Source organism: Chitinophaga parva (genome assembly GCF_003071345.1).
GTDB classification, from domain to species: domain Bacteria; phylum Bacteroidota; class Bacteroidia; order Chitinophagales; family Chitinophagaceae; genus Chitinophaga; species Chitinophaga parva.
The window spans coordinates 171,636-286,978 of sequence record NZ_QCYK01000002.1 but is presented as its reverse complement, the minus strand read 5'-3'; the positions used below and the strand labels follow the sequence as shown (position 1 = coordinate 286,978).

Genomic DNA, 115,343 nt, shown 5'->3' with positions numbered 1-115,343 from the left:
GGAGCGGTCTATCCAGCGCTTTATTTTCAGGGCTTCCACGGGGTCAATCAGCGGATCACGGATAATATCTTCCAGGTGCCACTGCACCGTGTCTATCCAGTTCTTGGCATACAGTAAGTGCTCAATGCTGGTCTTTTCATAAGGGTTTTCCATGTGGGCGTATACGTCGTCCTTCACATGATAATCGGTAATGCTCTTGCTGAATACCTGCTGACAAATCGTTGTAAACATGGAACAAAAGTAGGCAAATAAACAAAAAAGCGCATCGTAGAAACAATGCGCTTATTGTAAAAGATTGTCATGTGAATGTTCGAGAATGCAAATCGTGTCGCTTAATGGCTAATTGGAAACCAGCCAGACTGCTTTTATACGGTTAAAACAAAGGGTTAGGACCCTGTGTGATCAAAAAGTTGGCATAAGTAATGATGGAACAAAATGCGGTGTACAATATCGCTATAACAATAAGTTCATCTCAAATGTAAAACAGTATACAACAAACGCTTCCGGGGTATTTCCTAAGGCTAACTTCAACTTAGCGTTGCCAGTTCCTCTTTTCATACTTTCACTGCTAACAACAAATAGACTAAATGGGATGCGTGATGACTACCAGGTTAAAACAATAAATATTCCTCTTGCTCTTTGTTTATACATGCAATTTATATTTTTCAGTTGTCAAAAATACAGCAGTTCCAGTTTTCACTAAATTGGATAATTCCTGCCAAAGCCCCGCCCACACTGTCTTTCCGGCAAGGGATCTAAAAAAGGCCGTCCAGGTTACCCGGACGGCCTCCTATGGAGTGCGTTTAAGCGCTTCGTTTAGCTACATAATACAGGGGAATGCCCAGCAGGATAATGCCCAGGCCCGGCACCGTATAGTTGGCCTCCTCCTTTAGCAGCAGTAAGGCCAGGACCAGGGCCACCAGGATGTAGATGGCCGGCAGTACAGGATAACCAAAGGCCTTGTAAGAGCGCGGGATCTCCGGCCGCGTGCGGCGCAGCACAAAAATGCCCGCAATGGTGAGGATGTAAAAGATCAATACCCCGAAGATCACCATGGACAACAGGTCTCCGTAACGGCCCGTGAGGCAGAGGAAGCTGGCCCAGAAGCACTGGATCCACAGGCCCCAGGCGGGCACACTGTTCTTGTTCAGCGTACCGGCCTTCTTAAAGAACAACCCATCCTGCGACATCCCATAGTAAATGCGGGCGCCGGAAAGGATCAGCCCATTGTTACACCCGAACGTAGATACCATGATCATCACGGCAATAATGATGGCGCCTATGCTCCCAAAACTGTTGGTAGCCGCCACCACGCCTATGCGGTCCGCCTCCGTAAAGGCAATATCATGAAAAGGGATCACAGCCAGGTACATGAGGTTTGCACTCACGTAAATGATGGTCACGATAAAAGTACCCAGGAATAAAGAGCGGCCAATGTTCTTCTGGGGATTTTTGATCTCCCCGGCGATGAAGGTCACGTTATTCCAGGCATCGCTGGAGAAAAGGGAGCCTTTCATCGACACGGCGATAGCTCCCAGCAGGGCCATACCTCCCAGCAGGATAGGATGGTCCAGCGGCTTGGGCATGGCATCCTTGGAGGCAATGGTCTGGGGTACCCAGGCATTTACCCAGTTGGCATCCCAAACGCTTTTCCTGGCGCCCAGCAGCAACCCGAAAATGATCAGCCCAAAGAGCGACAGCAGCTTGGCCAGTGTAAATACAGTCTGGATCACCTTACCGCCCTGTACCCCCCGGGTATTGATATACGTCAGCACCACGATGGAAGCAATGGCCAGTAGCTGGGCGGCGGAAATGTTTACGCCCGCTACGGAAAGCAGGATATTGTCCGCCCCCACCGCCGGTATCAGGAAAGCGGTGTACTTGGCAAAAGCCACAGCCACGGCGGCGATGGTACCTGTCTGGATCACGCCAAACTGTGTCCACCCAAAAAGGAAAGCAATGAACGGGTTATAGGCTTCCCGCAGGTACACATACTGGCCCCCGGCTTTGGGAAACATGCCAGACAGCTCCCCGTAACTAAGGGCTGCTATCAGCGTCACCACGCCGGCCAGCACCCACATGAGGGTAAGCCACCCGGCCGACCCAAGATTGCGGGCAATATCGCCCGATACCAGGAAAATACCCGAGCCGATCATGGACCCGGCCACGATCATCGTGGCGTCCAGCAGGCTGAGAGAGGGTTTGAAGGAGTTTGTCTCATTTTGGTTGATACTCATGCAGGCTATTTAATGTTAATGGTTAGGTACACAACACGGAACAGGATAGGTATAAAAAATCCCGGTCGTGAAAACCGGGATTTAAGATAAATATTTTTATGGGCTTTTACCCCTTCATTTATTTAGTGTTCATGCCTTTGATCACGTCGGCCGTAATGTCGTATGCCTGGTCGTGATACAGGATGTTGCTGGCGCCGGCACGGAAAGAGAAGATGTAGGCGTAACGCTTGTCTGCATTATAGGTTTGCAGGAACGCGTCCAGTTTTTTCTGCAGCTCGTCGTTGAATTGTGACTCCTGCGCAGCATATTTTTGGGCCAGGTTCTGGCGCTTCTGCTCCAGTTCCTGCTGTTTGCCATACAGGGCACGCTGGATGGACTCTCCTTCGTTCTGGGTCATGGTGTTTGCCTTGGCCTGGAACTGTTGTATCTCATTACGCAGGGCATTGGCATTTGCATTCAGCTCATTATCCATTGCTTCCTGTTTTTGCTCCAGTTCTTTTTTCTTTTGGATGAAATAATCGAAATGTGCTTCCAGGGAATCAAGGTCCACGTAAGCAATTTTGAAGCTGCTGGCGGCAGCGGTCGTTGTAGCGGGAGCAGCAGCACCAGCAGGAGGCGTGGTGTTGTTGCCCTGGTTTTTACAAGCAGTCATACCACCGGCTACGAACAAAGCCAGCATTCCTTTTTTCACAAGTTGTTGCAATGTGTACATGTTTACAGTTGGATTATTGCATCCTGCAGATACAGGTGTTTTTATTTTGCGGGCTAAAATAGTGTTTATTATGATACGAAAAATAGGCTGGGCGCCGCTTTCCCAGAATTTAGTTTTCTTTTAACGCGCGCAGAGGCCGCCAATGCCCGACTGCAGGGCATTTGATCAACGCCAGTGCCGGTAAATAAAGGCTTTGAACTGGTCATTGCGCATCAGGCTCCCGGAGGTGTACACGGTGTAGTTGTTGTCAGACACCAGGTTTACCGCCAGGCTGTCCCGGCGTACCCATACAGAATCGTAGAAGGTCCGGAAGTACAGCTTGTGCGGGCCGGGGGCAACGGTGCGGAAGTCGCCCACCTGGCGGAAGCTCATACCATTGTACAACAAGGCCGTGTCATAGTCCATGGCGATGGTAATGGGCTGTATGCTGGCCGTATCGCCCTGGCCCAGCAGGGTTTTACCAAGGTCTATCACACGCAGGCGCACGGTATTCACCTCGGGGCGCCGCAGGGTATCGTCTGTGAGCAGGCCGGTATACTTAGGCTGGCCTTGCAGCGGTAGCGTGTCATATACCAGGAAGAAAGAGAAGTTGTGGTTGTTACGGATGGTCATTTCCGTCTGTATACTGGTGTCATTATCCGCCGCGTGGATATACACGGGGTAAAGCTGGGAGCGGAAGGTAGAAAAAGCGCTGGTATCGCCGGTCTTCAGCATGTTGGCAATCTGGGTGGTGTCTACAAACACGCTGATCAGGTTGTAGCCCACGTTTCCGGGCACTGCGTTGAACACCATGACGTTGCCGTGGGTCTGTGGGATGATGTCAGTATCGCTCTTGCAGGCTGTCCAGGTGATGGCCAGGGCAAGGAAGGCAAGTAGGTAGCAAAACGGCTTCATGGGCGGCTTTTCGTTTCAGGCTTCAAATGTAAAGCCTTAAAACGAAAAAAAAGCCCCGCCAATTACTCGGCGGGGCTTTTTTCAAAACTATCTTAAGGACTATTCCTCTTCGTCAAACTGGAACACTTCCTTGGAAGATGCGAGGATGTCGTATTCTTCTTTCGAACCTACGATCATGTTCTCAAACTCACGCAGACCAGTACCTGCAGGGATCAGGTGACCGGTGATCACGTTCTCCTTCAGGCCCAGCATATCGTCGATCTTGCCGTTGATGGCTGCAGATGACAATACCTTGGTGGTTTCCTGGAATGATGCAGCGGAGATCCAGCTGTGCGTACCCAGGGACGCCTTGGTGATACCTTGCAGCAGCGGGCTGGATGTTGCAGCTTCCGCATCGCGGTATTCTACCAGGGCCTTGTCTGCGCGGCGCAGCAGGCTGTTTTCTTCACGCACCTGGCGCAGGGTCACGATCTGACCTGCTTTCAGCGTGGCGCTTTCGCCCGCGCTGGTCACCACCTTCTTGTCAAAGATGTTGTCGTTCTCTTCCAGGAACTCGAATTTGTCTACGGTGTCGCCTTCCAGGAACTTGGTATCTCCCGGATCTTCGATGCTTACTTTGCGCATCATCTGGCGTACGATCACCTCGATGTGTTTATCGTTGATCTTTACACCCTGTAAACGGTATACTTCCTGGATCTCGTTCACCAGGTATTCCTGTACGGCAAACGGGCCTTTGATGGAGAGGATATCCGCAGGGGTGGTAGAACCGTCAGACAGCGGCGTACCGGCTTTTACGAAGTCGCCGTCCTGTACCAGGATGTGGCGGCTCAGCGGCACCAGGTATTTCTTCACCTGCTGTTCGCGGCTTTCAATGATGATCTCACGGTTACCACGTTTGATGTTACCGAATGCTACCACACCATCGATCTCGGATACGATAGCAGGGTTGCTCGGGTTACGGGCTTCAAACAGCTCAGTTACACGCGGCAGACCACCGGTGATGTCGCGCAGTTTACCCAGGATACGGGGGATCTTCACGATTACCTGGCCGGCCTTTACTGCTTCCCCTTCGTCAATCACGATGTGGGAGCCTACCGGCAGGTTGTATGATTTCACCTCTTTGTTACCGTCTACCAGTACAGAGGGGATCTTGTTCTTGTCTTTGGTTTCAATAACCACTTTCTCACGGTGACCGGTCTGCTCGTCAGCTTCTTCACGGAAGGTGATACCTTCAATGATGCTGTCGAAGCGGATGTTACCCGCGATCTCAGATACGATAACGGCGTTGTACGGGTCCCACGTGCAGATCGCATCGCCCTTGGCTACTTTCTGGCCGTCTTTTACGAGCAGGGTAGAACCGTAGGGAATGTTGTTGGTGATCAGCAGGCGGTCATTCTTCACGTCCATGATACGGAGCTCACCGGTACGGCCGATAACCACCTGTACTTTCTCGCCTTCGGCGTTCTCGTAGGTAGTGGTACGGAGACCATCAAACTGTACGGTACCTTCAAATTTGGCAGGCATTGTAGATTCCACGGAAGTAGAACCGGCCACACCACCCACGTGGAAGGTACGCAGTGTCAGCTGTGTACCCGGCTCACCGATAGACTGTGCTGCGATGATACCCACTGCATCGCCACGCTGTGCGGTATAACCGGTAGCGAGGTTTTTGCCGTAGCACTTCACGCAAACACCATGGCGGCTTTCACAGGTCAGTACGGAGCGGATCTCCACAGACTCAATAGCGCTGTGTTCAATCTTATGAGCGATGTCTTCGTCGATCTGCTGACCAGCGGCTACCAGCAGCTCTTCAGTGATCGGGTCAAATACATCGTGCAGGGAAGTACGGCCCAGGATACGGTCGTAGAGCGGTTCTACCACTTCTTCGTTATCCTTCAGGGCGGTGGTGGCAATACCACGCAGCGTACCGCAGTCTTCTTCTGTAATTACCACATCCTGTGCTACGTCCACCAGACGACGGGTCAGGTAACCTGCATCCGCCGTTTTCAATGCCGTATCCGCCAGACCCTTACGGGCACCGTGCGTAGAGATGAAGTATTCCAATACGTTCAGACCATCCTTAAAGTTAGACAGGATCGGGTTTTCGATGATCTCAGAGCCGGTAGAGCCACTCTTACGCGGCTTGGCCATCAGACCTCTCAAACCAGCCAGCTGCTTGATCTGCTGTTTGGAACCACGTGCACCGGAATCCAGCATCATGTACACGGAGTTGAAGCCCTGTTTGTCGGACGCCAGTTCGCGGATGAGGGTTTCGGTCACTTTGGTATCCACGCGGGACCAAATATCGATGATCTGGTTATAACGTTCGTTGTTGGTGATCAGACCCATATTGTAGTTATCCCACACTTCATCTACTTCGCTGGAAGCGCCGTCGATCATGTGTTGTTTCACTTCAGGGATGATCAGGTCATTGATGTTGAAGGACAGACCACCACGGAATGCCATGCGGAAACCGAGCTGTTTGATGTCGTCCAGGAACTTCGCAGTCTTCGGAATGTCAGTGTACTTGATAATATCACCGATGATCTCACGCAGTGACTTCTTGGTCAGCAGGGCGTTTACATAGCCCGCTTCCTTCGGAACGAACTGGTTGAAGATCACGCGGCCTACAGTGGTCTCGATCAGCTTCACTTCCAGGCCGGTACCGTCTTCCTTACGCACGGAGGCTTTCACCCGGATATGTGCGTGCAGGTCTACACGGTCTTCGTTGTATGCGATGATCACTTCTTCTGCGGAGTAGAATGCTTTGCCTTCGCCGCGCACTACTTCATTACCCATGGTCTTTTTGCCCTTGGTAATGTAATACAGACCAAGTACCATGTCCTGTGAGGGCAGGGTGATCGGCGTACCGTTCTGCGGGTTCAGGATATTGTGGGAAGACAGCATCAGCAGCTGTGCTTCCAGGATAGCGGCATTGCTCAGGGGCACGTGTACCGCCATCTGGTCACCGTCAAAGTCGGCGTTGAACGCGGAGCACACCAGGGGGTGCAGCTGGATGGCTTTACCTTCTACCAGTTTGGGCTGGAAGGCCTGGATAGACAGGCGGTGCAGCGTCGGGGCACGGTTCAGCATCACCGGGTGGCCTTTCAGCACGTTTTCCAGGATGTCCCAAACCACGGCTTCCTTGCGGTCCACTAGTTTCTTCGCGGATTTTACTGTTTTTACAATGCCTCTTTCAATGAGCTTGCGGATAATGAACGGTTTGAACAGTTCCGCGGCCATATCTTTCGGCAGGCCACACTCGTGCAGTTTCAGTTCCGGGCCTACCACGATTACGGAACGGCCGGAATAATCCACACGTTTACCGAGCAGGTTCTGGCGGAAACGGCCTTGTTTACCTTTCAGTACGTCAGACAGGGACTTCAGCGCACGGCCTCCTTCGGCTTTCACCGCGTTGGATTTGCGGGAGTTGTCGAACAGGGAATCTACAGCTTCCTGCAGCATACGTTTTTCGTTACGCAGGATCACCTCGGGTGCCTTGATCTCGATCAGGCGTTTCAGACGGTTGTTACGGATAATTACACGGCGGTACAGGTCGTTCAGGTCGGAAGACGCAAAACGGCCACCGTCCAGGGGCACCAGGGGGCGCAGCTCGGGCGGTACTACCGGGATATATTGCATTACCATCCATTCCGGACGGTTGTCTACGCGGCCATTGGCCTCACGGAAAGCTTCCACCACGCTCAGGCGTTTCAGGGCTTCCGCTTTACGCTGCTGGCTGGTTTCAGTAGCAGCCTGGTTGCGCAGCTGGTAAGACAGGGAATCCAGTTCAATACGGGCCAGCATCATTTCTACCGCTTCTGCACCCATCTTGGCGATGAACTTGTTCGGATCTTCATCCGGCAGCAGCTGGTTGTCTTTGGGCAGGGTATCGAGGATGTCCAGGTATTCTTCTTCTGTCAGCAGGTCACCATAGTTGAGGCCTTTCTCTTGCTTGGCACCGGATTGGATCACTACATAACGTTCGTAGTAAACGATGGTTTCCAGCTTTTTGGAAGACATACCCAACAGGTAGCCGATTTTATTGGGCAGTGATTTGAAGTACCAGATATGTACAACGGGTACCACCAGGCGGATGTGGCCCATTCTTTCGCGGCGCACTTTCTTCTCAGTTACTTCCACACCGCAGCGGTCGCACACGATGCCTTTATAGCGGATACGTTTGTACTTGCCGCAATAGCATTCGTAGTCTTTCACAGGCCCGAATATCCTTTCGCAGAACAGACCATCACGCTCCGGTTTGTAAGTACGGTAGTTGATGGTTTCAGGCTTCAGCACCTCACCATAGGAGCGCTCCAGGATGGTATCCGGGGAGGCCAGGCTAATGGTAATGCTGCTAAAATTTGACTTAGGACGATTTTCTTTCTTAATGGCCATGTATGAGTTGTTTAAAGAAAATTCTAAAGGGAGGCTTCTATAGCCGGCAAGCCACAAGCAGCAAGGACTTTCGTTCCCCGCGGCTTGCAGCTCTCCGGACTTTTATGGCTTATTGTGCAATCAATCGAACTTCAGATCCAGACCCAGACCACGTAATTCGTGGATCAATACATTGAAGGATTCCGGTACGCCGGCTTTCGGAATGTTATCGCCTTTCACGATAGATTCGTATGCCTTGGCACGGCCCACAATATCATCGGATTTAATCGTCAGTAACTCTTGCAGGATGTTGGATGCACCGTACGCTTCCAGGGCCCACACTTCCATTTCACCGAAGCGCTGACCACCGAATTGTGCCTTACCACCCAGCGGCTGCTGGGTAATGAGGGAGTACGGTCCGATAGAACGTGCGTGCATCTTGTCGTCCACCATGTGGCTCAGTTTCAGCATGTAGATCACGCCTACGGTCGCCTTCTGGTGGAAGCGTTCACCGGTTTCACCATCGTACAGGTACGTGTGGCCAAACTTGGGCAAACCTGCCTGTTCAACATAATCCTGGATCTCTTCGGTAGTAGCACCGTCGAAGATCGGAGTGGCGAATTTCACACCCAGTTTCAGACCGGCCCAACCCAGTACGGTTTCATAGATCTGGCCCAGGTTCATACGGGAAGGTACGCCCAGCGGGTTCAGTACGATGTCTACCGGAGTACCATCTTCCAGGAACGGCAGATCTTCATCACGCACGATCTTGGCTACGATACCCTTGTTACCATGGCGGCCCGCCATCTTATCACCCACCTTCAGCTTACGTTTGCTGGCCAGGTATACCTTCGCCAGTTTCAGCACGCCTGCAGGCAGTTCATCACCGATGGAAATGTTGAATTTCTCACGTTTGTAGCGGCCCAGTTCCTCGTTGTACTTGATGTTATAGTTGTGCAACAGGATGTTGATCTGGTCGTTGGTCACTTCATCCGTGGTCCAGTTCAGCGGGTTCACATTCTGGAAGTCCACGTTTGCCAGGTTTTTCTGGGAGAACTTGGAGCCTTTGGAGATCAGTACTTCACCGTAAGTGTTGGTCACACCGGAAGAAGTTTTTTCCTTCAGCAGCGTGAGCAGCTTACCCATGAGTACTTCCAGCAGGTCTTCTTCATTCTTCTGATGGATCTTTTCCAGTTTCTCAATCGCCGCTTTTTCACGGGTCTTGGAGTTCTTATCTTTCTTGGCGCGGGAGAACAATTTCTTGTCGATCACCACACCTTCTGTGGAGGGAGGTGCCTTCAGGGACGCATCCTTGGCATCGGAAGCCTTGTCGCCGAAGATCGCTCTCAGCAGCTTTTCTTCCGGTGAAGGATCAGACTCACCACGGGGGGTGATCTTACCGATCAGGATATCGCCTTCTTTAATGTGGGCGCCTACGCGGATGATACCGTTCTGGTCCAGGTCCTTGGTGGCTTCTTCGCTCACGTTCGGGATATCCGGGGTCAGTTCCTCTTCACCCAGCTTGGTGTCGCGTACTTCCAGTTCATACTCATCGATGTGGATGGAGGTGAACAGGTCTTCGCGGGCCACGCGCTCGGAGATAACGATAGCATCCTCAAAGTTGTAACCTTTCCAGGGCATGAAGGCAACCTTCATGTTACGGCCCAGGGCCAGCTCACCGTTGCGGGTAGCATAGCCTTCGGTCAGGAAGTCACCTTCCACCAGGCGCTGGCCTTTCTTCACGGCCGGGCGCAGGTTGATGCAGGTGCTCTGGTTGGTCTTAACGAATTTGGTGAGTTTATATACTACGAGGTCGTCTTCAAAGCTTACCAGTTTCTGCATCTCATCGCGTTCATAACGCACATGGATCTCGTTGGCATCTACAAATTCTACCACGCCCTTACCTTCTGAGGTGATCTGCAGGCGGCTGTCGCGGGCTGCTTTACCTTCCAGGCCGGTACCTACGATGGGTACCTGCGGGTTGATCAGGGGCACCGCCTGGCGTTGCATGTTAGAGCCCATCAGCGCACGGTTGGCGTCATCATGTTCCAGGAAGGGGATCAGTGATGCGCTCAGGCCTACGATCTGGTTGGGCGCTACGTCCATGTACTCCACGTCATCCTTATCCAGGATGGGGAAGTCGCCGGTTTCGCGGGACTTGATCTTATCGGAAATAAAATTGCCTTTTTCGTCCAGTTCCGCATTGGCCTGTGCAATCTTCACGCTGTCTTCTTCTTCAGCGGAAAGGAATTTCACGTGCTGCATGTCCACTTTACCGTCTTTTACTTTACGGTAAGGAGTTTCGATGAAGCCCATCTCGTTGATCTTGGCGTGTACGCACAAGGTAGAGATCAGACCGATGTTCGGACCTTCCGGTGTCTCAATGGTACAGAGACGGCCGTAGTGGGAGTAGTGTACGTCACGCACCTCAAAGCCGGCGCGCTCGCGGCTCAGGCCACCGGGGCCCAGGGCAGAGATACGGCGCTTGTGCGTGATCTCAGACAAGGGGTTGGTCTGGTCCAGGAACTGTGACAGCTGGGAAGTACCGAAGAAGGAGTTGATCACGGAGCTCAGGGTTCTGGCGTTGATCAGGTCTACCGGCGTAAATACTTCGTTGTCGCGTACGTTCATACGTTCGCGGATGGTGCGGGCCATACGGGCCAGCCCTACGCCAAACTGTGCGTACAGCTGTTCACCCACGGTACGTACACGGCGGTTGGACAGGTGATCGATATCGTCGATTTCTGCTTTACCGTTGGTGAGTTGTACCAGGTATTTAATGATGGAGATGATGTCGTCTTTCGTGAGCACCTTCATGTCCAGGGGAGTGGTCAGGTTCAACTTGCGGTTGATCTTATAACGGCCCACGTCACCGAGGTCATAACGTTTGTCAGAGAAGAACAGTTTATCAATGATACCACGGGCGGTTTCATCGTCCGGCGCATCCGCACCGCGCAGTTGGCGGTAGATATGCTGAACGGCTTCCAGCTCGGAGTTGGAGGTGTCCTTATTAAGGGTGTTGTAGATGATGGAGTAATCGCCGCTCACTTCTTCTTTCTGCACGAAAACGCTTTTCACGTCCATGTCCAGGATAAGGTCAATGTTAGTGGCGTCCAGGATGCTGTCGCGCTCCAGGATCACTTCATTGCGCTCGATGGACACTACTTCACCGGTGTCTTCATCCACGAAGTCTTCCACCCAGCTTCTCAGCACGCGTGCGGCGAGCTTCTTGCCGGTGTATTTTTCGAGGTTTTTACGGTCGGCTTTCACCTCATCCGCCATGCCGAACAGCTGGAGGATGTCCTTGTCTGTTTCGTAGCCAATGGAACGCAACAGGGTGGTTACCGGGAACTTTTTCTTACGGTCAATGTACGCGTACATCACGTTGTTGATATCCGTAGCAAATTCCATCCAGGCGCCCTTGAACGGGATTACCCTCGCAGAATAGATCTTTGTACCGTTCGGGTGAACCGACTGGCCAAAGAACACACCTGGCGAACGATGCAGCTGAGATACTACCACACGCTCTGCGCCGTTGATCACAAACGTACCGCGGGGGGTCATGTACGGGATGTTCCCAAGGAATACATCCTGCACGATGGTCTGGAAGTCAACGTGCTCCTCGTCATTACAGCTCAGGCGGAGTTTCGCTTTCAGGGGAACTGAATACGTTAACCCACGCTCAATACACTCGTCGATTGTATAACGGGGCGGGTCCACAAAGTAGTCCAGGAACTCCAGGTTGAAGATATTACGGGTGTCCGTAATGGGGAAGTTCTCCTTGAACACTTTGAAAAGGCCTTCGTTATTTCGCTTATCAGGAGTGGTTTCTAATTGGAAGAAATCCTTGAAAGATTGGATTTGGATAGCCAACAGATCCGGTGTCTCAGTAATTTGTTTGATCTTTCCAAAATTTACTCTTTCGCTTGTTTGGGCTTTTTTAAGAGACATATTCGAAGTTAGCTGTTATATGACAAGTATAATTAGGGGAAATTAAGCTTTCTTTGCCAAAATACCATCATAAATGTTGATAGCCTTGCTGGTGGCGCATTCCACGGGCAGCGGAACATTTCCCTCAAGCCACCGTAAAAGGCACCCTCCCAATTGGGTTAAGGCCAAAAGCGCCGAAGCACTTTTGACCTTATAAAGAGGTATGCTTTTTATGCAAAGAATTACTGAATTTCTACTTCAGCACCAGCTTCAGTCAGCTTAGCTTTCAGATCTTCGGCTTCGGCTTTGCTCACGCCTTCCTTAATGGCTTTCGGAGCACCATCTACCAGTTCCTTAGCTTCTTTCAGACCAAGACCGGTCAGGTCTTTTACAACCTTCACAACGTTCAGTTTGCTAGCACCTGCAGATTTCAGGATTACGTTGAACGCAGTTTTTTCTTCTACAGCTGCGCCACCGTCGCCGCCGCCAGCTACTACTACAGCTGCAGCAGCAGGTTCAATACCGTACTCAGATTTCAGTACGTCTGCGAGTTCCTGTACTTCTTTAACGGTGAGACCTACTAATTGTTCGGCCAAAGCTTTAACGTCTGCCATTGTTATGATAATTTAAGTTGTTTTTGAATTGATTTGTTTAACTAAAATATAGTGTAGCTTGGAAGCCAATGTTGGGAAATTTCCAGCGTACCATTTCCATTATCAGATCCTGGAAACTGCCGGCCTGGAAATGGGAACTTACTCGGCAGCAGGTGCTTCTGCAGCAGCGCCTTCTTTCTTGCCTTTTTCCAGCAGGGCAGCGATAACGCGCTTTGCAGGAGATTGCAGCAGACCGATAACGTCGCCAATGAGTTCGTTCTTGGTTTTGATAGCCACCAGGGAAGCCAGCTGGTTATCACCCATGTAAATTTCATCACCCACGAAAGCTGCTTTCAGCACAGGGCGGGTTTCTTTCGGGCCCACCGCCTTACGGAAAGAAGAGATGATCACGGCAGGCTCTTTCGGGCTGTCAGAGAACATCAGGGCGGTTACACCATGCAGGGCGTCAAAAATACCACTGTACTTTTCGCTGTCCAGGGATTCCAGGGCCTTGCGGATCAGGGTGTTCTTTGCCACCTTCATTTCCACTTGCTTGTCGAAGCACACACGACGCAGGTCGTTGATCTGTGCAACACTCAGGGACTCGGTGTTGGTGATGTAGAAGTTGCTATATTGAGAGAACTTGCCTTTCAGCAGTTCGATCACTTCGTTTTTCTGTTCTTGGTTCATGACTTTGATTTTGTAATTAAACGGTTTAATGCCTGCACTAAACTGTCAATTAGTTTTGAACGGATTTAGTGTCAATTACAATACCCGGACTCATGGTGCTCGCCATGGACAAGCCTTTCAGGTAAGTGCCCTTAGCAGTGGCAGGCTTCAGGCGGATGATCGCGTTGATCAGTTCCTGAGAGTTCTGCTCAATTTTTTCAGGAGCGAAAGAGATACGGCCGATAGAAGCATGGATGATACCAGCCTTGTCTACCTTGAACGTGATCTTACCACCCTTTACTTCATTTACCGCGGCAGCTACATCGTTGGTAACGGTACCTGTCTTCGGGTTCGGCATCAGGTTACGGGGGCCGAGGATCTTACCCAGCTTACCGATCTTGGGCATCACCGCGGGCGTAGCCACGATAACGTCTACATCGGTCCAGCCAGCCTCGATCTTGGAGATAAACTCATCCAGACCTACGTAATCGGCGCCGGCGGCCTTTGCATCATTTTCCTTATCAGGGGTGCAAAGAACCAACACTCTTTTTGTTTTACCAGTACCGTGCGGAAGCGTAACGGAGCCACGGATAGCCTGGTCAGCTTTCTTAGGATCAACGCCTAAGCGGATATGCAGATCGACAGAGCTGTCGAATTTGGTGCAGTTAAGGTCTTTTACAAGGCCTGCAGCTTCTTTCAGGGAGTAGATCTTGTTCTTCTCAACCTTGGAGTCTGCTACTTTTCTTTTTTTCGTTGCCATTTTTCTAGCGTTTTGAGTAGTTTACCTGTTGCCAGGGTTGCAAATTAGTTTTCCCAGGGAGCTTTACCTTCTACAGTAACACCCATAGAACGTGCAGTACCAGCTACCATTTTCATGGCGCTTTCCAGGGTAAAGCAGTTCAGGTCGGGCATCTTGTCCTTAGCAATAGCTTCTACCTGAGCCCAGGTCACCTTACCTACCTTAGTACGGTTAGGTTCCTTGGAACCACCTTGCAATTTGGCAGCTTCAAACAGCTGAATAGCGGCGGGGGGAGTTTTGATAACGAAGTCGAAAGACTTGTCAGTGTAAACGGTCAGCAGTACCGGCAGTACTTTACCTATCTTGTCCTGGGTTCTTGCATTGAATTGTTTGCAGAACTCCATGATGTTCACACCTTTGGAACCCAGAGCGGGACCAATCGGAGGTGCAGGGTTGGCTTGGCCACCTTTCACCTGCAATTTCACGTACGTTGCAATTTCTTTTGCCATGATGAAGTATATAATTTGGTTAAAACGTCCGCCGCATCTGCAACAGACTCCCAAAGTCGGGTATGGAAATTACCTTTTAAAGGGGATGCAAAGGTAAAGAAATATATCTCCCGAAACAAAAAAATCAAAATCGTGGCCCAAAATTTGGGAGCATTCGCCCTTCATTTTAGTATATTTTACACATTTATGACATTTCAGTTTCCCGCCATCGGTCCCCTCTCAAAAAAATCAAAAGGTCCGCACCACCGTACGGACCTCTGAAAAATATATCGAAGTAACTTTTAGCTCAGTTTCTCTACCTGCATGAAGTTCAGCTCTACCGGGGTGGCACGGCCAAAGATCTTCACCGTTACCTTCAGTTTCTTCTTGTCTTCGATCACTTCTTCGATCACCCCATTGAAATCGTTGAACGGGCCATCAATGATCTTGATGGTTTCGCCTACGATGAACGGTTCGCTCATGGTCATACCCTGATCAGAAAGCTCGTCCACTTTACCCAGCATCTTGTTCACTTCTGCCTTGCGGAGGGCAATGGGCTTCTCTTTGCCCAGGAAGTGGATCACGCCGGAAACAGTGCGGATGGCCTGGATCAGCTCATCGGTCATCTTACCGTCTATCGCTTCGATCATCACATAACCCGGGTAGAAATTCTTCTCGCGCATTACCTTTTTACCGGCTTGCACTTTATATACTTTTTCCACCGGCAGGAAGATCTGGGTAATTGCATTACCCCAGTCGCCACGGCGTACTTCTATATCGAGATATTCTTTAACCTTCTTTTCCTTACCGCTTACTACGCGCAGCACGTACCACTTGGTGTCGGGGGAAGGTCCGTTATTGACTACATCTGTAATTTCTTCTGTCATTGCTACAATGCTTATTTGACAAACATAGAATAATATTGGTTCAGCACCAGGTTAGACGCCTGATCCATACACCATACCATAAGGGTAATAACAATGGTAGCAGACAGCACAACCACGGTAGAAGACTGCAATTCACTCCAGGTGGGCCAGGTCACTTTATGTACCAGCTCATTGTAGGACTCGCGAAAATAGTTTCTAACCTTATTCATGTCTTGATTATTAAAAAGGTAAAGGTGATGGTGTCAGATCTGGTAAGTTAGGAAAAAAAAGGAAAGCGTAAATATTAATCTTGCGATTAATTATTAACGCTTACCATTAATTTAACCCAATTTTTTTATGCACGGGCAGTAGGATTCGAACCCACATCAAAGGTTTTGGAGACCTCTATTCTACCATTGAACTATGCCCGTATATTAAGCCAGTAGCAGCACGCCGCTACTGGCTTATGCAGCGTTTTTGAAACCTTATTTGATGATCTCAGTAACCTGACCAGCACCTACGGTACGGCCACCTTCGCGGATAGCGAATTTCAGACCTTTATCCATAGCGATGGGTTGGATCAGTTTAACGGTCAGAGACACGTTATCACCAGGCATCACCATTTCAACACCTGCCGGCAGTTCAACTTCACCAGTTACGTCAGTTGTACGGAAGTAGAACTGGGGACGGTATTTGTTGAAGAACGGAGTGTGACGGCCACCTTCTTCTTTGCTCAGTACATAAACTTCGCATTTGAATTCAGTGTGGGGAGTGATGGTACCGGGCTGGCAGATAACCATACCACGACGGATCTGGGTCTTTTCAATACCACGCAGCAGCAGACCAGCGTTGTCACCAGCTTCACCTTCGTCGAGCAGTTTCTTGAACATTTCAACACCAGTACAAGTGGATTTCAGGGGTTCAGCCTGCAGACCTACGATTTCAACGTTGTCACCAACCTTGATACGACCGCGTTCGATACGACCGGTAGCAACAGTACCACGACCGGTGATAGAGAATACGTCTTCTACAGACATCAGGAACGGCTGATCAACAGGACGGGGAGGCAGGGGAATGTAAGTATCAACTGCTTCCATCAGCTGGTCGATAGCAGCAACCCATTTAGAGTCACCAGCCAGTGCGCCAGTTGCAGAACCCTGGATTACAGGAACGTTATCACCATCGAAACCGTTAGAAGACAGCAGGTCGCGGATCTCGATTTCTACGAGTTCCAGCAGCTCGGGGTCGTCTACCAGGTCTACTTTGTTCATGAATACTACGATACGGGGTACACCTACCTGGCGGGCCAGCAGGATGTGCTCACGTGTCTGGGGCATCGGACCATCGGTAGCAGCAACTACCAGGATAGCACCGTCCATCTGGGCAGCACCGGTGATCATGTTCTTTACATAGTCAGCGTGACCAGGGCAGTCTACGTGCGCGTAGTGACGGGTAGCAGTCTGGTATTCTACGTGTGCTGTATTGATGGTGATACCTCTTTCTTTTTCTTCGGGGGCAGCATCGATCTCATCGTATCCTTTCTTCTCTGCCAGGCCTTTGTTAGCCAAAATGTTGGTAATGGCAGCGGTCAGGGTAGTTTTACCGTGATCCACGTGGCCGATGGTACCAATGTTTACGTGGGGTTTATCCCGCTTGAAGGTTTCTTTTGCCATTGTATTTTCTTTTTAGAAGGTTTGTAAAGATTGTATTGATATTTGTTTTAAAAAAACGGCATTTACAAACTGGAGCCGTTGATGAGAATTGAACTCATTGCCTGGCGCACAAATGGGCGCCCGCTCTTCCGGTGAGCTACAACGCCTTGTTTTTTTAGCATCCTTCCAGTTGCGCCTAAAACCCCATTGGGGATCTCGGGTAAAACGGGAAAAGAGCTGTTGAAGAGAATTGAACTCTCGACCTCTTCCTTACCAAGGAAGTGCTCTACCCCTGAGCTACAACAGCTTGTAATATTTTAAGTTAACCGTTATCCGTTAATTGTTATTTGTTGACCGCTTTCCTTACGATTAACTATTCACCATTAACTATTAACCTTTTCGACTACCAAAGAGAGCGGGAGACGAGGTTCGAACCCGCGACCTACAGCTTGGAAGGCTGTCGCTCTACCAACTGAGCTACTCCCGCATTTGCCCGCAGGCATACTGCGCTTGGAAAAAAATGTTCCGCTTTAAACGAAGCGGAACATATGAGTGTGGGCAGGACAGGATTCGAACCTGTGAAGTCGAAGACAGCGGATTTACAGTCCGCCCCATTTGGCCGCTCTGGAACCTGCCCGTGTTTATATTTCCCAAATTCTATCCGAACAATTGGCCGGTTATAACTTACCGGTGAAAAAACTTTCAAAGAGCCAGCAGAGGGATTCGAACCCCCGACCCACTGATTACAAATCAGTAGCTCTGGCCAACTGAGCTATGCTGGCATTTTATAATTCGTAACCCGTTAAACGAGAGCGCAAAATTAATCGTTTTGAGATAACTACAAAATCTTTTTTTGCGACTTTTATAAGGGCTCGTTTTTTATGCTTGAATCTGGCTAAAACGCGCTACCACAAAGAACTTTACTACCTTTAACACCCCCTCTTTTTTGATGGGATGGCAAAGGTAGTAAAGAGAATTTTAATTCCAAAAATATTTTTAAGATTTTAATTGAAATTTCCGCTCCTTGGTACGTTTGAGCTGATTAACAAGGGAATCGAATGCGAGGGAGAAGGACTCTTCAAAGGATTTGCTCTCGTGCTTTACAAAGAAATCATGTTGTGGAATATGCACTTTGATCTCGGCAATCTTGTCTTTAATCTGGTGCGCTATATTATCCAATTTTAGGTAAACCTCCACACTGACAATGCGGTCATAAAACGTGTCCAGCTTCTGGATCTTTTTAGTCACATGATCAATCAGTTTGGAATCTGCATCGAAATGCACTGTTTGAATCTGAACGTTCATAGCACTTTAGGTTTTAAAAATTAACAATCGAATTCACTTTGTACAGTTATGCTGTCATAGGCGGCTGTGTTAAGTTATTGTAAAGAGCTTGGACACCTAATTTAGACAACTTTATGGGCTTTTCTAGTTCCCATCCGGAATTTATTTTGTTAATTTTTAAGCCTTTGGATGGGCCTGCTGATGCACGGCCTTCAGCTTCTCTATCGTGTTATGGGTATACACCTGCGTAGCCGCCAGGGACGCGTGCCCCAGCAGTTCTTTCACCGCATTGATATCTGCGCCGGCATTGGTAAGATGGGTGGCAAACGTATGGCGCAGCACGTGGGGGCTCTTCTTGCTGATGGTCGTGATCTGGTGGCGGGTAAGCGTATTCCTCACCATATTGTATACATACTTCGGGTACAACGGACGCCCGCTGCGCGGATGCACCAGCAACACGCTGGTCTCCACCCCCAATTCCTTATTGCGCAACTCCCGGTACGCCCGGATCTGTGCACAGAGCGGGCCGCTCACCGGCACCCTCCGCTCCTTCCCGCCTTTCCCCAACACCTTTATCATCTGGTGACCCAGGTCTACATCCTTTTCCTGCAGGCCTATCAGCTCAGACAAGCGGATGCCCGTGTTATACAGCAGGTCAAAAATGAGACGGTGGGTCTGGCCTTCCAGGTCGTCCGTAAAAATAAGATGGGTATCGGGGGCCGCCTTCGGCGAATGGTTTTCCTCCAGGGCCCGCATGCCCCTTTCATCAATGAACTCCGGCAGGCGCCGGCCCACCTTGGGCGAAACAACTTTGCCCATAGGCGATTGCTTCACCATACCCTGGCGGATGGCAAATTTAAAGAAAGACTTAAGGGTGGAGATTTTGCGGTTAATGCTTTTGGGGGCGATGGAGGCTTCCATCAGTCCGGCCAGCCAGCTCCGGATATGCACATGGGCAATGCCGGCCAGCGGAAGGCTGCCATAGGTAAGGGTAATATAATCCTGGAATTGCTGCAGGTCAGTACTGTAGGCCGTAACCGTGTGGGTTGCGTATCGCTTTTCAAAACGCAAATAGGCCTGGAAGCGGGCAACGAGATCTTGCAGTTCTGTCAACACAAAAAAATTGATGATTGTAAAGTTATTGAAAACTTTACAATCATCAAGTATAAGTTAAACTCAGCAACTGAGTGGATTAATCTTCAATCTTGCCGCTCGCAATCTGCTGACGGTAAACCGCTTTCAGCACCTGGGTACGACGCTTAACGGACGGCTTGGTAAACGATTGACGGGTTCTCAGTTGTAATAAAACGCGCGCTTTTTCAAATTTCTTTTTGTATTTCTTAAGCGCTTTGTCAATGTTTTCGCAATCCTTTGAATCAATTATTAACATAAAACTCCTTTGATTAATTTTTTTATGGAAAGCAAAGGTAAGAGATTTATTTCAAATATCCACCAAGCCCTTTTTAAATTTTTCACCCTCACAGCCCCATTGCTCCCCGCAAAGATACAACTTACCCATTGCCCCAGCGCAATTTTCCCTTACCGGCTCATAATCAACCCCTGCCGGTTCCTAACCGGCCGTCCCCCACTCCCGGATTTGGCATTTGCCATTTAATTGAGGAATTTGCAAGCCCAAATCAATAGCCATGTTTACAGGAATCATAGAAACAACCGGCACCGTAACACACACCGAACGCCAGGGCACTAACCTACAGCTCACCATGGAAACGCCCCTGGCCGCGGAGCTGAAAATAGACCAGAGCGTGTCCCACAACGGGGTTTGCCTCACCGTAACCCGCCAGGACACCACCACCTTTGATGTAGTAGCCATCGACGAAACCCTCCAGAAAACCAACCTGGGCCAGTTGAAACCCGGTTCCAGTGTGAACCTGGAGCGCGCCATGGTGTTCAACGGCCGCATAGACGGTCACCTGGTACAGGGCCACGTGGACGGCACCGGCACCTGCCTTTCCGTAACTGAACAGGATGGTAGCTGGATCTACCGCATCGGCTTCCCGCCCCAGTTTGCCGCCCTCATCGTGGAAAAGGGCTCTATTTGCCTCAACGGCATCAGTCTCACCGTGTTCAACGTGCGGGCTGATGAATTTACCGTGGCCATCATCCCCTACACCCACGAGTTCACCAATATCAAGCACCTGAAGGCCGGCGATACCGTGAACCTGGAATTTGACATCCTGGGCAAATTTGTAGCCCGCCACATGGAGCTGCGGAAGTAAAGCGTCCGGGAAATCGTTACATTTAACTATTCCCGTTCATTGAAGCCTGTTTTATGCACCAGTCCTTTACCCAAACGTTCGGCATCCGTTACCCCATTATTATGGCACCCATGTTCCTGGTGAGCAATGAGGCCATGGTCAATGCCGCCATGGAACAGGAAATAGCCGGCACCTTTCCTTCACTCAACTACCGCCGGGAAGGCGAACTGGCCGCCCTCCTGGAAAGGCTCAATGCCCGCAAAGCCGCGCTGCACGGACTGCTGGGCAATTATGGCGTAAACCTCATCGTGCAGCGCAGCAATCCCCTGTATGAGCAGCACCTGCAGGTATGCGCCGCCGCCAAAGTACCCTTTTACATTACCTCCCTGGGCAATCCCCGCACCGTGATAGACACTGCCCACAGTTACGGTGGTAAAGTACTTTGTGATGTGACCAATCTGCAACACGCAGAAAAAGCCGCCAAAGAAGGCTGTGATGGCTTCATCGCCGTATGCGCCGGTGCTGGCGGGCACGCCGGCCCCTATCCCATGCAGGTGCTGGTGCCGGCGCTGCGGGCCGCCTTCCCGGACAAGCCCGTGATCGCCGCGGGGGGCATTGCCACCGGGCAGCAGGTGGCCAGCGCGCTGGTACTGGACGCTGCCGGGGTGTCCATCGGCACCCGCTTCATCGCCAGCATGGAAGCCGGCGTAAGCGATGCCTACAAACAGGGCATCCTCGACTACGGCATGGACGACATCGTGCTCACCGAGCGCCTCTCCGGCACCCCGTGCAACATCATCAACACACCGGCAGCGAAGCAAATGGGCTATAAGCAAAACTTCATAGAGAAAATGCTGTCGCGCAACGCCCGGACGAAAAAATATTTCAAAATGCTGGTGCAGCTCAGGGGCATGAAGAAACTGGAAAAAGCTATCCACCCCGGCACCTACCAGCAACTCTGGACGGCCGGTCAAAGTGTGGAAATGATACACGACATTGTTCCCGTGGCGCAGATCGTAGAGCAACTGCTCAGTGAGCTGGAAGACAGCCGCCGCCGCTTCTGCGCGCATGCATAAACACCCCCCGTTCAAAAAACATGATCCTCCCAAACCAGCCACAGGCTGCGGTTTCAACGGAGGAACATGCTACGCCCGATGAAATGATTTGGTGAAATGATAAATTCAGTTACCTTTGCAACCGGCAAGTCTTATACGACCAGCTCCTACTGAACTCCCCCAGGGCAGGAATGCAGCAAGGGTAGGTGGTTGTAGCGGTGCGATATAAGTAACTTGCCTTTTTTTATTTTAAACAGCCCCCTCACTATCCAGGCCCCTTCCTCCACGCTCCTCCAGCAAAAATGGCCCCTTACTTGCTGCAATTCCGGTACCTCCTCATCCTAAAATATCTTCATCATGAAATTTTTTATCGACACGGCAAATCTTGCCCAGATCAAAGAAGCACATGACCTTGGCGTATTGGACGGCGTAACCACCAACCCCTCGCTGATGCACAAGGAAGGCATCAAAGGCCACGAGAACATCATTAAACATTACAAGACCATTTGCGAAATGGTACCGCAAGGCGACATCAGCGCGGAGGTAGTGGCTACCGAGTTTGACGCCATCATCAAGGAAGGACAGGAACTGGCCGCCATCCATCCCAACATCGTGGTAAAAGTGCCCATGATCAAGGATGGGGTAAAGGCCATCAAGTGGTTTACAGACCACCAGATCCGCACTAACTGTACATTGGTATTCTCTGCCGGGCAGGCCATACTGGCCGCAAAGGCAGGCGCTGCCTATGTTTCGCCTTTCATTGGCCGCATTGACGATTCCGGCTGGGATGGTTCCGAACTGATAGGCCAGATCGCACATATCTTCAATATACAGGGCTACCAGACACAAATCCTGGCAGCCAGCATCCGCAGCGCCCTGCATATCACCAAATGCGCAGAACTGGGAGCCCACGTGGTTACCGCCCCGCTGGAGCCCATACTGGGCCTGCTGAAACACCCGCTCACGGACATTGGCCTGGCCAAGTTCCTGGCGGATGCCAAGGCGGAGTAAGCAGTGTGATTGCTGGCCTGGCCAGGCTCCTGCTGGCGCTAAAAGCAAAATAGGGTATAAAAATGCTGCATTCATGCATCCTCACTATGCCCGATTCCTTGAGAACCCAAACAGGATAGCATACAAAAAGTGCTGTTTCCCTGATGATATCAAAGGCCTGGAACCTGCTGTAGTAGCAGGCTTCAGGTCTTTTTACTTTTTTGCAGTCCCGTACACTGTCTTTGTAGTCTTATATTTTTAACTGGAACCGGTTTTTACCGGAGACCGGTATTGATCTGCCCTGTAGCCATATCCATACCTCTTCTCATTCATTTTTACCCCACACCGCTAATTCTTAAAACTAAAACAAACTTTCATTTTTTATTGAAAGTTCAGTAACTTTGACAAGTATTTAATTCTTTTGCTATGATACAACCCAATATTCCGGACACCGGACAAGCGCGGATCGTGATTGTGGGCGGCGGCTTTGGCGGCATCAGCCTGGCCAAACAATTAAAAAATTCACCCTTCCAGGTAGTACTGCTGGATCGTAATAATTACCATCTTTTCCAACCCCTCCTGTACCAGGTGGCCACCGCAGGGCTGGAGCCGGAGAGCATTGCCTTTCCGCTGCGCGGTATTTTCAACAAGCAGAAAAACCTTCATTTCCGTATGGCGGAAGTAAAGCTGGTAAGGCCGGAGGACAATGTGCTGGAAACCAGCATTGGCGAGGTGCGGTACGATTACCTGGTGCTGGCCACCGGTAGCAATACCAACTTCTTTGGCAACAAGAACATTGAAGCCCACGCAGTGGGTATGAAGTCACTCATTGAAGCAGTGCAGATCCGCAACTACGTGGTAAAGCAGTTTGAAGAAGCCCTGCTCATGCCAACGGAAGAAGCCATTAAACCTAAGCTGAATTTTGTGATGGTGGGTGGGGGTCCCACCGGCGTGGAGCTGGCGGGCGCTTTCGCGGAACTGAAGCAGCATATCCTGCCCAAGGATTACCCGGAACTGCCCCTGCACCTCATGAACATTTATTTAATTGAGGCAGGCCCCCGCCTGCTGCCCGCCATGAGCGAGGCTTCTTCCCGCAAAACGGAAGAAGGCCTGGGCAAAATAGGCGTGCACGTACGGTGCAATGTGGCGGTAAAAGAATACGATGGCGAGGTGCTGCAACTCAGTGATGGCAATACCATCCATTCCCAGTCACTGCTCTGGAGCGCCGGCGTGAAAGGCGTGCCCATAGCCGGCCTGCCGGCAGATGCCCTCATTCCCAACGGCCGCATCGTGGTGGATGAATACAACCTCGTTAAAGGCAGTAAGAACATCTACACCATAGGCGATGCCGCGCAGATGACCAATGATCCGGCGTTTTCAAAGGGCTATCCCATGGTGGCACAGGTGGCTATTCAACAGGGTAAGAACCTCGCCATCAACCTCGAAGCCGCCAGCAAACATCCCGGCCATGCCTGGAAACCCTTTAAATACAAGGACCTCGGCAGTATGGCCACCATTGGCCGCAACCGTGCCGTGGCAGAGGTAGGCGGTATGAAGCTTTCCGGCTTCTTTGCCTGGATGACCTGGATGGTGGTGCACCTCATGACCCTCATGGGCTTCCGCAATAAACTCGTGGTATTCACGAACTGGTTCTACCGCTACTTCACCTTTGACCGCGGTACCCGCATCATCATCAAACGTGGCGCCGCCAATATTACGAAGCTGCGCCAGATCGTGCAGGATACCAGGCTGGATGATTAATTCCTACCTGTTCTTCAGGGAATTCCAGGTCGTGGCATTTACCAACTGGTCGTTGCGGGCGCCCAGGGCGCGGTAATAAACGAGGATGGTATAATCATTTTCTGCTTCCCAGGAATTCCCTTCTGTCAGTTCTGTATTGAATTTGTGCTGCGGGTCCTGCATATCCACTACGCCATACAGGTAGCTGTACACCCCTTGTTTCAGGTAGAGCGTACATTCATAAGCACCTTTCTGGCCATTGTAGACAAGGCGGTTGTCGTTATTCAGTTCATACCCGGTCATCTCTCCAAAGAGGTACAGGTTATAGCCCGCAAAAGGCTGCTGGGTAGGGAAAGTAAAGGTTACACGGGCATAATCCCCTTCCACCGAAACGTCGTAATTATCCAGCATGGCCGGCAGGTACATGCCGTTAACATCTTTGTAATATTCATACTGCTGGCCGGCCCGGTTGTACTCCGGCGTAATGCGGATATTATTGCCAGTGGTGAAGCTGGAAGTATCCGGCTGGTTCTTACCCGGGGCGGTGCGCAGGTGAAAGTTGCGCAGGTCCTGCCAGCGCCATTCCTTGCCACCGGGAAAAATGCAGTCATTCTCCGTATTGTATTCAATGATATCACCCTTCAGGAACATGGGTTGCAGGCCGCTGATGCAGTTATCCCACCGGAAATTCTGCAACACATACACTTTCAGCTGGTCGTAAGGATTGTTGATGTTCAGCCCTTTTGTGTTCAGGGAAAAATTCACTTTCTGGGAAGTATAGAAAAGCTTGGGGTTAATAGGCTGGCGGATATTGCCTTCCACGCTCACCAGCGGCTCCTGGATGAGGAGGCGGCGGGTGAGCACCAGCTGCGAAGTATCGCTGTTGAGAAACACTTTGAGCAGGTAGTTGCCGGAGCGCAGCGGGTTGCAGTCCTGGTTGGGCAGGGAAAGCTTGTAGTGCGTATACTTCTGCAGCGCCATGCTGGAAAACTGGTAGTCCGTGATGCGGGATTCTGAAAAACCGCGCAGGTAATCAAAGCGGTTAATGTCTGCCGGCGTCCAGTCTGCATTGCAGAGCTGCAGGTCGTAATAATAATCTTTGGTATCAGCATCCAGGTCGTCAAACTGCAGGTCTACCCGGTCACCACTATTAAGGGTGATGATGGGATAAGACAGGTAGTTGCCAGACTGGTTGAACTTCACAGTGCGGATGTTCTTCATGTATACGTGGTCCAGCGAGGGAGCCTGTGCATAGGTGGCAACAGCACCCAGGAGGCCAAGCAGGAAAAGCAGGTGAAAGCGCATTGGAAAAGGTATTTGTTTCAGGTACAGCGTACAACGTACAATGTACAACGTATCGCGGATGAACGCTGCGAAGGACGTGTTTATTTTAAAAATAAGTAATTTATTGCAAGTATTGCTTTTGTAAACAGCTGGTTACCTCGTACCTTAGGAGCCGTACCAGTAGCTGCGTACGTTGTACGTTGTACGTTGTACGTTGTACGTTGTACGTTGTACGTTGTACGTTGTACGTTGTACGTTGTACGTTGTACATTGTACGTTGTACGTTGTACGCTGTACGCTGTACGCTGTACGCTGTACGCTGTACAGTTTTGACGCTGAAACCAGCACAAATTTATCATGGGAGTCTCAAGTTTCATCGCGGGGCGCATTGCCTTTAACCGTACGTCCTCCTTTTCGCGGTCCATTATTCGTATAGCCATTGCCGCTACCGCGGTGAGCGTGGCCATCATGATACTGGCCACGGCGCTGGTAGCAGGTTTCCAGAAAACGGTGCAGGGCAAGATCTTCAGCTTCTGGGGGCATATCCACATCACCCAGTTCCAGCCCAACGCCGGCCCCCTCACTGATGAACTGCCCTTCCCCGACAGGCCCGGCCTGGCAGATTCCGTGCGCCACCTCCCCGGCATTTCCTACCTGCAGCCCTATGCCACCAAATCGGCCATGATCAAGGCTAACAATGGCATTGAAGGCGTGATCTTCAAAGGTGTGGACCGGCATTACAACTGGAACCAGCTCCGGCGTTTCCTGCGCCAGGGCGGCCCCCTGCATTTCAACGACAGCACCTACTCCCTCGATATCATCATTTCCGAGCACACCGCCAAAGCCCTCCAGGTAAAGCTGGGCGACCCACTGATCGTGTACTTCATCCAGGGACAAGGCCAGCCCCCCCGCGCCCGCAAACTGAAGATCACCGGCATTTACAAAACCAGCATCGAGGATTACGATAAGACCTTCATCATTGGCGATATTGGGCTGATACGCCGCCTCAATGACTGGGGGCCTGCAGATATTGGCGGGTACGAAGTGTTTGTGAAGGATGTAAAAAAACTGGATACCCTTTACAAACAGGTGTACCAGATGGTGCCACAGGAGCTGGACGCCCGCTCCATCAAAGAGATCTACCCGAACATCTTTGACTGGCTGGCCCTGCAGGATAAAACAGAATGGCTGGTGCTGGTGATCATGACCATCGTGGCCCTCATCAACATGATCACCACCATCCTTATTCTCATCCTGGAAAGAACCAACATGGTAGGCATCCTCAAGGCACTGGGCATGCCCAATAAAAGCCTGCGCGCCATTTTCGTGTACCAATGCGCGTACATTCTGCTGGTGGGTATTTTCCTAGGAAACGTGTTGGGGCTGGGCCTGGCTTTCATCCAGCAACAAACGGGGTTCTTCAAACTGCCGGAAGACGCTTACTACATGCCGGCTGCAGCTATTTATATTGAGTGGTGGAAGATAATCGGGATCAATGTGGGCACTTTTGCCGTGTACACCCTCACGCTGGTGCTACCTTCCGTGATCGTAAGCCGCATTACACCGCTGAAGGCCATCCGCTTTAAATAAAGACGGACATTGGCCGCAGGCCTTATCCCTACCGGATCAGCAGCCTTCCGCAAATAATGCCGGTAGCCACTGCCGCGTTCAATGATTCTGCAAACCCCAGGCGCGGGATGGTCACCTTCTCTGTACAGCGCTCCATGGTGGCCGGTTGCAGACCTTTCGATTCATTCCCGATCACGATGATGCCTTCCGTAATGGGCGCAAAATCGCCGATGTTGCGCCCGTGCAGGGTGGCTGCGTAAGAGGCTACACCAGCGGTTTCCAGCACTTCCGCCAGCGCGGCTTCCACAATTTTTACCCGGGCTATGCTGCCCATGGTAGCTTGCACGGTTTTTGGATTGTAGGCGTCCACACAACCGGGAGAGCAAATGATCTGGGCAATGCCAAACCAGTCGGCTATGCGGATGATGGTGCCCATGTTGCCGGGGTCCTGGATGTCTTCCAGCGCCAGGGCCACATGGCCTTTAAAGGCGGCCGGCTGCGCATGGCCGGGAATGGGTAGCACCGCCAATGCCTGGTTAGGCGTGGTAAGGGTGGAAATGCGCGACAGTTCTTCTTCCGATACCTGCTGCACATCCACGCCCCTGGCCCGTTCCAGCAGGTCGCGGTGCTTCAGCAACCAGGGTTCCAGTGCGTACAGGGACTCCATGGCCTGACCGGCCTGCAGCATTTCCTGTACGATCTTGTCACCCTCAGCAATGAAATGACCCGACTTTTGACGGTATTTTTTCTGCTGTAATGATTGAATATACTTAATTTGCGCTTTTGATAACATAGGTCCAAAACTACAGGGATTCTATAAATGCGCCAAGCCAATGCCACAGTTTCCAGCGTGGCCTTTTTTTTAACTCATTCTTTTTTTAATTGTGAAGCAGCCGATCATTCGTTTCTCCAACACCTTTTTCAGAGCGTCCGTGCTGGTGTTGGCGTTATGGCTCGTGGCGGCATGCTCCAATACCCGCTACCTGAAAGACGACCAGCAACTCTACGTGCACAGCGGCGTGGATGTGCGGGGCGATATCACGGTGAGCGACAAGCAGGACCTGCGCAATTCCCTCCAGAGCAAGCAACTGATGCTGCAGCAGGCCAATAAAAAATTCCTGGGAACCCGCATCAAAGTGTGGCTGTATCACCAGAAGAACCAGGAAAAAAAGAAGAACCTGTTCTGGAACCTGGTGCTCTCTCCCAAGAACATGGAAGAGCCATCCATTTTCGACTCTACCAAAGTAGCGGAATCCATCAAGCGCATGAGCGCCTACCTGTATAACCAGGGTTATTTCTACGACACGGTGACCTACGTGAAAACCGTGAAAGGCCGCAAGGTAAGCGTGGATTACAAGGTGAACACCGGTCAGAATTTTGTGATAGACAGCCTGATCTACGATGTGCCGGATACCGCACTGCTGGCCATTGTAAAGCGCTCCCAGCCCCTCAGCCTTATTGCCAAGGGCAAGCCCTACAAACAGGAAACCCTGAACAGTGAGCGGGAACGCCTCTACCGCCTGATCAAAGACGCAGGCTATTTTAAATTTGACCGCAACTATATCCGCTTTGAACTGGATACGCTCAATAAAAGCTTCCTGCGCAATTCCCTCAACCCGTTTGAAGGCATGCTCAATGTGTTCAACGAGAACAAGGGCCGCGAAAAACCCACGCTCAACATTTACACCATCATCAGCAACCCGGCAGACAGCCTGGGCGGGCATCACAAAAAATACACGATCAACCGCACCATCATTTACCCGGACTACCCGGTGAGCGGGGATACCAGCCGCTCCACCTTCCATGATTCCATTTCTGCCTACACCATCTACCGTTACCGCCAGGATATTCTCCGCCATGATGTACTGAACCGCTCCGTACTGCTGCGTCACGGGGAAACCTTTTCTAACCAGAAATACGACGCTACGTTCAATAAACTTTACGACCTGGGCGTGTGGCAGTTCATCACCATCAACTACCGGGAAAACCACGATACCACGCTGGATGCCTTGCTCTACCTCACGCCCCGCCGCCGCCAGAACATAGGCGCCAGCTTTGAAGTGAGCACCAGCTCCGATTACCTGCTGGGCAGCGGCGTAACGCTTACCTGGCGCCACCTGAACCTGCACCGCAGTGCCACCTCCGTGGATGTGAACCTGAGCACCGGCATAGAACTGATACGCCAGGAGCGCCAGTGGGTGCTGCAATCCAAGGAATTTGGCGGTAATGTGAACTTCACCTTCCCTAAGTTTATTACGCCTTTCCGCATCTCACAGGAAAGGCTTACCACCGTGAAAACCCGCCTGAGCCTGGGCGGCAACTACCTCTCGCGCGTGGCCAAGTTTGATATCACCAATATCAACGCCTCTTTCGGGTACGATTGGACGCCCTCCCGCTACCAGCGCTGGATCGTCAATCCCATCTCCCTGAACTACGTAGGCACCAAGCTGGATCCTTATTTCCGCGATACCATCGTGAACAAGAACCCCTACCTGAAGCGCAGCTTTGAGCCGGCCTTCATTGGCGGGGAAGTGGCTTCCTACATTTATACCAACAATGATGCGCTGCACCGCAAGCATTACTCATTCTTCCGCATTAACCTGGAAGAATCAGGCCTGTGGCTCAATGGCGTCAACAGCCTGGTAGGTTCCATCAATCACAAGGGCAATGACCTGGAAGACTATACCGGCCTTACCATCTCTAACTTTGTGAAGGTGGATGCTGATTACCGCCATTATTGGAAGCGCCCCCGCTCCATGTTTGCCACCCGCGTGTACACCGGCGTGGGTGTGGCTTACGGCCATTCCACGGTGCTGCCTTACATCCGCCAGTTCACCGCCGGCGGGCCAAACAGCCTGCGCGCATGGCGGCTGCGCACCCTGGGCCCCGGCTCTTACCACGATACTTCCGCTACCGCACAGATATTCCCCGACCAGACCGGCGATATGAAGCTGGAGGCCAATGCAGAATTCCGCTTTGACCTTATCCGCATGTTCAACGGTACAATAAACCTGAAAGGCGCCACCTTCCTGGATGCCGGCAATATCTGGATGCTGCGCAAAGACCCCGACCGTCCGGGCTCCGAGTTTGAGTTCTCCCAGCTGTACCACGACCTGGCCCTGGGCACCGGTGTGGGCCTGCGCCTGGATTTCTCCTTCTTCCTCATCCGCCTGGACTGGGGCATCCCACTGAAAGTACCTTACTACACCGGCAATCCCAATGGCTGGTACACCACCGAGTGGCGACACTTCAGTGATCCCAGCTGGCGAAGGGACAACGTGATCTGGAACGTGGCCATCGGGTACCCCTTCTAAGAAAAGAAAAAGGAGCGCTTGTACGGCGCTCCTTTTTCGTTATGTCAGATAAGTTTATTCCTGTTTCATCCACTGCTCCTCCTTCCTGCAGGCGCGATCTACCCCTGCTGCTCCGGTGCCGCCTGTTTGAATTTTTCCAGGAATGCATCCAGTTGATAAGCGTCTTCCACCCTGAACTCCCCGATGCGGGTGCGTACCAGCTTACTCAGGTGGCCCCCTACGCCCAGCGCGGCGCCAAAATCATTGGCCAGGGAACGGATGTAGGTACCCGTGCTGCACACTACGCGGAAGTGTACCAGCGGCATTTCAATACCGGTGATCTCAAATTCCTTGATCACGATATTGCGGGGCTCTACTTTCACGTCCACGCCTTTGCGCGCGGCCAGGTAAATGGGCTTGCCATTTTGTTTGATGGCGGAATGGATGGGCGGCAGCTGCGCAATAGCACCCATGAACTGCCCGGTAGCCGCTTTGATGGCGTCTTCCGTGAGATGACTGCTGTCCTTGAAATTTTCGGGCTCAGATTCCAGGTCAAAGGTGGGTGTAGTAGCACCCAGGGTAAAAGTACCAGTGTACTCTTTTTCCTGGGCCTGGTATTCGTTGATCTTCTTGGTCATTTTACCGGTGCAGCAGATCAGCAGGCCGGTGGCCAGCGGGTCCAGGGTACCGGCATGGCCTATTTTGGCTTTTACCTTGTGTTTCAGTTTATTCACCACATCGAAGGAGGTCCATTCCAGCGGCTTGTCTATCAGGATCACTTGTCCTTCTGCGTAGATATTTTGTTCCATCGCGCAAAATTAGGCTTTATTCCAGATCTTCCAGGCGGCTTCCGCCTGCAGCACCAGCATTTCATGGCCGTTTTTAATAGCGGCTCCCTGTGCCTCGCCCTTGTGCAGGAAAAGGGTCTTGCCCGGGTTATACACCAGGTCGTACAGGAAATGACGGGCATCCAGGTATTCATAAGGCAGGGGCGGCGCCGTGTCTGTGGCCGGGTGCATGCCCAGGGGCGTAGTATTGATCAGGAGGGTGTATTTTTCCAGGATCGCGGCATCTATCTGCTCATAGCGCAGGTCGTCCGGCCCTTGCGGGTGGCGGCTCACCAGGCGGTATGTAATACCCAGCTGGCGCAGCGTATACACTACCGCTTTACTGGCCCCGCCGGTGCCCAGCACCAGCGCATGCTTATGGTGGGGCTGCAGCAGCACCTCCAGAGATTCGCGGAAACCAATGGTGTCTGTATTGTAGCCTGTCAGGCGGCCCCCCTCATTGCGGATGGTATTCACTGCGCCTATTGCCTTGGCGGCCGGGTCCAGTTCATCCAGGAAAGGGATCACGGCGGTCTTGTGCGGGATGGTCACATTGAGCCCCTTCAGATTGGGCAGGGAGTGCACCAGTTCCGGGAAGCCATTGATATCTGGCAGCGGAAAATTTTCGTAGGTGCTGTTTTCAATATGTTCCTTTTCAAATTTTGCAGTGAAATATCCTTTGGAAAAAGAGTGCCCCAGCGGGAAGCCTATCAGACCGTAAAGCTGCATGCCATGGAATTTTAAGACCGTATAAAAATACCATTGGGCACCCCGCAACCGGCGTGCCCAATGTACATTTGGTTATGTATTGCTTTATGCATTCAGGTAAAGGTGGAAGGTATCGCCGCGAAGGCCTATGCGCATGGCTTCCAGGGAGATCACTTCATGGGGGGCCAGGTTACCCAGGTTGGCATTGCAGCCTACCAGCTCCAGGAAGTACAGCTGCTGGGCTTTTTGCGGGGCTTCCCAGATGATCTTTTCTGCGGGGATCTGGGTCAGGATCTCCTGTACCAGGCCTTCCCGCACTTCACCGCTGCCGCGGTAAATGCCAACGTTGCCGCTTTCGCGGGCTTCGGCGATCACGTAGGTGGCACCTGCGCTCAGTTCTGCGCGCATCAGCTCAATCCATTTATAGGGGGGAATAATGTGCTCTGCATCTTTGGAGCCCACTTCACTGAGCACGGTAAAGCCAAGCTTCACCAGTTTCTCAATGTAGCCGCATTTTTCGGTGTGAGGGATGGTAATGGAACCATCAGAAACTTCAACATAGGAGACGCCAAAATCGCGCAGTACTTTCACATAATCGTCAAACTGGTTGCGGATAAGGAAGGCTTCAAAAAGGGTACCTCCAAAATATAAGGGAACGTTAGCGTCCTGGTAAATTTGGATCTTCTCGCGAAGGTTGGGCGTAACGAAAGAGGTACCAAAACCCAGCTTCAGGATATCTACGTGCGGGTGGGAAACGGAAAGGAAATTAGCCGCTTCTGCCAGGCTGAGGCCCTTATCCATTACCATTGTGAGGCCGTTATTCCTGGGCTTCTGTGTCCTGTCCGGGATCTGTGTCAAATTGAAATTCATTGCATCTCTTTTTTTATCTTCTGAATGGCCGTGCAATCGCTTTCACGTTTTACCCCTCTCCCACAGGCAGGCTTTGAACAAATACGGTTGTGATGAAGAATGCCGGGAAAGGAACGTTCATAGGATCGATCCTCAAAACCGGCGCAAAAATAATAAGAATGAAATAAATACAACATGTAAATAATCACTTTTGCCCCGCGGGTGGTAACAGGGGCAATATTTTATGGTTATATGACAAAAAAAGGCCGCCTGGCGGGCGGCCTTTTTCCAGTATGCAGTTGTGGTTACTTCTTCTTGCGCAGGGAAGCGCGGTAGCGTCCCAGCATATCCACTACAGACGTGTGTTGCAGCAGTTCCGCGTCCAGTTCCACAAACTGTTTGGCCAGTTTGGGAGAGCGTTGCAGGGCCGTCTCCAGTTGCAGCAGGGCCTCTTTCTGGCGTCCCAGGCGGAACAGGATGGCGGCCTTGTAGTATTGGAACACCGGCTTGCTGCTGATCTTGGGGTCCAGCGCGTTAAGCTGGCCCAGGGCCTCTTCATGGAAGCCGGAAATATACAGGCCTCTCATGAAACACTGCCATCCGCGGGCATTTGCGGGGCGCAGGCGCACGGCATTGAGCAGGTACACCAGGGCATCCTTGAACTTACCCATCTGCAGGTAGCATTCCCCAATGGCCATGTTGTAATCGCCGCTCTGCTTATTGTATTTCATAGCAGATTGCAGGCTTTTCAGGGCATTGGCCCAGTTTTCTTCTGCCATGTAGGCCATGGCCACCTTGTAGTACAGCTTATCGTCTGTAGGGCTCAGGTGACTGGCTTTGCGGTAATAGTAACGGGCCTGGGTATACTTGCGCTGCTTGTCGTAGCAGTGGCCAATGGCTTCATAGATCACATCTTCCGGCTTGGCAATTTCCAGGTGCCTGGAGAGGACCTCAATGGCCTCGGGATATTTGCGCATACGGATGTAGGCGTCTCCCATGTTGCGATAGGCGTAGTCAAACTTCTCATCGATCGCAATGGCATATTGATAGGCGTCAATGGCCTTTTCGTAGAGTTTCAGCCCCTGGAAAGCGGTACCCAGGTTAAACCAGGCCAGCTCATTGAAGGGATGTTCATTGATGATGTCCGTATGCAGGCGGATGCTTTCTTCAAAGCGGCCGGTAAACTCGGTCCAGAAGCAGATCTTGTGCAGGGCTTCCTCGTTGTTGTTATCGTGCACCAGGGCGCGGCGCAGTACGTCAAATACCATTTCAAACTCTTCCCAGTCGTCATACACGTCTGCCAGTTCCAGGAGCAACTCCGTTTTGTCCTCGCCTTCAAAACTATCGATCTGCTCTTCCAGGACGCGCACGGCCTTGGCATGCTGGTTCATGGCAATGTAGGCGTCTGTCTTGAAGATGTAGAGCTGGAGGTCGGTGCTATCCAGGAGAGCGGCTTTTTCGAGGAGGGAGAGTGCTTCTTTGTATTGTTTGGCCTCAATGAGGAGGCCGGCTTTTTTAATGAGGAGGACGGCGGAGTAGGGATATTGGTTGATCCCCATTTCAGCGGCCTGGAAGGCCACGTTGAGCTGGTCTTGCTCGTCATAATAGTCGATGATCTGCTCGAACGAATCCTCGTCCAGAAAAGCATGTGACAGACCGGATTTGAGATTTTCGAATTGTTGCAGCAAATCTTTCAGGTCGTCAGAATCATCTTCGAAGGGTGGCAAATCTCTATCTCTATTCATTACTGTAAATATAAACAATTTAGGTTCCCGTCCAAATCTTTCGCCCGGTCGTCGATATCAAAATAATCGATATCGGTATTGTGAAATTTTTAACGTTTTGTTATAATAATTTACTAACTTTGGATAGAGATAAAAATACAACACATTTTAAAAATTGTATATTTGTCGAGTTTATGAAGAACAGATTATACATCTTAAAGACTGTCTTATTGACTTGCCTGATGGCGGGTTTTATAGGCGTGGCTGAAGTTAAAGCAGCCGGGCTGGGCATGGATCTTCCGGGTGATAATAACAAAGACAAAGCAGCCAAGAAGATCAGTGTGAGCGAAGCCTACAAATCAAACCTCAGCCTGGACGCGGGTTTCCGCTTCAGCGGGGTGGTCCGTCCTGAGTTCAACCTCAGCCCGGCCCCTACTACTGTGAAACCATCTTTCACTTATAAACAGGGCAATACGACTTACCTCATTCCTTACTCTGTAGACCAGAGCCAGCAGGCGAATATGAACTATCATCACCTGCAACTGCTCACCTGGCCCATCAAGAAGGGATAAGTAGCGGTTTGAAAGGATTTGGAGGCCTCGCGAAAGCGGGGCCTTTTTTTGTGCCTGGAAAACAGAACTGAGATGAAATGAGTGAAGGCAGCAACCCCGTCACACGGCGTGCCTCAATTCCCCAGCTGCTTCAGCTCCGCCTCAGAGATCTCCTTATACCCTCCCTTTGGCACATCAAAGGTAGATGCCGGCACTGGCGAAAGATCCACAGAAGTAGCCACCACCTTCAGTTTACCGCCACCTTTCAGCAGTAGCTCAAACTCCAGCGGCAACCCTTTCAGGTTCATGAACCGGCGGTTATACATCCGGTTCTCGGCTACCAGGTCCGGCGTGTACCATACGTCAAACGTCTGCCCATCCACCAGGGATGCCACGGCATGCCGGCAGGTGTAACCCGCTATCCGCTTGGTTTCCGGCTTGTCCACAAATTTTACGGCTTCGTACTGTTTCAGGTCTTTTTCAAACTGGGCACGGCCTACGTGGATCAGGTACTTATCAGTATTGCGGGTGATCAGGGTTACGTAGGTTTCGTCTTTTGTGTTTACGATATAGGTGTAGTTCACTACGTTCAGGTTCATATCCAGGCGGCTCATGACGCCGCGTACATATTGCACCATGGTGCTGCCGGCAAACGCGCCTGCATTAGGCTGGCCATCCGGTACCTGCACGCTGTAGTGGACAATGGCATCAGATACAGTGCGCTGTGCAAAGGCAGGAACGCTGATGCAGTAACTCACGAGGATCAGAATTAAATACTTTCTCATCATGGTACATAGGGCTAGGTAAAAAACAAGGATTGAAATTGGATGTTCTTACCAAATATACGGTTTTAATGTTCACTCCGCATGGCAGCGGCGGGTATGGGATAATTTTACCATTTCAGCTTTTCCTTGTTCAAAAAAGACTGGATGCCCTTGCGGCAGGCTGGGTGCTCGCGGGTCTCCGCATTAAACTGGGCGGCATATTCCAGGGCATCGGTAAGCGGCATTTCCAGTACCCGGTTCACCAGCTTCTTGGTAGCCGTAAGCGAGTGGGCGGCCGTGCCCTCCAGCAGGTCCGCAATGGTAAGGTTTACCTGGGTTTCCAGGTCGGAGGGCGCTGCCACGGCGGTGATCAGCCCGTCCTGCAAGGCTTGCTCGGCGGTGTACAGGCTTCCCGTAAGCAGCCATTTACGGGCGCGGCCCTCTCCTACCTTGCGCACCAGGAACACGGATACCAGCGCGGGAATGAACCCGATCTTCACCTCTGAATAGCCTAGCAGCGCCTCGCTGGTCACAAAACTCAGGTCGCATACGGTCACCAGCCCGCAACCTCCCGCCACGGCATGGCCTTCCACCTGTGCGATCACCACTTTCTCATGGTCATAGATCTCCTGGAAAAGCTGGCTCAGTTCCCGGGAGTCCTGCAGGTTCTCTTCATAAGTATTTTGCTGCAACTGTTTCAGGTAGTCCAGGTCTGCGCCGGCGCAGAAGGCTTGCCCGTTGGCTTTCAGCAGGATGATCTTGGCGTTTTCGTCTGCGCCGGCCAGGTGGAAGGCGTGCCTCAGTTCCGCTACCATGGCTCCATTCAGGGCATTGCGTTTTTCAGGTCTGTTCAGGGTGATGGTGGCTACCCGGTTTGCCACGGCATATGTGATGTAGGAAAATTCCATGCAATGGTTTTGCTTAAAGTTAAAACAAAACTGCCGGTTGCTTTGCAGCATCACCGGCAGTCCTTTTATGTGACCTGGTTTTTTTACCTGGTGATCTCCTCGATCACTTTGCCCACGTTGCCGCTGGGCATTTGGATGTGCAGCAGCGCAGCCACGGTGGGCGCTATGTCTGTCATACCCACCGTACGGTTAGTATGGCCGGCATGTATGCCCCAGCCCATAAACACCAGGGGAATGTGTGCATCGTACGGGTTCCAGATTCCATGGGTGGTACCGGTTTTACCGCCGTCTATCCATCCCGGTTGGGGGATCAGCTGGATGTCGCCACCACGCTTCACGTTATAACCATTGATCACCATAGTGTGCAGGGGTTCCGGCAAGGCATAATCGCCCACCTTGTGCAGGTTGATGGCATCCGCAATGGGCTCCATTTTTTTCAGCTCACCGGTGATGAAACTGATCACTTCTGCTTCGTTCTTACCTGCTTTCTCAATGGCTGCATGGTCCAGCCAGAACTGGTAGTTGGCTGCACCGGCTATTACATGCTCAATGCCAAATTGAGCCGCTACCAGGCTATTCACCTTGCCGGCCAGGTCGTTCTCGCTCCATACACCGCCGGGGATCTTGTTTTCTTCCAGGAAGCCCGGTACATGCGCTACACCGTGATCCGCGGTGAGGAAGAACAGGTAATTGCCCTTGCCCACAGTTGCATCCAGGTAGTTGAAGAAGTCGCCCAGGTCTTTGTCCAGGCGCAGGTAAGTATCTTCTGCTTCTATGGAATTGGGCCCAAACTGGTGGCCCACATAGTCTGTGGAAGACAGGCTCACGGCCAGGAAGTCCGTCACTTTACCCTTGCCCAGCTGGTAGTTTTCCACGGCCTGTTTTGCAAATTCCAGCGTCATGGTGTTACCATACGGGGAAGAGGCAATACTGTTCATTGGCGTGGGGAAAGCGTGCGGGAAAGCGGAATTGGCGGCACCGGAAAAACGGCCCTCGTAAGGCTTGTCATCCGCTGTGCTGAGGGTATAGCTTTCCAGCGGGTACAGCGTGTTCCAGGGCTGTTTCAGGTATTGTTCCGGGTATTTTTTATCGTTAAATGCCTTTACCCAGGCGGGCAGTTCATTCATGTAATAGGTAGAGGAGATCCATTTGCCGGAAGCGCCATCATACCAGTAGGCGGCATTGGCAGCGTGGCCGGCAGGGAGGATAGCACCGCGGTCTTTCAGCGCCACCCCGATCACCTTGCTCTGGAAATTAGTTGCTAAGCGTAGTTCATCCGTTACGGTAGTGGCCAGCAAATTGCGGGGGCTCATCTTACCGGCTTTGCTGTCGTTACCCACGCCGTTCACGGTCGTGTCTTCAGCACAATAAAAATGGCGGTTCAGGCTGGCGTTGTACCAGTCGTTCCCGATAATACCGTGCACAGCCGGAACAGAACCGGTGTACACACAGGTATGGCCGCAGGCCGTGATGGTGGGGGTGTAATTGATCAGCGTGTTTTCACAGCTAAATCCTTGGTTTACAAGGCGTCTGAACCCGTTAGACGTGTAACGGTCAGCAAAACGGTACAAATAGTCCCAGCGCATCTGGTCTACGACTACTCCTACCACCAGCTTGGGCCGTGACACGGCCGCCGTGGTAGTCGTTTTTGCAACCGCCGGTTTCTGCGCGAATGCGCTGCTACCCATGGTCAGTAACGCCATGAACAGGAGATGTTTACATTTCATGTTGGCAAAATTTTGGGGACAAATGTATATAGTTTAAACAAGTATTATTTATATACCTTTGCATGCAGATTTTTTATAATCATAACTTAACACAACATGGATATCTTTGAGAAGCTATTGCAAAACCTGGGGCCCATTGGCCAGCATTCAGACAGAGCACACGGTTATTTCGCGTTTCCTAAACTGGAAGGTGAGATTGGATCGCGCATGAAATTCCGCGGAAAGGAAAAGATCGTTTGGAGTTTGAATAACTATCTCGGTTTGGCAAACCATCCCGAGGTACGTCAGGCAGATGCAGAAGCGGCCAAGGCATGGGGCCTGGCTACTCCCATGGGTGCCCGCATGATGAGCGGCAGCACCGACCTCCATGACCAACTCGAAAACGAACTCTCTGCATTCGTTAAAAAAGAAGACACCATCCTGCTCAACTTCGGTTACCAGGGTATCATGAGCTGCATTGACGCCCTCGTAGGCCGTCATGACGTGATCGTATACGACGCGGAATGCCATGCTTCCATCATCGATGGCCTGCGCCTCCACCCCGGCAAACGTTTCGTTTTTAAACACAATGATATTGAAGACTGCGAAAAACAACTGCGCCGCGCAGAAGCCCTGACGGCTGCAAGCGGTGGCGGCATCCTCGTGGTTTCTGAAGGCGTATTCGGCATGGCCGGCGACCAGGGTAAACTGAAGGAGATCGTAGCACTGAAATCCAAATATGAATTCCGCCTGCTGGTAGACGATGCCCACGGTTTTGGTACCCTGGGTAAAACCGGTGCCGGCGCGGGTGAAGAACAAGGCTGCCAGGACGGTATAGACCTGTACTTCTCCACCTTTGCCAAATCCATGGCATCCATCGGTGCGTTTGTCAGCGGCCCGGTGGGCATTATCCGCTACCTGCGCTACAACATGCGCTCCCAGATCTTCGCAAAATCACTGCCCATGCCCCTGGTAGTAGGCAACCTGAAACGCCTGGAACTGCTGCGCAGCAAACGTGAACTGAAAGACAAGCTGTGGCACAATGTAAATAAACTACAGGCCGGCCTGCGTGCACACGGCTTCAACATCGGCTCTACCAACTCCCCGGTTACGCCCATCTACCTGCAGGGTGATATCCCCGAAGCTACAGCCATGTGCCTGGACCTTCGTGAGAATTACAATATCTTCTGCTCTATTGTGGTATACCCTGTGATCCCGAAAGGCCAGATCATCTACCGCCTCATCCCCTCCGCGGCCCACTCCGATGAAGACATTGAACTGACCCTCAAAGCCTTCAGCGAAACCAAACAGAAACTGGACGCCAAAGCCTACGCCGTTGCAGAAATCCCAATGGTATAAGCCCTGCGTACAAACGATATAAGCACCTCCCGCCGGTAAACGTGCCGGCGGGATTTTTTTTGCACCAGCCCCAAGATCAGATCTGCACACCAATGGATTTTCGCTACCCGTTTTTACCAGCCACAACAACAAATTACGCCCATTCAGCGTTAACCAGACCGGAAACGGCTTAACACAAAAAGTCCCGCCGGTTTGGCGGGACCACTTTAATCTTCTTTCACTAGGTGCAAAAATCAACTAGATTTCATTAGGACATGGATAGGATAGGGAACTATTGGCTTTCATAGAATAGGAAAATAACTTAATCTCTTTCAATATCTTGAAGTTTACTTTCACTTTTAATGTGTGTAAGGTAAACTGCGTTTGCGTTGTTTGATATATCAAAAGTAAAGCAAGTGGGTAGTTCCAACATCACACGAAGATGGGATTTTGTTAATGAGTTGTTAACGAGCGTTAATACGCTTGCATTTTTAAATTTAGGGTGTTATGGCGCAAGAGGAAATCGGCCAGTAGTAAGGGTTTCAAACAGGACATTAATATTCTAACAAAGTTTAATTTGTTAATAACCGTTAACAAACATTTTTCAAAACGGTTCGGCCCGGTAATATTATATTAAATTTTGTTAATATACCACCATCGGCGTGTTACAAGAAACTCAACGCTGGGTACGCTCCATTAACAAATCAAACCGCTGCTTTTCCCGTTAGGTGGGGCAACATTTATTAAGCACATTCTTCCAAAGCAGCCACCACAGCTAATTTCCATAGAAAAGGCCGCTTTTTTGCAGGCCTTTTAATAAGTGTACAAAAGTAATTTGTTAACGGGCCCTGGTATTTGTTAACGGCATTTTGTTAACCACGACCGGATATGAGCAACTCAACCCGGTAGCTCACCACCATCAACAACGGCCATACTAAATTCAACACCACATCTCTCCCGGGACATGCTTACACTTTACAAAACGGCAGGGCCGGCAACAAATTATTGCCGGCCCTGCTTTTAGTTATGCACACTTTAAAAGTTATGCACATTTATTATTTCAGCTCTTTTTCAAGGGCGGTGTCATACAGCTGTTTCCAGTTGGCTACAGTGCCCCAGTCCTCATTATCTACGATGATGCTGTCGCCGGTTACCAGGCCTATTTTTTCATAGCGTACGGAGTGGTCGGTCGCATCTACCAGGCCATGCAGCAGTGCCTCAAATTTCTCCTGGTCTTCCGGGCGAACGCTTACTACTACGCGGCTCTGGCTTTCACCAAAGAGGTAGGCGTCTTTGCGGAATTTATCGTTTGTATGCACTGCGAAACCCTGACCGTTTGCCATGGCGCTTTCCAGCAGGGTTACGAACAAGCCGCCTTCGCTCACATCATGCGCGCTTTGCAGCAGGCCGGCCTTGTTCAGGCGGGAAATAGCGTGTTGCAGCTGGAACTCTTCGTCCAGGTTGAAGTGCGGCGCCGGGCTGTACTCAATGCCGATCAGTTTGTGCAGGTACTCAGAGCTGCTGATGTCATTGCGGCTGCGGCCCACCAGGTAAATGATGTGGCCCTGCTCAGCAAAACCCAGGGTAAGGCGCTGCTCCAGGCTGTCCAGTACACCCAGCATACCGATAGTAGGCGTGGGATACACGGGACCTTCGGGGCCCTGGTTGTAGAAGCTTACGTTACCGCCGGTTACCGGGGTATTGAATTTGCGGCAGGCATCGCTCATGCCCTTGATAGCATATACAAACTGGTAATAGCATTCAGGATCGTAGGGATTACCAAAGTTCAGGCAGTTGGTAATAGCCACCGGCTCACCACCACTCACTACGATGTTGCGCGCAGCTTCTGCCACGGCGATCTGCGTGCCCACCTGCGGGTCGGCATACACGTAGCGGCTGTTACAATCCACGGTGAGGGCCAGGGCCTTCCGGGTGCCTTTCACCAGTACAATGGCGGCATCACTGGGGGCGTTGGTACTGGCATTGGCAGTACCTACCATGCTGTCGTACTGGTTGTAGATCCAGCGCTTGGAGGCTATGTTAGGCAGCTGTACCAGGCGTTCCGCCACAAACTTGGGAGACTGGGTATCGGCAATGTTCTGGATATCGTATTGCCTGATCTTGGCAAAGTAAGCCGGCTCAGTGTAAGCGCGATGGTATTGGGGGGCACCGCCACCCAGCACCAGGCTTTCCGCGGGCAGGTCGGCCTCCAGCACATCGCCCATGTAGAACTTCAGGTTCTTATCTTTCGTTACCTCCCCGATCTGTACACAGTGCAGGTCCCATTTGTCAAAAACTTTGAGGATGGCAGCTTCCTTGCCTTTTTCCACTACCAGCAGCATGCGCTCCTGGCTTTCGCTCAGCAGCATTTCCCAAGCTTTCATATTTTCCTGGCGGGTAGGTACCTTATCCAGCTGGATGCGCATACCGTGTTCGCCTTTGGCGCTCATTTCTGCGGTAGAGCAGGTGATGCCCGCGGCACCCATGTCCTGCATACCTACTACACCACCGGTCTTGATCACTTCCAGGCAGGCTTCCAGCAGTTTCTTTTCCTGGAAGGGATCACCCACCTGTACGGCCGGCAGGTCTTCCACGCTGTCTTCCGTGATATTGGCAGAAGCAAAAGCGGCGCCGCCAATCCCGTCTTTACCGGTAGCAGAACCTACGATGAATACGGGGTTGCCCTCGCCATAAGAAATAGCCGAAACGGTTTCCCCCACTTTCACGATGCCCGCGCTGAACGCGTTCACCAGCGGGTTGGTATTGTATACGTTTTCAAAGTAAGTTTCACCGCCCACGGTAGGTACGCCAAAGCAGTTGCCATAGTGGCCAATGCCGTGTACAATACCTTTTACGAGGTGCTGGGTTTTCTTGTCTTTGATATTGCCAAAGCGCAGGGAATTCAAAGCCGCAATGGGGCGTGCGCCCATGGTGAAGATATCGCGGTGGATGCCGCCCACACCGGTAGCCGCGCCCTGGAAGGGCTCAATGGCAGAAGGGTGGTTGTGTGACTCGATCTTGAATACGCAGGCATAGCCATCACCGATGTCTACCAGGCCGGCATTTTCTTCCCCTGCTTTCACCAGCAGGCGGTTACCTTCGCGGGGCAACGTTTTCAGCCACACGATGGAATTCTTGTAGCTGCAATGTTCGCTCCACATCACAGAGTACATACTCAGTTCAGTAAAGTTGGGCGTGCGGCCCAATATTGATTGAATCCTTTCAAATTCATCTGCGGTAAGACCTAACTGTTCTGCAGTTTCTACGGTGATTTGCATGCAATAAAATATATTGGGACCAGTAATTAAAAAGATGCGCAAAACTAAGCCTTTTTAAAGAAAATCCCCTGTTAAAACGGGCCTTTTTACAAGGGCACTGCCGGGCGGTGGGGACAACCGCTGGCCCCGCAGCCGGCCGTTGCCTGCAAAGCCGCGCGCAGCAATGGTTTCAGCCTGGGGCAAGCTGTATGGTATATCAGGCAGGGTTTATTTATATAATGCCCGGCATTGCCCGCAGTGCCTCACATCCCGCTCAGTAGGAACAGGGCCCGGGTTGCAGTTGTGGGTTTCAATGCGTATATTATCGGACTTTACGGGAAAGCATACCGGCTGCCTGGCCATTCTGCAGGCAGGAAATGCCGACGAAGGCTGGCAACCGGGATAGCTGCAGGCACTATGGCAAAATGGAGCCGGAAGCTGGATACTGCGGGCATTTGTACTTGCTGCGGGGCCTGTAACGGAAGGCGGAAAGCCGGATATTTTACCGGCCAGTGCGGCAGGTTCGCAGCCGGAAAACGGGTTTCCCGGAATATGAGCATTGTCATGGATTTTCCTGATCTCCAATGACTTTTGGCCGGCAATACCTTTTTGAGATAATATTACCTTGTTCCATAATCATATTATTATTTTTTTAATTTGATTAATATCAGGGTCTGCAGTGGCCAATTTTTATTCAAAAATTAAAAAATTGTTGTTTTTTGCTTGCTGCTTGTAATTTTTTAGAAAAAACCTACGTAATTCTTGTATTTAAACCGTAGGAATTGTTTTTTTGCCAAAAATTAATCACACTATGCAATCATTACGCTTTTCTGCATTAGAACATTTGTCCGGTGTAGACGCAACGATAAGTGGTGCAGAACACACCAATAAGATCACCGACGTTTTCGGTAGCAATGTATTCTCCGGCAAGGTAATGCGGGAATCCCTGAGCGACGAGGCTTACAAGAGCCTGATGAACTCCATCAAAGGTGGCAATAAGATCGAGCGCAAAATGGCCGATCAGATTGCAGCCGGTATGAAGGCTTGGGCAATGAAGAAAGGCGTAACCCACTATACGCACTGGTTCCAGCCCCTCACCGGCACTACCGCAGAAAAGCATGATTCCTTCTTTACCCTGAAGGGTGATGGTACGGCCCTGGAAACCTTTGACGGCGACGCACTGGTACAGCAGGAGCCTGATGCATCCTCTTTCCCCAACGGTGGCATCCGTGCTACTTTTGAGGCCCGTGGTTACACCGCCTGGGATCCCTCCTCTCCCGCCTTCATCATTGAACAAGGTTCCGGTAAAACCCTTTGCATCCCCACGATCTTCGTAGCATATACCGGTGAATCACTGGACTACAAAGCTCCCCTGCTCAAGGCGCTCTCCGCGCTGGACAAAGCAGCTGTGGATGTGTGCAATTATTTCGATAAAAATGTTACCAAAGTAACCGCTACCCTGGGTTGGGAACAGGAATACTTCCTGGTAGACGAAACCCTGGCAAACGCCCGCCCTGACCTGGTGATGACCGGCCGTACCCTGGTAGGTCACGCGCCTGCAAAAGGCCAGCAGCTGGAAGACCACTACTTTGGCTCCATCCCCGAAAGAGCGTATGCTTTCATGCGCGATTTTGAAGAAGAATCTTACAAACTGGGTATTCCCCTGAGAACCCGCCACAATGAAGTAGCGCCTTCCCAGTTCGAGTGCGCGCCTATCTTTGAAGAAGTGAATATCGCCGTGGACCACAACTCCATGCTGATGGACATCATGAACAAAGTGGCCAAACGTCACAAGCTGAAATGCCTGCTGCACGAGAAACCCTTTGCCGGCATCAACGGTTCCGGTAAACACAATAACTGGTCTATGGCTACCGATACCGGCGTAAACCTGCTGGCTCCCGGTAAGACCCCGAAGACCAACCTGATGTTCCTCACTTTCTTTGTGAACACCATCAAGGCCGTACACGACCACGCAGACCTGCTGCGCGCTTCCATCGCATCTCCCAGCAACGATTTCCGTCTGGGCGCTAACGAAGCCCCTCCCGCTATCATCTCCATCTTCACCGGTAAGTACCTCTCTGAAGTACTGCAGGAAGTAAAGACCCGCGTAAGCAACAAGTTTGATGAGCAGGACGAAGCGATCCTGAAACTGGACCTCCACCGTCACATCCCGGAACTGCTGCTGGACAACACCGACCGTAACCGTACTTCCCCGTTTGCTTTCACCGGCAACAAGTTCGAGTTCCGCGCCGTAGGTTCTTCCGCAAACTGCGCTTCCGCTATGACCACCCTGAACGCTATCATGGCTAAAACCCTGGTAAACTTCAAGAAAGAAGTGGATGGCCTGATCGAGAAAGGCGAGAAAAAAGAGATCGCTATCATGCAGACCCTGCGCAAATACATCGTTGAGTCTGAGCGCATCCTGTTTGAAGGCGACGGTTACTCCGAAGAATGGGAAAAAGAAGCCGCGAAGAGAGGCCTGGAAAACATCAAGACCACTCCCCTGGCACTGGACGCCATGGTGAACAAGAAGAACGCAGAACTGTTCATCAGCACCGGCATCTACAACGCCCGCGAACTGCACGCCCGTCACGAGATCCTGCTGGAAGACTACGTGAAGAAAGTACAGATCGAAGCCCGCGTGATCGGTGACCTGGCTACCAACATCATCCTGCCTGCCGCTATCAAGTACATGAACCAGCTGGTGACCAACATCCAGGGCCTGAAATCCATCGGCCTGGGTGAAGAAAGCTTCCTGGCACAGAAACAGATCGTAGGCAAGATCGCTGAACACGTGAACGTGATCTCTGAAAACGTTCAGAAAATGATTGAAGCGCGCAAAGTAGCCAACAAGCTCACTGACCAGCGTCAGAAAGCCATCGACTACTGCGATAAGATAAAACCGTATTTCGACGTGATCCGCTACCATGCTGACAAGCTGGAATTCCTGGTGGATGACAACAGCTGGAGCCTGCCGAAATACCGCGAACTCCTTTTCTTGCGATAAAAACCGTAAGATTGTTTTGGTGTATGATTTAGCCCCCGATTTTCATCGGGGGCTTTTTTATGCTTCCTGGCCGGAGCGCCTTTCACAAGGGCAAACGAAAAAGGCCCGACACCATCCTAAGACGTGTGCCAGGCCGTGTATACATACCACGTGTATAGTCCGTGCCGTCAGGGCGTGTAGCCGGGGTTTTGCTTGAGGTTGGGGTTTGCAGTGAGTTGCGGGCCGGGGATGGGGTACAGCTTCAGGTGGCCGTCCGGATTGTCTGCCACCTTGCCGGGTGTGCGGGCCTGCCCAAAGGTGCCAAAGCGGATCAGGTCATTCCTTCTCCAGCTTTCCCACGACAGTTCGCGGCCACGTTCTGCCAGCAGCTTGTCCAGCGTAAGGTCTGCAGGGGTAAAATCAAAGCTGGCATCACCGGAATAAGCACGCTCGCGCACCTGGTTGATCAGCGTCAAAGCCTCTCCCAGGTTGGTTTCCAACCGGATGTCCACTTCAGCTTTCATGAGCAGGATATCTGCCAGGCGGAATACCACGATGGCGTTGCTCTGGTTACTGGCCGTGCCAGCTTCCGGGAAATATTTGATGTTGCGCACGCCCTTGGTACGGAAGATATCCGCCGGGTTGGAGATCACATCAATGTTAGGATCGTAGATCAGGGGCAGGTTGGTCTGCGCATCTTTGAGCGCCAGTGAAGGGTCGGCAGATTTAACCAACACATTTTTATCCGGCGGGTAAGGGTAGCGGGTGCTGAACTGCTGGCCTACCAGCCAGGTACCGGAGCGCTGGTCGCGGTAAGTGCGGTACACATTACCATTGTTGGTGGTGTAGGTGCTCACGGTATCAAACAGGTTGTAGAACGCCTGCATGGAACTATACCCATTCCAGGAGCCACCCGTCATTCCAAAACTGATCACACTCTGGTAGTGCAGGGTTTCATTTTCCCAGTTGTTGTTAGGGATGTAGGCATTGTTAAATGGTACTACAAAAATATTCTCGCGGGAGCCCTGGTTCTTTACCTGGAAATTATCGAAGTAGCCGGGTTCCAACTGGTACTTGCCGGACTTGATAATAGAATCGCAGGCGGCGCCTGCAGCGGCGTAATTAGCGGTACCGGTAAATACTTCCGCGTTGAGATAGAGCTTGGCCAGCAGCGCAAACCCCATCCATTTGGTGGCCCGCCCAAACGTAGACCCATCCACGGTTTCAGGCAGCAGGGGAATGGATGCTTTCAGGTCGCTTTCAATGAATTTATAAATGTCTGCACGGGGGCTGTTGGTCACTGAGTTAGGGTCTGTGTTGAAGTCAGACACCAGGGGCACATTGCCAAAAAGATCCATGGCCAGGTAATAATAATACGCACGCACGGTTTTCACTTCCGCGCTGATGGCGTCTACATTGTCCGGTTTCTGGGGCAGGTTGTTGATGATGGATAAAATAAAATTGGCCTTCCCGATGCCGCCAAAGATCTCGTTCCAGGAGTCATTGAGCGTATTGGTTTCCGGCGTCCAGGTGTGCAGCCAGAGTTGCTGCCACTTGCCGCCATCGTACCAGTCGTTACCACGCGTGGGGATGATCTGTTCATCACTGCTTACTTCGTTGAGGTTATAAGTGTTGCCATTCGCCAGGTTAGTGAGCTGCTGGTACACGGGGGCTACGCCTGCTTTTATCTGGTCCGGCGTCTGCCAGAAATTACTGTTGGGCAATGCGCTGTACACCTGCTGATCCAGCTTGGTGCATGCCGGCACACAAAGCAGCAGCAGGGCCATGGCAGCGCGTTTATAAAGGTATGATGTGTTCATGGTTCATGCAGATTAAAGCGGTTAAAAGGATACGTTCACACCAAAGCTGAAGGAACGGGTCTTCGGGTAATATCCATGCCCGTTGTATTCCACATCAATGTATTCGAGGTGGTTAAATACATCGTTGCCGTTCAGGATCTCCGGGTCCAGGCCACGGTACTTCGTGATCACGAACAGGTTGTTACCGGAGAGGTACAGGCTTAAGTGCTGCAGCCCTTTGATCTCTTTGAAAGTGTAAGTGAGCGTGGCGTTGTCCAGGCGCAGGAAAGACGCATTTTCCAGCCAGCGGTCAGAGGCCACCGGTGCGTCTTTGATGCCATTGGTCAGTGCTTCGCGCGTTACGTTGTTACCCGGCAGGCGGTTCACATTGTCCAGGATCATGAGGGTGTTGTTAAAGTTTTTCTGGCCATGCACCCCGCGGAAGAAAAAGTTAAGGCTCCAGTTATCCAGCGACAGGGTGCTACCAAAACCATAGTTGAAATCCGGCACCGGGTTAATGTAATGTTTGGGTGCATTCTGTGCCGTGCTGATAGCCACCCCGGCAGAGTCAAACAACTGGTGGCCATCCTTGTCCACCCCGGCAAAATGCGGCAGGTAGAAGGTGTACGGCGCATAGCCCACTTTCAGGTAAGTGATGGGCGTAGTACTGAGCCCGCGGCCCTGCGCAGAGCCGCCCACGATATTATCTGTTACCACTTTATAGCCCTGGTAAGTACCGGACAGGCTGGTGACGCGGGTTTTCAGGAAAGCGATCTGTCCCTGCGCGCGCCAGCTGAAACGTTTGCCTTTTATGATATCCGCGCTCAGCGCCAGTTCCACGCCTTTGTTGGAAAGGTTGCCCACGTTTGCCAGGATGTTGTTCACATAAAAAGGCGGCACCGGCACCGTGTAGTTGTAGAGCAGGTGTTTGGTCTTATCATTGAACACGTTGAAATCACCGGTAATGCGGTTATCCAGCAGGCCAAAATTCAGGCCCAGGTTCATCCCGTGGCGCTCTTCCCAGCGCAGGTCCGGGTTAGCATTTTGCGTAGGAATATAGGCCTGATGATAGCTGTTGGTAGCGCCGTCATAATAGCGGCCCACCGTGCCTACCAGCAGTTGGGAGTTGTACGGGGAGATGGCATCAGAGTTACCTACAATGCCATAACCTGCGCGCAGCTTCAGCTCACTGAGCCATGAAACGTGCTGCAGGAAAGGCTCCTGGCCGATGCGCCATGCGCCGGATACGGCCGGGAAAGTACCCCAGCGCTGGTTTGCCCCAAACTTGGAAGAGCCATCGCGGCGCACACTGGCCTCGAAATAATATTTCTCGCGGTAGTTATAATTCACACGGCCCATGAAGGAGATCAGCTTATAATTCTCCTTGTAGGAATTAATGATGATACGGGCCGGGTCGGATGCATTCAGGTTGTTGTCCTGGAAATCTTCCACCAGGAAATTGCCGCCCTGCGCGGAGAAATTACTGTTGGTAAATTCATTGTACTCGTACACACCGGTAAATCCAAAGTTGTGTTTCTCATTCCAGGTGTGGTTGTAATTGATATGCACGTCCCCGCGTTTTGAATCACGGTTGTTGTCCGTTTTCTTGGCCATGTTCAGGTTATTCACCAGCGGGAAAGTGGGCTGGAAATAGTTGGAATCAAGGCCAAAATGTGTGAGCGACCCGGTAACGCCTACTTTCAGGCCTTTCAGCAGTTCATAGTTCACGGTGCCGAACATCTGGGAGAAATGCTCCACGCCCCCGTTCTCCTGCTCTGTCTGCATTTCCACGGGGTTTTGCAATGCAAAATCACTATAATGGAAAAAGCTGCCGTCTGCATTGTACACCGGGTAAGTGGGCGGTGAGTTCAGTGCATATTGGAAGATGTTGTAGTCTGCATACTTGCGCACCGTTTTGGAAAGCACCACGCCTACCTGTATGTCCAGCCGGTCCTGGAGGGCTTTCTGTTGTGCATTGAAGCGCAGGCCTGCTATCTGCTGGCCGGTATTGATCACAATGCCCTGCTGGTCCAGGTAGTTGGCGGAAGCGCGGTATACAAAATGCGGGGTGCCGCCAGACACGCCCAGGGTATGGCTTTGTACTACACCAGTGCGGGTCAGGGCGTCCGTCCAGTTGGTATTGCCGCCTTTGAGATAGCCTGCTATGGCATCCGGGCTGCTGCCAAGGTTTGTCATGGCGGTTTTCCATTCATCGGCGCTCAGCATGTTGTATTGCTTGGAAATGCGGTCTGCGCCCACATACCCGGCGTAGTCCACGGCCATCATGCCGGCCTGGCCTTTCTTGGTATTGATGATGATCACGCCGTTGGCTCCGCGTGCCCCGTAAATGGCCGTGGCGGAAGCATCTTTCAGTACATCGTACGATGCAATGTCACCGGGTGGAATATTGTTAATGCGGGCCGGATCGTCCAGCTGCACGCCATCTACCACGATGAGGGGGTCCTGCTTACCAAGCAAGGAAGTTTGCCCGCGCAGGCGGATCACTGCCGCCTGATTAGGGTCACCGCCAGGCAGGGTGATCACCAGGCCAGCCACTTTGCCCTGTACCTGCTGCATAGGGTTGGTCACCACGCCTTTGTTAAAATCGCGGGAACTTACACTGGCAATGGCGCCGCTCACTTCCTTGATGCGCTGGGTACCATAACCCACCACCACCACAGAGTTGAGTGACTGGGGCTCGGGCACCAGCTGTACCTCGATATTCTGGCGCCCGGCCACTGCAATTTCCTGTGGGGTGTAACCAATAAGTTTTATCAGCAGTGTACCACTGCCGTCTTTAAGGGACAGGGAGAAATTGCCGTTGCCATCCGTGAGGGTGCCCGTCTGCGTGCCTTTGAGCAGCACCGCCACCCCGGGCAGGCCTGCGCCTTTTTCATCGGTCACCCGCCCTTTTACCACGAAGGCCGGTGCGGTCATTTCACGCGCTGGCGCCAGGGGGGCTATCACCACGGTATTGTTCTCAATGGAATAGCCGAGGGGATAGTCTTTCAGGCATGTTTTGAGGATCTGGGGTATGGTAGCATCATGCACACTGATGGTAATAGGTGGTGCATTGCGCACGTCTTCATCATTGTACAGGAACTGGTAATCGCTCTTTTGCTGGATGAGGGCAAAAATGCGGGAAAGCTTCACTTCCTTCATGGACAGCGAAAGCTTTACTTCCTGTGAGTACCCCGTGGCGGATAGTTTCAGGATGCAGGTAAATAGTAAAAATAGCGTGAGGCGCATAACACGGGCCATTAACGTGTACATGCCCGGCCAGCCAGGCTGGCGCCGGGGCAATAAAAGTTTTTTCATACCTTAGTATGGTTAAGTGTTAGACAATACATATTCGTTTCGCTCGCAACGGGCGAATATGTGGTTAAACTTTTCAGCCGGGAATGTTGACGCATTTCCGGCTTTTTTTATGTAGGAAAAAAACTATGAGAGGCCAGATTTTGGCTGTGCAATGGTGATCATAACGTCTTAGAATTTTGGTGGAACAAAAAAATACTATGCTGAAAATGGATATACGTTCACGGTCCGGTCTTTCACTTCAAAGCGCACCCTGCGGGTTAATTCAAGTAAATGCAACAGGGCATTAATGTTTTCATATTTCTGTATCCTTCCTGTAAAATGCAGGGACTGGCCTGCCGGCAAATGGTACTCCACGCGCACATCATACCAGCGGGCTACGCGCTGCATTACCTCATCCAGCGGCGCACTGTCAAATATGAACAGCCCGTCTTTCCACGCCAGTGTGGCTTCCAGGTCTGCCTTGTCTATTTGTATGGAATCCTTCCATTCACCGATCACAACTTCAAAACCAGGTTTCAACAGCACGGGGGCCGCGGTGGTAGTATGGCTCATCACCTGCACCAGGCCGCTGCTTACCACGGTGCTTTCATAACGGTCATCCTGATACGCACTTACGTTGAAGCGCGTGCCCAGTACACGGATGATTGCTTTCTGCGTGCTTACAATGAACGGGTGCTTTGCGTCCGGGGCTATCTCAAAATAAGCCTCCCCACTGAGATGTACCTGCCGCTCACCACCCCGGAAGTGTGCGGGGAAACGGAGGCTGGACGCGTTATTCAGCCACACCTTGCTCCCGTCCGGCAGGGTAAGCTGGTACTCGCCCCCCCGCGGTGTTTCAATGATATTCACGGCGTTGTCCGGCACACTGGCCACCGCCTGCGCCAGGGCATGCAGGCTGTCCAGCTGCATGGACAGGCCATTTTCCAGTTTCAGGGTGGCCACCTTTCCTTTCGGGCGTATATCCGTTACCGTTAGCTCCTTTTTTGCGGTGGTAATGGTAGCCGGCGAAGCGGGTGTGCGGTGTGTCCACCACAGTCCTGTACCAATGATGCAGGTGGCCAGCAGGGCCGCGTATGGCAATATCCTGCGCAGGAAAAAATTACGTTCATCGTGCACGGGCAGGTTGGCCATCATTGACTGCCAGGCTGCTTCATCCGGCTCTGCCGGCCAGTTGCGCAGCGCCTCCTGCAGGTTCACCGGGTCTGTAAGCCATTCGTACAACACCTGGTTGTCCGGGTGCTCACGCCGCCATCCGTTCAGCATGGCTGCTTCTTCGGTACCCAGCCCCTCCCGGAGCTGTTTGGCGATCAGGTCTGCTATTTTAAATTGTGGGTGAACGGGAGACATGGAGCAAAAAATGGGTTGATATGATCATACAACAACTGAGCAGAAAAAACGGGTGGAAGCGGGCGGCATATTTTTCTTTGTGTACCGGCCACCCGGTAACGTTCCCGGATGCAGGGTTTAAAAAAAGCATTTCACCAGCAGTAATACCAGCACCCGCCAGTACGGCTCTTTCATGATATCCCGTAAAAGCCGCATGCCGCGCTGCTTCTGGGATTTCACGGTGTTTACAGACACGTGCAGCACCCGTGCGGCATCTTCATTGCGCAGCCCTTCAAAATAGCTAAGTTGCAATACGTCCCTGCACCCCTCCGGCAGGCGGGCCAGGGCCAGGCGCACCTGTTCCGTTACTTCGGCCTGTAACAGGCGCTGCATCACCACCGGGTGTTCCGGCAGGGCTGCATTTTCCCCGCGGTGGCGGGCCACTATTTTTTCATGTTTGAGCACATTGAAGCAGGCGTTCTTTACGGCCAGGTACAGGAAAGCGCGCACCCCATCCAGGTCCTGGAAGCGCGTACGTTTTTCCCAAAGTTTTACAAAGGCTTCCTGCACAACATCTTCAGCCGTAGTTTCAATGGAAGGAGGTAAAAGGCCGTTGGCAAAAAAACAAAGGCGGGGGTGAAACAAGGTAAAAATATAATGAAAAGCCCCTGCCTCACCCCTGTGCAAACCGGTAATGCAAGTCGTTTCAGACACGTGGAATATGTTTATGACAGGAAGTTAGGATTTATATCTTACAATGCCAAACCACCCCAGGCCGCTCCATGCGCCTCTGTTAAACATTGTTAAGCGCCCCGCCCGCCCTTAAACCACCGTTATCCATGCCCGTCTTACCTACAACACAAAAACAAAATCATTGACCATGAAAGCATTACTCACCTTCGCGCTCTGCGTATTCCTGGCCACTGCAGCATCTGCACAGGACAGCACCCACGTGCACCCCGGCCGCGGTGATCACCGCATGACCGACCTGCACCTGAGCACCGCTCAACAGGAGCAACTGAAGACGATCAATAAAGACTTCTTCACCACTTCCCACGCCATCATGAAAGACAGCTCCCTGAGCAAAACAGACCGCCAGGCTAAATTCAAAGCCCTGCAGGCCACCCGCCAGGACAAGATCAAAGGCGTACTTTCTGCAGACCAGTACGCACAGTGGCAGCAGGATATGAATAACCGCAGATCCCGCATGGATATGGGCCGCCGTGGTTTTGACGGGCCCCGCCACCGCCCGGATTTTGCCCGCATGCAGGAAAGGACCAAGCAGGACCTGGGCCTTACCGATGCCCAGAGCCAGCAACTGGCCAGTGCCAATAAAGATTTTTTCAAAAGCATGAGCGACCTGCATAAGAACAGCGCCAGCAGTGATTCTGCTACCCGCCGCGCCCAGTTCCAAAGCCTGCGCACCGCTTATGAAACCAAGGTAAAAGGTATCCTGAATGCGGATCAATATGCCAAATGGCAGGATCACCAGCAGCAGATGATGGCCCGCATGCGCCAGGGACGTCCCGGCTTTGGCGGCCGCCCGGACTTCGCCAAAATGAACGACCGTATGAAACAGGACCTGGGCCTGAGCGATGAGCAGTCCCAGAAACTGGCCGCTGCCCGTGGCGATTTCTTCAAGAATGCCCGCGCCCTGCGTGAAAACAGTGACACCGCCGCCCGCCGCACCCAGTTCAAAGCACTGCGCCAGCAGTACAATGCACAGGTGCAGAGTATCCTCACCCCCGACCAGTTTGCAAAACTGCAGGAACGTAAAAAAGAAATGCGTGCACACATGCATCACGGCCGCCCCGCCCCCGATGCAGCGCCTGCACCCGAGCAATAAAATATTGAGTTCAAGTTTGGTTTAAATTAGATAGCGTTTAAAATAGCGGCCTGCAAATCTTTGCAGGCCGCTTCTGTAAGTGTAGGATTCAAAAAAACGGCCACAGGAATGTGGCCAGTTATTGCTTAGAGTAACTTCCAATGGAAAAATGCGGATAATTTCAAACAGTGGATAAAAGCCTTATTCACTATACTTTACATTCGGAAAATCTTTCTGTGCCTGCTGGAACTGCGCCTCAAATTCATCTGTCCAGCCAAATGCGATGGCAGCCTGGGCTTTCAGATTTACACCAGCAGCCCCGCTGGTAAAGTGTACGTACTCTCCAAAATTCAGGTCCCGGTCATACTGCTTTTCAATCACGGGATTGTCTATATGGTGCGTAGGAAAATTTTGTGACAGCAATACAAAGAATTTGTTGAGCACTTTGGATTCTCCGTATTTGTTGTAAATAGGAATCCACCAATCGCGGTACCAGTGGCTGTTTGGCGAGGGATATTTCACCGTGCTTTCCTGGTAAAAATTTTGCCAGGCGGCCACCTTATCCGTCATGCCCAGTGCGCGGTACACATCATAAATGAAGATATCCTGCCATTTGCTGTCGCCCCATACCGGAAAGGCCGGGGAACCTGCCACATTATTATTGGTAGACTCTACCACGTGGCATACTTCATGGATAAGGCCGGGCTCAGAAAAGTACCAGCTGTTCCAGTTGCCAGTGCTAAAATCCACTACGTTGCGGTATTCACCGTTTGGATCAAAATAATACAGCGGCTGTCCTATCTCGCCATAGGTGCCACCATGCAGCACTACATACAGGCGGGGATCTTTACCCATGGGCCCATATACCGACTTGGCATATTTCCACACCCTGGACATCAGTTCATAAGGCCAGGTAATGGAAGGCTCTACACCCGGGTCTTTATAGATCACCACTTCCTGGTCATAATAAGCCAGTGTGAGCGTTTGGTTATGGTACTTCACGAGCGGAAAGTGCTCCTTCCAGATGGAGTCCGGCTTAGGCCCCTTGTCTACTACCGTCGGTTTGGGATCATTTTTTCTACAGGAGGCTGCCGCTACCAGTGTTACCCCTGCAATGATCAGAAGAAAATATTGATTGAGTTTCATGTTGCAGTTTTAGTTTTTGATGATAATATCTACCGGTGAGCCAGGAATGCCATCCACCCTGCTGATAAACGCGCCGTCTTTACCTACGCTTACATCCAGTTTTGTTACACTCCCATCTACGCCTACACGCAGTTGGTTATCATTGTTCACCAGCTTTATCATGGTTACCTTTTTACCCTGGAAGTCCGTTTTCAGGGGGCGCAGGTCTTCATTCAGCGGATTGTAACGGTACACTTTATCGCCAGAAGTGAAATAGTAAACATCTGTACCGGAACGTTGCCACTTGGTATCTGCCTGTACCAGGCTGGCGCCTTTGAACACGCGTTTCCGCACCGGCTTAATGGTGCGCTGGTCATAGTTATCCATGTCTATGTAAAACGTGTATTCGTACAGGTTACCGTCTGTTGATTTAAAAAATGCATAAGAGGTACCTGGCACTGCATGCAAGTAAATGAGTTCTCCATCGCCCAGGGCCTTTGGATCAAATACATCTGCAGCCACCATATAATCGTTCCCCATGTAATTGCCCTGCCCGTCAAAGGTTACAAAGCCATTGCTCTTCGTATCAAACCCAAAAAAGCAGGAAGGCAGGCGGTTATAGAATTTAGAGAGGGTATAATCACCGCCTACGCCGCTTGCCATATTGGAAAACTTACCAAAATCAGGTGCATAGGGTGCCGTCGTGGTTACACTCAGGTAAAGTTTACCGTTAATAATGCCGGTGGGAATACCGCTGGTGCCATCAAAAGCCTCTGTCACCAATGGGCTGGGCGCAGTGAAGAACTGCTCATTGAAATAGCGCTTCCGGAGCATAGTACTGCCATCAATAATTACACTGGTCTTTGCGGGGTCTTTACAGATCACCCAATAGTCTTCCACGGAGCCTTCCTGGTAAGCAGCAGGTTTGGCAAACAGTTGCTGCGGATTGGCCGGCAGGTCTTCCTGGTGGAGGGCCTCGTAAAGATTGGCCATCACCGTACTATCCGGCCGGATAAAGGACAATTTCGTTACCCCATTATCCACACTGAGTACAGTAGCTCCCTGGGAAAACTGCGTAGTACCCTGTACCTGGAAATCATGAAAATACTTGATGCCATTACGCTTATCCGTGATCACCAGTTCTGCATCGCGCAACATGGGTTTCAGGTTGTAAACTATCTTCAACGGATAGCCGGTGTAATGCACGGCCCTGGCTTCTTCCGGTACTAGAATGCTCCAGTCGAACTGCAGGTCCTTTGCGGGATCTGCTCCCTGCAGAAACACATACGGCATATAGATCAGCGTATCACCTACAGTGGCAGGCACTATATTGCCATCCACCCCATCCAGCATGGGTTCTGAAGGTGGGTGATAATTGTAATTTCCCAGGTCTTTTTTGCAGGCATGCAGCAGCAAGGCAAGGGGAAGGAGCAAAAATATAAAACGGAGTCTCATGGTACTTGTAATTAAAGCGTGACTTGTTGCCCGTTCTCGTCAATAAACACATATTTATCGGCGGTGGGGAAGTACTTCAGGTAAAACCTTTTATTCGGTAAGGAAGGATTATAGAAATCATAATCTTCTGTACTATCTGTTCTTTTTTCCAGTATATACCCGGAGGATGGATTATCTCTTACCCATTCAAAAGGATGGTTGAGGAAGGAACGGGTATTCTCAATATAATAGAGGCTCCGTGGGATTTCCAAATTCCAGTCCGGGTAAGAGCCCTTCACTACCAGGTCTGTAGTACCGGAAGAGATGAGGAATAACTGGTGTTTCACCCTGCTGTAAGGGCCCATTTCTCCCCAGCCGGCCCACCACTCGGGCTGTTCCAGGCGGCTGGAAAAAAAGATGGTCTTAGTGCGGATGGTATCTGGCAGGCGGCTGTCAAAGTCTTGTCCACCGCTAATCTTTATAGTAAGGAATACTGATTTTGTTTCCAGGGAAGTATCCTTATTGAGCAGGACAACGGGCACCTTGGTAGTACCGGAATCTGCCGGCAGGGTGTATGCCGCCTGCAGCGGTTCAAAATGCAGTCCCTGCACGGCGGTAGTTGTTGAATCCACCACGGAGAAAGCAAAATGCCGGTCATGATGCACAGGCATCCCGGAAACAATCACGGGTATCCACACGGTATCCCGTTCCAGGGCCGGGTGGTAAGCAAAGGAGTACACAACGTTACCGCTGTCTGCCAACTGGTAATTGAGGTAAATATTATCCTGCTGCACATCGTAGGAAAGTACTTCTACCTTTTTACAGCTGAACAACACACAGATAATGGTTGCAAAAAAGAAAGATCGCTTCATAAGGTTTAATTAATTATTTCTGTAGGCTAATTCATCGTCCGGGATAGGGAATACAAAAATGCCATTGCTGGGTGGTCTGGTGTTGGTAGCACTCACCGCTACGCCATGGTGCAGGCGCTTGTACATAAAGAACATCTGGCTTTCTCCATAAAATTCCTTGCGGGCTTCTTTCAGCAGCAGTTCCCTAAATTCATCTGCACTCACATTATCCACCGCCGCACCTATGCCACGCTGTGCACGCACGATATTAAAATAATCCAATGCCTTCTGCGGATCTGTTGGGAAACTGGCCTCTGCAGCGATATAATACATTTCGCTGAGGCGGATGGCCGGCGCCACCTGTGGATGCAGGTTTGGCAGCGGGTCTGTAGTTCTGTAATATTTTTGCAGCACCGCCCTGTCTGGCCCACCGGTAACGGATGCGGTAGTGAGGAACCACTGTTTTAAACGCCAGTCATCTCCACCCACGTTGCCAATTTCATAGATATCATTTACCTGGTCTACGGTACCACTGAACTGCGGGGCCTGATTGGTGAATTTACCTTTCAGATAGGCATTCTCGTCCTTCGTATCAATAAACCAGCCGGCAATTAATTCCGGGTAGAAAATATGATCACGCTTGGTGAGATCTGTTTCAAAAAAATCTTCCTGTTTGGTAAAGGGGAACTTGTTAGAGATAATAACTTCCTCTGCATTTGCCAGGCTGTTTGCATAATCACTTTTGTAGAGATAAACACGGGCCAGTTCTCCACACACCGCGTAGTAATTAAGGTGGTGGCGCCTGTTCTGCACCAGCAAATCTTTGAAGGCCAATTCTGTAGACACCTCATCTGAAGGATAACCCACCTTATAGTTGGAATAAATAACAGGGTCCTGCTTCAGTAATGCTTTAGCGGCAGTTAAATCGCGGATCACACTGTCCATCACCGCACCCACCGGATAAAAGGGCGTGGTAGTAATACCGGTATGGGTTACATAAGGAATGCCTTTCTGCGCCTGGCCTGCCAGGTAAGAAGGGGCAAACATGCGGCACAGATCAAAATGCAGGTAAGCACGCAGTGCCAGCGTTTCTCCTTTGATCAGCTCATAAATACCTGGTGAAAAAATGGATTTATCCTTATCAATAGATTCCAGCAGGTAGTTACAGTTGGTAATGGCCTGATAGCCGGCAGACCATACTTCCACGCCCATACTTTTTACCTGTGGGTTATTGTAGTTGAAGTTGGCAATGTCCTGCAACTGCACATCGTTGAACTGATAGTTCTGCGCCATCACATCCAGGAAATTGAAGGTGAGCTGACCACCATACAGGGAGGAAGATGCACAACTGGTATAAATGCCATTGAGCGCTTCGCGGAAACCCTCCTCTGTTTTAAAAAGTTCGTTTTTGTCTATCTGCGACTGAGGCTGCACATCCAGGAACTTATTACAGGAGGTAAAGACCAGCAGTAACGCTATGAGATATAAGTATCTTTTCATGTTCGTTCTTATTAGAAGGTGGCAAGGATAGAGGCGGTAAGATTGCGTGCAAACGGGTAGTCAATACCCCTTTCCTGCTGCACACTTGCGGCCCTGAATACATCATTCATGCTAAGGGCGGCTCTTAAGGATTGCAACCCCATTTTGCGCGCCTGCGCGTGCGTGATATCATATGAAAGGTATAGGGACGTAAGACTTACCAGGTTATCCTTTTCAATGAAACGGCTGGTAGGATAAGTAGTGCTCAGGTCTGCAATATTTTTATACATGGCCACATCTCCCGGATTTTTCCAGCGCTGTGTAAATGCCCGGCGGTCCACATTCCAACGGGGATCTGCATTCTCCACGCGGTCTACCAGGGTTTGGTTATACTGCTGGCCGCCAAATTTGTAATAAAAATTGAAGCTGAACATGAACTGCTTCCAGGTGACATTGCTGCCAAAATTGCCCTCTGCACTGGCAGCAAAATCCCCCATTGGACGCACATCCCTGGGATCATAGATATAGGTCAGGGACCCATCCTTCCTTTCAAAAATCTCTTTGCCACTCTGCGGATCTATCCCTCTCGACTTATTAGCGTAAATGGCGGTATAAGATTGTCCTTCGTTAAACCGCACCAGCGGAGTAGCAATGGGTGCATCCTCATTGTACTGCTCTTTGTCCACGTTCTCATTATAAGATTTCAGCGCGTTGGAGATCTTTACAATGGTATTGGTATTATGCGCCAGGTTACCCGTAATATTAATATTCAGGTGCTCACTCTTGTAAGCATTCACCGTGAGGTACAGCTCATACCCGTTATTGCGCATATTCCCCAGGTTAGCTTTGTAGGTAGTAAAACCAACAGAAGGGGCCAGGTTAATATCCGTGAGCAGGCCAGTGGTCATCTTGTTATAATACACCGGAGTAACCACGATGCGGTCTTTGAACAGGCCTATTTCGGCTTTAAAATCATAACTGGTGGTACGCTGCCATTTCAGGTCCTCATTACCATAGCTGTTTACACTGGCACCCACACCGGAAGAATACCAGTTAGTCATATTGTACTCATACGTGGTACGGGCCTGGAAAGGATTAAAATCAACCGAGCCGGTTACCCCATACGTAGCCGTGAGTTTCAGGCGGGAAAAACCGGGGAATACAGACTTGAAGAACGCCTCGTTATGCACATTCCATCCCAGACCACCAGACCAGAAATTGGAATAGCGCGATTGGGCACCAAAAGCGGAAGATCCGTCTCTGCGCACCGCAGCATCAAACAGGTAGCGGTTTTTATAGGAATAACTACCGCTGAAGAAAGAGCCCAGCAACCTGCTGAGAGACACATCTCCATATGGATGCGACTCCGGAGTATAAATGCGCGCAAAGCCGATATTGGTAAACTTATCATTGGAAAAACCCCTGCCCTCAAATCCTTTAGTATCACTCTTGTTAGATAGTCCGTTGCCACCTAATACCGCATTAATGGAGTGCACACCACCCAGCAGTGTATTGTAAATCAGGCGCACGTTACCATCCAGGCTCAGTGACTTTGTGGTGGTATAATCATAGCGGCCACGGTTCTGCATATCTTCCGGAGCGGTTTGCGCAAACTCATTGCTGAAAGGGGACGCAAACTGGTCTGAGGCGTTACTGCTGCTATTCACACTCATCAAGCCCACCAAACGCAGTGCAGGCGTGATTTTCCAGTCTACAGACAAATTGTCCAGCACCTCCTGGTAAGCACCTTTGTCAAAGCTGCCAAGGGTCGCATCATACAAAGGGTTATACACCGGGGCATTCTTGATCTGGTTTGGGCCCTTTTTCTGCGTATCTATTTTCCAGTTGGCAATTTCCTGGGCTATCTTACCATCCTCCCCATAAATAGGATAGTAGGGGTTCATATAAGCGTATTGACTATAACTGCCGTATTTGGAGTTTTCGTCATTCACCTGGGTAATGGTCAACTGGTTTTTCACCAGCACATTCCGGGATGGGTTGTAGTTGAAATTCATACCACCGCTGTAACGATCGCGCCCGGAGCCTTTCATCACACCGGGGTCTGTCTGGTAACGCAGGTCTATTCCATAGCGGAAGGTAGAGTCGCCCCCTTCTGCGTACAGGGAATGTTTGTGGGAAACTGCATTACGCAGCGGCTGTGAAAGCCAGTAGGTATTTACGCCGGAAACTACATCTCTATATTTGTTATTATACTGCCGGTCCAGCTCATCCAGGCTATAAGCGGCATTCAGGGTGCTGTAAAGGCCCGCCTGTCTTTCATATTCCAGCTTATCCTTTGCATTCAGTACACGGTAATCTGTAAGATCAGGAGCAGTACCCTTGAACTCGTAGTTATACGTGAGGCGAAGTTTTCCTGGCACCGGTGCCTTGGTGGTGATCACCATTACGCCGTTTGCCGCCCTGGAGCCATATACCGCCGTGGCCGCAGCGTCTTTCAGGATGGTTACGCTGGCTATGCGGTTAATATCCATATCCACTACCTGTTGCAGCGTTACTTCAAAACCATCCATAATAAAAACCGGCAGGTTGTGCTCACTGGTAAGGTTATTACGGTCCAGTGTCTGCATCTGCCCGTTGGAAGAAGAAGGCATAACGGTGGAACCTCTCACGTTGATCTTGGGCAGGGCGTTAGGATCAGCGCCCAGCAGGTTATTCTCCGCTACCCGGAAAGAAGGGTCAAATGCGGAGATGCCCTTTACAATATTCTGGGAGTTCATTCTTTTCAGGTCATCCCCCTTTATTACGATGGCATTACCGGTGTAATTATCTTTTTTGATCACCTGGTAGCCGGTGGCCACCACCTCACCAATATTGCTGGCATTGGCCACCATGATGACGTGGATGGATAAGTCCTTTCCAACCACCACTTCTTTACGCTTGTACCCGATGCTGGTAAATACCAGCACATCACCCTGCGCCGCATGGATGCTGAAGGCACCGCTTTCATTACTGATAGCATGCGTTTTTTTGTTCTTCACAACAATGGTCACCCCGATCACCGGCCCTTTGGAAAGGCTGTCTGTGATCCGGCCGGCAACCACTTCATCCTGGACGGGATCTGCCACAGTAGCGGCAGGAGCACTGCTTTTCACACTACTGATCACAATGGTTTTATTCACGATGGTGTAGGTAAGTTTAAACGGCTGCAGGCAGGTGGTAAGCGCCTCCTCCAGCGATACGTGCTTGAGGTCTACATCCAGCTTCAGCGCTGCCGTGTTGATGCTGCCCTTGTAAAAAAAGAGATACCCCGTCTGCTTTTTAATATCATTGAAAATACTCTCCAGGGAAGCATTTTGCCGGGAAATGGAAACATACTGCATGGAGGCTGCGGTTGCAGAAATGCAGAAAGAAATGGCCAGTAACAAAGCAGCCAGGCTGCCCGTAAGTGGACGCAAAGAGCTCCTTACCCTTGTCCATAGGGACAAAGGAGGGCCATGAAAAATCAATTTCATTTTTGAAAGATTTAGTCGATAAAATGCGGCATAAGAAACCTTGTGGCAAAATACCCGCCATGCATAAGGGTTGTTTACAGCCAGCTGCTCCAGAATAGATAAGGATGTGTGTTGAATGTAACTTCCTCTACATAATGATGAATGATTGGTTGGTTATTGAGTGACGATCTGGTTGAATAACGAAACGGTGAATACGATTTAAAATGGTTGGTTTATGGCGCGTTTGGGCGCATGGGTATGGCACTGTCATTCCCGGTAAGAAACAGTTAAAGTGTTTCCCTGTACGTCAAAGTGCACATCGTTCAATTCCAATATTTGCAATACATCCGTGAGGCTGCTGCTCCGGGAAATTTCCCCGCTGAATTTTTCTGTGGGCAGGCCACCCTTATATTCCACGGAAACGTCGTACCAGCGCGCTATCTGGCGCATAACGGTGGGCAGGTCATCCTGCCGGAAAGCAAAAAGGTTATTGACCCAGGCCATTTCCTTTTCCGTATCCGCCATTGCTTTCCGCACCGCGTTATCATCACGGTCCACGGTTACCTGCTGGCCTGGTGTCATTACCACGGCACCTTTTTCTGCCTTCACTTTTACGGCGCCTTCCAGCAGGGTGGTTTTAATATTGCTTTCATCCGGGTAAGCATTTACCATGAAATGGGTGCCCAGCACCTGCACTTCCTGCAAAGCAGAACGCACTATAAAAGGATGCTGCAGATCTTTTTTTATTTCAAAATAAGCCTCCCCTTCCAGCTCCACTGCCCGCACCGGGCCTTCAAAAACTGCGGGATACCTTAAAGACGATGCGGCATTCAATACCACCGCAGATCCATCAGACAATACTACCCGGTATTTCATACCACGGGGCGTGGTAAAGGTATTCATGCCATGGGCCTTATCTCCGTTGGCAGTATTGACCAGCGGCTGGTACACCAGCGTATTACTGTCCTGCCGGGAAATGCTAAGTCCTTGCTGGTGGGCAATAATACCCTGGCCACTGCTGTCCACATCAATCCACTGCCCGTTTGCCAGCTGCAGTACCGGCCTGTTTAACGGGCGTTGGGAAGCAGGTGCCGGTGTAACCGTGGCCAGTGGCGCCTTTTCAGGGGTGGCTGGCCAGTACCGGAAAAACGCGGCACCCACACAGATCAATACCAGCACTGCCGCGGCTACGCCCACCCAACGGAGGGGCCGCACCCTGGCCGGCTGCTTTTTATGCAAGCCAATTTGCTGATCTATCGCCTCCTTTAAACCAGTTTTCAACTGTTGAAAATCTGCTTCATTGTCCGGGGTGATCAGGTCATCATTAACATCAAACAGGTCATAATAGGCCTCCAGGAAGTTTATTTCTTCCGGTGTTGCCTGCCCCGACCTGTATTTGCCAAGCAGTATTACAAATTGTTCCTTGTTTTGCTGATCCATTTTTATGGTTGCCTATAACTAAGAGTGGAAAAACAGGTTACAGCCCATGCCGTATTCATATTTTTTTAATTAAAATATGTCTTATGGGCACATCGTGGCTTTTAAAAAGAAATAAAGAAGCGCAGGAGTAAAAGAAAAACAGGCAACAGGGATTGCTTGATACGGGCAAGGGCGCGCCCCATCTGGTTGCGCACTGTTTTCACGGAGACCCGTAATGTATCGGCTATCTCCTGGCTGCTCCGCCCTTCCTGGAAACGCAGGTGAAAAATAAGCCGCTGCTGCTCCGGCAGGGAGGCCGTAAGCGCGTGAAAGGTTTGCAGGAATTCCTTGAAAAGCATGTCACCATCCGTCTGGCTATGCGGGGCCTTTAATTTCTCCAGCTCCGCGGCCTCCCCGGGGAAAAAAGCATAACGCCCTTCTCTTTCCAGCAGGCGGAATACCGCGTTCCGCGCGGCAGTATGCAGGTAGGCATTCAGGTTTTCTATAGGGGTATTTTTTTCACGGGTCCAGAGTTGCACAAATACATCCTGGGCCACGTCCTTGGCCTGGTCTGTATCCTCCAACCGTTTGTATGCAGCGTTGAAGATCTTTTTCCAGTATTTGTTATACACCTGGTCAAACGCTGCCTTATTTCCCTTGCCAATCTCGGACAACAGGAAGTCATCAGTGGCATTAACCAGTTCATCCCCCGGCATCATAGGCCATACAGTTTAAAATAAGTTCCTGATTTTGAAAACCAATTACGGCCGGGAAAGCATTTCCCCGCCCGCGTTACAAAATGAAGCATATGCCCTGGATGGATAACTCAAAATGGGACAGACTTTGGTTGATATATAAAGAAAATGATTATATCGATTCCTGCTCGTTATATGGATGGTGGTTAATTTTGTCTCCTGGCTCTCAGATTTGCGCAAAGACCGTTAAAACGTTTTAGCAAGGCTAAGTTATAAAATGTATATGTAACCTCATAACGGCCCCGCTAAAAAAAATCCCCGGCCGGAAAAGTGGCCAGGGATTGCTAAAAATATTAAAAGCGCGGCCTTTGGAACAGGCCTGCCGCTGCACTTACACCAGCTTAAAGCTTTCTGTAAACTTGGTGGTGAAATTACCATTCCGGAAGTCTTCATTCCGCATCAGTTGCTGATGGAACGGAATGGTGGTCTTTACGCCTTCGATCACGAACTCGCTCAGTGCGCGCTCCATCGTGTTGATGGCCTCTTCACGGGTCTGGGCCATGGTGATGATCTTAGCCACCATAGAGTCGTAGAAGGGTGGGATCACATAACCGGCATAGATGTGGGAATCCACACGTACACCATGCCCGCCGGGGATGTGCAGTACATTGATGCGGCCGGGTGACGGACGGAAATCATTGTAGGGATCTTCCGCGTTGATGCGGCACTCAATAGCGTGCATCACGGGTGTATAGTTCTTGCCGGAAATGGGAATACCGGCTGCGATCTTGATCTGTTCCTTAATGAGGTCAAAGTTGATCACCTCTTCGGTAACACCGTGTTCTACCTGGATACGGGTATTCATTTCCATGAAGTAGAAGTTACGGTGCTTGTCCACCAGGAACTCAATGGTACCCACGCTTTCGTAGTTGATAGCGCCGGCAGCCTTGATGGCGGCTTCGCCCATCTTCTCGCGCAGTTCGGGTGTCATGAAGGGAGAAGGAGATTCTTCTACCAGTTTCTGGTGGCGGCGCTGGATAGAGCAGTCGCGCTCGGAGAGGTGGCATACCTTGCCATACTGGTCGCCAGCTACCTGGATCTCAATGTGGCGGGGCTCTTCCACGAATTTCTCCATGTAGATGCCATCGTTGGAGAAAGAGGCGCGGGCCTCGTTCTTGGCCATATTGTAGGCGTTTTCCAGTTCGGACTCTGCCCAAACCACGCGCATGCCTTTACCACCACCACCAGCGGTGGCCTTAATGATCACGGGATAGCCCATGCCGGCAGCCAGGCCTTTGGCCTCTTCCACGCTGCTCAGCAGGCCTTCTGAACCGGGGATCACCGGTACACCGGCGGCGATCATGGTTTCCTTGGCGGTCATCTTATCGCCCATTTTGCGGATCATGTCCGGGGTGGGGCCAATGAACTTGATACCATGCTCACCGCAGATCTCTGCAAAGCGGGCATTTTCAGCCAGGAAGCCGTAACCAGGGTGGATGGCGTCTGCATTGGTGATCTCCGCGGCCGCCATCAGGTGGGGAATATTGAGATAAGACTCGCTGCTGGCAGGCTTGCCGATGCAAACCGCTTCGTCAGCGAACTTTACGTGCAGGCTGTCTTTATCGGCAGTGCTGTAAACGGCCACCGTTTTGATCCCCATTTCCTTACAGGTACGGATAATGCGCAGGGCGATCTCGCCACGGTTGGCAATCAGTATTTTTTTAAACATCGTTTTTCGCTAGGTTAAAGAAATAAAAAGTCGGAAGAAGCAAAATGGAAAGTGAGTTTTGACCCCGACTTTCCATTCTGTGTCTTCCGACTAAAATCTTATGGTTCCACTAAAAACAGCGGCTGATCATATTCCACCGGGGAAGCGTCTTCCACCAGCACTTTCACGATCTTACCACTTACTTCACTTTCAATTTCGTTAAACAGCTTCATGGCCTCAATGATGCAAACCACTTTACCGGTGCTTACTTCATCGCCTACCTGCACAAAGGGCGGCTTATCCGGACCGCCGCTGCGGTAGAAAGTACCGATCATCGGGGATTTGATGGTCACCAGGTTATCTGCCTTCGCAGCTGCAGGAGCAGCTGCCGGTGTGGCGGGTGCGGCTGCAGGAGCGGCAACGGGTGCTACCGGTGCAGCAGCTACAGGAACCGGAGCGGGAGCGGGTACGGCATATACCTGCTGTACTTCATTTTCTTTCTGTTTTATTGTAATCTTGAACGCTTCCTGCTCAATGCTCAGTTCGCTGATATTAGACTTGTTGATGATCTTGATCAGCTCCTGGATCTGTTTAAAATCCATGTAAAGAGTTTTTGGTTTTAGTAAAATGATTTTGTGTTGATAGGTAGTAACCACGCAAGTTGGACGTGGGCAGTCTTGCATTACAACTGCACCCTTGCGCCTTTTGACAATTATTTTTCCTTAACGCGCTCGATGTATTCACCGGTTTTGGTGTTCACGCGGATCAGTTCACCTTCTTCCACAAACAGGGGCACCATCACGGTAGCACCGGTTTCCACGGTGGCCGCTTTCAGTGTGCGGGTAGCGGTATCGCCTTTCAGGCCGGGCTCAGAGTAAGTGATCAGCATCACGATCTTGTCGGGCAGTTCCACGCTCATGGGCTGTTCGGTCTCCGTGTTGATCAGCATGGAAACTTCCTGGCCGTCTTTCAGGAACTGGGGGGCATCCACCATGTTCTCCGGCAGGGCCAGTTGCTCAAAGGTTTCGTTATCCATGAAATTATAACCGGAATCGTCTTTGTATAAGAACTGGAAATTCTTTCTTTCCACGCGAACCGGGAAGATGGTATCGCCGGAGTTCCAGGTGTGTTCAATAGAGCGGCTATTGTCAACCCCTTTTAATTTGGCCCATACTTTAGCGGCCGCGCGGGCGGTTTTGTTTTGACCAAATTCTACAACAGAATATAAGCTGTTGTCCAGCTTGATGATTAATCCTGTTCTGATGTCTGCAGTTGTAGCCATAAAATAGGTTACTGTTTAAAGTTAGAAATTTACATTAGGACTGCAAAAGTAAAAATTTTAGAATATGAATGAACACTATTTTGCGGCCATTTTGGGCAAAAACGCAGGTTTTTTGCGCCTTTTCGCCTCAAATATCATTCAATTACTACAATTCCCAACAAACGTGGGTTTTATTTTATAGCGCCCTCCCCTTTTTAACTAAAATTATTTCCCCGTATCAGCCCCGGCCCTTAACTTTATCCGTATTCAAAAACAACTAGTCCATTTAATATTATGACGCGTCATCTGATGGCTCTTTGCCTTTGCCTGCTGATCTTCGGTTTTGCTGCGCAGGCCCAGACAACCGAAAAACCACCCGCCTACAAGCAGTACCCGGTGATTCCCGCTTTTCCCTTAACCCTGGTAAACGGCCAGACCATCACCAAGAACGATTTGAAGAAAAATGTGCAGACCCTCGTTTTCATCTTCAGCGTAGAGTGCGACCACTGTAAACACATGACGGAAGAAGTGGAAAAGAACATTGATAAGTTCAAGAACACCCAGATCGTGATGATCACTCCCTTCCAGCCGGAACGCATGAAAGAGTACTACGATACTTACCACATCAAGGATTATCCGAATATTACCATGGCCAGTGAAGCCACCCGCCAGATCATGTATTTCTATGACCTGCACTACTTCCCCGGCCTGTATATCTATGATAAGAAAGGAAAGTTTGTAAAGGGCTGGGAAGGCACCGCCAAACTGGATTCTCTTACCGCTTACCTCAAATAAGCGAAAGGGGACATTCCCCGCAAACCTGCACCACCCTCCTTTTCCGCGCGGTGCAGGTTTGCCCGGCTTGCGGCCAGTTACCGTGCGGAGGCGCCCATTCCCCATCGCCTATTTACCCTGCTTTAGATAAAACACCATTATTTATATCACCCTTTAAATCGTTGGATACAATGAAAGTAACCGTTGTAGGAGCAGGCAATGTAGGCGCCACTTGCGCCAATGTACTCGCTCATAGGGATTTTTTACAGGAAGTGGTTTTATTGGATATCAAAGAAGGTACCGCAGAAGGCAAGTCCCTGGACACCTGGCAGCAGGCCCCGATTGATTATTACAGCACCCGCGTCACCGGTGTTACCAACGATTACAGCAAAACCGCCGGCAGCGATGTGGTGGTGATCACCTCCGGCCTGCCCCGCAAACCCGGGATGAGCCGCGATGACCTAATCTCTACGAATGCCAACATCGTGAAGTCTGTTACAGAGTCCATCAGCCAGTACTCTCCCAATGCCGTGATCATCGTGGTAAGTAACCCGCTGGACGTGATGACCTACTGCGCTTACCTCACCGCCAAAAAAGACAGCAACAAGGTATTTGGCATGGCCGGCATCCTGGACACCGCCCGGTACCGCGCTTTCCTGGCGGACGAAATTGGCTGCTCTCCCAAAGATATCCAGGCCATCCTCATGGGCGGGCACGGAGACACTATGGTACCCCTGCCACGCTACACCACCGTAAGCGGCATCCCGGTTACAGAACTGGTGGCGGCAGACAAACTGGAAGCCATTATCCAGCGCACCAAAGTGGGTGGGGGGGAGATCGTGAACCTCCTGGGAACCTCCGCCTGGTATGCCCCCGGCGCCGCAGCCGCCCAGATGGTAGAAGCCATCCTCAAAGATGAAAAACGCATTTTCCCCTGCTGCGCATGGCTTACCGGTCAGTACGGCCTCAAAGACATCTACCTGGGTGTGCCCGTAGTGCTGGGCAAAGGCGGCATAGAAAAGATCATAGAATTAAAGCTCAATGCCGGAGAACAGCAGCTGCTCAATGATTCCGCCGTGCACGTAAAAGAAGTGATGACGGTGCTGGACCAGATGAAGCTGGTAACCGCATAAACATTTTCCACGAAAAAATATTTCAGCCGGGACCTGTGGTTCCCGGCTTTTTTGTGCGCTGCGCGCAATGCTATCTCAAACGATACTGCCCCGCCCGTTGTTCTTTGCCAACAATTGCAGTACTTGCAGGCAGTACGTAGCAAACAGCTTAATGAACCATTCCCCGGGTACAAGGAAACTTTTTCCGTTTTACCAGACTTTACAACCTCCATCCAGCCTGCATTTCACCTGTTTTTCACCCGGTTTTGTCCCATCACCCGCCTCCCGGCTTTGTAAAATAATCGTCACAGAAAATAAAAAATAGGTGTTATAACACTTAAATTCATTTATCTTTGCCCTCGTTATTAAAAACATACACTCCATGAAAAAATTGTTATTTACTTTATTGGCCCTGGCGCCCCTGGCACTCTTCGCACAGACTAACACCTGGAAACTGGATGGCACTCACTCCGCCGTGAAATTTGATGTTACCCACCTGGTGATCTCCTCCGTAGAAGGCCGTTTCAACAAATTTGATGGTACGCTCATTTCCGCTAAGCCCGACTTCACCGACGCACAGATCGCAGTAAGCGTAGACGTGAACAGCGTAAACACCGATGACGAAAAACGTGATGGTCACCTGAAATCTGCTGATTTCTTTGACGCTGCCAAATATCCCAGCATGACTTTCAAGAGCACTTCTTTCAAGAAAGTAAGCGGTAACAAATATGTACTGGAAGGCGATCTTACCATCAAGGGTGTTACCAAGAAAGCCAAGTTCGATGTTACCTACGGTGGTTCTGTTAAAGATCCCTGGGGCAACAACCGCGCTGGCTTCAAAGCCACCACTACCATTAACCGTTTTGATTACGATCTGAAATGGAGCGCTGCTACCGAAACCGGTGGTATGGTGGTAGATAAGATCGTGAACGTGACCCTCACACTGGAATTTGTTCAGGGCAAATAATTGACACGATAGCATAAGTGTAAGAATCATAGGTTAGGATAGGATGGCGGTGGCATTCACCGCCATCCTTATGTTCTGAACTGACTAAAATGATGTAATTTTATAGACATATTGATGTTTGGAAACACAACCTTAGCCTTCTGCGCCCCTTTGGTTTGAGTATAATTTATTTTTACCGGATATGTCAAATATTGAGAAATTGATTTCGCAAAGTAATTTCAGGAGTGAGTACCACAAGGGTATGGTCGGCCTTATCTTCGTCGGAAACTGGATCGTTTCAAAACACCAGCAGTTTTTCAAGCGTTTCGACATTACGATGCAGCAGTTCAATATCCTGCGCATCCTCCGTGGCCAATACCCTGGCACCGCCAATATCAACCTGCTGAAAGACCGCATGCTGGATAAGATGAGCGATGTATCCCGCCTGGTGGAGCGCCTGCGCAAAGCAGAGCTGGTAGACCGTAAAAGCTGTCCCTCCGACCGCCGCGCCGTGGATGTGATCATCACCCAGAAAGGCCTGGAGCTCCTGGAAGCCATCGACGCAGAGATCGATGAGCTGCAGGACGATATGACAGCGACCCTTTCCGAGAAAGAAATACAGCAGCTTAATAAATTGCTGGACAAATTCCTGGGAAGTTACCCGGCTTAGGTTTCAATTCCCTGTTTCAAACGGGGCAGGTATAAATTATAAAAGCCCAATTTTCAATCCCCCCGGATATGAAAATTGGGCTTTGTTATTTTCGGGAAATGGGTTTCCGGCCCTTGGAATTTCCTTGAAATTTGGAAATTGAGGCCTGGAAATTTCCCTAGATGTCTTCCGTATAATCCAGGTCTTTCCCAAACGTTTCCGGTATAGTGAAAGCCGCTACCAGCGCTACTCCTATGGTAATGCAGGCCACAATAGCGCCACTTTGCACATAGGAGTGGCTCCCCTGCAGGCCTTTGAACAAGGCCGTGATGAGCAGCAGCATACCCCGCGCAAAGTTGGGCACCGTAGTAGCCACCGTAGCACGCAGGTTGGTACCAAAACTCTCCGCACCAATGGTCACAAAGATGGCCCAGAACCCAACGCTGATACCGGAAAGAAAGCACATTGTGTAGAACGTAGTGGCCGTTACGCCGTTTAAATTCAGGTACACACCGGAGCAGATGGCGGTAAGGCAGAGGAACAGGATCATGACCTTCTTGCGGCTCCGCCACAACTGGCTGATGTAGCCGCTGGCAAAGTCACCTATTACCAGGCCGGTATAACAGAAAGCCACGGCATCGCCAGGATTGATGGGCGTTTGCACATGCAGCTCCACCCCGAATTTATTGGAGAAGGCCATGAGGATGCCCACCACAAACCAGGTGGGAGTGCCCAGGAACACGCATTGCAGGTATTTCAGGAAACGCCTGCCATTGGTGAACAGGGCCAGGAAACTCCCCTTCCTGGCATCACTGGCCTTTACCGCCGCATACATCCCTGATTCCATTACGCTTACGCGCAATACCAGCAAACCCAGGCCCAGTGCGCCTCCGATGAAGTAGCACACCCGCCAGGCCTCCAGCAGTTTAAAGTTGTCCGCAAATTTGTAAATGAAATTGGCCGCCACTGCGCCGCTCACCCCTACCGTGGCCACGATCATTGTACCATAGCCGCGTTTTTCCTTAGGCAGGATCTCTGATACCAGGGTAATGCCTGCGCCCAGCTCACCGGCCAGGCCCAGGCCTGCCACGAAGCGCCAGAGCAGGTAGCCGTTGGTAGTGGTCACAAAGCCGTTGGCGATATTGGCGATGGAGTACAGCAAAATGGAACCAAATAATACACTGAGACGGCCCCGCTTATCCCCTACCACGCCCCAGAGAATGCCCCCCAGCAGCAGGCCGGCCATCTGCACATTGATGAGCAGCAGGCCAATGCCGTTATCAATACTATCCTGTGCAAGCCCCAGTGACTTCAGCGAAGGCACCCGCACAATGGTAAACAGCAACAGGTCATAAATATCTACAAAGTAACCCAGGGAGGCCACAATCACGGCCAGGCTGAAAATGGATGGCCCCTTTTGCGGAGACGACGACATAGTTTCGGAGGTTTTAAAGGTATTTGAAGAGATGTAACATGGAATGAGGTGAAAGATAATCGTTATTTGTTAATAGTTGTAGTTAAGACGCATAAAAAAACGCCGCCCCATGGTACCGGAGCGGCGTGCAGTTATGAAAAACTTTGGAAGGTCAGGAAGGATTGCCGGGCGGGGTCTTGGTTTTGCCAAACACGAACTTGATGATCACCGGCAAGGTGGTGATGAGAACGAGCAGCACGATGATAATGTCCAGGTGGTTTTTCAGCGTGGGGAAGCTTTTGTCCAGGTAATAGCCTGCCAGGATCATCGAAAATACCCAGGCAAAGGAACCCAGCACATTGAACATCATGAAGCGTTTGCGCTCCATTTGCACAATACCCGCCACGATGGGCGCAAATGTACGCACAATGGGCAGGAAGCGGGCCAGGAAGATGGCGCCACCACCATGTTTTTCAAAAAATTCCCGGGCCTGGTACAGGTGTTTTTTCTTAAAGAAGAAGGTGTCCTTGCGGCTAAACAGGAGCGGGCCGGATTTACGGCCAAACCAATAGCCTACATAGTTGCCGGCCACACCGGCTATGGCAATGAGCAGCATGATCACGATGAGGGGCATGCCACCCAGGCTATCACTGATCAGGGAGCTGTACACACCGGTAACGAACAGCAGGGAATCGCCCGGCAGGAAGAAGCCTACAAAGAGGCCGGTTTCTGCAAAGATGATCAGGATTACGAGGTAAAATCCACCGTGGTTAATGATCCACTCGGGGTTAATCAATTCCTTAAATAACTCTACAATTTGATGCATTGCATTAGATATAAATAGTTTCTGGCAGCTACCGCGCAAAAATAGTATTCGTAATCCGCTAATGTAAAAATTAGCCTTGTTTTATTTTATGAGCGTTCCGTAAAGCCGCCTGCATATCCAGCGCGCCTTCCCATTTGGAAACCACGGCCGCCGCAACGGCATTGCCCACCACATTGGTGGCAGAGCGGCCCATATCCAGCAGGTGGTCGATGGCCAGCAGCAGTACCAGCCCCCCTTCCGGGATGTGAAACATGGGCAAAGTGCCCGCTATCACCACCAGCGAGGCCCGGGGCACGCCGGCAATTCCTTTACTGGTAAGCATGAGCACCAGTAGCATGGTCACCTGCTTATCAAAGGAAAGCGTGATACCGTAAGCCTGGGCAATGAACAAGCTGGCAAAGGTCATATACATCATGGACCCGTCCAGGTTAAAAGAATAACCCAGGGGCAGTACAAAACTTACAATTCTTTTATCGCAGCCAAACTCCTCCAGCTGCTCCATGGTGGCCGGGTATGCAGCCTCGCTGCTGGCAGTGCCAAATGCCATCAGTACCGGGCTCACAATACGTTTGAGCAGAGGACCGGTCGCATTCCGCAATACCAGGGCCCCTGCAAAAGCAATCACCATCCACAACGCCGCCAGGCCCAGGTAAAACTGCCCGATAAACTTCAGGTACACATATAACACAGACAAACCCTGCGTGGCGATCACCGATGCCAGGGCGCCAAACACCGCCAGCGGGGCAAAGTTCATCACGTAGCCCGTTACCTTCAGCATGATATGCGCTACACTATCCAGCAGCTTGATCACCGGGGCTGCCTGCTCACCGATGGCCGCCGCCCCCACCCCAAAGAACAACGCAAATACCACGATCTGCAGTATTTCATTCGTGGCCATCGCATCCACAATACTATGCGGGATGAGGTGATGGATAAATCCTTTCAGGGAAATGGTCTGTCCTTCCACGCCCGTATTTGCATGGGCATCCGGTAAAGGCAGGTTCAGGGACAGGCCCGGTTTCAGCAGGTTTACCAGCACCATGCCCAGGAACAAAGAAACAAGACTCGCACTGACAAACCATAGCATCGTTTTGCCACCGATGCGGCCCACCGCTTTCAGGTCGCCCAGTTTAGCCACCCCTACCACAAGGGTAGAGAACACGAGCGGCGCGATGATCATTTTGATCATCAGCAGGAACATGTCTGTAAGCAGGGAAATATTATCGGAAAATGCAATAATAGTGGGTGGCAGCGGCCTGGCCGGGTTTGCCGGGAAGGTGATATAAACGGCGCGGACGAGAAAGCCTGTTAAAACGCCGAGCAACATTGCTCCAAAGATGAATAAGGTAAGCCTGTTCGGGCGCTTCATGCAAGTATTTTGTTGTTAAAATGGCGAGTAGGCTCTTTTTGTTTCAATATTTCCTGGTTCCAGTACAAAAAATGAAGGCCAACTGTTGAAAAAGTTGCCCAAAAATACATTTATCCCGCTAAAATCGCCGTCCAGCCTTCAAAAAATAAAACCAGTTGCCGCAATTTGATGTTTCCGCATTATATTTGGCGATCTCAAACTGCTTAGCAACCTAAATCTGCATCATTAATCTAAATCAACCACAACGATCGTTATGGCCAAACTTTTTGTGAGAAAGCCACTCAGTGTACTATTGTCTGAAGCTGATAATTCTGAAAAAGGACTAAAACGAACCCTCAGCGCTGCATCACTCGTTGCGCTCGGCATCGGTGCCATCATTGGAGCCGGTTTGTTCGTTAGAACTGCATCAGCAGCCGGCGGTCACGCGGGCTCTGGCGTTACCATCTCCTTTATTATTGCGGCCATCGGTTGCGCATTTGCCGGTCTTTGCTACGCAGAATTTGCTTCCATGATCCCGATCGCCGGAAGCGCTTACACTTATTCCTATGCTACCCTGGGCGAATTTGTGGCCTGGATCATTGGCTGGGACCTGGTATTGGAATACGCCCTGGGCGCCGCCACGGTGGCTATTTCCTGGTCGGAATACCTGAATAAACTATGTGAGGCCCTCTTCCACTTCAGGATACCTTATGAATGGTCCCACTCCCCCCTCCAGGTATCAGACCTGGGTGAACGTGGTATCATGAACCTTCCTGCTGTATTCATTCTCCTTCTCCTTACCTTCCTGCTTATCCGCGGTGTACAGCAATCCGCTACGGTAAATGCCGTCATCGTGATCGTGAAGGTGAGCATCGTAATATTGTTCATCGCGCTGGGCTGGCAGTTCATCAATCCGGCTAACCACACGCCTTACCTGATCCCTGCCGATGCAGCCCCCGTAACATTGAATGACGGGCGCATCATCGACTTCTCCCAGTTTACAAACCACGGCTGGGGCGGTGTTTTGGCTGGTGCGGGCATCGTATTCTTCGCCTTTATCGGTTTTGACGCTGTATCCACCGCCGCCCAGGAAACCAAGAACCCGAAAACGGCTATGCCCATCGGTATCCTGGTATCCCTGCTGGTGTGCACCGTGTTATACATTCTCTTCTCCCACGTACTCACCGGCGTAGCACCTTACCAGGACTTCCTGAAATCTGGTAGCGAGGCTTCCGTAGCATACGCCATTGATCACTACATGCCCCACTACGAATGGCTGTCCCTCTTTGTGACGATTGCCATCCTGGCCGGCTTCTCCTCCGTGATCCTGGTGATGCTCCTGGGTCAAACCCGCGTGTTCTATTCCATGGCTAATGACGGCCTGGTGCCCCCGGTGTTTGCCAAACTGCACCCGAAATACCGTACGCCTTATAAATCCCAGTGGCTGTTCTTCGCATTCGTATCCCTGTTTGCGGCCTTCCTGCCGGAATCTATCGTAGGCGACATGACCAGCATTGGCACCCTGTTCGCCTTCATCCTGGTGTGCATTGGTATCATTGTAATGCGCAAGACCAACCCGGACCTGCCCCGTTCCTTCAGAACGCCGCTGGTACCGGTAGTGCCCATCCTGGGAGTACTGGTTTGTGCAGCCATGATCTATGGCCTGAACTGGGAAAACTGGACCCGTCTGGCAGTATGGCTGGTGCTCGGCCTTTTTATCTACTTTGGTTACGGCATCAGGAACAGCCGTGTACGCAAAATGCAATAACCGCATTCCTCATAAAAAACGCTCCTGTGCCGCTGCACGGGAGCGTTTTTGTTTTTAGCTTTTGCCGGAAACGCTTTACTTTTGCGTTGCCGGAACAAGGCCACAAACGGCCCTTCAGGCCATATTTTAATTTAATTTACAATGGGAAGGATATTCGAAGTTAGAAAGCACACCATGTTTGCCCGCTGGGATCGCATGGCTAAGCAATTCACCCGTGTAGGGAAGGAAATCGCGATGGCAGTAAAAGCTGCCGGCCCTGATCCCGACAACAACCCCGCCCTCCGTCGCTGCATACAAAACGCCAAGGCGGTGAATATGCCGAAAGACCGCGTGGAAGCCGCTATCAAGCGCGCTATGGGCAAAGACAAAACCGATTACGAAGAAGTTGTATATGAAGGGTATGCCCCCCACGGTATTGCCGTGATGGTGGAAACTGCCACGGACAATCCCACCCGCACCGTAGCCAACGTGCGCATGCACTTTAACAAACAGGGCGGCACCCTGGGCAACAGCGGCTCCGTAGCCTTTATGTTCAACCGCGTGGGTGAGTTCAAAGTAAAGAACGACGGCCAGAACCTGGACGACCTGGAACTGGAACTGATCGACTTTGGCCTGGAAGAAATTGGGGAAGACAGCGAAGGTAACATCATTATCCGCGTGGCCTTCAACGAATTTGGCAACATGAGCAAAGCCCTGGAAGATAAAGGTATCACCGTGATCAGCTCAGAGCTGAAACGCCTCCCCCAGAACACCGTGGAACTGCCGGAAGAGCAGGCCAAGGAAGTACTGGAACTGGTAGACCGCCTGGAACAGGACGAAGACGTACAGCAGGTGTTCTACAACCTGAAATAGTCTTCTTTAAATCTCATTATAGAAACGTCCCGCAGCCCAAAAGCCGCGGGACGTTTTTTATTACAACATCATATCTCCACCATCCGTCCCCCCTTCCCCAAACGCAAAACGCCCCCGTTTCCCGGGAGGCGCCTGCAACTCATCAACAGTATAGTCCGAAAAAATTAATTATGTAAAGCGGCTGTAACGTAAGAAGGCCGGGCCTTGTTGTCGAAAGAAAAGCGGAACCCCTGCCCATGCATGGTTTCCAGCTTCACGGTAGGGTCTACGCGGAAGTGTTTGCGCAACCGTGTCATGTACACATCCATACTGCGCCCCACAAAGAAGTCATCCACGCCCCACACATGCATCAGGATGTTTTCCCGCTTGATTTTCCTGTTGGCGTTCTCGCACAGGTATTTCAGCAGCTCCGCTTCTTTAGGCGGTAAGCACACGCAACTGCCGGATTCCGGGTGCATGATCTTTAATTCTGTATAATCAAAGGTGAGTGTGCCAATATTGTAAAGCAGGCGCCGGCTGGGCTGCAGGCGGGCGCGCTTCAGGAATACCCGGATGCGCAGGGCCAGTTCCTCAAAATTGAATGGCTTTCCCAGGTAGCCATCCGCACCGGAGCGGAAGCCCGTCAGTTTGTCTTCTTCCATAAAACGGCTGGAAATAAAAAAAAGAGGCACATGATCGTCTCTCTCCCGGATCTCCCGGGCCAGCGAAAAACCATCTTTACCAGGCATTAATACATCGAGCAAACAGGCATCAAACGGGCGCTGCTGAAAGGTCTCCAAACCTCTCTCCCCGTTCTCACAATAGATAACCTCATAGTCGGCTTTTTCCAGGTAGCGCTTCAAGACTTTCGCAAAGAAATGATCGTCTTCTACCAGAAGAATTCCTGCTTTCATACTTAGGAGCTGTTTAGATTAGAAAAAAAATAGGGTATGGCGGTTAAACAATTTGAACGGCGCGCGTCTGCCGTCATGTTTTCATAGTGTATTGCTTCCCAAATTGCAACGCACTAAAATACCCACATCTACTATACACCTAAAAAGCACTTTAGTCACACCCTTTCCCGCTGTTCATTTTGTTCATCCACAAGAGCCCGCTACAAATGGTCTTATTGTCACAAATATTACGCAACCCCTTTACCACGGCAGGTTTCAGGGCCGTTTCTGCTGTTTTTTAGTGAACTACGTGTTAATGAGGGTTTTCAGCGCGCGTTAAACAGGTTGGAGTGTTACTTTTGGAGCGAAATTTCATTTTTAACTAGTTGGTTTTACATCCAGTACAGCTCTGGCTGTTTTTACAGCCGGAGCTTTTTATTTGCAGCACGGCACAAAAAAAAACGCAGGAACATTACTGTCCTGCGTTCTTAAAAATATTATGATCAATATCACTATTCCGCTACCATCTCCATTACCACGCGGATAATGTCCTCCACGTTCGGCTTGGAGAAGTAATCCCCATCGGAGCCGTAAGCCGGGCGGTGCGCCTGTGCACTCAGTGTGCGGGGGGCTACATCCAGCCAGCGGTATCCCTGCTGGGCTTCCATCACCTGCTGGAACATAAAGGCCGTACCACCACCGGGTACGTCTTCATCTACAAACAGGATGCGGTTTGTTTTCTTCAGTGACTCCACAATACGGTGATGTATGTCAAAGGGCAGCAACGTCTGCACATCGATGATCTCTGCATGCACCCCAAATTCTTCCAGTGTCACCGCCGCTTCTTCCACCAGGCGCAGGGTAGAACCGTAAGAAACGATCGTGATGTCTGTACCGGCTTTCACCACTTCGGGCACGCCCATCGGCACCGTAAAGGTTCCCAGGTTGCTGGGCAGCTGTTCCTTCAGGCGGTAGCCGTTCAGGGGCTCTATCACTAATGCCGGTTCATTGGCAATCAGCAACGTATTATACATACCGGCAGCCTGTGTAAGGTTGCGCGGCACGCAGATATTGAAACCGCGGAGTGCATTAATAGCCATGCCCATCGGAGAGCCGGAGTGCCATACGCCTTCCAGCCGGTGGCCGCGGGTGCGCACAATGATGGGGCAGTGCATAATGCCCGCAGTGCGGTATTGCAGGCTTGCTACATCATCGCTCAGCGGCTCCAGGCCATACAGCAGGTAGTCCAGGTACTGGATCTCCGCAATAGGCCGCAGCCCGCGCAAAGCCATGCCTATACCTTGTCCCATAATGGTAAGCTCCCGGATGCCGGTATCAAAGACCCGTTGCTTGCCGTGCTTTTGTTGCAGGCCGGCAAAGCCCTGGTTCACATCCCCTATCTTGCCCACATCTTCCCCAAAGGCAAATACCCTGGGATTGTTCTCCAGCAACTGGTCAAAGTAGTGATTGATCACTTCATAACCATTCAGCGTCACCGGTTCGCCTTCAAACACTGCGGGTACCACGGGCACATTGTGCACCGAGTTAGCACCGGTAGCATGCAGGAGGCTATTGTAATTTATCTTTTCCTTTGCGTTGGTCTCATCCAGGAATGCCTTCAAAGCCGTTACTGCCGGGCTTTCCACCTGGCGGTAACGCAGCAGTACGTGGCTCAGCCCTTTCAGGATGTCACGGCGCAGGGGCTCACGGTTGTTCTGCAGTTCCTGCATGGTCTTGCTCACAAAAGCCACATCGCCCTGGCCTTCTGTAACGATGGCCTGCAGCAGCTCCAGGCTTTGCTGTACCTGTTGTTTTATAGGCGCGGCATATTTGTCCCAGGCAGCCTTACGGGCATCCAGGGCGGCCGTCTTTGCCTTCACTTCAATTTCTTTCAGTGTCAGCTCATCAGACAGTGCATTCTCCAGTATCCATTGACGCATCTTGTGATTGCAGTCAAATTCCTTCTCCCAGGCCATGCGCTCCTTGCTCTTGTACCGCTCGTGCGATCCGCTGGTGGAGTGGCCTTGGGGTTGCGTAAGCTCCTCTACGTGAAACAGTGCAGGGACGTGGGTTTCACGGATCTTGCGGATAGCGGCTTCAAACACTTCGCACATGCCGGCATAGTCCCATCCCTTTACATTATAAATGTCAAAACCGTTAGAGTTCTCCGTTTTGCGGAAACCTTCCAAAGCAGCGCTGATAGAGCCCTTCGTGGTTTGATATTTACGCGGCACAGAAATTCCGTAGCCATCATCCCATACAAACACAGCCAGGGGCACCTGCAGTACACCGGCGGCATTCATGGTTTCCCAAAAATGGCCTTCAGAGGTAGAAGCATCGCCAATGGTGGCAAAGCAGATCTCGTTGCCTTTTTTGGAAAGATGGGTATAGCCCTGCAGGGATTCTACTTCGCGGAATAATTTAGAGGCAAAGGCCAGGCCCAGTGACCGCGGCATTTGCGCAGCGGTAGGCGACAGGTCAGCTGCCGTATTTTTCTGTGCGGTAAGGTCCAGCCATTGTCCATCGCTGCCCAGGTTAGGCGTAGCAAAGTGGCTGTTCATCTGGCGGCCCGCGGAGAACGGGTCATTGGCCAGGTCCGGGTCCGCATATAATTGTGAAAAGAATTGTTCCGCGGTAGCCATGCCTGTTGCAAAGGCAAAGGTCTGGTCGCGGTAATAGCCCGAGCGGAAATCGCCTGGCATAAAATATTTTGACATGGCCACCTGGGCCAGTTCTTTACCATCACCAAAGATGCCGAATTTAGCTTTGCCCGTAAGCACTTCGCGTCGGCCCAGCAGGCTTATCTCCCTGCTTTCGCAAATCAGTTGGTAGTCGCGCAACACCTCTCTCCTGAACTCTTCAAACGACAACCGGCTTTCCATATTCTTAGTAGTTTCAGTATTCATGCCTGGCGCTTAAAATTCACTTAAAACACAAAAGTAAGGTTAATTTACTCAGCGGTAAAATGCCTGAAATTCAGGCCATCCAAATAATTTATTTTTTTTAATAGGATTTTAATAATTTACAACTCCTTTCACAGTTATTGGCTGTAATTTTGTTTAAACGAAAGCAAATAAACATTTTTTTTAACCAATCGTCTAAAAACCCTTTCTAGTATATGAAAAAGTTACTCTTATCCCTGTTTGCTTCTGCACTGGTAGCCACCGCGGCTATGGCCCAGGCGCCCGCTACTCCTGCTACCGGCGCTGATGCCCTGGTAAAGTTCAAAACTGAAAGCATCAACTTCGGTAAAACCGTGCTGAACAAACCCGTTACGGTTGACTATGAATTTACCAACATCTCCAAACAACCCGTACTGGTAGAAGCTGCCCGTGCATCTTGCGGTTGCACCACTCCTAAATGGACTACTGAGCCTGTACTGCCCGGCAAAACCGGTAAGATCACTGCTTCTTACTCCGCTAACGGTGTAGGCCAGCAGAACAAGACCATCTGGGTTAAATTTAAAGGGCTGGACCAGGATAAGGAACTGCACCTGAGCGGCGAGGTTACAGCACCTGCGGCAACTCCTGCTCCTGCTGCAAGCCACTAAGTCTCATAAACTGACTTCAAGATATAAGCCCTGCAGCACTGCGCTGCGGGGCTTTTTTTATGCCCGTATGCGAAGGGTGGCCTGGCGGCCAGGATCCCCGGTGCGGCAGGCATCAGGCCTTTCATACGATTACCTTACTTTTGCAATCCAAACCAAAACGTCACATGACACCAACCATCAGCCAGCGCGGCCGGCAAATGCCCGCCTCCCCGATCCGTAAACTGGTACCGTATGCAGAAGCTGCCAAAAAAAGAGGCGTGAAAGTATATCACCTCAACATCGGCCAGCCGGACATTGAAACACCCAAACCGGTACTGGATGCAGTAAGGCACTCTGATTTCAAGATCCTGGAGTACAGCCACAGCGCCGGCAATGAAAGCTACCGCCGCAAGCTGGTAACCTATTACCAACGCTTTGGCGTGGAACTGGATCACAACCAGATCATTGTTACCACCGGTGGTTCTGAAGCCATCCTCTTTGGCTTCCTCGCTTGCCTGGATGCCGGTGATGAAGTGATCATCCCCGAGCCTTTTTATGCCAACTACAATGGTTTTGCGGCGGAAGCAGGCGTAGTGGTGAAAGCCGTTACCGCCAATATTGACAACGGTTTCGCCCTGCCGGACCTGGCGCAGTTTGAAGCCCAGATCACCCCGCGCACCAAAGCCATAGTAATTTGCAATCCTAACAATCCTACCGGGTATGTATACAGCCAGGAAGAACTGGAGACGCTGTCTAAAATATGCCTGAAACATGGTCTTTTCCTCTTCAGTGATGAGGCTTACCGCGAGTTCTCTTACAACGGCGCACCTTTCTCCGCCCTGAACCTGGAAGGCATGGAAAACAACGTGGTGGTGATGGACACTATTTCCAAGCGTTACAGCGCGTGTGGTGGCCGCATTGGCGCCTTTGTGACCCGGAACCAGGCCGTGCTGGATGCCGCTATGAAACTGGCCCAGGCCCGTCTCAGCCCGCCCAGTTTTGCCCAGATAGCCGGTGAAGCAGCCGTAGATCTGCCGGCTGATTATTTTGACGGGATCAAAGCTGAATACCAGCACCGCCGCGACCTGCTGGTGAAGTTGATCAATGACATCCCTGGCGCTTTCTGCCCCAATCCCGGCGGCGCTTTCTACGCAATTGCCAAACTGCCTATTGACAATGCAGACAAGTTCTGCCAATGGTTGCTGGAGTCGTTCTCCTGGGAAGACCAGACAGTAATGCTGGCTCCCGCCACCGGCTTCTACGCCACTCCCGGCCTTGGGCAACAGGAAGTGCGCCTGGCCTATGTGCTGAATACGGAAGATATCACCGCCGCCATGCAATGTTTGAAACAGGCAGTGGCCCAATATCCGGCTAAAACGATCCAATAATATATTATAAATAATTTTATATTTATTTTCTGCAACAAAAACTGCATTTTTTACGCACTGAGGCTATAAAAATTCAATTTTTATTTTTAAATTTGTTCTAGCAACGAATCAAGGAGGAAAAAAACTTGAAGCTTGCGAAAAGGTAATGTGAGAAAGTCTTAGCAAATATTTAACCTGCTTTATTTTATCACGAACGTTTTTGGTGTGAACTTTGGGACCTGGGTTGATGTTATATATGTTAAGGAAACATCAACATTTAAAAAAATACAGACTTTAACTAAAACGTTTTAGCATAATACCTTATTTTTGTATCAGTTTTTCATAACGTGGAATTTATAAAGGCAAACGGCTCCGATCGCGGAGCCGTATTTTTTTGTCCTTACCTCAATCCCTTTCACGTTTTCTGAAGACTGCGAAAACGTTTTCGTTTAGATAATACCGTTCCTCTCCCGCGCCCCATGCGGCTTTCCGGTATGCTTTCAGTATTATTTTCACCTCCTTAATAAAGGTTATCACGCAAAAGCTCATGCTTTTTCACTAATATTGCGCCACATAAAGCGGCGATAGTACTGCTGTTTACAAGCATACCGTCTACCGTTTTTATAACGTGGAATAAAATAACAACGGTCCTGACTCCTCAGGACCGTTTTTCATTGTTCTTTAAACCAGCACCGGCAAGGTATCCAGCCGCTGCCAGCCCATTACTTCCCCACTTATTTATACAAAATACCTAAGACCTAGGACCTAAGACCTAAGACTTAAGACCTAAGACTTAAGCCCCCATCCCTCCTGGCTCTCCTAAACAAAAAAGGCCCCCCCAAAGGGATGCCTCTTTCGTTTATACGTTTACGTTATCACGCCATCTTATGATGTGCTTTGATCATCTTAAAGAAATCGTCAAACAGGTAGCGGCTATCGTGCGGGCCCGGGGTGCTCTCGGGGTGGTACTGCACGGAAAATGCCGGCTTGTTCTTTACACGGATACCCTCGATAGATTCATCGTTCAGGTTAACGTGGGTCACTTCCACCTGGTCGTTCTGGGCCAGGGTGGCGGGATCTACGGCAAAACCGTGGTTCTGGGTGGTGATTTCGCACAGGCCGGTCTGCAGGTTCTTCACCGGGTGGTTCAGGCCGCGGTGGCCGTGGTGCATTTTATAAGTGCTCATACCGTTTGCCAGCGCCAGCAACTGGTGGCCCAGGCAAATGCCGAACATGGGGCGCCCCGCCGCCAGGATCTTTTTCACCGTGTCAATGGCGTAGGTCAGCGGGGCCGGATCGCCGGGACCGTTAGACACGAAATATGCGTGGGGCTTAAATTCCTCGGCTACTTCAAACGGCGTATCCGTGGGGAACACCTTCAGGTAAGCACCTTTTTCGCTCAGGCATTTCAGCATATTGCGTTTCACACCATTGTCCATCACCGCAATGCGGATAGGGGCCTCGGGATTACCTACGTTATAAGCCTCTTTGGTAGAAACTTCCGCGCAAAGGGCCAGGCCTTCCATGGAGGGCACCTTGGCCAGTTCGGCCTTCAGTTCCGCCTCATCCAGGATCTCGGAAGAGATAATGCAGTTCATAGCGCCCTTGCTGCGGATATGCGTTACCAGCGCGCGGGTATCCACGTCGTAAATGGTCACTACATTGTTCTGCAACAGGAACTGTTCCAGCGACTGGTCGGCCTGCAGACGGGAGTAGTTATAAGCAATGTTCTTACAGATCAATCCACTGATCTTAACGTCGGGGCTTTCTACATCCGCTGCTTTTGTTCCGTAATTGCCGGTGTAGCAATTATTCATAATCAAAACCTGTCCTTTGTAGGACGGATCGGTAAAAACTTCCTGGTAGCCGGTCATGCCTGTGTTGAAACAAAGTTCACCGGAGGCGGTCCCGATCTTACCAAAAGCTTTTCCTTTAAAAACAGTACCATCTTCAAGGAGAAGCATGGCTGGCTGGATGTTTCTTGCGTTCGGCATCGTTAGTGATCTGCTGTTTTTACTTTGAAAAAAACCTTCAGGTAGTCGGCTAACAACTCCCTGAAGGTTCGGATAAAAAACCGGGCAAAGGTACAAAAAAAGCAGCGGAATTTCTCAGTTAAATTGTTCGTTACTGGATATGGATGGAACGGAGCACCCTTTCTGCCACTGCACTGGCGGCCTCATCGTCTGCCCGGAACACCAGGTTTACCTGCCACATGTCCTGCTCCCGGATAAGGATCAGGTGCCGGTAAGCCAGGGTGATGGCGCCTTTATAATGGTAGGTACCCTCTTCCAGGCAGCCGGCCAGGTCAGACACAGACACCTTTTGCGCCCGGGCGGTAAGGTGGGTAATATCGTCCTGCTGTTTCAGCTGGCTCAGTGGATCTACCGGGTTATTGGCCATGGCCTCCAGGCTGTTGATCACACTGTTCTTGTACGTATAAAGATGCACGGAAATGTCCATGCCGCTGTTATTGTCGTTGGTGTAGCTCTTGCTGTAGGTCACGGATTCCCGGAGCTCCGGGGGCAACGGGGTATCGTGCACCCGCAGCTTCGCAGGCGTGCTGAGGGTGATGGGCTGCCGCCCGATGGTAGTCTCCTGCCAGGACATGTACTGCCACTCCTTGGCCACCTTGGGATAGAACAGGTTAAATACCAGCCGTTTCCCGAAAATAGAACCGGTGATGGCGATCATGGCCAGGAGCAAAAAGCTGGTCATGACCAGCTGTCGCCGGTGCTTTACCCAGCGCTGTTTGGCGCCGGTCTTCAACCGCTCCATCAGGGGGCGGCTGCTGGCTATCTGCGCTGCGGAAATGGCTATCCGCTCGGTAAACTGGGCAAAATCGCACTGGGGGTAGCGGGCTTTCCAGTCGGCAAAATTGTTACTGAGTTTTTTGCTGCAGTGGTTACAGAACACCAGGTACTCAGAAGTCAGCAGGTTATATTGCTTGCAACTATCGCATTTCAGGTAGTTCATGGCACAGGGGGTATTTTGATATATATCGGATTTATTAATGCGATATTATAAAAAAAAGGGCAAAGCTGTATGCTTTGCCCTTTATGAGAAGGAATAAATTTTAGCTTATTCGCCTGCTTTCTCTTCGGTAGCAGGAGCAGCAGCTTCAGCGGCAGCTTCTTCACTTTTTTTCTTGGCACCACCGGCGCGGCGGGTCTTCTTAGCGGGAGCAGCAGCGGCAGCAGCTTCTTTACCGTATACTTCGTTGAAGTCTACCAGTTCGATCAGCGCGGTTTCTGCGGCATCGCCAATACGTTTACCCAGCTTGATGATACGGGTGTAACCACCAGGACGGCTAGCAATCTTTTCGCTGATCACACCAAAGATTTCCTTGATGGCTTCTTTGTCCTGCAGGTAGCTGAAGATGATTCTACGGTTGTGGGTAGAGTCTACTTTAGCTCTGGTCAGCATGGGCTCAATGTATACACGCAGGGCCTTGGCTTTAGCCAGGGTGGTGGTGATACGCTTGTGGCTGATCAGTTCGCAAGCCAGGTTGCTCATTAAGGCTTTACGGTGGGCAGAAGTTCTGCTAAGGCGGTTTAATTTGTTACCGTGACGCATGACATTGTGATTTGATTCCCCCGTACCGTGTCAGGAATTACGGGGTACTTGTTATAAATAAAAAAATCGGAAGCAGTGGCTGTTGCTAACTGCTTCCGATTGACATAAACTATTCTTCTTCCAGCTTCAGTTTGGACAGGTCCATACCGAAGTGCAGGCCTCTTTCATTGAGCACCTGTTCGATTTCGCTGAGGGATTTCTGACCGAAGTTGCGGAACTTCATCAGTTCTTCCTGTTCGTACTGTACCAGTTCGCTCAGGGAGTTGATCTTGGCGGCTTTCAGGCAGTTGAAGGCGCGTACGCTCAGGTCCAGGTCTTCCAGCGGAGTTTTCAGGATCTTGCGCAGCTGCAGGGTCTGTTCGTCCACTACATCTTCCTTCTCGGTATCCTTGGTATCGAAGCTGATGTTCTCATCGGTGATGATCATCAGGTGTTGGATCAGGATACGGGAAGCCTGTTTTACTGCTTCTTCCGGGTGGATGGTGCCATCAGTGATAACATCCATGATCAGCTTCTCGTAGTCGGTCTTCTGTTCCACACGGGTGTTCTCAATGCTGTACTTTACGTTCTTGATAGGCGTAAATACAGAGTCGATCGCGATGTAACCGAAAACGGCGTCTTTCGGACGGTTTTCTTCTGCGGGTACATAACCACGGCCACGGCTGATGGTCAGTTCAATGTCTAGTTTCGCGGAAGGATCGAGGGTGCAGATCAGCAGTTCAGGGTTCATTACCTGGAAAGTGCTGGTTGCTTTTTCGATCATATCAGCGCGGAACTCGGTCTTACCTTTGATGGAAAGCTGGATCTTCTCGTTCTGCTGAACGTCTGCATCCGTGATCTTCTTGAAGCGAACCTGTTTCAGGTTCAGGATGATCTCGGTCACGTCTTCGGTAACACCTTTCAGGGTAGCGAATTCGTGGTCAGCTCCTTCAATCTTTATTCCCACAATGGCATAGCCTTCCAGAGAAGACAGCAATACGCGGCGCAATGCGTTACCGATTGTCACACCATACCCTGGCTCTAAAGGACGGAATTCGAATTGGGCTTCAAAGTCGGTTGACTTCTGCAATACGATCTTATCAGGCTTCTGGAAATTTAAAATTGCCATTGATATGATAGTTTTTGAGTGATTATTGATTTGCTACTATAATGACTTATTGGCCACCCGCCACAGGCCTGTGTTAAATACCACAGGCCTGTAGCAAATGACCAATAAATTATCGTCAGATTATTTAGAGTACAACTCTACGATCAGTTGTTCCTTGATGTTCTCGGGAACTGCTTCACGCTCCGGATAGGAAATGAAGATACCTTTCAGTTCTTTCTCATTCCAATCCAGCCAGCTGAACTTCGGATTCTTACCACGGATAACGCTGGTCAGGGCAGTATTGTTTGCAGTTTTACCTTTCAGGGAGATCACGTCACCGGGTTTCAGCTGGTAAGACGGGGTATTTACTACCGCGCCATTTACTGTAACATGCTTGTGAGACACCAGCTGACGGGCAGCAGGACGGCTCGGAGCGATACCCATGCGGAATACGGTGTTGTCCAGGCGCGCTTCCAGCAATTTGATCAATACTTCACCGGTTACACCTTTACGACGGTTTGCTTCGTCAAACAGGTTGCGGAATTGCTTTTCCAGCAAACCATAGGTGTACTTTGCTTTCTGTTTCTCTCTTAGCTGCAGGGCGTATTCACCGAGCTGTTTACGCTTACGGGTAGCACCGTGCTGACCGGGAGGGTTGCTGTTCTTACCTAAATACTTGCCATTACCGAGAATGGGCTCACCGAAGATTCTGGAGATCTTGGTCTTGGGACCTGTATACCTTGCCATGTTTAAATTTGAATAGATTTTTTAGTGATGATGCACGCTCTTCAAAAAATCTGTAAAACCTGATCGTGCACCCGTTTTGAAATATACAAAATTACAGTTTCCAATACCCAATTTATTTTAAAAACCAGGTACTGGAAACCGAATAATATCCGAAAACTATACGCGACGTTTCTTGGGAGGACGGCAGCCATTGTGCGGCAGGGGCGTAACGTCCTTGATCAGGGTTACTTCGATACCGGAACCTGCGATGGCACGGATCGCGCTTTCGCGGCCGGCACCGGGGCCTTTTACAAATACGTCTGCTCTTTTCAGACCAGCGTCAATGGCAACTTTAGCGGCATCGCTGGCGGCCAGCTGTGCAGCGTAGGGCGTGTTCTTCTTGGAACCCTTGAAACCCATTTTACCGGCAGAAGACCAGGAGATAACCTGACCCTGTTTATTGGTGATGCTTACAATGATGTTATTGAAGCTAGCTGAGATATGTACATCTCCGTAGTTGTCAACCTTAACAACTCTTTTTTTAGCAGGAGCTTTGCTGTTATTTGCTTTTGCCATAATACTTTTAAATTCCAAAATATGAAATTCCAAATCCCGAAAACCGTTCGTTCAACGCATGAAATCCCGGATTTGGAACAAGGGATCTCAGACCTTTGAAATACTATTTGACTACTATTTCTTGGTGGCCTTCTTCTTACCTGCAACGGTCTTACGTTTACCTTTGCGGGTGCGGCTGTTTGTACGGGTACGCTGACCTCTTACCGGCAGACCTTTCCTGTGACGGAGGCCACGGTAGCAGGCAATATCCAGCAGACGCTTGATATTCATCTGTACCTCAGAACGCAACTGACCTTCTACCTTGAATTCAGCATTGATGATGTTACGGATCGCAGCCTGGTCCTCATCGTTCCAGTCCTTTACCTTTTTGTTCACATCAATGCCTGCTTTACCCAGGATGTACTTGGCAGTGCTGCTGCCAATACCGAAGATATAGGTGAGGCCAATTTCCCCTCTTTTATTTTTAGGAAGATCTATACCGGCTATACGTGCCATATTGCTATTTTAGATTTATTATATTTAAAGCTCCCCGGAAGTCAGAAGATCTTTGCGACAAACCTGTGCTGCTTCCGAATTCCGCTTTTTCAGTTATTATCCCTGGCGTTGTTTAAAACGGGGATTTTTCTTGTTGATTACCAAGAGAACGCCTTTTCTGCGAACGATTTTGCAATCAGCGCTTCTTTTCTTAATTGCAGCTCTTACCTTCATGGGTGATTATTTTAAAATGTTGTTTGTTTTATTATAATGGAGCCTAATGAAGGCAGATCCAATGCTATTACTTATACCTGAAAATAATGCGGCCGCGGCTCAAATCGTAAGGGCTCATTTCCACCCCCACTTTGTCGCCCGGCAAAATACGGATGTAGTGCATCCTCATTTTTCCAGAAATGGTGGCCAGGATTTCATGCCCGTTTTCCAGCTTCACGCGGAACATCGCGTTAGACAAGGCTTCGAGAATAATTCCATCCTGTTTGATCAATGCCTGTTTTGCCATAAAAATTTTTAGGACTGCAAAGATAGCGAATAACTTTGTATTTAGAAAAATTTCCTGAAATAATTCTATCCCAGCGCACCTTTCCGGCCAAAACGGGTTAAAAACCTACTGTTTCCGCCCCTTTCCGGCCACTACCCTACCGTTATCGCAGGCCAATATTGACTAGTTCAGGACCGCCAGTGCCGGATTGGCCCGCTCTGCCGCCTCAATTCCCGTGAAGGACGACAGGATATCTGGCTTGCCCTTCCCTACCGCTATGTTGTGCTCAAAGTGAGCGGAAGCCTTCCCGTCGCGGGTTACTACCGTCCAGCCATCTTCGCTGTATTCCACATCCTTTTTGCCCAGGTTGATCATCGGCTCAATGGCGATCACCAGCCCCTCTTTCATCACGGGGCCACTGCCGCGCTTACCATAGTTGGGCACCTGCGGGTCTTCATGCAGGTTCCTGCCCAGGCCATGGCCTACCAGCTCGCGAACCACGCCATAGCCACGTTCTTTCTCGGTATATTCCTGGATGGCATAGGCAATATCCCCAATACGGTTACCTACCACCGCCTTTTCAATGCCCTTGTACAGGGAGGTCTTGGTGGCCGCCAGCAGCTTCAGGATGTAGTCCTGGGCGCCGGCCATAGCAAAGGTATAGGCGCTGTCGCCATGGTAGCCGTTGAGCAATACGCCCACGTCTACCGATACCACATCCCCTTCCTTGATCACGTAGGCACCGGGAATGCCGTGCACCACGGCCTCGTTCACAGAAATGCAGCTATTTTTAGGAAATCCCTGGTAATTTAAAAAAGAGGGGATGGCACCGTTATCCCGGATAAACTGGCCCACCAGCGTATCCACCTGGTCTGTCGTCATGCCCGGCTTCAGTTCCTTGGCCACCGCTTCAAGGGTGGCACTTACCAGCAATGCGCTTTTACGCATTATCTCTATTTCTTCTTTCGTCTTATAGTGGATCATAACTTATTGGCGCTTACGGTCCAGGATGGCTTCAGCCTGGAAGCCGCGGAGACCGTCTGGTCGTAAAAAAGAGCCACAAAGGTACGAAAAAGCACGCAGAGCGCCCAACTTACCTTTGTGGCTATATATTCCTTTACAAACCTGCTTTACTAGAAGCCCGCTACGGGATTGGTAGAGGTTCTGCCCTGGATGCGGCCGGTGCTCATCATACCGTCGTAGTGGCGCATGAGCAGCTGGCTTTCGATCTGCTGCAGGGTATCCAGAATAACACCCACCATGATCAACAGGGAGGTACCACCAAAGAAGGTGGCAAAGCTGGTGTTCATGGAAGTGGCGGCGGCCAGGCCGGGCAGGATACCGATAAATGCCAGGAAGAATGCACCCGGCAGGGTAATACGGTCCATTACGGCGCCAATGAAGTTGGCGGTAGGCTCACCGGGTTTTATACCGGGGATAAAACCATTATTACGTTTCATTTCATTCGCCATTTCGTTCGGGTTGAACATCAGGGCGGTGTAGAAGTAAGTGAATATTATTACCAGCAGTGCGTAGATCAGGTTATACCAGGGATTGGTATGGTCGCTGAATATGCGCATGAAACCGGAGGCGCTGTCGGAAGAGGAAGCAGCAAAACCGATCACGGTAGCGGGGATGAACATGATCGCCTGGGCGAAGATGATGGGCATAACGCCGGCGGCATTTACTTTCAGGGGGATGAACTGACGTACACCACCAAATTGTTTGTTGCCTACGATACGTTTTGCATAATTCACCGGAACACGGCGGGTACCCTGTACCAGCAGGATCATACCGATGGTGATGAATACGAATACGGTCAGTTCCACCAGGAATTTCAGCCAGCCACCGGGGCCTTCCGCGGAGCGGGTGGTGATTTCCTGCAGGACAGACTGCGGCAGACGGGCCAAAATGCCCACCATGATGATGATGGAAGTACCGTTGCCAATGCCTTTATCAGTGATCTTCTCGCCGAGCCACATCACGAAGAGGGTACCTGCGGTGAGTAATACAGTTGTGGTGATGATAAACAGGAGCGGGCTGTATTCGGCCAGCATAGCCGGGCCGAACTGCGTTCTAATATAGGCTACATACGCAAATGCCTGGGCGCCGGTTACGGCTACCGTGAGCAGGCGGGTGTACTGGTTGATCTTTTTACGGCCGCTTTCACCTTCTTTCTGGAGTTTCTGGAAATAAGGTACCGCGATGGTCAGCAGCTGGATGGCGATCGATGCAGAGATATAGGGCATGATACCCAGTGCAAAGATGGACGCACGGAGGAAGGAACCACCTGCAAACATGTTGAACAGGCCAAGGATACCTTTATTACCGGACTCGCTCAGTGCGTTGAGGGCATTTGGGTTAATCCCGGGCAGTGTGACATAGGAACCTGCGCGATAGATCAGGGTCAGGAGCAACGTGGTGAGAATGCGGTTACGCAGATCTTCTATACTCCAGATGTTCTTAATAGTTTCAATAAATTTCTTCACAGGAAGATAAAGGTTTAATAGCGCTATTAAAAGGCGAGAAGACGCACTACGGTTGTAGGCGTCTCCTTCTCGTAAATCTCTTAGATCAGTTCTACAGAACCACCGGCAGCTTCCACTGCAGCTTTGGCTTTTTCACTGATCGCGTTCACTTTCAAGGTCACTTTGCCTTTCAGCTCACCAGTTGCGAGGATCTTAACTTTCGCAGTCTTGTTGATGAGGCCGTTCATGTACAGCGATTCCAGGGTAAATTCTGTGAGACCGTATTTTTCTACCAGGTGATCGAGCTGCCCCAGGTTAAATACTTTGTATTCAGTACCATCGATGCTCTTGAAACCACGTTTCGGCAAACGGCGCTGAATGGGCATCTGGCCACCTTCATTACCTCTTTTGCTCTTGTAACCGGTGTTAGACTGTGCACCTTTGTTACCCTTGGTAGCGGTACCACCCTTGCCGGATGCTTCACCACGACCAAGACGTTTTGCTTTATGTACTGCGCCTTCAGCAGGCTTTAAATTATGCAGGTTCATTTGTTAATTTTTTTGACTTACGCGGAAATTACCCGCTCGCCTTGTTAAATCTAAAAATTTCTAATTTCTAATGTAAAAGTACACTTTCTGGGCAGAATCGGAAATTATCTTATCCTTTAACCTCTTCTACCTTTACCAGATGGTCTACCGCGCGCACCATACCCAGTACCTGGGGAGTTGCTTCTACTTCTACAGAGCGGTTCAGCTTAGTCAGGCCCAGTGCTTTCAGGGTCAGCTTCTGCTTTTCCGGACGGTCGATACCACTTTTTACCTGGGTAACTTTGATCTTTGCCATTGTATAATATTTGGTATTAGTCAGCCAGCTTGCCCAAGATACAAATTTGTACTGCAGGGCAATGTCAACCGCCTAAAAATTATCCGTTAAATACTTTCTTCAGGGAAACGCTTCTGGTTTTAGCCACACCGATAGGTTCGCGGAGCAGACCCAGGGCTTTGAAAGTAGCTTTTACCACGTTGTGCGGGTTTGCAGAACCCAGGGACTTAGCCAGTACGTCGGTGATACCGGCGCTTTCCAGTACGGCGCGCATAGAACCACCAGCAATTACGCCAGTACCATGAGCAGCGGGTTTGATCAGTACTTTAGCAGCACCTTCTTTTGCCAGCTGGTCGTGGGGAATAGTACCGTGCATTACGGGAACCTTGATCAGGTTCTTCTTGGCGTCATCGATACCTTTGGTGATAGCTTCCTGTACTTCTTTGGCTTTACCGAGGCCATGGCCTACTACGCCAGCTTCGTTACCTACTACTACCAGGGCAGAGAAAGAGAACGTACGTCCGCCTTTGGTGGTTTTGGTAACCCTGTTGATAGCCACAACCTTTTCCTTCAGTTCCAGGTCGCCGGCTTTGATTTTATTGAATGAATTCTGTGCCATTTTTACAATTATGCTTTAGAATTACCCGGCCAGTTTGCCCTGGCGGGATTTTTAGATTTAAGATTAATATCAGCGTGTAATTCTAAAACGAAATTAGAATTGCAGGCCACCTTCTCTCGCACCGTCTGCCAGGTTCTGTACACGGCCGTGGTAGAGATAACCATTTCTGTCAAAAACGCATTTGGTAACGCCCAGTGCAACAGCTTTTGCTGCTACGGCTGCACCTACCTGTTTTGCTTTTTCTGACTTGGTACCGGTGATGCCTTTCAGGGCCTTGTCACGGCTGGAGGCAGACGCAATGGTAGCGCCATTGGTATCGTCGATCAGCTGCGCGTAGATGTCGCTATTGCTGCGGAATACGGACAAACGGGGAGCCGTGGGAGTGCCGAAAACCTTCTTGCGGATGCGATAGCGGATCTTCTGTCTGTTGACAACTTTGTTGTTCATGATATTGTATTTATAGATCCCGATGCTGCCGGGAACTTCGTTAAATGAATGGGAAAAAGCGGTAGGAGCGTTTGCCGGAACCAGCCGGCAAACGATAGCCCCGCACTAATATTATTTACCAGCAGATTTACCGGCTTTCTTACGTACCACTTCATCGCTGTAGCGTACACCTTTACCTTTGTACGGTTCGGGTTTACGCAGGCTGCGCAGCTTAGCGGCTACCTGGCCCAGGAGCTGCTTATCGATGCTTTCCAGCATGATCTTCGGGTTAGCACCTTTTTCAGTTACGGTGTTCACCTTCAGTTCTTTGGGAACTTCGAAAACAATATTGTGAGAGTAACCCAGTGACAGGTCCAGCAGCTGGCCGGAGTGTGTGGCTTTGTAACCTACACCCACCAGTTCCAGTTGTTTGGTAAAGCCAGTGGTTACACCTTTTACCATGTTAGCGATCAGGGCGCGGTACAGACCGTGCAGGGCACGGTGACGGATCTGATCAGTGGGGCGGGTTACGTTGATGTGACCATCAACTATTTCCACCTTGATATCACGGTCAACTTCCCTTTTCAGCTCGCCTTTGGGACCTTTAACGGTTACTTCATTGGCAGCGGAAACAGTAACTGTAACACCGCTTTCCAGCTTGATAGGGCTTCTACCTATACGAGACATAACTTTAAACTTTAAAGTATTAGTATTTTGATTATCCGGGTTCCGTGTTCAGCGGCCGTATAGAGCGCTTAATTGTCGAAAGTCCGGGCAGATAATATTAGTAGATGGAGCAAACTACTTCGCCACCAACGTTCTGTGCTTTCGCTTCCTTGTCGGTCATCACGCCTTTTGAGGTAGAGATGATAGCGACGCCCAGACCATTCTTCACACGCTTAAAATCTTCGGGCTTAGCGTACTGACGCAGACCCGGACGGCTGATGCGATGTAATTCCTTGATTGCAGGCTCTTTAGTGGTGGGATCGTACTTCAACGCGATCTTGATAACACCTTGTTTGTTATCTTCTTCGAATTTGTACTTCAGGATATACCCTTTGTCGTACAGGATTTCGGTAATGCGTTTTTTCAGTTTAGAGGCAGGGATCTCAACGATGCGGTGAGTTGCCATCTGAGCGTTGCGGATTCTTGTTAAGAAGTCGGCAATTGGATCAGTAACCATTGTTTTGTAAAATTTGTCTGTTTACAATGCGATATCCAATCAATTATAGATAGGTATCAATAAAAAATGAACTTGTGAAAGTGCTGTAAGTCTCGCCACCAGGGCGGTCTGTGCTTACCAGCTAGCTTTACGAACGCCAGGGATCTTGCCTTCCAGGGCCAGGTCACGGAACATGTTACGGCAGATACCGAAATGTCTCATGTAACCTCTGGGACGACCGGAGAGCTGGCATCTGTTTTTCAGACGAACGGGAGATGCATTCTTGGGCAGTCTGTCCAAAGCGGCATAATCACCGGCTGCTTTCAGGGCAGCGCGTTTTTCTGCGAATTTGGCTACCAGGGCCTCTCTCTTTCTTTGTCTGGCTTTTACGGATTCTCTTGCCATAATGAGTGTTAGTTAAAAAGGGCAGTTTATAAAAATTCCAGCTTCCACCCTGTGGTCAGGTGTGGAAGCTGTCAAGGATTTATGCTTGTTCCTTACGGATGTTCTTGAACGGCAAGCCCAGTTCTTTCAGCAGTTCGTAGGCTTCTTCGTTGGTCTGGGCGGTGGTCACGAAAGTGATATCCATACCCGCGATCTTGGTCACCTTGTCGATGTCGATTTCCGGGAAGATGATCTGCTCGGTAACACCCAGGGTGTAGTTGCCACGGCCGTCGAAAGCTTTCTCGTTGATACCCTTGAAGTCACGTACGCGGGGCAGTGACACGGATACCAGGCGGTCCAGGAATTCGTACATGTTCACGCTACGCAGGGTAACGCGGGTGCCGATGGGCATATGTTTACGCAACTTAAAGTTGGAAATATCTTTCTTAGACAGGGTCGGAATGGCTTTCTGACCAGAGATACGGGTCATTTCGTCCACTGCAATGTCCACCAGTTTCTTGTCACCTACGGCACCGTTGATACCTTGGTTCAGACAGATTTTAACCAGGCGGGGAACCTGCATAACGCTCTTGTAGTTGAATTTTTTCATCAACGCAGCTACCACTTCATCTTTATATTTGGCAGCAAGTCTCGGAGTATATGTAGTGTTTGCCATTATTTAATTACCTCCCCTGATTTTTTAGCGATACGAACTAATTTACCGTTTTCACGCTTTCTGCTAACCTTAGTAGGTGCACCAGCCTTAGCGTCCCACAACATTACGTTGGAAATAGCGATCGGACCTTCCTGCTTTACAATACCGCCTTTGGTATTCTGTGCAGTAGGTTTGGTGTGCTTGGTGATGATATTCACGCCCTCAACGAGGATGCGTGCTTCCTGCGGCAGTACTTCCAGTACCTTGCGGGGTTTAGTTCTGTCCTTATCATCGCCAGCGATCACTACAACGAGGTCGCCTTTCTTCACGTTGAACTTAGGCTTGAATCTAGTTTTCATTACTTTTTTGTTTATAAACGCCAAGCGAAACGGTTGTTTCGCTTGATAAATGTTTTGTCTCGTTTTGGAAACGGGCTGCAAAAATACGTTATAAAGTCGAAAGTGCAAAGTGGAAGTTTCGGCCGGGGCCGCCATCCACTTTGCCTTTAGCTACTTTATTACCGTTTTATTACAGTACCTCAGGTGCGAGGGAGATAATTTTCATATAGCCCTTGTCACGCAGCTCACGGGCAACCGGACCGAAAATACGGGTACCGCGCGGGTCATCTGAGTTATTCAGCAGCACAACGGCGTTATCATCGAAACGGATATAAGAACCGTCTTTACGACGTAATTTGTTTTTGGTTCTAACAATTACCGCCTTGGTAACCATCCCTTTCTTGGCGCCGCCGCCGGGGATAGCATCTTTTACGGTAACCACGATCTTATCGCCTACTTTGGCGTAGTCCTGGCCGGAGTTGCCCAGCACGCGGATGCACAATACTTCCTTGGCACCGCTGTTATCGGCTACACTCAGTCTGGTCTCTTGCTGTATCATCGTAATGAATTTGTTGTTTAGTCAGCGGCTGCAGCTACGGCAGCTGGCAGCTTGAAACAAGTTTGAAATAATTATTTTACTTTTTCGATCACCTCGATCAGGCGCCAGGACTTGTTTTTGCTCAAGGGGCGTGTTTCCATGATCTTAACGGTGTCACCAATGCTGCACTCGTTCTTTTCGTCGTGTGCCATGAACTTGGTGGTCTTTTTCAAGAACTTACCATAAATCGGGTGCTTTACTTTACGCTCAACGCTAACAGTGATGGTTTTATCCATCTTGTTGCTTGATACTACACCAACTCTGGTTTTTCTAACTTTTCTTTCGGTCGTCATTGTTGAAGTATTTTAACCTCTGAACCCTTGCGGGGAGTATTGTTATTTATAAACAGACCGGTGGGCCGGTCATGCTGCCGTCGGCAGGGATTATTTGCCCGTAGCTCTGCGGTGAAGCTCCGTTTTCAGGCGCGCAATATCCCTTCTCAGCAGGCGGATGCTCATCGGATTTTCGATCGGCGTGATAGCATGACCGAAGGACATTTTCTTCAGACGTACTGTTTCGTCCTGGATCTTGTCTTTCAAGTCCTGATCATTCAGGCTTTTCACGTCCAGCTTAGCTTGTGCCATTGTTTTCTGTTATTTTAGTTGTTGGATGTTTGGTTTGTGGCGGACCGTTGGTTATTCCTCAGCGGATTAAGCAACGAAATCGCGGCGGATCACAAATTTCACCTTGATCGGCAATTTCTGTGCGGCCAGTTCCATGGCTTCTTTTGCTACCTGCAGGGGTACACCGTCTGCTTCGAACAAAATACGGCCCGGTTTTACCACGGCAGCCCAGTGATCAGGCGCACCTTTACCTTTACCCATACGTACTTCCAACGGTTTGGCAGTGATAGGCTTGTCAGGGAAAATACGGATCCAGACATTACCCTCACGTTTCATATGACGGGTCAGCGCCACACGGGCAGCTTCAATTTGCCGGTCGGTGATCCACTTAGGTTCCATTGCTTTCAGACCGAAGGAGCCAAAGGCCAGCGTAGCGCCTCTTTTGGCATTGCCTCTGATGCGGCCTTTATGCATTTTCCTGTGTTTCGTCCTCTTGGGCTGTAACATGTTATATGTTATTAAAAGTTAATCTCAATTGGTTTGTCTCTTAAGATGGTTCGTTACGATACCTGCAGACTATCTGCGGCCACCGCCACGGTTGTCACCACCTCTTCTGTCACCGCCACGGCCACCGCCACGGTTGTTATCGCCCCTGTCGGAACGGCCGCCTTCACGACGGTGTTCACCACCACCGCGTACTTCACCTTCTTTACCGGAGAGCACGTTCGGGTTCAGGTCACGTTTGCCCAGTACTTCACCTTTACAGATCCATACCTTGATACCGATCTTACCGTAAACGGTCATGGCAAACAGGGAAGCGTAGTCGATATCCATACGGAAAGTATGCAAAGGCACACGACCGGATTTGATCTCTTCAGAGCGGGCAATTTCAGCACCACCCAGACGGCCGGAAGCCTTGATCTTGATACCTTCTGCACCCATTCTGAGCGCAGTAGCGATCGCCATTTTAATGGCGCGTTTATAGTTGATGCGGCTTTCGATCTGTTTAGCGATCGTTTCAGCCACGATATTAGCGTCGATCTCGGGACGGCGGATCTCCAGGATGTTGATCTGAACATCATCTTTGCCGGTGAGCTTCTTCAGCTCTTCCTTGATGCGATCAACCTCTCCACCACCTTTACCTATGATGATACCAGGTTTGGAAGTATGGATGGTGATAATCAGCTTACCGAGTGTTCTTTCGATCACTACTCTTGAAATGCCACCTTTGTTGATACGGGCATTCAGGTAAGTTCTGATTTTGTTATCTTCAATCAGTTTGGTAGCATAATCCTTTTTGCTGCCATACCAATTAGAGTCCCATCCTCTGATGATACCTAACCTGCTACCAATAGGATTTGTTTTCTGACCCATGTTCGGTTTATTTGTCTATGAGTTTGTAATATTTTGATTTCTTCTCTTTCCGTCGATTAAGCGCGGCTATCAACGATGATGGTTACGTGATTGCTTCTCTTACGAACGCGGTAACCTCTACCCTGGGGTGCAGGACGCATTCTCTTCAGCATGCGGCCACCATCAACGAAGATGGTCTTTACAACCAGGTTGGCATCTTCAACCCGTACGCCTTCGTTCTTAACTTTCCAGTTAGCAACGGCAGACAACAGCAGTTTTTCCAGCGGGGTGCTGGGGTGCTTAGGATGGAATTTCAAAACATTCAAAGCTTTTTCCACTTCCATACCACGGATCAGGTCTGCCAGCAGACGCATTTTACGGGGAGAAGTTGGATTATTATTAAGCTTAGCTACTGCTTCCATGTTTAATTAAGTTTCTTGTTGTTGTTAATTTAATTCCTGCAATCTGCAGCCATTACTACATTTTCTTAGCAGCGTGGCCTCTGAAGTTACGGGAAGGAGCAAATTCACCCAGTTTATGGCCTACCATGAACTCGGTTACATACACCGGGATAAATTTGTTGCCATTGTGCACTGCGAAAGTGTGGCCTACAAAATCCGGGGAGATAGTAGAACGGCGGCTCCAGGTCTTGATAACAGTACGCTTGCTACCTTCGTTCATTTTATCAACTTTATTCTGCAATTTCAGGTCTATGTAAGGACCTTTTTTAATGGAACGACCCATAGTGTTTATGTTTTATCCAGCTTCCAGCAATCGTTTTTATCTCGCTTTCTCTTCACTTATCCTCCGGCTACCGGAAACTGGATGCTGATGTTAGTTTAATTACTTGCCGCCTTTTTTGCTGAGGATCAGTTTGTTTGAGCTCTTGTTAGGTTTACGCGTTTTCAGGCCCTTCGCGTATTTACCAGTTCTGGAGCGCGGGTGACCACCGGAAGATTTACCTTCACCACCACCCATCGGGTGATCAACGGGGTTCATCGCAACACCACGGGTACGCGGACGGATACCTCTCCAACGGTTGGCACCAGCCTTACCGATGCTCTGCAGGGCGTGGTCAGAGTTAGAAACAGTACCTACAGTAGCCATGCAGGAGCTCAGCACTTTGCGCAGCTCACCGGAAGGCATTTTCAGTACGGCATACTTTTCTTCCTTGTTGGACAGCTGGGCGTAAGTACCGGCAGAACGGGCAATTGCACCGCCTTTACCAGGCTGCAGCTCAATGTTGTGAATCACAGTACCCAGGGGCATGTTCTTCATCAGCAGGGCGTTACCTACTTCAGGAGCTACGTTCTCACCGCTTACTACGGTGGCGCCTACCTGCAGGCCCTGGGGAGCCAGGATGTAGCGTTTTTCACCATCTGCATAGTTCAGCAGGGCGATAAATGCGCTACGGTTCGGATCGTATTCAACGCTCTTTACAGTAGCGGGAATGTCTTTCTTGTCGCGTTTGAAGTCGATGATACGGTAGTGTTTCTTATGACCGCCACCAATGTAGCGCATAGATCTTCTACCCTGTACGTTTCTACCACCGGTTCTCTTGATCGGTGCCAGCAGGCTTTTTTCAGGTTGATCCGTGGTCAGCTCTGCGTAAGCATTGCCAATTTTCCAACGGGTACCGGCTGTCATCGGTTTGTACTTTTTCAGTGCCATTGCTTCGAAAAAAGTTAATGTGTTTAATAAATTGTTTAACTCGATCTGTATATACAACCATCATGGCTGCCAGCTTGCGCTAACAGCCTTGGGCACTAAATGTTAGCATACAGATCTATGGATTCACCCGCTGCGAGGGTTACTACAGCTTTCTTGTAAGAAGGCTTTTTACCGGAAACAAAACCAGCTTTAGTGAAGCGATTCTTGGCTTTGCCGGGCATTACCGCAGTATTCACATCTGCTACGGTAACACCGTAAAATTCTTCAACTGCTTTCTTGATCTCCAGTTTGTTGGCTTTCTTGTCAACAATGAAGTAGAAGCGGTTAAATTTATCAGTGGCTTTGTTGACCTTTTCAGTCACCACCGGTTTGATAATTACATCAGAAGGTTTCATCTTGAATTGCCTTTGAGCCTTTGGCCTTGCGGCCGGCAGTTTAAGTTATTTGTTCTTTGCTGTACCGTTGCCGGTCATCGCTACTACGCTTCTACAGGTTCTTCTGTGAAGATCTTGGCAGCACTCTCGGTAAATACGATATAGTTGCTGTTCATGATGTCGTAAGTGTTGATGTCGCTCAGCATTGCGCCGCCTACAGACGGGATGTTGCGCAGGGACAGGTACAGGTTGTCGTTGTACTCCGGAGTCACTACCAGGGTCTTTTTAGCGCTGGCGGTGATGTTCAGGGCCTTCAACATGCTAACTACCTGCTTGGTCTTAGGCGTATCCAGTTTCACATCTTCAACGATGATGATGCTGTTTTCTGCAGCTTTTACAGACAGGGCAGAGATCTTAGCCAGATCCTTCACCTTCCTGTTCAGCTTAAAGCCATAACCATGCGGTTTCGGGCCGAAGATGGTACCACCACCTTTATAGAGCGGGTTACGGATGTTACCTTTACGGGCACCACCAGTACCTTTTTGTTTGTGCAGCTTGCGGGAAGCACCTTTCACTTCAGCACGGGTCTTCACCTTGTGCGTACCCTGGCGCTGAGCGGCCAGGAACTGCTTAACAGCCAGGTAGATCACGTGGTTGTTAGGTTCTACGCCAAAAATCTCTTCCGGCAGTTCAATCGTTCTTCCGGTTTTCTTACCTTCTATGTTTAAGATATCTAATTGCATATTACTTCAGGATTAAAACGGTTGAACCAATGTGGCCCGGAACGGAACCACTTACCAGGATATAATTCTTCTCAGGGAATACTTTCACTACTTTCAACCCTTTAACTTTCACACGTTCGTTACCGGTCTGGCCAGCCATACGCATACCCTTGAATACGCGGGAAGGATAAGAAGATCCACCCACGGAACCGGGAGCGCGGCTACGGTCATGCTGGCCGTGGGTAGCTTCACCCACACCGCTGAAACCATGGCGCTTAACAACACCCTGGAAGCCTTTACCCTTGGAGGTACCGACTACATCAATTTTTTCGCCTTCTGTGAAAATGTCTACTGTGATGGATTCGCCGAGAGCTTTCTGTACATCCGGGTTGCGGAACTCTCTTACAAAGCGCTTGGGGGAGGTGTTGGCTTTTGCGAAGTGATTCAGTTCGGCCTTGGTGGTGTTCTTTTCTTTCTTTTCACCAAATGCCACTTGGATAGCATTATAGCCATCCACTTCAGGTGTTTTTACCTGGGTTACTACGTTGGGACCTGCTTCGATGATGGTAACGGCGGTCTGTTTGCCATTAGCTTCGAAGATGCTGGTCATACCAATCTTTTTACCAATAATACCTTTCATTATATATGATTTTACCCAGCGCCTGGGGGTGTTCGTGCTTTCCCCAGGATAGGCGGTTTAAATACGTTATTGGGTGGCCGCCCGGAAGGCGCGACCGATGTCAGTTGTGATGCACAATAAACCGCTAAATGATACGGTGACCCCTATCATCGGAATACTGCGTGATTTTAATCATATGTATCATGCAACTGCGGGCCTTTTGCCCGCCTTGCCGAATCCTTATGCCTTAATCTCTACTTCTACACCTGAGGGCAGGTCCAGTTTGGACAGCGCATCCACAGTTCTGGATGAGGATGTGTAAATATCCAGCAAACGCTTGTGTGTGCACAGCTGAAACTGCTCGCGCGCTTTCTTGTTAACGTGCGGGGAGCGCAATACTGTAAAGATTTTCTTTTCAGTAGGCAACGGAATAGGACCAGTTACCACGGCACCCGTGTTACGCACGGTTTTAACGATCTTTTCAGCAGACTTATCTACCAGATTGTGATCGTAGGACTTCAGCTTGATTCTAATTCTCTGAGACATATGCAATGAACTTCTTCTTTTTGAACCCCTTACAATTTGGGAGGGCAAAGGTAATTAGATTTTTGATCTTCTACAAGAAAATCCCCGTCTTTTTTCAGGAATATTTACCGACAGGCCCGCAAAGGTAGGGCATTTCAGCCGATTTACCCACGCTTAATCCCTGTAAAAGAGATATTTACAAGCAATCTCTTACATAAAAAAAGCGCCAGGCAAAACCTGGCGCAAAAGTGAGTTGCATGGCCCGTTTCAGGCAAATCCAGACGCCCGAACGGAGCCCGGAGCCTTACAGGCCGCCCAGCAGTGACTGTAACAGGGACAGCAGGGTGTTCAGCAGTTGAGTGATCAAATCCATGACAAAGGGTTTTTCAGAATTAGGATGTGCCTACTCTTTTCTTTGGTTTTCGGCTTCCCCAAGATCGTTTTTGGCCAAAGATCGGGGCGAATGTAGGTGGGTTCCGGGAACCGGGCAACGGCCAGTTTGTTCATTCGTGAAAAGAAGGATACTTGCTGTTCAGTGAGTCAAAGTACGCAACGCTCTTGTCCCGCTGGACGGCCCTTACAGCGGATGAGCTTGCTTTGTGAAAAAGAAAAGCGGCCGCCCGTCATGGACAGGCGGCCGCTACAAAGCCGGACAGGACTGCTGAAGCCGTATAATTATCCCTTCCGGCGCATGTTAGACTTCTCCTCGTTAATGATCTGCTTGGCATGCCGGGTGGGCAGGTAGATCTGGAACCCCAGGTTCAGGCCTATCCGGTTCGTAGTCGTGGAATTACCAAAACCCACGGTGAGGTCGTATTTCAACAAGGTTTCCAGGGCCACATTGGGCGTGATAAAATAGGCCAGGCCCGGGCCAAACCCTATATTCAGGCCGTTGGTGGACGTACTGGCATCGGTGGTCTTGTCCTTCAGATTGGTACCCGCAAAGCCCACGTTGGCTTCCAGGAAGAAGCGGGCCCGCTGCGAAAACTCCAGTCTCTTATCGTCAAAGTAGTAACGGGCAAAGGGTGAAATACCGTAGTTGTAAGTATTGAAGGTCTTGGAAGTGGCAATAGACAGGTCTACTTCCGCACCCAATACAAAATTGTCCTGTATAAAATACCCCAGCTTGGGTGAAAGCCCCATATTAAACTGGTTATTCCCATTCTGGAAAGTGCCCGTGATATTCAACAGGTCTGCACCCCACATCAGGTTTCCTTTCTGGGTTTGCGCCTTTACAGAAGCAGCACCCAGCACTGCTGTTACCAACATAATCACATGAATAGTTTTTCTCATATTACTGTTTTTTGGTGTACATATTACATCTTGATTATCAGGTCATTGTATACAACTATCGCACCGGTTTTAAAGGAATGTTAAAACAGGCCGGGTGTGAAACAGCGCGGGAAAGATAAAAAGGACAGGAATTTTTGCAACCGGAAAGGCCGGGCTTATTGGAGAAATCCCCCGCCCGTACTCAACATGCGGGCCCAGGCAGGTATTGCATTACTAACAATGGAAAAAGAAGATGGTTCGGAAGAAGGGCCTGGAAATTATGGAAGTGTAAGGTGGAAAATGGGGCATTGCCGCCTCAGCCTCGGTAAAATAGGAAACAAAATGGTCAGTGGTCCAAACCATCCGCGTCCGCCGGGGGGCACATAAAACAAAAAGGTCCCGCCTTGCGGCAGGACCTTTTCTTTATGATATATGATAGTTGAAAACTATTCAGCTTTCTTACCCTTGTGCTTAGCGATCACTTCTTCAGTGATGTTGTTGGAAGCAGGGGCATAATGGGAGAACTCCATGATGGAGGTTGCACGGCCGGAGGACATAGAACGCAGGTCAGTTACATAACCAAACATTTCCTTCAGGGGAACTTTGGCTTTGATCACCTGTACGTTGTTACGGCTTTCCATACCTTCCAGCATACCACGACGACGGTTCAGGTCACCTGTTACGTCACCCATGTACTGGTCGGGGGTGCTTACTTCCACCTTCATGATGGGCTCCAGCAGGATGGCTTTCGCCTTGGGAGCTGCTTCACGGAAGGCAGAGCGGGCGCAAAGCTCGAAAGACATTGCGTCAGAGTCCACGTTGTGGAAAGAACCATCAAACAGGCGAACCTTCAGGGACTCAACCGGGAAACCGGCCAGCACACCGTTAGACAGGGACTGCTCGAAACCTTTCTGGATAGAAGGAATGAATTCTTTCGGGATAGCACCACCAAAGATGTCGTTGATGAACTGCAGGTTTTTGCCTTCGTTCTCCTTCAGCCATTCCGCATCAGCCGGGCCGATTTCCACCTTGATATCAGCGAATTTACCACGACCACCGGTCTGTTTTTTGTACACTTCACGGTGTTCAATGGTCTGTGTCAGCGCTTCTTTAAATGCCACCTGCGGAGCACCTTCGTTCACCTCTACCTTGAACTCGCGACGCATACGGTCTACGATGATTTCCAGGTGAAGCTCACCCATACCGCTCAATACGGTCTGGCCGGTTTCTTCGTCGGTTCTTACACGCAGGGTGGGATCTTCTTCCACCAGCTTGGCGATAGCCATACCCATTTTATCAACGTCTGCCTGAGTTTTAGGCTCAATGGCGATGTGGATCACGGGCTCGGGGAAGGTCATAGATTCCAGTACGATCGGGTGGTCCTCGTGGCAGAGGGTATCACCGGTCTTGATATCTTTAAACCCAACAGCAGCGCCGATATCACCTGCTTCGATGAAGTCGATGGGGTTCTGCTTGTTAGCGTGCATCTGCATGATACGGCTGATACGTTCGTTCTTACCGGTACGGGTGTTCAGTACATAAGAACCGGAATCCAGGCGGCCGGAATAAACGCGGAAGAACGCCAGGCGGCCTACGAACGGATCGGTTGCGATCTTGAACGCCAGGGCAGCGAAAGGTTCTTTTGCGTCGGGCTTGCGGGTCAGTTCTTCACCGGAGTCGGGATCGGTACCTACTACTGCGTCTACGTCCAGCGGAGAAGGCAGGTAGCGGCAAACGCCATCCAGCATTTTCTGTACACCCTTGTTCTTAAAGGAAGAACCGCACATCATGGGGATGATAGCCATGTCGATGGTGGCTTTGCGGATCGCCTCGTGGATCTCGTCTTCGGAGATAGAGTTGGGATCTTCAAAGAATTTCTCCATCAGTTTGTCGTCGTATTCAGCTACTGCTTCTACGAGCTTGGCACGCCATTCTTCGGCTTCAGCCTGCATGTCTGCGGGGATCTCAGTTTCCTGGTAAGTAGCACCCTTGGATGCTTCGTCCCAGATGATACCCTTCATGGTGATCAGGTCTACTACGCCTTTGAACGTATCTTCAGCACCGATGGGCAGCATCAGGGGTACGGGGTTTGCACCCAGCATTTCCCTTACCTGTTTTACCACGTTCAGGAAGTCTGCACCGGAACGGTCCATTTTATTTACGAAACCAATACGGGGAACCTTATAGCGGTTAGCCTGGCGCCAAACGGTTTCAGATTGCGGTTCTACGCCGGATACGGCGCAAAACAGCGCCACCAGACCATCCAGTACGCGCAGAGAACGCTCTACCTCCACGGTGAAGTCCACGTGGCCCGGAGTATCGATGATGTTGAATTTGTATTGTTTGGTGTTAGCGTTTGGCTGACCTTGTACGGTTGGGAAGTTCCAGAAACAGGTAGTTGCAGCAGAAGTGATGGTAATACCTCTTTCCTGTTCTTGAGCCATCCAGTCCATGGTAGCGGCACCTTCGTGTACCTCACCAATCTTGTGAGTCTTACCTGTGTAATACAGGATACGCTCAGTGGTCGTGGTCTTACCCGCATCGATGTGCGCAGCAATACCAATGTTTCTTTGAAATTTTAAGTCTGCCATAATTATGAGATGACTGTATACAATGCAATTTGGGGGGCAAAGGTAATCTATTTCCGGCAATAAATAAAACGTACCGGGTTTGTGAAAATGTTATTTCTTCTTTAACTAACTTTGGGGGTCAGCACGCCCCCTGCACTTTCAGTGTAATCTCCGGGCACTACCATTATTTTGTGAAATACGACCGGATTTTAAATTATTGGTACCAAATTTAAAATCGATCCCGCGCTTGAGAAAACATTTCTTCATTTTTGATGTTCAGATACATGTGCGTAGCGACCAGTGATAACCCATTCCCGGCAGCCAGGCGAATACACACCCGATTATACATTATATTTTTTCACCTATTGAATTGTATAGTTATGGCAAATTGCTACACTTCTTAATTACCCCGGTCATTCCCCGCCGGGATCACTAAATCACCTATCGCAAACAAGAGCAGTCCCCCAGGAAGGGCCCACCTGCATCATGCGCTGGCTATGCCAGGCCGCATGCCGCGGATGGAGCAGCTTCTTATTGCCCATAGGTACTGCAGATCGGTTATGTAGAAAACGGAACGCACCTACACCGCCCCCGGAAAGTGCAAAGAAGACCTGGAACATACTGTAACATCTCCCCTAAACACATTAATTATAATCCACATGAATCTAATCACTCGTGCAGGTATCTGCGCACTTATCATGGTGGTAGGCCTGGTGTCTGCTGCCAGGGCCCAGTTGATCCTGAACCGGCAGGTTACGGCTACCACCGGGGGCAGCGGCACCGTTGCCAACAATATACGGATACAATACACCATTGGCGAACCGGTAGTGACCATGATCACCGATGGGCGGGCGCTACTCACCCAGGGATTCCACCAGCCGGAAGAGTTGCCGCCGGCCAAACCCGGGGCCAGCGCGGTAAAAGATTACATCATCTTCCCCAATCCCGCAGCCACCGTCTTAAAGATCCAGCTGGACATGCTCTCCCAGAAGGATGTACAGCTAACCCTGCTCAATACTGCCGGCCAGGTCATGTATGTATCAGAACAGCCCCTGGGCGCCGGCCGGAACACCATCACCATCCCGGTCAACAAATTTGCCGCGGGCATTTACACCCTCCGGATCAAGGTGGGGGGCCTGGAGGTCTTCTACGAAAAAGTAATTATCCAGTAAATCATTCACTGCACCTCATCGCATAAAAAGTTTCATGATGCAAAAACATTTACTCCCCATTTTGCTGGCATGCACGCTCGCTGTTCCATCCCTGGGGATGGCGCAGAAGAACGATGAGCGGCCCCCCGCCGTGGGCGCCAGTTTCCTGCAGGTAAATCCAGATGCCCGCAGCGCCGCCACCGGCAATGCCCCCACCGGGCTTTCCCCTGATGTAAGCTCCCTGTGGTCCAATGCGGCCAAGATCGTATTTGCCGGCCCATGGGGCGTCAGCGCCAGTTACTCCCCCTGGATGTGGGAGATCAATAACAGCCAGTCCAATATGGCTAACGTAGCCGCCTATACGACGTTTGGCCCTGACCAGGCACAGGCCGTGGGCGTGTCCATGAAATATTTCAACTACGGCACCGTCACGTTTCGCGACGATAACGGCTCGGTGCTGCAGGACTACAATCCAAAGGAATACGCCATAGACGGCGCTTACGCCCGCAAGCTGGGGCGCAAAACTTCCCTGGCCATTTCCCTGCGCTACATCCGCAGTCAGCTGGGGCAGGGCAACTACAACAGCCTGCAGCAAAAGCCGGCATCCGCATTTGCCGGCGATGTAGGTTTTTACTATCAGAACTCCGCGGATAATATTGATTTCAATAACCGCTACTGCTTTGGCGTAAGCCTTACCAACATTGGCACCAAGCTCTCTTACACGGATGATAAGACCCGGAAAAGCTTCCTGCCCATCAACCTGCGGCTCGGCGGGGGCTACGCCTTTGTGAACACTTCCACTAACACCTTTACCATCACCGCGGAGATCAATAAACTGCTGGTACCCACCCCTCCTGTTTATGCACTGGATTCCAACGGGATGGTCACCAGCACTATCCTGAAAGGTAAAGACCCTGACCGGGGCGTGGTAGATGCCATCTTCTCCTCTTTTGGCGATGCCCCCGGAGGTTTCCAGGAAGAGCTGCGGGAATTCACGATCGGCGGCGGTATCGAGTATGCCTACAAACAGACGTTCTTCCTGCGGGCCGGCTATTTCTATGAGCATCCCAACAAAGGCTACCGGCAAAACTTTTCTACAGGCATAGGATTACGGTTTTCCAGGATAGGCCTGGACATGGCTTATCTCATCCCCACAGACCACCTGGTATATCAAAGAAAAATACTGCAGTTCACCCTGAGTTACGGCATTGGGAACAACAGCAATAATAACCTTCCCGGAGGGCAATAAACCCGGGCTATTTAACTGATCTGGTAACCTTTAAACCCCTTTTATTCATATGAAGTACTACACATTACTGGCCTTGTTCCTGGTACTGGGCATGAGCAGGAGCTTAGCACAAACGCAGGACGCGGAACCCAAACCGCCGGCCCCGAACCACAAAACGGAGTACACGGCATTAAAAGCAAAAGAAGCGAAACTCAATGCCATAGATCCCAACAGCAAACTGGATGCATCCGCTAAGCGGCAAAAGCTGCTGGGTGGTGCTCCTCCATCCTCCCTGAATGCCCGGAAAACAACCCCGGTATCCAAAATGGCGGCCGGCACGGGAAAGATACCGTCTGACATGAGCAGCACCGATGCTGAAAAGACACGTGCCAACAAGGTGGTTCCGAAATCCCCCGGTGAGCTGCCAGGCCTTGAACAGGAACGCGCAGGAACGCCTGCCACGCTTCCGGCACCGGCAGTTAAAACCAAAACTACCAGCATTCCCAAACATTAATCCCTTCAAGCGTCCGCTATATGAGACAAAAAATTATACTACTCACATTCCTGTTATTGGGCCTGGCATTCCTGGCCAAGGCACAGAACGGTCTTAAAACGATCAATTACCAGGCGGTGGCCCGCAACGCTAATGGCACGGTACTGTCTAATGAAGCCCTGCAGGTGCGCATCAGTATCCTGGGCGGCTCCGCCTCCGGCCCGGTGCAATACCAGGAAACACACGATGTAACCACTAACCAGCTGGGGCTTTTCACCCTGCTGATCGGCGGGGGCAGCCCCGTGAGCGGCACCATGGCCACAGTGCCCTGGGCCGATGCCAACCAATTTGTAAAAGTAGAAGTAGCGGTGGATGGCGGCAGCTTCCAGCAGCTGGGCACATCCCAGCTGGCCAGCGTACCCTTTGCACTGTATGCGGCCAATAGCCAGGCTGGTCCCGCCGGCCCGGCTGGCGCCCCCGGTGCAGCTGGTCCTGCTGGTCCGCAGGGGCCGCAAGGGCCCGCGGGGGCTACCGGGCCGGCCGGTGCCATGGGCCCTAAAGGCGACGCAGGCGTGCCCGGCCCGGCGGGTCCTACCGGACCTGCTGGTGCTGTTGGTCCTGTGGGCCCTGCCGGCCCGCAGGGCGCTAAAGGAGACGCCGGCGTACAAGGGCCCATGGGCCCGATGGGGCTTCCCGGAGCGGTAGGCCCTGCTGGTCCTGCTGGTCCACAGGGACCGGTTGGAGCCACAGGAGCAGTAGGCCCGACGGGCCCTGCCGGTGTTGCCGGTCCAGCAGGACCGGCGGGCCCCATTGGCCCGGTTGGACCTGCGGGTCCTATTGGCCCGGTTGGCCCGCAAGGCCCTGCAGGTCTTTCTACCGGCGCTGCCGGTGGCGACCTGAGTGGCAACTTCCCGAATCCTAAAGTGTCTGGCATCCAGGGCACGCCGGTGAGCGTTACCGTACCGACGGCCGGCCAGTTCCTCCAATTTGACGGCACTAACTGGAAACCAGCCCCCGGTGCAGGCGGCTTTTCGATCCCGTATGTAGATGATGTAAATAATGCCGGCACCCTCTTTTCCCTCACAAATGAAGGGGACGGCACGTCGATCGAGGGTATCAATAATACCACCACGTCCAGCATTGCGGCAGTAAGAGGCATTGTTAACTCAACGGCGCCCGGTGGTTTTTCCGCGGGTGTCCGGGGCATTAATAATGGCACGGGCGGTCTCGGCATTGGCGTCTATGGCTCCCAGGGCGGCAGTGGTTGGGGTATTTACGGCGTTACGCCTAATGGCCTAGGCGTTTACGGCAATGCCAGTGCAAATGGTACCGGTGTATATGCCAATAGCAATTCCGGTACCGGCCTTACCGCTACCAGCGTTAATGGCATGCCGGCTACTATCTCCATTTTCAATAATGCCAATAACAATAGCGTACTCACTGCCAATTCCGTGGGCAACGGTACGGTGGTAAATGTAAGCACCACGGGCAACGGGGCGGGTGTACTGAGCAGCACCACGGGTGGTTTCGGTGTACACGGCATCACTTCTACCCAAACCTCCGCGGGCATTGTAGGCGATAATAACGGCGGTGGTGAAGCAGTGGTGGGCAGAACCACCAGTGATATAGCCGGCGCCGTGGTAGGCCGCAACGACGGTGGAGGCTATGGTGTAAGAGGCTTTGTGGCTACCAATACAGCAGGTACCGGCATCGGGGTATATGGCCAGGTAGGCATCAACAACAGCACCGGCCGCGCCGGCAGGTTCGAGAACTTTAACGCCTCAAACACCACCGGCAATACCCTTGAGGTGGAAACCAACGGCAACGGTAACATCCCGGATAATACCCAGGGCAACGCGGCTTCCTTCCTGGTGAACAATACAAATAGTGTAGGCGCCGCCGTTAGGGGCGAAGTAAAGACCATCTTTGGCAACTTCGGCGCCGCCGGTATTTTCGGCGTGTCTTCCGGAACCGGCGGCTTTGCAGGCCTTTTCCATTCTTCCAATACCTCCGGCAACGGGCCGGCACTGGTAGCCATCCAGGATGGTAACGGGAATGCGATCACTGCCAATGCCAGCAAAAATGGTAATGCCGTGGAAGCTAATATCGATGGAGGGGGTAAGGCCGTTTACGGCTGGGTACCGAGTTTTGCTACCGGCCAGGCAGGCGATTTTGAAAATTTCAATGAAAACAACACCAATCCCGTCCTGTCTGCCAAGACAGTAGGCAATGGCACGGCCGCCCTGTTTACGGTGGACAACACCACAGGCACCTCTCCAGCCGTGCATGGCGTGGTAAACTCCATCTTTGCCAACTTTGGCACCGCCGGCGTCTTTGGTGAATCAACCGGTACGGGTGGTTATGCAGGATTGTTCTACTCCTCTAATGCCAGTGGCAATGGTCCAGCGGTGCTGGCATTGACGGAAGGCGGCGGGAACGGCATTACTGCCAACGCCGGCGGTACCGGCAATGGCGTGGAAGCCAGCAATGATGGTACAGGAAACGCCATTTATGGCTACACGCCCAACTTTGGCACTGGCAAAGCGGGGAGGTTCTCCAATTTCAACTCCGCCAATGGCCAGCCTACCATGCAGATCACCACTAATGGGACCGGCTCCGCCATCCTGGTGAACCACACAGGCGCCAGCGGCAACCTGGCTACTTTCCAGTCCGCGGGCTCCAACGTAGCCCGCATCGACAAGGCTGGCCGTGGCTTCTTCGACGGGGGCACCCAAAACAGCGGGGCGGACGTAGCGGAGGCATTTGACGCCAAAGGCGGCAAAGCTGCTTACGAACCCGGGGATGTATTGATCATTGATGTGAACAGTGACAGGAGTGTTGAAAAATCCAATGCCGCCTACTCCACGCTTGTTGCAGGTGTATATGCCACCAAACCTGGTGTAGTACTGACGGAAGGCGCTGCTGATGCGGACGTCATGGAAAGCGACCAGGTGCCCATGGGCGTTGTGGGCGTGATCCCCACGAAGGTTTGCGATGAAGGCGGTGCCATACACCGCGGCGATATCCTGGTAACAGCCAGCAAGGCGGGTTATGCCATGAAAGCAGACCCGGAGAAATTGAAACCGGGACAGGCTATTGGGAAGGCACTGGAGGAACTGGTGCGTGGAGAAGGGAAGATCAAAGTGCTGGTGAATGTGAAATAGGACAGGTTAATAACGGTAGAAAAGCGGGCGCGTGTGCGCCCGCTTTTTTTATGGAAGTAAGCGTTGCGTGAGGATGGGATGTTAGTCATTGCGGATTTATGGTTGCCCGCATCCCAAACAAAAAAGGCGAACAGTCCCGGAGTACCAGGACTGTTCGCCAAATATATTGAGTTTGCCCTTACGGGCTACAACTATACTCTGAAGTGAGAGAAAGCCTTGTTAGCTTCCGCCATACGGTGTGTATCTTCTTTCTTCTTGAAAGCGGCACCTTCACCCTTGCTTGCTGCTACGATCTCATTCGCCAGCTTTTCAGCCATGCTCTTACCATTTCTTTCAGTAGCATAACGGATCAGCCATTTCATGCTCAGGGAGATCTTTCTGTCGGGACGTACTTCCGCAGGGATCTGGAAGGTAGCACCACCGATACGGCGGCTTCTTACTTCTACAGCGGGTGTTACGTTTACCAGTGCTTTCTTCCACACTTCGTAACCGTTTTCACCAGTAATAGAGCTCACCTTGTCCACAGCATCGTAAAATATTTTATAAGCGATGCTCTTTTTTCCCTGTTCCATTACGTTATTTACAAACCGGGTAACCTGTTTGTCGTTGAACCGAGGATCCGGAGCCAGAGGCATCTTTTTCGCTGCTTGCTTTCTCATTTATTCGAAAAATTTGTAATCTTATTATTTTTTAACTTTTACTTTCTTGGTTCCGTATTTAGAACGGCTCTGCTTACGGTCTTTTACACCAGCAGTATCCAGAGAACCACGAACGATGTGATAACGCACACCTGGCAGGTCTTTTACACGACCACCGCGGATCAGCACGATGGAGTGCTCCTGCAGGTTGTGACCTTCACCGGGGATGTATGCGATCACCTCAACCTTGTTAGTCAAACGCACTTTCGCAACCTTACGCAAAGCGGAGTTCGGCTTTTTCGGGGTGGTAGTGTACACACGGGTACATACACCACGACGCTGCGGACAGCTATCTAAAGCTCTGGACTTAGATTTAGCCCGGATAATTTCTCTTCCTTTTCTTACTAATTGTTGTATAGTAGGCATTCTTAACCTAGTTTTTTATTCTGTCTGATTAAAGTGACATCCGATCCCCGAATAAGGATTTGGGAGGGCAAAGGTATAACTATCCTTGTGAATAACAAAATACTTTGTTGATAATTTGAAAATTTAATGTGCCCCATCGGGCTGCGCCTCCAGCAGGGCCAGGGTGATCTGCTCCCATTCCCGCTGTAAACTGGCCTCCGATACGGGTTTGCCCGCCCGCCGGTACCAATATGCCGCATTCCCCGGGTCTCCCTCTTTCCGGTGGAGATAGGCATGTACCCACGCCGCCGGAGCGCCGGGAATATCTGCCAGTCCGTGTGCCTGGTGCCAGTCTCCTTTGCGATCCCACCACAGTGATTGTAGCAGGGCTGGCAGGGATGCCGGCGGAACAGGCTGCTCCAGGGATTCGAGAAAAGCTGCGTAAGTCAATGTCTTACCTTTTTACCGGGAGGCAAATATAGGAAAATTTCCCTGAATGCCGCTACCAGTAAGCAAAAAGCCATCCTTTTGTCCCGGATGGCCTTCCACTGCTTTTATAATGCCTTGATATTAAATCTTATAGTTCCACCCACGGGTATCTTCAGCACGGCCGGTGCGGATGGCGTCCAGGCGTTTGATCACTTCCGCTCCTACGGCATATTTGGTGGTATCCAGGTGGATCTTGGTCTCCTTGTAATCCAGCTGCTCCACGTAGGCCACGCTGGAGGCAGTGCCGGTACCAAATACCTCGCGCAGGGTGCCTGCCTTATGGGCATCAATGATCTCATCGATGGAGATAGGGCGCTCTTCCACGGCCAGGCCCATGTCTGACA

At 50.8% G+C, this 115,343-nt stretch carries 105 protein-coding genes, 6 tRNA genes and 1 other RNA gene (2 of these 112 cut by a window edge); 23 read left to right on the top strand and 89 right to left on the bottom strand.

Going from position 1 to position 115,343, the window contains the following annotated elements:
* From DCC81_RS11470 to rpsU, 22 genes are all read right to left on the bottom strand, one after another.
* Positions 1-231 carry the start of a DUF4254 domain-containing protein gene (locus tag DCC81_RS11470; RefSeq protein ID WP_108686767.1) on the bottom strand. The gene continues 375 nt to the left of window position 1, outside the view, so only the first 231 of its 606 coding nucleotides appear in the window; it begins with the start codon at positions 229-231; the stop codon falls past the left edge of the window.
* A gap of 572 nt (positions 232-803) precedes the next feature.
* Complete coding sequence (locus tag DCC81_RS11465) at positions 804-2,237, bottom strand: APC family permease (protein ID WP_108686766.1); 1,434 nt, start codon at positions 2,235-2,237, stop codon at positions 804-806.
* A gap of 118 nt (positions 2,238-2,355) precedes the next feature.
* A complete protein-coding gene (locus tag DCC81_RS11460; RefSeq protein ID WP_108686765.1) occupies positions 2,356-2,949 on the bottom strand; it encodes an OmpH family outer membrane protein in 594 nt (197 codons plus the stop codon).
* A 165-nt stretch (positions 2,950-3,114) separates the two neighbouring features.
* On the bottom strand, positions 3,115-3,843 hold the full coding sequence (locus DCC81_RS11455; RefSeq protein WP_108686764.1) for a DUF4397 domain-containing protein: 729 nt from the start codon (positions 3,841-3,843) through the stop codon (positions 3,115-3,117).
* 99 nt (positions 3,844-3,942) lie between these two features.
* Positions 3,943-8,241: a DNA-directed RNA polymerase subunit beta' gene (rpoC, locus tag DCC81_RS11450; RefSeq protein WP_108686763.1), complete on the bottom strand. Its 4,299-nt coding sequence runs from the start codon at positions 8,239-8,241 to the stop codon at positions 3,943-3,945.
* A gap of 120 nt (positions 8,242-8,361) precedes the next feature.
* Positions 8,362-12,171 carry a DNA-directed RNA polymerase subunit beta gene (gene rpoB / locus DCC81_RS11445; protein WP_108686762.1) on the bottom strand — a complete coding sequence of 1,270 codons (3,810 nt, stop codon included), beginning with the start codon at positions 12,169-12,171 and terminating at the stop codon, positions 8,362-8,364.
* A 221-nt stretch (positions 12,172-12,392) separates the two neighbouring features.
* Positions 12,393-12,764 (bottom strand): 50S ribosomal protein L7/L12, encoded by a 372-nt coding sequence (gene rplL, locus DCC81_RS11440; RefSeq protein WP_108686761.1) that lies wholly within the window; start codon positions 12,762-12,764, stop codon positions 12,393-12,395.
* Positions 12,765-12,902: 138 nt separating this feature from the next.
* Positions 12,903-13,433 (bottom strand): 50S ribosomal protein L10, encoded by a 531-nt coding sequence (gene rplJ / locus DCC81_RS11435; RefSeq protein ID WP_108686760.1) that lies wholly within the window; start codon positions 13,431-13,433, stop codon positions 12,903-12,905.
* 49 nt (positions 13,434-13,482) lie between these two features.
* Positions 13,483-14,172, bottom strand: coding sequence for a 50S ribosomal protein L1 (gene rplA / locus DCC81_RS11430; RefSeq protein ID WP_108686759.1), 690 nt, complete (start codon positions 14,170-14,172; stop codon positions 13,483-13,485).
* Positions 14,173-14,216: 44 nt separating this feature from the next.
* Positions 14,217-14,660, bottom strand: a complete 444-nt coding sequence (gene rplK, locus DCC81_RS11425) for a 50S ribosomal protein L11 (protein WP_108686758.1) — start codon at positions 14,658-14,660, stop codon at positions 14,217-14,219.
* A gap of 281 nt (positions 14,661-14,941) precedes the next feature.
* A complete protein-coding gene (gene nusG / locus DCC81_RS11415) occupies positions 14,942-15,526 on the bottom strand; it encodes a transcription termination/antitermination protein NusG (protein WP_108686756.1) in 585 nt (194 codons plus the stop codon).
* Between the two features lie 11 nt (positions 15,527-15,537).
* On the bottom strand, positions 15,538-15,735 hold the full coding sequence (secE, locus tag DCC81_RS11410; protein ID WP_108686755.1) for a preprotein translocase subunit SecE: 198 nt from the start codon (positions 15,733-15,735) through the stop codon (positions 15,538-15,540).
* A 130-nt stretch (positions 15,736-15,865) separates the two neighbouring features.
* A tRNA-Trp gene (locus tag DCC81_RS11405) sits at positions 15,866-15,936 on the bottom strand.
* A gap of 54 nt (positions 15,937-15,990) precedes the next feature.
* Positions 15,991-17,178: an elongation factor Tu gene (gene tuf, locus DCC81_RS11400; RefSeq protein WP_108686754.1), complete on the bottom strand. Its 1,188-nt coding sequence runs from the start codon at positions 17,176-17,178 to the stop codon at positions 15,991-15,993.
* A 70-nt stretch (positions 17,179-17,248) separates the two neighbouring features.
* Positions 17,249-17,324 (bottom strand) — tRNA-Lys (locus DCC81_RS11395).
* Between the two features lie 68 nt (positions 17,325-17,392).
* Positions 17,393-17,464, bottom strand: a tRNA-Thr gene (locus DCC81_RS11390).
* A gap of 107 nt (positions 17,465-17,571) precedes the next feature.
* Positions 17,572-17,644, bottom strand: a tRNA-Gly gene (locus DCC81_RS11385).
* Positions 17,645-17,712: 68 nt separating this feature from the next.
* Positions 17,713-17,794: transfer RNA gene (locus DCC81_RS11380), tRNA-Tyr, on the bottom strand.
* A 71-nt stretch (positions 17,795-17,865) separates the two neighbouring features.
* A tRNA-Thr gene (locus DCC81_RS11375) sits at positions 17,866-17,939 on the bottom strand.
* Between the two features lie 214 nt (positions 17,940-18,153).
* On the bottom strand, positions 18,154-18,462 hold the full coding sequence (locus DCC81_RS11370) for an HPF/RaiA family ribosome-associated protein (protein WP_108686753.1): 309 nt from the start codon (positions 18,460-18,462) through the stop codon (positions 18,154-18,156).
* Positions 18,463-18,618: 156 nt separating this feature from the next.
* The gene (locus tag DCC81_RS11365) at positions 18,619-19,557 is read right to left on the bottom strand and encodes a tyrosine-type recombinase/integrase (RefSeq protein ID WP_394337120.1); all 939 of its coding nucleotides are present in this window, start codon (positions 19,555-19,557) and stop codon (positions 18,619-18,621) included.
* A gap of 76 nt (positions 19,558-19,633) precedes the next feature.
* A complete protein-coding gene (gene rpsU / locus DCC81_RS11360; protein ID WP_108686751.1) occupies positions 19,634-19,831 on the bottom strand; it encodes a 30S ribosomal protein S21 in 198 nt (65 codons plus the stop codon).
* Between the two features lie 256 nt (positions 19,832-20,087).
* Between rpsU and DCC81_RS11355 the strand changes: the two genes are divergently transcribed.
* From DCC81_RS11355 to DCC81_RS11335, 5 genes are all read left to right on the top strand, one after another.
* Positions 20,088-20,678 carry a riboflavin synthase gene (locus tag DCC81_RS11355; protein ID WP_108686750.1) on the top strand — a complete coding sequence of 197 codons (591 nt, stop codon included), beginning with the start codon at positions 20,088-20,090 and terminating at the stop codon, positions 20,676-20,678.
* A gap of 53 nt (positions 20,679-20,731) precedes the next feature.
* Positions 20,732-21,733 (top strand): NAD(P)H-dependent flavin oxidoreductase, encoded by a 1,002-nt coding sequence (locus DCC81_RS11350; protein WP_108686749.1) that lies wholly within the window; start codon positions 20,732-20,734, stop codon positions 21,731-21,733.
* A gap of 122 nt (positions 21,734-21,855) precedes the next feature.
* An RNA gene (gene ffs, locus DCC81_RS11345) (signal recognition particle sRNA small type) lies at positions 21,856-21,955 on the top strand.
* 114 nt (positions 21,956-22,069) lie between these two features.
* The gene (locus tag DCC81_RS11340) at positions 22,070-22,723 is read left to right on the top strand and encodes a transaldolase family protein (RefSeq protein ID WP_108686748.1); all 654 of its coding nucleotides are present in this window, start codon (positions 22,070-22,072) and stop codon (positions 22,721-22,723) included.
* 405 nt (positions 22,724-23,128) lie between these two features.
* Positions 23,129-24,463 carry an NAD(P)/FAD-dependent oxidoreductase gene (locus DCC81_RS11335; RefSeq protein WP_108686747.1) on the top strand — a complete coding sequence of 445 codons (1,335 nt, stop codon included), beginning with the start codon at positions 23,129-23,131 and terminating at the stop codon, positions 24,461-24,463.
* A gap of 3 nt (positions 24,464-24,466) precedes the next feature.
* Here the strand turns inward: DCC81_RS11335 and DCC81_RS11330 are convergent, their stop codons facing one another.
* Positions 24,467-25,747, bottom strand: a complete 1,281-nt coding sequence (locus tag DCC81_RS11330) for a type IX secretion system plug protein (protein WP_108686746.1) — start codon at positions 25,745-25,747, stop codon at positions 24,467-24,469.
* Positions 25,748-26,083: 336 nt separating this feature from the next.
* On the opposite strand from DCC81_RS11330, the gene DCC81_RS11320 reads away from it, so the two are divergent.
* Positions 26,084-27,316: an ABC transporter permease gene (locus DCC81_RS11320; protein ID WP_108686745.1), complete on the top strand. Its 1,233-nt coding sequence runs from the start codon at positions 26,084-26,086 to the stop codon at positions 27,314-27,316.
* A 28-nt stretch (positions 27,317-27,344) separates the two neighbouring features.
* Here the strand turns inward: DCC81_RS11320 and DCC81_RS11315 are convergent, their stop codons facing one another.
* Positions 27,345-28,088 carry a TrmH family RNA methyltransferase gene (locus tag DCC81_RS11315; RefSeq protein ID WP_108686744.1) on the bottom strand — a complete coding sequence of 248 codons (744 nt, stop codon included), beginning with the start codon at positions 28,086-28,088 and terminating at the stop codon, positions 27,345-27,347.
* A 91-nt stretch (positions 28,089-28,179) separates the two neighbouring features.
* Between DCC81_RS11315 and tamL the strand changes: the two genes are divergently transcribed.
* Entirely contained in the window at positions 28,180-30,609 is a 2,430-nt protein-coding gene (gene tamL, locus DCC81_RS11310) for a translocation and assembly module lipoprotein TamL (protein ID WP_108686743.1), read from the top strand.
* A 98-nt stretch (positions 30,610-30,707) separates the two neighbouring features.
* On the opposite strand, the gene truB is transcribed toward tamL, so the two are convergent.
* The 4 genes from truB to DCC81_RS11290 all read right to left on the bottom strand — a co-directional run bounded on the left by truB (position 30,708) and on the right by DCC81_RS11290 (position 34,717).
* Positions 30,708-31,397 (bottom strand): tRNA pseudouridine(55) synthase TruB, encoded by a 690-nt coding sequence (truB, locus tag DCC81_RS11305; protein ID WP_108686742.1) that lies wholly within the window; start codon positions 31,395-31,397, stop codon positions 30,708-30,710.
* A gap of 9 nt (positions 31,398-31,406) precedes the next feature.
* On the bottom strand, positions 31,407-32,144 hold the full coding sequence (locus DCC81_RS11300) for a shikimate dehydrogenase family protein (RefSeq protein WP_108686741.1): 738 nt from the start codon (positions 32,142-32,144) through the stop codon (positions 31,407-31,409).
* Between the two features lie 84 nt (positions 32,145-32,228).
* Positions 32,229-32,993: a phosphosulfolactate synthase gene (locus DCC81_RS11295; protein WP_108686740.1), complete on the bottom strand. Its 765-nt coding sequence runs from the start codon at positions 32,991-32,993 to the stop codon at positions 32,229-32,231.
* 284 nt (positions 32,994-33,277) lie between these two features.
* Positions 33,278-34,717 carry a tetratricopeptide repeat protein gene (locus DCC81_RS11290; RefSeq protein WP_108686739.1) on the bottom strand — a complete coding sequence of 480 codons (1,440 nt, stop codon included), beginning with the start codon at positions 34,715-34,717 and terminating at the stop codon, positions 33,278-33,280.
* A gap of 173 nt (positions 34,718-34,890) precedes the next feature.
* Between DCC81_RS11290 and DCC81_RS11285 the strand changes: the two genes are divergently transcribed.
* Positions 34,891-35,268: a hypothetical protein gene (locus DCC81_RS11285; protein WP_133177630.1), complete on the top strand. Its 378-nt coding sequence runs from the start codon at positions 34,891-34,893 to the stop codon at positions 35,266-35,268.
* 113 nt (positions 35,269-35,381) lie between these two features.
* Here the strand turns inward: DCC81_RS11285 and DCC81_RS11280 are convergent, their stop codons facing one another.
* From DCC81_RS11280 to pafA, 3 genes are all read right to left on the bottom strand, one after another.
* Positions 35,382-36,005, bottom strand: coding sequence for a hypothetical protein (locus tag DCC81_RS11280; protein ID WP_133177629.1), 624 nt, complete (start codon positions 36,003-36,005; stop codon positions 35,382-35,384).
* Between the two features lie 134 nt (positions 36,006-36,139).
* Complete coding sequence (locus tag DCC81_RS11275; RefSeq protein ID WP_108686736.1) at positions 36,140-36,919, bottom strand: enoyl-CoA hydratase/isomerase family protein; 780 nt, start codon at positions 36,917-36,919, stop codon at positions 36,140-36,142.
* Between the two features lie 83 nt (positions 36,920-37,002).
* On the bottom strand, positions 37,003-38,646 hold the full coding sequence (gene pafA / locus DCC81_RS11270; protein ID WP_108686735.1) for an alkaline phosphatase PafA: 1,644 nt from the start codon (positions 38,644-38,646) through the stop codon (positions 37,003-37,005).
* A 96-nt stretch (positions 38,647-38,742) separates the two neighbouring features.
* On the opposite strand from pafA, the gene DCC81_RS11265 reads away from it, so the two are divergent.
* Complete coding sequence (locus DCC81_RS11265; RefSeq protein ID WP_108686734.1) at positions 38,743-39,984, top strand: aminotransferase class I/II-fold pyridoxal phosphate-dependent enzyme; 1,242 nt, start codon at positions 38,743-38,745, stop codon at positions 39,982-39,984.
* Between the two features lie 1,034 nt (positions 39,985-41,018).
* Here DCC81_RS11265 and purL read toward each other — a convergent pair.
* The gene (gene purL / locus DCC81_RS11260) at positions 41,019-43,241 is read right to left on the bottom strand and encodes a phosphoribosylformylglycinamidine synthase subunit PurL (protein ID WP_108686733.1); all 2,223 of its coding nucleotides are present in this window, start codon (positions 43,239-43,241) and stop codon (positions 41,019-41,021) included.
* A 790-nt stretch (positions 43,242-44,031) separates the two neighbouring features.
* On the opposite strand from purL, the gene DCC81_RS11250 reads away from it, so the two are divergent.
* The gene (locus tag DCC81_RS11250) at positions 44,032-46,227 is read left to right on the top strand and encodes a glutamine synthetase III family protein (RefSeq protein ID WP_108686731.1); all 2,196 of its coding nucleotides are present in this window, start codon (positions 44,032-44,034) and stop codon (positions 46,225-46,227) included.
* 167 nt (positions 46,228-46,394) lie between these two features.
* Here DCC81_RS11250 and DCC81_RS11245 read toward each other — a convergent pair whose 3' ends face one another.
* The 4 genes from DCC81_RS11245 to DCC81_RS11230 form a co-directional block, all read right to left on the bottom strand.
* On the bottom strand, positions 46,395-48,026 hold the full coding sequence (locus tag DCC81_RS11245; protein WP_108686730.1) for a RagB/SusD family nutrient uptake outer membrane protein: 1,632 nt from the start codon (positions 48,024-48,026) through the stop codon (positions 46,395-46,397).
* Positions 48,027-48,047: 21 nt separating this feature from the next.
* On the bottom strand, positions 48,048-51,323 hold the full coding sequence (locus DCC81_RS11240; RefSeq protein ID WP_108686729.1) for a TonB-dependent receptor: 3,276 nt from the start codon (positions 51,321-51,323) through the stop codon (positions 48,048-48,050).
* A 195-nt stretch (positions 51,324-51,518) separates the two neighbouring features.
* Positions 51,519-52,670, bottom strand: a complete 1,152-nt coding sequence (locus DCC81_RS11235) for a FecR family protein (RefSeq protein ID WP_108686728.1) — start codon at positions 52,668-52,670, stop codon at positions 51,519-51,521.
* Positions 52,671-52,787: 117 nt separating this feature from the next.
* Positions 52,788-53,363, bottom strand: coding sequence for an RNA polymerase sigma-70 factor (locus DCC81_RS11230; RefSeq protein ID WP_165806547.1), 576 nt, complete (start codon positions 53,361-53,363; stop codon positions 52,788-52,790).
* 166 nt (positions 53,364-53,529) lie between these two features.
* On the opposite strand from DCC81_RS11230, the gene DCC81_RS11225 reads away from it, so the two are divergent.
* Complete coding sequence (locus tag DCC81_RS11225; protein ID WP_108686726.1) at positions 53,530-54,495, top strand: hypothetical protein; 966 nt, start codon at positions 53,530-53,532, stop codon at positions 54,493-54,495.
* A 180-nt stretch (positions 54,496-54,675) separates the two neighbouring features.
* Here the strand turns inward: DCC81_RS11225 and DCC81_RS11220 are convergent, their stop codons facing one another.
* From DCC81_RS11220 to efp, 10 genes are all read right to left on the bottom strand, one after another.
* Positions 54,676-55,620, bottom strand: coding sequence for a hypothetical protein (locus DCC81_RS11220; protein WP_108686725.1), 945 nt, complete (start codon positions 55,618-55,620; stop codon positions 54,676-54,678).
* A gap of 9 nt (positions 55,621-55,629) precedes the next feature.
* Entirely contained in the window at positions 55,630-57,054 is a 1,425-nt protein-coding gene (locus DCC81_RS11215) for a PKD-like family lipoprotein (protein WP_108686724.1), read from the bottom strand.
* A gap of 11 nt (positions 57,055-57,065) precedes the next feature.
* Positions 57,066-57,905 (bottom strand): DUF4843 domain-containing protein, encoded by an 840-nt coding sequence (locus DCC81_RS11210; RefSeq protein ID WP_108686723.1) that lies wholly within the window; start codon positions 57,903-57,905, stop codon positions 57,066-57,068.
* Positions 57,906-57,914: 9 nt separating this feature from the next.
* On the bottom strand, positions 57,915-59,384 hold the full coding sequence (locus DCC81_RS11205; protein ID WP_108686722.1) for a RagB/SusD family nutrient uptake outer membrane protein: 1,470 nt from the start codon (positions 59,382-59,384) through the stop codon (positions 57,915-57,917).
* Positions 59,385-59,395: 11 nt separating this feature from the next.
* Complete coding sequence (locus DCC81_RS11200) at positions 59,396-62,836, bottom strand: SusC/RagA family TonB-linked outer membrane protein (protein ID WP_165806546.1); 3,441 nt, start codon at positions 62,834-62,836, stop codon at positions 59,396-59,398.
* 246 nt (positions 62,837-63,082) lie between these two features.
* The gene (locus tag DCC81_RS11195) at positions 63,083-64,255 is read right to left on the bottom strand and encodes a FecR family protein (RefSeq protein WP_108686720.1); all 1,173 of its coding nucleotides are present in this window, start codon (positions 64,253-64,255) and stop codon (positions 63,083-63,085) included.
* A gap of 101 nt (positions 64,256-64,356) precedes the next feature.
* Positions 64,357-64,953: an RNA polymerase sigma factor gene (locus DCC81_RS11190; RefSeq protein WP_205686317.1), complete on the bottom strand. Its 597-nt coding sequence runs from the start codon at positions 64,951-64,953 to the stop codon at positions 64,357-64,359.
* 367 nt (positions 64,954-65,320) lie between these two features.
* Complete coding sequence (gene accC, locus DCC81_RS11185; protein WP_108686719.1) at positions 65,321-66,658, bottom strand: acetyl-CoA carboxylase biotin carboxylase subunit; 1,338 nt, start codon at positions 66,656-66,658, stop codon at positions 65,321-65,323.
* Between the two features lie 98 nt (positions 66,659-66,756).
* On the bottom strand, positions 66,757-67,239 hold the full coding sequence (gene accB, locus DCC81_RS11180) for an acetyl-CoA carboxylase biotin carboxyl carrier protein (RefSeq protein ID WP_108686718.1): 483 nt from the start codon (positions 67,237-67,239) through the stop codon (positions 66,757-66,759).
* Between the two features lie 110 nt (positions 67,240-67,349).
* Positions 67,350-67,919, bottom strand: a complete 570-nt coding sequence (gene efp / locus DCC81_RS11175; protein ID WP_108686717.1) for an elongation factor P — start codon at positions 67,917-67,919, stop codon at positions 67,350-67,352.
* Positions 67,920-68,192: 273 nt separating this feature from the next.
* Here efp and DCC81_RS11170 point away from each other — a divergent pair, with 273 nt between their 5' ends.
* The 4 genes from DCC81_RS11170 to DCC81_RS11155 all read left to right on the top strand — a co-directional run bounded on the left by DCC81_RS11170 (position 68,193) and on the right by DCC81_RS11155 (position 71,400).
* On the top strand, positions 68,193-68,693 hold the full coding sequence (locus DCC81_RS11170) for a peroxiredoxin family protein (RefSeq protein ID WP_108686716.1): 501 nt from the start codon (positions 68,193-68,195) through the stop codon (positions 68,691-68,693).
* Positions 68,694-68,863: 170 nt separating this feature from the next.
* Positions 68,864-69,805 (top strand): malate dehydrogenase, encoded by a 942-nt coding sequence (gene mdh, locus DCC81_RS11165; protein ID WP_108686715.1) that lies wholly within the window; start codon positions 68,864-68,866, stop codon positions 69,803-69,805.
* A 361-nt stretch (positions 69,806-70,166) separates the two neighbouring features.
* Positions 70,167-70,751 (top strand): YceI family protein, encoded by a 585-nt coding sequence (locus tag DCC81_RS11160; protein ID WP_108686714.1) that lies wholly within the window; start codon positions 70,167-70,169, stop codon positions 70,749-70,751.
* A gap of 241 nt (positions 70,752-70,992) precedes the next feature.
* A complete protein-coding gene (locus DCC81_RS11155; protein WP_240612967.1) occupies positions 70,993-71,400 on the top strand; it encodes a MarR family winged helix-turn-helix transcriptional regulator in 408 nt (135 codons plus the stop codon).
* A 157-nt stretch (positions 71,401-71,557) separates the two neighbouring features.
* Here DCC81_RS11155 and DCC81_RS11150 read toward each other — a convergent pair whose 3' ends face one another.
* The 3 genes from DCC81_RS11150 to DCC81_RS11140 all read right to left on the bottom strand — a co-directional run bounded on the left by DCC81_RS11150 (position 71,558) and on the right by DCC81_RS11140 (position 74,988).
* Positions 71,558-72,814 (bottom strand): MFS transporter, encoded by a 1,257-nt coding sequence (locus DCC81_RS11150; RefSeq protein WP_108686712.1) that lies wholly within the window; start codon positions 72,812-72,814, stop codon positions 71,558-71,560.
* Between the two features lie 151 nt (positions 72,815-72,965).
* The gene (locus DCC81_RS11145; RefSeq protein WP_108686711.1) at positions 72,966-73,619 is read right to left on the bottom strand and encodes a DedA family protein; all 654 of its coding nucleotides are present in this window, start codon (positions 73,617-73,619) and stop codon (positions 72,966-72,968) included.
* A 70-nt stretch (positions 73,620-73,689) separates the two neighbouring features.
* Positions 73,690-74,988 (bottom strand): dicarboxylate/amino acid:cation symporter, encoded by a 1,299-nt coding sequence (locus tag DCC81_RS11140; RefSeq protein WP_108686710.1) that lies wholly within the window; start codon positions 74,986-74,988, stop codon positions 73,690-73,692.
* Positions 74,989-75,241: 253 nt separating this feature from the next.
* On the opposite strand from DCC81_RS11140, the gene DCC81_RS11135 reads away from it, so the two are divergent.
* Both DCC81_RS11135 and DCC81_RS11130 read left to right on the top strand, forming a co-directional pair.
* Entirely contained in the window at positions 75,242-76,735 is a 1,494-nt protein-coding gene (locus tag DCC81_RS11135; RefSeq protein ID WP_108686709.1) for an amino acid permease, read from the top strand.
* 141 nt (positions 76,736-76,876) lie between these two features.
* Entirely contained in the window at positions 76,877-77,587 is a 711-nt protein-coding gene (locus DCC81_RS11130; protein WP_108686708.1) for a YebC/PmpR family DNA-binding transcriptional regulator, read from the top strand.
* A 164-nt stretch (positions 77,588-77,751) separates the two neighbouring features.
* Here DCC81_RS11130 and DCC81_RS11125 read toward each other — a convergent pair whose 3' ends face one another.
* Entirely contained in the window at positions 77,752-78,480 is a 729-nt protein-coding gene (locus DCC81_RS11125) for a response regulator transcription factor (protein WP_108686707.1), read from the bottom strand.
* A 491-nt stretch (positions 78,481-78,971) separates the two neighbouring features.
* Positions 78,972-81,365: an alpha-ketoacid dehydrogenase subunit alpha/beta gene (locus DCC81_RS11120; protein ID WP_108686706.1), complete on the bottom strand. Its 2,394-nt coding sequence runs from the start codon at positions 81,363-81,365 to the stop codon at positions 78,972-78,974.
* A gap of 212 nt (positions 81,366-81,577) precedes the next feature.
* Between DCC81_RS11120 and DCC81_RS11115 the strand changes: the two genes are divergently transcribed.
* Complete coding sequence (locus DCC81_RS11115) at positions 81,578-82,009, top strand: DUF1573 domain-containing protein (RefSeq protein WP_108686705.1); 432 nt, start codon at positions 81,578-81,580, stop codon at positions 82,007-82,009.
* A gap of 164 nt (positions 82,010-82,173) precedes the next feature.
* The gene (locus DCC81_RS11110) at positions 82,174-83,376 is read left to right on the top strand and encodes a pyridoxal phosphate-dependent aminotransferase (RefSeq protein ID WP_108686704.1); all 1,203 of its coding nucleotides are present in this window, start codon (positions 82,174-82,176) and stop codon (positions 83,374-83,376) included.
* Positions 83,377-84,230: 854 nt separating this feature from the next.
* Here the strand turns inward: DCC81_RS11110 and carA are convergent.
* The 34 genes from carA to fusA all read right to left on the bottom strand — a co-directional run bounded on the left by carA (position 84,231) and on the right by fusA (position 107,452).
* Positions 84,231-85,349: a glutamine-hydrolyzing carbamoyl-phosphate synthase small subunit gene (carA, locus tag DCC81_RS11105; protein ID WP_108686703.1), complete on the bottom strand. Its 1,119-nt coding sequence runs from the start codon at positions 85,347-85,349 to the stop codon at positions 84,231-84,233.
* Between the two features lie 130 nt (positions 85,350-85,479).
* Positions 85,480-86,328, bottom strand: a complete 849-nt coding sequence (locus DCC81_RS11100) for a hypothetical protein (RefSeq protein WP_108686702.1) — start codon at positions 86,326-86,328, stop codon at positions 85,480-85,482.
* A 105-nt stretch (positions 86,329-86,433) separates the two neighbouring features.
* Entirely contained in the window at positions 86,434-86,928 is a 495-nt protein-coding gene (gene rplQ / locus DCC81_RS11095; protein ID WP_108686701.1) for a 50S ribosomal protein L17, read from the bottom strand.
* 109 nt (positions 86,929-87,037) lie between these two features.
* Entirely contained in the window at positions 87,038-88,036 is a 999-nt protein-coding gene (locus tag DCC81_RS11090) for a DNA-directed RNA polymerase subunit alpha (protein ID WP_108686700.1), read from the bottom strand.
* Positions 88,037-88,156: 120 nt separating this feature from the next.
* A complete protein-coding gene (gene rpsD / locus DCC81_RS11085) occupies positions 88,157-88,762 on the bottom strand; it encodes a 30S ribosomal protein S4 (protein WP_108686699.1) in 606 nt (201 codons plus the stop codon).
* Positions 88,763-88,918: 156 nt separating this feature from the next.
* Positions 88,919-89,317 (bottom strand): 30S ribosomal protein S11, encoded by a 399-nt coding sequence (rpsK, locus tag DCC81_RS11080; RefSeq protein WP_089708944.1) that lies wholly within the window; start codon positions 89,315-89,317, stop codon positions 88,919-88,921.
* Between the two features lie 114 nt (positions 89,318-89,431).
* Entirely contained in the window at positions 89,432-89,812 is a 381-nt protein-coding gene (gene rpsM / locus DCC81_RS11075) for a 30S ribosomal protein S13 (protein WP_108686698.1), read from the bottom strand.
* A 96-nt stretch (positions 89,813-89,908) separates the two neighbouring features.
* On the bottom strand, positions 89,909-90,025 hold the full coding sequence (gene rpmJ / locus DCC81_RS11070; RefSeq protein WP_073083232.1) for a 50S ribosomal protein L36: 117 nt from the start codon (positions 90,023-90,025) through the stop codon (positions 89,909-89,911).
* 67 nt (positions 90,026-90,092) lie between these two features.
* The gene (gene infA / locus DCC81_RS11065) at positions 90,093-90,311 is read right to left on the bottom strand and encodes a translation initiation factor IF-1 (RefSeq protein WP_012789309.1); all 219 of its coding nucleotides are present in this window, start codon (positions 90,309-90,311) and stop codon (positions 90,093-90,095) included.
* Positions 90,312-90,473: 162 nt separating this feature from the next.
* Positions 90,474-91,274, bottom strand: coding sequence for a type I methionyl aminopeptidase (map, locus tag DCC81_RS11060; protein ID WP_108686697.1), 801 nt, complete (start codon positions 91,272-91,274; stop codon positions 90,474-90,476).
* A 149-nt stretch (positions 91,275-91,423) separates the two neighbouring features.
* A complete protein-coding gene (gene secY / locus DCC81_RS11055) occupies positions 91,424-92,779 on the bottom strand; it encodes a preprotein translocase subunit SecY (protein ID WP_108686696.1) in 1,356 nt (451 codons plus the stop codon).
* An 80-nt stretch (positions 92,780-92,859) separates the two neighbouring features.
* On the bottom strand, positions 92,860-93,306 hold the full coding sequence (gene rplO / locus DCC81_RS11050) for a 50S ribosomal protein L15 (RefSeq protein WP_108686695.1): 447 nt from the start codon (positions 93,304-93,306) through the stop codon (positions 92,860-92,862).
* Between the two features lie 109 nt (positions 93,307-93,415).
* Positions 93,416-93,601 carry a 50S ribosomal protein L30 gene (rpmD, locus tag DCC81_RS11045; protein WP_108686694.1) on the bottom strand — a complete coding sequence of 62 codons (186 nt, stop codon included), beginning with the start codon at positions 93,599-93,601 and terminating at the stop codon, positions 93,416-93,418.
* 79 nt (positions 93,602-93,680) lie between these two features.
* Entirely contained in the window at positions 93,681-94,199 is a 519-nt protein-coding gene (gene rpsE / locus DCC81_RS11040) for a 30S ribosomal protein S5 (RefSeq protein WP_108686693.1), read from the bottom strand.
* A 93-nt stretch (positions 94,200-94,292) separates the two neighbouring features.
* A complete protein-coding gene (rplR, locus tag DCC81_RS11035) occupies positions 94,293-94,646 on the bottom strand; it encodes a 50S ribosomal protein L18 (protein WP_205686316.1) in 354 nt (117 codons plus the stop codon).
* A gap of 111 nt (positions 94,647-94,757) precedes the next feature.
* On the bottom strand, positions 94,758-95,312 hold the full coding sequence (gene rplF / locus DCC81_RS11030) for a 50S ribosomal protein L6 (protein ID WP_108686691.1): 555 nt from the start codon (positions 95,310-95,312) through the stop codon (positions 94,758-94,760).
* Between the two features lie 97 nt (positions 95,313-95,409).
* Positions 95,410-95,808, bottom strand: coding sequence for a 30S ribosomal protein S8 (rpsH, locus tag DCC81_RS11025; protein ID WP_108686690.1), 399 nt, complete (start codon positions 95,806-95,808; stop codon positions 95,410-95,412).
* A 114-nt stretch (positions 95,809-95,922) separates the two neighbouring features.
* Complete coding sequence (rpsN, locus tag DCC81_RS11020) at positions 95,923-96,192, bottom strand: 30S ribosomal protein S14 (protein ID WP_108686689.1); 270 nt, start codon at positions 96,190-96,192, stop codon at positions 95,923-95,925.
* A 79-nt stretch (positions 96,193-96,271) separates the two neighbouring features.
* Positions 96,272-96,847, bottom strand: a complete 576-nt coding sequence (rplE, locus tag DCC81_RS11015; protein WP_108686688.1) for a 50S ribosomal protein L5 — start codon at positions 96,845-96,847, stop codon at positions 96,272-96,274.
* On the bottom strand, positions 96,847-97,185 hold the full coding sequence (gene rplX / locus DCC81_RS11010) for a 50S ribosomal protein L24 (protein WP_108688220.1): 339 nt from the start codon (positions 97,183-97,185) through the stop codon (positions 96,847-96,849). Before rplX ends, rplE begins: the two co-directional genes overlap by 1 nt.
* 169 nt (positions 97,186-97,354) lie before the next feature.
* Positions 97,355-97,723 (bottom strand): 50S ribosomal protein L14, encoded by a 369-nt coding sequence (gene rplN / locus DCC81_RS11005; RefSeq protein ID WP_108686687.1) that lies wholly within the window; start codon positions 97,721-97,723, stop codon positions 97,355-97,357.
* A gap of 71 nt (positions 97,724-97,794) precedes the next feature.
* Positions 97,795-98,055, bottom strand: coding sequence for a 30S ribosomal protein S17 (gene rpsQ, locus DCC81_RS11000; protein WP_108686686.1), 261 nt, complete (start codon positions 98,053-98,055; stop codon positions 97,795-97,797).
* A 90-nt stretch (positions 98,056-98,145) separates the two neighbouring features.
* A complete protein-coding gene (rpmC, locus tag DCC81_RS10995; RefSeq protein ID WP_108686685.1) occupies positions 98,146-98,346 on the bottom strand; it encodes a 50S ribosomal protein L29 in 201 nt (66 codons plus the stop codon).
* A 66-nt stretch (positions 98,347-98,412) separates the two neighbouring features.
* A complete protein-coding gene (gene rplP, locus DCC81_RS10990; protein WP_108686684.1) occupies positions 98,413-98,832 on the bottom strand; it encodes a 50S ribosomal protein L16 in 420 nt (139 codons plus the stop codon).
* A gap of 69 nt (positions 98,833-98,901) precedes the next feature.
* On the bottom strand, positions 98,902-99,699 hold the full coding sequence (gene rpsC, locus DCC81_RS10985; RefSeq protein WP_108686683.1) for a 30S ribosomal protein S3: 798 nt from the start codon (positions 99,697-99,699) through the stop codon (positions 98,902-98,904).
* A gap of 56 nt (positions 99,700-99,755) precedes the next feature.
* A complete protein-coding gene (gene rplV / locus DCC81_RS10980) occupies positions 99,756-100,100 on the bottom strand; it encodes a 50S ribosomal protein L22 (protein ID WP_108686682.1) in 345 nt (114 codons plus the stop codon).
* A gap of 55 nt (positions 100,101-100,155) precedes the next feature.
* Complete coding sequence (gene rpsS / locus DCC81_RS10975; RefSeq protein WP_108686681.1) at positions 100,156-100,422, bottom strand: 30S ribosomal protein S19; 267 nt, start codon at positions 100,420-100,422, stop codon at positions 100,156-100,158.
* A 99-nt stretch (positions 100,423-100,521) separates the two neighbouring features.
* The gene (rplB, locus tag DCC81_RS10970) at positions 100,522-101,349 is read right to left on the bottom strand and encodes a 50S ribosomal protein L2 (protein WP_108686680.1); all 828 of its coding nucleotides are present in this window, start codon (positions 101,347-101,349) and stop codon (positions 100,522-100,524) included.
* Positions 101,350-101,444: 95 nt separating this feature from the next.
* Complete coding sequence (gene rplW / locus DCC81_RS10965) at positions 101,445-101,744, bottom strand: 50S ribosomal protein L23 (RefSeq protein WP_108686679.1); 300 nt, start codon at positions 101,742-101,744, stop codon at positions 101,445-101,447.
* Between the two features lie 83 nt (positions 101,745-101,827).
* The gene (gene rplD, locus DCC81_RS10960) at positions 101,828-102,466 is read right to left on the bottom strand and encodes a 50S ribosomal protein L4 (protein WP_108686678.1); all 639 of its coding nucleotides are present in this window, start codon (positions 102,464-102,466) and stop codon (positions 101,828-101,830) included.
* 1 nt (position 102,467) lies between these two features.
* Positions 102,468-103,085 (bottom strand): 50S ribosomal protein L3, encoded by a 618-nt coding sequence (gene rplC / locus DCC81_RS10955; protein ID WP_108686677.1) that lies wholly within the window; start codon positions 103,083-103,085, stop codon positions 102,468-102,470.
* 219 nt (positions 103,086-103,304) lie between these two features.
* Positions 103,305-103,610 carry a 30S ribosomal protein S10 gene (rpsJ, locus tag DCC81_RS10950; protein ID WP_012789286.1) on the bottom strand — a complete coding sequence of 102 codons (306 nt, stop codon included), beginning with the start codon at positions 103,608-103,610 and terminating at the stop codon, positions 103,305-103,307.
* A 654-nt stretch (positions 103,611-104,264) separates the two neighbouring features.
* A complete protein-coding gene (locus tag DCC81_RS10945; protein WP_205686315.1) occupies positions 104,265-104,882 on the bottom strand; it encodes an outer membrane beta-barrel protein in 618 nt (205 codons plus the stop codon).
* A gap of 425 nt (positions 104,883-105,307) precedes the next feature.
* Positions 105,308-107,452: an elongation factor G gene (gene fusA / locus DCC81_RS10940; RefSeq protein WP_205686314.1), complete on the bottom strand. Its 2,145-nt coding sequence runs from the start codon at positions 107,450-107,452 to the stop codon at positions 105,308-105,310.
* Between the two features lie 638 nt (positions 107,453-108,090).
* On the opposite strand from fusA, the gene DCC81_RS10935 reads away from it, so the two are divergent.
* From DCC81_RS10935 to DCC81_RS25945, 4 genes are read left to right on the top strand one after another with little or no spacing between them, the layout of a single operon-like run.
* Positions 108,091-108,603 carry a T9SS type A sorting domain-containing protein gene (locus tag DCC81_RS10935; RefSeq protein ID WP_108686676.1) on the top strand — a complete coding sequence of 171 codons (513 nt, stop codon included), beginning with the start codon at positions 108,091-108,093 and terminating at the stop codon, positions 108,601-108,603.
* 34 nt (positions 108,604-108,637) lie between these two features.
* A complete protein-coding gene (gene porV / locus DCC81_RS10930; protein ID WP_240612966.1) occupies positions 108,638-109,831 on the top strand; it encodes a type IX secretion system outer membrane channel protein PorV in 1,194 nt (397 codons plus the stop codon).
* 49 nt (positions 109,832-109,880) lie between these two features.
* Positions 109,881-110,324, top strand: a complete 444-nt coding sequence (locus DCC81_RS10925) for a hypothetical protein (protein ID WP_108686674.1) — start codon at positions 109,881-109,883, stop codon at positions 110,322-110,324.
* Between the two features lie 20 nt (positions 110,325-110,344).
* Entirely contained in the window at positions 110,345-113,467 is a 3,123-nt protein-coding gene (locus DCC81_RS25945) for a hypothetical protein (RefSeq protein ID WP_108686673.1), read from the top strand.
* Between the two features lie 191 nt (positions 113,468-113,658).
* On the opposite strand, the gene rpsG is transcribed toward DCC81_RS25945, so the two are convergent.
* The 4 genes from rpsG to DCC81_RS10900 form a co-directional block, all read right to left on the bottom strand.
* Entirely contained in the window at positions 113,659-114,126 is a 468-nt protein-coding gene (rpsG, locus tag DCC81_RS10915; protein WP_108686672.1) for a 30S ribosomal protein S7, read from the bottom strand.
* 24 nt (positions 114,127-114,150) lie between these two features.
* Entirely contained in the window at positions 114,151-114,531 is a 381-nt protein-coding gene (gene rpsL, locus DCC81_RS10910; RefSeq protein WP_108686671.1) for a 30S ribosomal protein S12, read from the bottom strand.
* A gap of 123 nt (positions 114,532-114,654) precedes the next feature.
* On the bottom strand, positions 114,655-114,960 hold the full coding sequence (locus DCC81_RS10905; RefSeq protein WP_108686670.1) for a hypothetical protein: 306 nt from the start codon (positions 114,958-114,960) through the stop codon (positions 114,655-114,657).
* 120 nt (positions 114,961-115,080) lie between these two features.
* On the bottom strand, positions 115,081-115,343 hold the 3' end of the coding sequence (locus tag DCC81_RS10900) for a branched-chain amino acid aminotransferase (RefSeq protein WP_240612965.1). It continues 841 nt past the right edge of the window; the window shows 263 of its 1,104 coding nt (coding positions 842-1,104); the start codon falls outside the window, past its right edge — the gene reads right to left on this strand; the stop codon is at positions 115,081-115,083.

Coding starts and splice junctions, on each gene's coding strand:
- efp (WP_108686717.1), bottom strand. CDS start 67,919: ATGGCTACAACTGCAGACATCAGAACAGGATTAATCATCAAGCTGGAC.
- DCC81_RS11195 (WP_108686720.1), bottom strand. CDS start 64,255: ATGGATCAGCAAAACAAGGAACAATTTGTAATACTGCTTGGCAAATAC.
- purL (WP_108686733.1), bottom strand. CDS start 43,241: ATGCAAATCACCGTAGAAACTGCAGAACAGTTAGGTCTTACCGCAGAT.
- DCC81_RS11125 (WP_108686707.1), bottom strand. CDS start 78,480: ATGAAAGCAGGAATTCTTCTGGTAGAAGACGATCATTTCTTTGCGAAA.
- DCC81_RS11115 (WP_108686705.1), top strand. CDS start 81,578: ATGAAAAAGTTACTCTTATCCCTGTTTGCTTCTGCACTGGTAGCCACC.
- rpsD (WP_108686699.1), bottom strand. CDS start 88,762: ATGGCAAGGTATACAGGTCCCAAGACCAAGATCTCCAGAATCTTCGGT.
- DCC81_RS11460 (WP_108686765.1), bottom strand. CDS start 2,949: ATGTACACATTGCAACAACTTGTGAAAAAAGGAATGCTGGCTTTGTTC.
- truB (WP_108686742.1), bottom strand. CDS start 31,397: ATGGAACAAAATATCTACGCAGAAGGACAAGTGATCCTGATAGACAAG.
- rplW (WP_108686679.1), bottom strand. CDS start 101,744: ATGAAACCTTCTGATGTAATTATCAAACCGGTGGTGACTGAAAAGGTC.
- DCC81_RS10945 (WP_205686315.1), bottom strand. CDS start 104,882: ATGAGAAAAACTATTCATGTGATTATGTTGGTAACAGCAGTGCTGGGT.
- DCC81_RS11110 (WP_108686704.1), top strand. CDS start 82,174: ATGACACCAACCATCAGCCAGCGCGGCCGGCAAATGCCCGCCTCCCCG.
- porV (WP_240612966.1), top strand. CDS start 108,638: ATGATGCAAAAACATTTACTCCCCATTTTGCTGGCATGCACGCTCGCT.
- rplK (WP_108686758.1), bottom strand. CDS start 14,660: ATGGCAAAAGAAATTGCAACGTACGTGAAATTGCAGGTGAAAGGTGGC.
- secE (WP_108686755.1), bottom strand. CDS start 15,735: ATGAATAAGGTTAGAAACTATTTTCGCGAGTCCTACAATGAGCTGGTA.
- DCC81_RS11465 (WP_108686766.1), bottom strand. CDS start 2,237: ATGAGTATCAACCAAAATGAGACAAACTCCTTCAAACCCTCTCTCAGC.
- map (WP_108686697.1), bottom strand. CDS start 91,274: ATGATCCACTATAAGACGAAAGAAGAAATAGAGATAATGCGTAAAAGC.
- rplD (WP_108686678.1), bottom strand. CDS start 102,466: ATGCAATTAGATATCTTAAACATAGAAGGTAAGAAAACCGGAAGAACG.
- rpsU (WP_108686751.1), bottom strand. CDS start 19,831: ATGTTAATAATTGATTCAAAGGATTGCGAAAACATTGACAAAGCGCTT.
- rpsQ (WP_108686686.1), bottom strand. CDS start 98,055: ATGACGACCGAAAGAAAAGTTAGAAAAACCAGAGTTGGTGTAGTATCA.
- DCC81_RS11135 (WP_108686709.1), top strand. CDS start 75,242: ATGGCCAAACTTTTTGTGAGAAAGCCACTCAGTGTACTATTGTCTGAA.
- DCC81_RS11355 (WP_108686750.1), top strand. CDS start 20,088: ATGTTTACAGGAATCATAGAAACAACCGGCACCGTAACACACACCGAA.
- DCC81_RS11160 (WP_108686714.1), top strand. CDS start 70,167: ATGAAAAAATTGTTATTTACTTTATTGGCCCTGGCGCCCCTGGCACTC.
- DCC81_RS11090 (WP_108686700.1), bottom strand. CDS start 88,036: ATGGCAATTTTAAATTTCCAGAAGCCTGATAAGATCGTATTGCAGAAG.
- rplP (WP_108686684.1), bottom strand. CDS start 98,832: ATGTTACAGCCCAAGAGGACGAAACACAGGAAAATGCATAAAGGCCGC.
- rpmC (WP_108686685.1), bottom strand. CDS start 98,346: ATGGCACAAGCTAAGCTGGACGTGAAAAGCCTGAATGATCAGGACTTG.
- rplR (WP_205686316.1), bottom strand. CDS start 94,646: ATGAACAACAAAGTTGTCAACAGACAGAAGATCCGCTATCGCATCCGC.
- DCC81_RS11285 (WP_133177630.1), top strand. CDS start 34,891: ATGAAGAACAGATTATACATCTTAAAGACTGTCTTATTGACTTGCCTG.
- DCC81_RS11170 (WP_108686716.1), top strand. CDS start 68,193: ATGACGCGTCATCTGATGGCTCTTTGCCTTTGCCTGCTGATCTTCGGT.
- DCC81_RS11335 (WP_108686747.1), top strand. CDS start 23,129: ATGATACAACCCAATATTCCGGACACCGGACAAGCGCGGATCGTGATT.
- DCC81_RS10935 (WP_108686676.1), top strand. CDS start 108,091: ATGAATCTAATCACTCGTGCAGGTATCTGCGCACTTATCATGGTGGTA.
- DCC81_RS11205 (WP_108686722.1), bottom strand. CDS start 59,384: ATGAAAAGATACTTATATCTCATAGCGTTACTGCTGGTCTTTACCTCC.
- rplL (WP_108686761.1), bottom strand. CDS start 12,764: ATGGCAGACGTTAAAGCTTTGGCCGAACAATTAGTAGGTCTCACCGTT.
- DCC81_RS10925 (WP_108686674.1), top strand. CDS start 109,881: ATGAAGTACTACACATTACTGGCCTTGTTCCTGGTACTGGGCATGAGC.
- rpsC (WP_108686683.1), bottom strand. CDS start 99,699: ATGGGTCAGAAAACAAATCCTATTGGTAGCAGGTTAGGTATCATCAGA.
- DCC81_RS11220 (WP_108686725.1), bottom strand. CDS start 55,620: ATGAAACTCAATCAATATTTTCTTCTGATCATTGCAGGGGTAACACTG.
- DCC81_RS11275 (WP_108686736.1), bottom strand. CDS start 36,919: ATGGAATTTTCCTACATCACATATGCCGTGGCAAACCGGGTAGCCACC.
- rpsM (WP_108686698.1), bottom strand. CDS start 89,812: ATGGCACGTATAGCCGGTATAGATCTTCCTAAAAATAAAAGAGGGGAA.
- DCC81_RS11300 (WP_108686741.1), bottom strand. CDS start 32,144: ATGCAGCTTTACGGTCTGATAGGCTTCCCGCTGGGGCACTCTTTTTCC.
- DCC81_RS11370 (WP_108686753.1), bottom strand. CDS start 18,462: ATGAACGTTCAGATTCAAACAGTGCATTTCGATGCAGATTCCAAACTG.
- rplA (WP_108686759.1), bottom strand. CDS start 14,172: ATGGCAACGAAAAAAAGAAAAGTAGCAGACTCCAAGGTTGAGAAGAAC.
- DCC81_RS11225 (WP_108686726.1), top strand. CDS start 53,530: ATGAAAGCATTACTCACCTTCGCGCTCTGCGTATTCCTGGCCACTGCA.
- rpoC (WP_108686763.1), bottom strand. CDS start 8,241: ATGGCCATTAAGAAAGAAAATCGTCCTAAGTCAAATTTTAGCAGCATT.
- rplB (WP_108686680.1), bottom strand. CDS start 101,349: ATGGCACTGAAAAAGTACAAACCGATGACAGCCGGTACCCGTTGGAAA.
- rpsL (WP_108686671.1), bottom strand. CDS start 114,531: ATGCCTACTATACAACAATTAGTAAGAAAAGGAAGAGAAATTATCCGG.
- rpsG (WP_108686672.1), bottom strand. CDS start 114,126: ATGAGAAAGCAAGCAGCGAAAAAGATGCCTCTGGCTCCGGATCCTCGG.
- rplN (WP_108686687.1), bottom strand. CDS start 97,723: ATGATACAGCAAGAGACCAGACTGAGTGTAGCCGATAACAGCGGTGCC.
- DCC81_RS11315 (WP_108686744.1), bottom strand. CDS start 28,088: ATGTTATCAAAAGCGCAAATTAAGTATATTCAATCATTACAGCAGAAA.
- rplE (WP_108686688.1), bottom strand. CDS start 96,847: ATGGCAAACACTACATATACTCCGAGACTTGCTGCCAAATATAAAGAT.
- infA (WP_012789309.1), bottom strand. CDS start 90,311: ATGGCAAAACAGGCATTGATCAAACAGGATGGAATTATTCTCGAAGCC.
- DCC81_RS11265 (WP_108686734.1), top strand. CDS start 38,743: ATGGATATCTTTGAGAAGCTATTGCAAAACCTGGGGCCCATTGGCCAG.
- rpmJ (WP_073083232.1), bottom strand. CDS start 90,025: ATGAAGGTAAGAGCTGCAATTAAGAAAAGAAGCGCTGATTGCAAAATC.
- DCC81_RS11145 (WP_108686711.1), bottom strand. CDS start 73,619: ATGCATCAAATTGTAGAGTTATTTAAGGAATTGATTAACCCCGAGTGG.
- DCC81_RS11100 (WP_108686702.1), bottom strand. CDS start 86,328: ATGAACTACCTGAAATGCGATAGTTGCAAGCAATATAACCTGCTGACT.
- DCC81_RS11155 (WP_240612967.1), top strand. CDS start 70,993: ATGGTCGGCCTTATCTTCGTCGGAAACTGGATCGTTTCAAAACACCAG.
- DCC81_RS11350 (WP_108686749.1), top strand. CDS start 20,732: ATGCACCAGTCCTTTACCCAAACGTTCGGCATCCGTTACCCCATTATT.
- rpsH (WP_108686690.1), bottom strand. CDS start 95,808: ATGGTTACTGATCCAATTGCCGACTTCTTAACAAGAATCCGCAACGCT.
- rpsJ (WP_012789286.1), bottom strand. CDS start 103,610: ATGTCTCAGAGAATTAGAATCAAGCTGAAGTCCTACGATCACAATCTG.
- DCC81_RS25945 (WP_108686673.1), top strand. CDS start 110,345: ATGAGACAAAAAATTATACTACTCACATTCCTGTTATTGGGCCTGGCA.
- rplQ (WP_108686701.1), bottom strand. CDS start 86,928: ATGCGTCACGGTAACAAATTAAACCGCCTTAGCAGAACTTCTGCCCAC.
- DCC81_RS11290 (WP_108686739.1), bottom strand. CDS start 34,717: ATGAATAGAGATAGAGATTTGCCACCCTTCGAAGATGATTCTGACGAC.
- accC (WP_108686719.1), bottom strand. CDS start 66,658: ATGTTTAAAAAAATACTGATTGCCAACCGTGGCGAGATCGCCCTGCGC.
- DCC81_RS11250 (WP_108686731.1), top strand. CDS start 44,032: ATGCAATCATTACGCTTTTCTGCATTAGAACATTTGTCCGGTGTAGAC.
- DCC81_RS11190 (WP_205686317.1), bottom strand. CDS start 64,953: ATGATGCCGGGGGATGAACTGGTTAATGCCACTGATGACTTCCTGTTG.
- DCC81_RS11455 (WP_108686764.1), bottom strand. CDS start 3,843: ATGAAGCCGTTTTGCTACCTACTTGCCTTCCTTGCCCTGGCCATCACC.
- DCC81_RS11215 (WP_108686724.1), bottom strand. CDS start 57,054: ATGAGACTCCGTTTTATATTTTTGCTCCTTCCCCTTGCCTTGCTGCTG.
- accB (WP_108686718.1), bottom strand. CDS start 67,239: ATGGATTTTAAACAGATCCAGGAGCTGATCAAGATCATCAACAAGTCT.
- DCC81_RS11140 (WP_108686710.1), bottom strand. CDS start 74,988: ATGAAGCGCCCGAACAGGCTTACCTTATTCATCTTTGGAGCAATGTTG.
- rpsN (WP_108686689.1), bottom strand. CDS start 96,192: ATGGCAAGAGAATCCGTAAAAGCCAGACAAAGAAAGAGAGAGGCCCTG.
- DCC81_RS11340 (WP_108686748.1), top strand. CDS start 22,070: ATGAAATTTTTTATCGACACGGCAAATCTTGCCCAGATCAAAGAAGCA.
- rpsE (WP_108686693.1), bottom strand. CDS start 94,199: ATGGCACAGAATTCATTCAATAAAATCAAAGCCGGCGACCTGGAACTG.
- nusG (WP_108686756.1), bottom strand. CDS start 15,526: ATGACAGAAGAAATTACAGATGTAGTCAATAACGGACCTTCCCCCGAC.
- pafA (WP_108686735.1), bottom strand. CDS start 38,646: ATGAAATGTAAACATCTCCTGTTCATGGCGTTACTGACCATGGGTAGC.
- DCC81_RS11235 (WP_108686728.1), bottom strand. CDS start 52,670: ATGTCTCCCGTTCACCCACAATTTAAAATAGCAGACCTGATCGCCAAA.
- rplF (WP_108686691.1), bottom strand. CDS start 95,312: ATGTCTCGTATAGGTAGAAGCCCTATCAAGCTGGAAAGCGGTGTTACA.
- rplX (WP_108688220.1), bottom strand. CDS start 97,185: ATGAAAACTAGATTCAAGCCTAAGTTCAACGTGAAGAAAGGCGACCTC.
- DCC81_RS11245 (WP_108686730.1), bottom strand. CDS start 48,026: ATGAACACATCATACCTTTATAAACGCGCTGCCATGGCCCTGCTGCTG.
- rplC (WP_108686677.1), bottom strand. CDS start 103,085: ATGAAAGGTATTATTGGTAAAAAGATTGGTATGACCAGCATCTTCGAA.
- rplO (WP_108686695.1), bottom strand. CDS start 93,306: ATGAACCTGCATAATTTAAAGCCTGCTGAAGGCGCAGTACATAAAGCA.
- DCC81_RS11120 (WP_108686706.1), bottom strand. CDS start 81,365: ATGAATACTGAAACTACTAAGAATATGGAAAGCCGGTTGTCGTTTGAA.
- DCC81_RS11330 (WP_108686746.1), bottom strand. CDS start 25,747: ATGCGCTTTCACCTGCTTTTCCTGCTTGGCCTCCTGGGTGCTGTTGCC.
- DCC81_RS11200 (WP_165806546.1), bottom strand. CDS start 62,836: ATGAAATTGATTTTTCATGGCCCTCCTTTGTCCCTATGGACAAGGGTA.
- DCC81_RS11240 (WP_108686729.1), bottom strand. CDS start 51,323: ATGAAAAAACTTTTATTGCCCCGGCGCCAGCCTGGCTGGCCGGGCATG.
- tuf (WP_108686754.1), bottom strand. CDS start 17,178: ATGGCAAAAGAAACCTTCAAGCGGGATAAACCCCACGTAAACATTGGT.
- rpsS (WP_108686681.1), bottom strand. CDS start 100,422: ATGGGTCGTTCCATTAAAAAAGGTCCTTACATAGACCTGAAATTGCAG.
- carA (WP_108686703.1), bottom strand. CDS start 85,349: ATGCCGAACGCAAGAAACATCCAGCCAGCCATGCTTCTCCTTGAAGAT.
- rpoB (WP_108686762.1), bottom strand. CDS start 12,171: ATGTCTCTTAAAAAAGCCCAAACAAGCGAAAGAGTAAATTTTGGAAAG.
- rpsK (WP_089708944.1), bottom strand. CDS start 89,317: ATGGCAAAAGCAAATAACAGCAAAGCTCCTGCTAAAAAAAGAGTTGTT.
- DCC81_RS11130 (WP_108686708.1), top strand. CDS start 76,877: ATGGGAAGGATATTCGAAGTTAGAAAGCACACCATGTTTGCCCGCTGG.
- DCC81_RS11150 (WP_108686712.1), bottom strand. CDS start 72,814: ATGTCGTCGTCTCCGCAAAAGGGGCCATCCATTTTCAGCCTGGCCGTG.
- rplV (WP_108686682.1), bottom strand. CDS start 100,100: ATGGAAGCAGTAGCTAAGCTTAATAATAATCCAACTTCTCCCCGTAAA.
- DCC81_RS11210 (WP_108686723.1), bottom strand. CDS start 57,905: ATGAAGCGATCTTTCTTTTTTGCAACCATTATCTGTGTGTTGTTCAGC.
- mdh (WP_108686715.1), top strand. CDS start 68,864: ATGAAAGTAACCGTTGTAGGAGCAGGCAATGTAGGCGCCACTTGCGCC.
- rpmD (WP_108686694.1), bottom strand. CDS start 93,601: ATGGCAAAGATCAAAGTTACCCAGGTAAAAAGTGGTATCGACCGTCCG.
- DCC81_RS11295 (WP_108686740.1), bottom strand. CDS start 32,993: ATGAATTTCAATTTGACACAGATCCCGGACAGGACACAGAAGCCCAGG.
- DCC81_RS11320 (WP_108686745.1), top strand. CDS start 26,084: ATGGGAGTCTCAAGTTTCATCGCGGGGCGCATTGCCTTTAACCGTACG.
- rplJ (WP_108686760.1), bottom strand. CDS start 13,433: ATGAACCAAGAACAGAAAAACGAAGTGATCGAACTGCTGAAAGGCAAG.
- fusA (WP_205686314.1), bottom strand. CDS start 107,452: ATGGCAGACTTAAAATTTCAAAGAAACATTGGTATTGCTGCGCACATC.